107 protein-coding genes (1 of these 107 only partly in view) are annotated in these 115,343 nt (G+C 59.4%); 16 read left to right on the top strand and 91 right to left on the bottom strand.

Annotation, left to right across the window (positions count from 1 at the left end; all coding sequences use genetic code 11):
- The 3 genes from IB266_RS00745 to IB266_RS00735 all read right to left on the bottom strand — a co-directional run.
- On the bottom strand, window positions 1-298 hold the 5' portion of the coding sequence (locus tag IB266_RS00745; protein ID WP_192259556.1) for an urea carboxylase-associated family protein. The gene continues 554 nt to the left of window position 1, outside the view; only the first 298 of its 852 coding nucleotides appear in the window; the start codon lies at window positions 296-298; its stop codon lies off the left edge, out of view.
- A gap of 15 nt (window positions 299-313) precedes the next feature.
- Complete coding sequence (locus IB266_RS00740) at window positions 314-967, bottom strand: GntR family transcriptional regulator (protein ID WP_192259554.1); 654 nt, start codon at window positions 965-967, stop codon at window positions 314-316.
- A gap of 169 nt (window positions 968-1,136) precedes the next feature.
- On the bottom strand, window positions 1,137-1,472 hold the full coding sequence (locus IB266_RS00735) for a ComEA family DNA-binding protein (protein WP_060738571.1): 336 nt from the start codon (window positions 1,470-1,472) through the stop codon (window positions 1,137-1,139).
- A 271-nt stretch (window positions 1,473-1,743) separates the two neighbouring features.
- Between IB266_RS00735 and IB266_RS00730 the strand changes: the two genes are divergently transcribed.
- The gene (locus IB266_RS00730; RefSeq protein WP_192259552.1) at window positions 1,744-2,826 is read left to right on the top strand and encodes an acyltransferase family protein; all 1,083 of its coding nucleotides are present in this window, start codon (window positions 1,744-1,746) and stop codon (window positions 2,824-2,826) included.
- 55 nt (window positions 2,827-2,881) lie between these two features.
- Here the strand turns inward: IB266_RS00730 and IB266_RS00725 are convergent, their stop codons facing one another.
- The 28 genes from IB266_RS00725 to mtnA form a co-directional block, all read right to left on the bottom strand.
- Window positions 2,882-4,876 (bottom strand): polysaccharide biosynthesis protein, encoded by a 1,995-nt coding sequence (locus tag IB266_RS00725; RefSeq protein ID WP_192260103.1) that lies wholly within the window; start codon window positions 4,874-4,876, stop codon window positions 2,882-2,884.
- Between the two features lie 114 nt (window positions 4,877-4,990).
- Window positions 4,991-6,007, bottom strand: coding sequence for an MraY family glycosyltransferase (locus IB266_RS00720; RefSeq protein ID WP_192259550.1), 1,017 nt, complete (start codon window positions 6,005-6,007; stop codon window positions 4,991-4,993).
- Between the two features lie 4 nt (window positions 6,008-6,011).
- Complete coding sequence (locus IB266_RS00715; protein ID WP_192259548.1) at window positions 6,012-6,968, bottom strand: NAD-dependent epimerase/dehydratase family protein; 957 nt, start codon at window positions 6,966-6,968, stop codon at window positions 6,012-6,014.
- A 14-nt stretch (window positions 6,969-6,982) separates the two neighbouring features.
- Window positions 6,983-8,203: a glycosyltransferase family 4 protein gene (locus tag IB266_RS00710; RefSeq protein WP_192259546.1), complete on the bottom strand. Its 1,221-nt coding sequence runs from the start codon at window positions 8,201-8,203 to the stop codon at window positions 6,983-6,985.
- 46 nt (window positions 8,204-8,249) lie between these two features.
- Entirely contained in the window at window positions 8,250-9,314 is a 1,065-nt protein-coding gene (gene wecB, locus IB266_RS00705; protein ID WP_192259544.1) for a non-hydrolyzing UDP-N-acetylglucosamine 2-epimerase, read from the bottom strand.
- Between the two features lie 7 nt (window positions 9,315-9,321).
- Window positions 9,322-10,422 (bottom strand): glycosyltransferase family 4 protein, encoded by a 1,101-nt coding sequence (locus tag IB266_RS00700; protein WP_318646568.1) that lies wholly within the window; start codon window positions 10,420-10,422, stop codon window positions 9,322-9,324.
- Between the two features lie 30 nt (window positions 10,423-10,452).
- Complete coding sequence (locus IB266_RS00695; RefSeq protein WP_192259540.1) at window positions 10,453-11,586, bottom strand: N-acetyl sugar amidotransferase; 1,134 nt, start codon at window positions 11,584-11,586, stop codon at window positions 10,453-10,455.
- Between the two features lie 101 nt (window positions 11,587-11,687).
- Window positions 11,688-12,449, bottom strand: a complete 762-nt coding sequence (locus IB266_RS00690) for an AglZ/HisF2 family acetamidino modification protein (RefSeq protein ID WP_060738580.1) — start codon at window positions 12,447-12,449, stop codon at window positions 11,688-11,690.
- Complete coding sequence (hisH, locus tag IB266_RS00685; RefSeq protein ID WP_092167544.1) at window positions 12,449-13,057, bottom strand: imidazole glycerol phosphate synthase subunit HisH; 609 nt, start codon at window positions 13,055-13,057, stop codon at window positions 12,449-12,451. Before hisH ends, IB266_RS00690 begins: the two co-directional genes overlap by 1 nt.
- On the bottom strand, window positions 13,054-14,289 hold the full coding sequence (locus tag IB266_RS00680) for an oligosaccharide flippase family protein (protein WP_225613365.1): 1,236 nt from the start codon (window positions 14,287-14,289) through the stop codon (window positions 13,054-13,056). The genes hisH and IB266_RS00680 overlap by 4 nt, the downstream gene beginning before the upstream one ends.
- Window positions 14,286-15,602: a hypothetical protein gene (locus IB266_RS00675; protein ID WP_192259538.1), complete on the bottom strand. Its 1,317-nt coding sequence runs from the start codon at window positions 15,600-15,602 to the stop codon at window positions 14,286-14,288. Before IB266_RS00675 ends, IB266_RS00680 begins: the two co-directional genes overlap by 4 nt.
- Before the next feature lie 3 nt (window positions 15,603-15,605).
- The gene (locus IB266_RS00670) at window positions 15,606-16,688 is read right to left on the bottom strand and encodes a DegT/DnrJ/EryC1/StrS family aminotransferase (protein WP_192259536.1); all 1,083 of its coding nucleotides are present in this window, start codon (window positions 16,686-16,688) and stop codon (window positions 15,606-15,608) included.
- 2 nt (window positions 16,689-16,690) lie between these two features.
- Window positions 16,691-17,266, bottom strand: a complete 576-nt coding sequence (wbpD, locus tag IB266_RS00665) for a UDP-2-acetamido-3-amino-2,3-dideoxy-D-glucuronate N-acetyltransferase (RefSeq protein ID WP_060738584.1) — start codon at window positions 17,264-17,266, stop codon at window positions 16,691-16,693.
- Window positions 17,263-19,113: an acyltransferase family protein gene (locus IB266_RS00660; RefSeq protein WP_192260099.1), complete on the bottom strand. Its 1,851-nt coding sequence runs from the start codon at window positions 19,111-19,113 to the stop codon at window positions 17,263-17,265. Before IB266_RS00660 ends, wbpD begins: the two co-directional genes overlap by 4 nt.
- 110 nt (window positions 19,114-19,223) lie before the next feature.
- Window positions 19,224-20,174, bottom strand: coding sequence for a UDP-N-acetyl-2-amino-2-deoxy-D-glucuronate oxidase (gene wbpB / locus IB266_RS00655; RefSeq protein WP_192259534.1), 951 nt, complete (start codon window positions 20,172-20,174; stop codon window positions 19,224-19,226).
- A 17-nt stretch (window positions 20,175-20,191) separates the two neighbouring features.
- Window positions 20,192-21,505: a UDP-N-acetyl-D-glucosamine 6-dehydrogenase gene (gene wbpA / locus IB266_RS00650; RefSeq protein WP_192259532.1), complete on the bottom strand. Its 1,314-nt coding sequence runs from the start codon at window positions 21,503-21,505 to the stop codon at window positions 20,192-20,194.
- 618 nt (window positions 21,506-22,123) lie between these two features.
- Window positions 22,124-23,179, bottom strand: coding sequence for an LPS O-antigen chain length determinant protein WzzB (locus IB266_RS00645; protein ID WP_192259530.1), 1,056 nt, complete (start codon window positions 23,177-23,179; stop codon window positions 22,124-22,126).
- Between the two features lie 176 nt (window positions 23,180-23,355).
- Window positions 23,356-23,580 carry a lipopolysaccharide assembly protein LapA domain-containing protein gene (locus tag IB266_RS00640; RefSeq protein WP_192259527.1) on the bottom strand — a complete coding sequence of 75 codons (225 nt, stop codon included), beginning with the start codon at window positions 23,578-23,580 and terminating at the stop codon, window positions 23,356-23,358.
- A 26-nt stretch (window positions 23,581-23,606) separates the two neighbouring features.
- Complete coding sequence (gene ihfB, locus IB266_RS00635; protein ID WP_003199243.1) at window positions 23,607-23,903, bottom strand: integration host factor subunit beta; 297 nt, start codon at window positions 23,901-23,903, stop codon at window positions 23,607-23,609.
- A 144-nt stretch (window positions 23,904-24,047) separates the two neighbouring features.
- A complete protein-coding gene (locus tag IB266_RS00630; RefSeq protein ID WP_192259525.1) occupies window positions 24,048-24,326 on the bottom strand; it encodes a hypothetical protein in 279 nt (92 codons plus the stop codon).
- A 233-nt stretch (window positions 24,327-24,559) separates the two neighbouring features.
- Window positions 24,560-26,251, bottom strand: coding sequence for a 30S ribosomal protein S1 (rpsA, locus tag IB266_RS00625; RefSeq protein ID WP_053120388.1), 1,692 nt, complete (start codon window positions 26,249-26,251; stop codon window positions 24,560-24,562).
- 120 nt (window positions 26,252-26,371) lie between these two features.
- Window positions 26,372-27,061 (bottom strand): (d)CMP kinase, encoded by a 690-nt coding sequence (gene cmk, locus IB266_RS00620; protein ID WP_014337227.1) that lies wholly within the window; start codon window positions 27,059-27,061, stop codon window positions 26,372-26,374.
- The gene (locus IB266_RS00615; protein ID WP_263864922.1) at window positions 27,058-29,265 is read right to left on the bottom strand and encodes a bifunctional prephenate dehydrogenase/3-phosphoshikimate 1-carboxyvinyltransferase; all 2,208 of its coding nucleotides are present in this window, start codon (window positions 29,263-29,265) and stop codon (window positions 27,058-27,060) included. Before IB266_RS00615 ends, cmk begins: the two co-directional genes overlap by 4 nt.
- A 28-nt stretch (window positions 29,266-29,293) precedes the next feature.
- Entirely contained in the window at window positions 29,294-30,406 is a 1,113-nt protein-coding gene (gene hisC / locus IB266_RS00610) for a histidinol-phosphate transaminase (RefSeq protein ID WP_192259521.1), read from the bottom strand.
- A gap of 13 nt (window positions 30,407-30,419) precedes the next feature.
- Entirely contained in the window at window positions 30,420-31,514 is a 1,095-nt protein-coding gene (gene pheA / locus IB266_RS00605; RefSeq protein ID WP_003199233.1) for a prephenate dehydratase, read from the bottom strand.
- On the bottom strand, window positions 31,514-32,599 hold the full coding sequence (gene serC, locus IB266_RS00600; protein WP_041024563.1) for a 3-phosphoserine/phosphohydroxythreonine transaminase: 1,086 nt from the start codon (window positions 32,597-32,599) through the stop codon (window positions 31,514-31,516). The genes pheA and serC overlap by 1 nt, the downstream gene beginning before the upstream one ends.
- 322 nt (window positions 32,600-32,921) lie before the next feature.
- Entirely contained in the window at window positions 32,922-35,585 is a 2,664-nt protein-coding gene (gyrA, locus tag IB266_RS00595) for a DNA gyrase subunit A (RefSeq protein ID WP_192259519.1), read from the bottom strand.
- Window positions 35,586-36,030: 445 nt separating this feature from the next.
- Entirely contained in the window at window positions 36,031-37,107 is a 1,077-nt protein-coding gene (gene mtnA, locus IB266_RS00590) for an S-methyl-5-thioribose-1-phosphate isomerase (protein ID WP_192259517.1), read from the bottom strand.
- 106 nt (window positions 37,108-37,213) lie between these two features.
- Here mtnA and IB266_RS00585 point away from each other — a divergent pair, with 106 nt between their 5' ends.
- From IB266_RS00585 to IB266_RS00565, 5 genes are all read left to right on the top strand, one after another.
- A complete protein-coding gene (locus IB266_RS00585; protein WP_192259515.1) occupies window positions 37,214-38,545 on the top strand; it encodes a TRZ/ATZ family hydrolase in 1,332 nt (443 codons plus the stop codon).
- Between the two features lie 61 nt (window positions 38,546-38,606).
- The gene (gene ubiG, locus IB266_RS00580; RefSeq protein ID WP_063322361.1) at window positions 38,607-39,305 is read left to right on the top strand and encodes a bifunctional 2-polyprenyl-6-hydroxyphenol methylase/3-demethylubiquinol 3-O-methyltransferase UbiG; all 699 of its coding nucleotides are present in this window, start codon (window positions 38,607-38,609) and stop codon (window positions 39,303-39,305) included.
- 4 nt (window positions 39,306-39,309) lie between these two features.
- The gene (mupP, locus tag IB266_RS00575; protein WP_192259513.1) at window positions 39,310-39,981 is read left to right on the top strand and encodes an N-acetylmuramic acid 6-phosphate phosphatase MupP; all 672 of its coding nucleotides are present in this window, start codon (window positions 39,310-39,312) and stop codon (window positions 39,979-39,981) included.
- 183 nt (window positions 39,982-40,164) lie between these two features.
- A complete protein-coding gene (locus IB266_RS00570) occupies window positions 40,165-40,905 on the top strand; it encodes a YciK family oxidoreductase (protein ID WP_060738597.1) in 741 nt (246 codons plus the stop codon).
- A gap of 347 nt (window positions 40,906-41,252) precedes the next feature.
- Entirely contained in the window at window positions 41,253-42,179 is a 927-nt protein-coding gene (locus IB266_RS00565; RefSeq protein WP_192259511.1) for a GGDEF domain-containing protein, read from the top strand.
- A gap of 184 nt (window positions 42,180-42,363) precedes the next feature.
- Here the strand turns inward: IB266_RS00565 and IB266_RS00560 are convergent, their stop codons facing one another.
- From IB266_RS00560 to IB266_RS00530, 7 genes are all read right to left on the bottom strand, one after another.
- Window positions 42,364-43,134, bottom strand: a complete 771-nt coding sequence (locus IB266_RS00560; protein ID WP_225613364.1) for an iron-containing redox enzyme family protein — start codon at window positions 43,132-43,134, stop codon at window positions 42,364-42,366.
- Window positions 43,135-43,212: 78 nt separating this feature from the next.
- Window positions 43,213-45,672, bottom strand: a complete 2,460-nt coding sequence (locus IB266_RS00555) for an EAL domain-containing protein (protein ID WP_192259507.1) — start codon at window positions 45,670-45,672, stop codon at window positions 43,213-43,215.
- Between the two features lie 181 nt (window positions 45,673-45,853).
- Complete coding sequence (locus IB266_RS00550) at window positions 45,854-47,680, bottom strand: ABC transporter ATP-binding protein (protein ID WP_192259505.1); 1,827 nt, start codon at window positions 47,678-47,680, stop codon at window positions 45,854-45,856.
- On the bottom strand, window positions 47,673-48,275 hold the full coding sequence (locus IB266_RS00545) for a DsbA family protein (protein ID WP_177431752.1): 603 nt from the start codon (window positions 48,273-48,275) through the stop codon (window positions 47,673-47,675). The genes IB266_RS00550 and IB266_RS00545 overlap by 8 nt, the downstream gene beginning before the upstream one ends.
- 36 nt (window positions 48,276-48,311) lie before the next feature.
- Window positions 48,312-49,253 carry a rhodanese-related sulfurtransferase gene (locus IB266_RS00540; protein ID WP_192259503.1) on the bottom strand — a complete coding sequence of 314 codons (942 nt, stop codon included), beginning with the start codon at window positions 49,251-49,253 and terminating at the stop codon, window positions 48,312-48,314.
- Window positions 49,254-49,522: 269 nt separating this feature from the next.
- Window positions 49,523-49,822, bottom strand: coding sequence for a BolA family protein (locus IB266_RS00535; protein ID WP_014337210.1), 300 nt, complete (start codon window positions 49,820-49,822; stop codon window positions 49,523-49,525).
- A gap of 12 nt (window positions 49,823-49,834) precedes the next feature.
- A complete protein-coding gene (locus tag IB266_RS00530; RefSeq protein WP_092167494.1) occupies window positions 49,835-50,356 on the bottom strand; it encodes a DUF2059 domain-containing protein in 522 nt (173 codons plus the stop codon).
- A 202-nt stretch (window positions 50,357-50,558) separates the two neighbouring features.
- On the opposite strand from IB266_RS00530, the gene IB266_RS00525 reads away from it, so the two are divergent.
- Entirely contained in the window at window positions 50,559-51,953 is a 1,395-nt protein-coding gene (locus tag IB266_RS00525) for a class II fumarate hydratase (RefSeq protein WP_060738606.1), read from the top strand.
- A 185-nt stretch (window positions 51,954-52,138) separates the two neighbouring features.
- Here IB266_RS00525 and IB266_RS00520 read toward each other — a convergent pair whose 3' ends face one another.
- Window positions 52,139-53,101 (bottom strand): DMT family transporter, encoded by a 963-nt coding sequence (locus IB266_RS00520; protein WP_041475797.1) that lies wholly within the window; start codon window positions 53,099-53,101, stop codon window positions 52,139-52,141.
- 192 nt (window positions 53,102-53,293) lie between these two features.
- Between IB266_RS00520 and IB266_RS00515 the strand changes: the two genes are divergently transcribed.
- The gene (locus IB266_RS00515) at window positions 53,294-53,491 is read left to right on the top strand and encodes a DUF6316 family protein (RefSeq protein ID WP_060738608.1); all 198 of its coding nucleotides are present in this window, start codon (window positions 53,294-53,296) and stop codon (window positions 53,489-53,491) included.
- Between the two features lie 177 nt (window positions 53,492-53,668).
- Here IB266_RS00515 and IB266_RS00510 read toward each other — a convergent pair whose 3' ends face one another.
- Window positions 53,669-54,853 (bottom strand): thiolase family protein, encoded by a 1,185-nt coding sequence (locus IB266_RS00510; protein WP_192259501.1) that lies wholly within the window; start codon window positions 54,851-54,853, stop codon window positions 53,669-53,671.
- A 103-nt stretch (window positions 54,854-54,956) separates the two neighbouring features.
- Window positions 54,957-56,471 carry a polyphosphate:AMP phosphotransferase gene (gene pap, locus IB266_RS00505; RefSeq protein ID WP_192259499.1) on the bottom strand — a complete coding sequence of 505 codons (1,515 nt, stop codon included), beginning with the start codon at window positions 56,469-56,471 and terminating at the stop codon, window positions 54,957-54,959.
- A gap of 231 nt (window positions 56,472-56,702) precedes the next feature.
- Here pap and mnmC point away from each other — a divergent pair, with 231 nt between their 5' ends.
- The 5 genes from mnmC (at window position 56,703) to IB266_RS00480 (ending at window position 64,291) form a co-directional block, all read left to right on the top strand.
- Window positions 56,703-58,685 carry a bifunctional tRNA (5-methylaminomethyl-2-thiouridine)(34)-methyltransferase MnmD/FAD-dependent 5-carboxymethylaminomethyl-2-thiouridine(34) oxidoreductase MnmC gene (gene mnmC / locus IB266_RS00500; protein WP_192259497.1) on the top strand — a complete coding sequence of 661 codons (1,983 nt, stop codon included), beginning with the start codon at window positions 56,703-56,705 and terminating at the stop codon, window positions 58,683-58,685.
- Window positions 58,686-58,968: 283 nt separating this feature from the next.
- Complete coding sequence (locus IB266_RS00495) at window positions 58,969-60,741, top strand: N-acetylglutaminylglutamine amidotransferase (RefSeq protein WP_192259495.1); 1,773 nt, start codon at window positions 58,969-58,971, stop codon at window positions 60,739-60,741.
- Window positions 60,742-60,744: 3 nt separating this feature from the next.
- Window positions 60,745-62,490 (top strand): N-acetylglutaminylglutamine synthetase, encoded by a 1,746-nt coding sequence (ngg, locus tag IB266_RS00490; RefSeq protein WP_192259493.1) that lies wholly within the window; start codon window positions 60,745-60,747, stop codon window positions 62,488-62,490.
- Window positions 62,491-62,691: 201 nt separating this feature from the next.
- Window positions 62,692-63,882 carry an osmoprotectant NAGGN system M42 family peptidase gene (locus tag IB266_RS00485; RefSeq protein ID WP_060738614.1) on the top strand — a complete coding sequence of 397 codons (1,191 nt, stop codon included), beginning with the start codon at window positions 62,692-62,694 and terminating at the stop codon, window positions 63,880-63,882.
- A 181-nt stretch (window positions 63,883-64,063) separates the two neighbouring features.
- Window positions 64,064-64,291 carry a YheU family protein gene (locus IB266_RS00480; protein WP_003199186.1) on the top strand — a complete coding sequence of 76 codons (228 nt, stop codon included), beginning with the start codon at window positions 64,064-64,066 and terminating at the stop codon, window positions 64,289-64,291.
- Here IB266_RS00480 and csrA read toward each other — a convergent pair.
- The 3 genes from csrA to IB266_RS00465 all read right to left on the bottom strand — a co-directional run bounded on the left by csrA (window position 64,280) and on the right by IB266_RS00465 (window position 65,837).
- The gene (gene csrA / locus IB266_RS00475) at window positions 64,280-64,480 is read right to left on the bottom strand and encodes a carbon storage regulator CsrA (RefSeq protein ID WP_060738615.1); all 201 of its coding nucleotides are present in this window, start codon (window positions 64,478-64,480) and stop codon (window positions 64,280-64,282) included. The two genes, IB266_RS00480 and csrA, sit on opposite strands and share 12 nt — an antisense overlap.
- A 151-nt stretch (window positions 64,481-64,631) precedes the next feature.
- The gene (locus IB266_RS00470) at window positions 64,632-64,964 is read right to left on the bottom strand and encodes a YnfA family protein (protein WP_192259491.1); all 333 of its coding nucleotides are present in this window, start codon (window positions 64,962-64,964) and stop codon (window positions 64,632-64,634) included.
- Window positions 64,965-65,021: 57 nt separating this feature from the next.
- Complete coding sequence (locus tag IB266_RS00465; protein ID WP_103307863.1) at window positions 65,022-65,837, bottom strand: SDR family oxidoreductase; 816 nt, start codon at window positions 65,835-65,837, stop codon at window positions 65,022-65,024.
- 230 nt (window positions 65,838-66,067) lie between these two features.
- On the opposite strand from IB266_RS00465, the gene IB266_RS00460 reads away from it, so the two are divergent.
- On the top strand, window positions 66,068-66,220 hold the full coding sequence (locus tag IB266_RS00460; protein ID WP_003183939.1) for a DUF3309 family protein: 153 nt from the start codon (window positions 66,068-66,070) through the stop codon (window positions 66,218-66,220).
- A 62-nt stretch (window positions 66,221-66,282) separates the two neighbouring features.
- Here the strand turns inward: IB266_RS00460 and IB266_RS00455 are convergent, their stop codons facing one another.
- The 11 genes from IB266_RS00455 to ccmA form a co-directional block, all read right to left on the bottom strand.
- Window positions 66,283-68,376 (bottom strand): LTA synthase family protein, encoded by a 2,094-nt coding sequence (locus IB266_RS00455; RefSeq protein WP_192259489.1) that lies wholly within the window; start codon window positions 68,374-68,376, stop codon window positions 66,283-66,285.
- Between the two features lie 427 nt (window positions 68,377-68,803).
- Complete coding sequence (locus IB266_RS00450; RefSeq protein WP_060738618.1) at window positions 68,804-69,211, bottom strand: hypothetical protein; 408 nt, start codon at window positions 69,209-69,211, stop codon at window positions 68,804-68,806.
- Window positions 69,212-69,225: 14 nt separating this feature from the next.
- Entirely contained in the window at window positions 69,226-70,428 is a 1,203-nt protein-coding gene (gene ccmI / locus IB266_RS00445; protein ID WP_192259487.1) for a c-type cytochrome biogenesis protein CcmI, read from the bottom strand.
- On the bottom strand, window positions 70,421-70,894 hold the full coding sequence (locus tag IB266_RS00440) for a cytochrome c-type biogenesis protein (protein WP_192259485.1): 474 nt from the start codon (window positions 70,892-70,894) through the stop codon (window positions 70,421-70,423). The genes ccmI and IB266_RS00440 overlap by 8 nt, the downstream gene beginning before the upstream one ends.
- A complete protein-coding gene (locus IB266_RS00435) occupies window positions 70,891-71,427 on the bottom strand; it encodes a DsbE family thiol:disulfide interchange protein (protein WP_060738621.1) in 537 nt (178 codons plus the stop codon). The genes IB266_RS00440 and IB266_RS00435 overlap by 4 nt, the downstream gene beginning before the upstream one ends.
- Entirely contained in the window at window positions 71,424-73,412 is a 1,989-nt protein-coding gene (locus IB266_RS00430) for a heme lyase CcmF/NrfE family subunit (protein ID WP_192259483.1), read from the bottom strand. Before IB266_RS00430 ends, IB266_RS00435 begins: the two co-directional genes overlap by 4 nt.
- 3 nt (window positions 73,413-73,415) lie before the next feature.
- A complete protein-coding gene (gene ccmE / locus IB266_RS00425; RefSeq protein ID WP_060738623.1) occupies window positions 73,416-73,871 on the bottom strand; it encodes a cytochrome c maturation protein CcmE in 456 nt (151 codons plus the stop codon).
- The gene (gene ccmD / locus IB266_RS00420; protein WP_003199159.1) at window positions 73,868-74,044 is read right to left on the bottom strand and encodes a heme exporter protein CcmD; all 177 of its coding nucleotides are present in this window, start codon (window positions 74,042-74,044) and stop codon (window positions 73,868-73,870) included. The genes ccmE and ccmD overlap by 4 nt, the downstream gene beginning before the upstream one ends.
- The gene (locus tag IB266_RS00415) at window positions 74,041-74,796 is read right to left on the bottom strand and encodes a heme ABC transporter permease (protein ID WP_192259481.1); all 756 of its coding nucleotides are present in this window, start codon (window positions 74,794-74,796) and stop codon (window positions 74,041-74,043) included. The genes ccmD and IB266_RS00415 overlap by 4 nt, the downstream gene beginning before the upstream one ends.
- Before the next feature lie 94 nt (window positions 74,797-74,890).
- Window positions 74,891-75,559: a heme exporter protein CcmB gene (ccmB, locus tag IB266_RS00410; RefSeq protein ID WP_003183957.1), complete on the bottom strand. Its 669-nt coding sequence runs from the start codon at window positions 75,557-75,559 to the stop codon at window positions 74,891-74,893.
- Window positions 75,556-76,191, bottom strand: coding sequence for a cytochrome c biogenesis heme-transporting ATPase CcmA (ccmA, locus tag IB266_RS00405; RefSeq protein WP_060738625.1), 636 nt, complete (start codon window positions 76,189-76,191; stop codon window positions 75,556-75,558). Before ccmA ends, ccmB begins: the two co-directional genes overlap by 4 nt.
- 199 nt (window positions 76,192-76,390) lie before the next feature.
- On the opposite strand from ccmA, the gene IB266_RS00400 reads away from it, so the two are divergent.
- A complete protein-coding gene (locus IB266_RS00400) occupies window positions 76,391-77,962 on the top strand; it encodes a flagellar hook-length control protein FliK (RefSeq protein ID WP_192259479.1) in 1,572 nt (523 codons plus the stop codon).
- Window positions 77,959-78,288, top strand: a complete 330-nt coding sequence (locus IB266_RS00395) for an EscU/YscU/HrcU family type III secretion system export apparatus switch protein (protein ID WP_060738627.1) — start codon at window positions 77,959-77,961, stop codon at window positions 78,286-78,288. Before IB266_RS00400 ends, IB266_RS00395 begins: the two co-directional genes overlap by 4 nt.
- Window positions 78,289-80,148: 1,860 nt before the next feature.
- Here IB266_RS00395 and IB266_RS00390 read toward each other — a convergent pair.
- The 36 genes from IB266_RS00390 to IB266_RS00215 form a co-directional block, all read right to left on the bottom strand.
- On the bottom strand, window positions 80,149-80,544 hold the full coding sequence (locus IB266_RS00390) for a DUF2802 domain-containing protein (RefSeq protein WP_060738629.1): 396 nt from the start codon (window positions 80,542-80,544) through the stop codon (window positions 80,149-80,151).
- Window positions 80,545-81,030, bottom strand: a complete 486-nt coding sequence (locus IB266_RS00385) for a chemotaxis protein CheW (RefSeq protein ID WP_003199144.1) — start codon at window positions 81,028-81,030, stop codon at window positions 80,545-80,547.
- 72 nt (window positions 81,031-81,102) lie between these two features.
- On the bottom strand, window positions 81,103-81,978 hold the full coding sequence (locus tag IB266_RS00380) for a CheW domain-containing protein (protein ID WP_192259477.1): 876 nt from the start codon (window positions 81,976-81,978) through the stop codon (window positions 81,103-81,105).
- Between the two features lie 96 nt (window positions 81,979-82,074).
- Window positions 82,075-82,866 carry a ParA family protein gene (locus IB266_RS00375; protein ID WP_060738631.1) on the bottom strand — a complete coding sequence of 264 codons (792 nt, stop codon included), beginning with the start codon at window positions 82,864-82,866 and terminating at the stop codon, window positions 82,075-82,077.
- Window positions 82,867-82,915: 49 nt separating this feature from the next.
- Window positions 82,916-83,800, bottom strand: coding sequence for a flagellar motor protein MotD (motD, locus tag IB266_RS00370; RefSeq protein ID WP_192259475.1), 885 nt, complete (start codon window positions 83,798-83,800; stop codon window positions 82,916-82,918).
- A gap of 15 nt (window positions 83,801-83,815) precedes the next feature.
- Window positions 83,816-84,556, bottom strand: coding sequence for a flagellar motor protein (locus tag IB266_RS00365; RefSeq protein ID WP_003199135.1), 741 nt, complete (start codon window positions 84,554-84,556; stop codon window positions 83,816-83,818).
- Complete coding sequence (locus tag IB266_RS00360; RefSeq protein ID WP_092204556.1) at window positions 84,556-85,689, bottom strand: protein-glutamate methylesterase/protein-glutamine glutaminase; 1,134 nt, start codon at window positions 85,687-85,689, stop codon at window positions 84,556-84,558. The genes IB266_RS00365 and IB266_RS00360 overlap by 1 nt, the downstream gene beginning before the upstream one ends.
- Window positions 85,690-85,737: 48 nt before the next feature.
- On the bottom strand, window positions 85,738-87,984 hold the full coding sequence (locus IB266_RS00355; protein WP_192259473.1) for a chemotaxis protein CheA: 2,247 nt from the start codon (window positions 87,982-87,984) through the stop codon (window positions 85,738-85,740).
- A gap of 30 nt (window positions 87,985-88,014) precedes the next feature.
- Window positions 88,015-88,800, bottom strand: coding sequence for a protein phosphatase CheZ (locus IB266_RS00350; protein ID WP_060738635.1), 786 nt, complete (start codon window positions 88,798-88,800; stop codon window positions 88,015-88,017).
- A gap of 18 nt (window positions 88,801-88,818) precedes the next feature.
- Window positions 88,819-89,190 (bottom strand): chemotaxis response regulator CheY, encoded by a 372-nt coding sequence (locus tag IB266_RS00345; protein WP_003199125.1) that lies wholly within the window; start codon window positions 89,188-89,190, stop codon window positions 88,819-88,821.
- A 166-nt stretch (window positions 89,191-89,356) separates the two neighbouring features.
- Window positions 89,357-90,100 (bottom strand): RNA polymerase sigma factor FliA, encoded by a 744-nt coding sequence (gene fliA / locus IB266_RS00340; RefSeq protein ID WP_014337177.1) that lies wholly within the window; start codon window positions 90,098-90,100, stop codon window positions 89,357-89,359.
- On the bottom strand, window positions 90,097-90,927 hold the full coding sequence (gene fleN, locus IB266_RS00335; protein WP_003184001.1) for a flagellar synthesis regulator FleN: 831 nt from the start codon (window positions 90,925-90,927) through the stop codon (window positions 90,097-90,099). Before fleN ends, fliA begins: the two co-directional genes overlap by 4 nt.
- A 115-nt stretch (window positions 90,928-91,042) precedes the next feature.
- Entirely contained in the window at window positions 91,043-92,392 is a 1,350-nt protein-coding gene (flhF, locus tag IB266_RS00330) for a flagellar biosynthesis protein FlhF (RefSeq protein ID WP_060738636.1), read from the bottom strand.
- An 11-nt stretch (window positions 92,393-92,403) separates the two neighbouring features.
- Entirely contained in the window at window positions 92,404-94,533 is a 2,130-nt protein-coding gene (gene flhA / locus IB266_RS00325) for a flagellar biosynthesis protein FlhA (protein WP_192259471.1), read from the bottom strand.
- A 134-nt stretch (window positions 94,534-94,667) separates the two neighbouring features.
- Complete coding sequence (locus tag IB266_RS00320; RefSeq protein ID WP_192259469.1) at window positions 94,668-95,351, bottom strand: hypothetical protein; 684 nt, start codon at window positions 95,349-95,351, stop codon at window positions 94,668-94,670.
- Window positions 95,352-95,452: 101 nt separating this feature from the next.
- Complete coding sequence (flhB, locus tag IB266_RS00315) at window positions 95,453-96,589, bottom strand: flagellar biosynthesis protein FlhB (RefSeq protein WP_192259467.1); 1,137 nt, start codon at window positions 96,587-96,589, stop codon at window positions 95,453-95,455.
- Window positions 96,590-96,592: 3 nt separating this feature from the next.
- Window positions 96,593-97,375, bottom strand: coding sequence for a flagellar biosynthetic protein FliR (gene fliR / locus IB266_RS00310; protein ID WP_192259465.1), 783 nt, complete (start codon window positions 97,373-97,375; stop codon window positions 96,593-96,595).
- Between the two features lie 4 nt (window positions 97,376-97,379).
- Window positions 97,380-97,649: a flagellar biosynthesis protein FliQ gene (gene fliQ, locus IB266_RS00305; protein ID WP_038858957.1), complete on the bottom strand. Its 270-nt coding sequence runs from the start codon at window positions 97,647-97,649 to the stop codon at window positions 97,380-97,382.
- Between the two features lie 23 nt (window positions 97,650-97,672).
- Window positions 97,673-98,422, bottom strand: coding sequence for a flagellar type III secretion system pore protein FliP (fliP, locus tag IB266_RS00300; RefSeq protein ID WP_060738641.1), 750 nt, complete (start codon window positions 98,420-98,422; stop codon window positions 97,673-97,675).
- Window positions 98,422-98,859 (bottom strand): flagellar biosynthetic protein FliO, encoded by a 438-nt coding sequence (fliO, locus tag IB266_RS00295; RefSeq protein WP_318646563.1) that lies wholly within the window; start codon window positions 98,857-98,859, stop codon window positions 98,422-98,424. Before fliO ends, fliP begins: the two co-directional genes overlap by 1 nt.
- The gene (fliN, locus tag IB266_RS00290; protein WP_192259463.1) at window positions 98,860-99,318 is read right to left on the bottom strand and encodes a flagellar motor switch protein FliN; all 459 of its coding nucleotides are present in this window, start codon (window positions 99,316-99,318) and stop codon (window positions 98,860-98,862) included.
- Window positions 99,319-99,389: 71 nt separating this feature from the next.
- The gene (gene fliM / locus IB266_RS00285; RefSeq protein WP_053120288.1) at window positions 99,390-100,358 is read right to left on the bottom strand and encodes a flagellar motor switch protein FliM; all 969 of its coding nucleotides are present in this window, start codon (window positions 100,356-100,358) and stop codon (window positions 99,390-99,392) included.
- Between the two features lie 9 nt (window positions 100,359-100,367).
- Entirely contained in the window at window positions 100,368-100,868 is a 501-nt protein-coding gene (fliL, locus tag IB266_RS00280; RefSeq protein ID WP_192259461.1) for a flagellar basal body-associated protein FliL, read from the bottom strand.
- 231 nt (window positions 100,869-101,099) lie between these two features.
- Entirely contained in the window at window positions 101,100-102,476 is a 1,377-nt protein-coding gene (locus IB266_RS00275) for a flagellar hook-length control protein FliK (protein ID WP_192259459.1), read from the bottom strand.
- An 88-nt stretch (window positions 102,477-102,564) separates the two neighbouring features.
- Window positions 102,565-102,909: an Hpt domain-containing protein gene (locus IB266_RS00270; protein ID WP_053178502.1), complete on the bottom strand. Its 345-nt coding sequence runs from the start codon at window positions 102,907-102,909 to the stop codon at window positions 102,565-102,567.
- 31 nt (window positions 102,910-102,940) lie between these two features.
- On the bottom strand, window positions 102,941-104,647 hold the full coding sequence (locus IB266_RS00265) for a fused response regulator/phosphatase (protein ID WP_192259457.1): 1,707 nt from the start codon (window positions 104,645-104,647) through the stop codon (window positions 102,941-102,943).
- Between the two features lie 5 nt (window positions 104,648-104,652).
- Complete coding sequence (locus IB266_RS00260) at window positions 104,653-104,958, bottom strand: STAS domain-containing protein (protein WP_192259455.1); 306 nt, start codon at window positions 104,956-104,958, stop codon at window positions 104,653-104,655.
- Window positions 104,959-105,060: 102 nt separating this feature from the next.
- Window positions 105,061-105,510, bottom strand: coding sequence for a flagellar export protein FliJ (gene fliJ, locus IB266_RS00255; protein WP_192259453.1), 450 nt, complete (start codon window positions 105,508-105,510; stop codon window positions 105,061-105,063).
- Between the two features lie 6 nt (window positions 105,511-105,516).
- Window positions 105,517-106,875: a flagellar protein export ATPase FliI gene (fliI, locus tag IB266_RS00250; protein ID WP_003199089.1), complete on the bottom strand. Its 1,359-nt coding sequence runs from the start codon at window positions 106,873-106,875 to the stop codon at window positions 105,517-105,519.
- Entirely contained in the window at window positions 106,865-107,710 is an 846-nt protein-coding gene (gene fliH, locus IB266_RS00245; protein WP_192259451.1) for a flagellar assembly protein FliH, read from the bottom strand. The genes fliI and fliH overlap by 11 nt, the downstream gene beginning before the upstream one ends.
- A gap of 7 nt (window positions 107,711-107,717) precedes the next feature.
- Window positions 107,718-108,737 carry a flagellar motor switch protein FliG gene (gene fliG / locus IB266_RS00240; RefSeq protein ID WP_024778656.1) on the bottom strand — a complete coding sequence of 340 codons (1,020 nt, stop codon included), beginning with the start codon at window positions 108,735-108,737 and terminating at the stop codon, window positions 107,718-107,720.
- On the bottom strand, window positions 108,730-110,514 hold the full coding sequence (gene fliF / locus IB266_RS00235; RefSeq protein WP_060738649.1) for a flagellar basal-body MS-ring/collar protein FliF: 1,785 nt from the start codon (window positions 110,512-110,514) through the stop codon (window positions 108,730-108,732). Before fliF ends, fliG begins: the two co-directional genes overlap by 8 nt.
- A 15-nt stretch (window positions 110,515-110,529) precedes the next feature.
- Window positions 110,530-110,856, bottom strand: a complete 327-nt coding sequence (fliE, locus tag IB266_RS00230) for a flagellar hook-basal body complex protein FliE (RefSeq protein ID WP_003199082.1) — start codon at window positions 110,854-110,856, stop codon at window positions 110,530-110,532.
- 225 nt (window positions 110,857-111,081) lie between these two features.
- A complete protein-coding gene (gene fleR, locus IB266_RS00225; RefSeq protein ID WP_192259449.1) occupies window positions 111,082-112,476 on the bottom strand; it encodes a sigma-54-dependent response regulator transcription factor FleR in 1,395 nt (464 codons plus the stop codon).
- A 5-nt stretch (window positions 112,477-112,481) separates the two neighbouring features.
- Window positions 112,482-113,690 (bottom strand): ATP-binding protein, encoded by a 1,209-nt coding sequence (locus IB266_RS00220; protein WP_192259447.1) that lies wholly within the window; start codon window positions 113,688-113,690, stop codon window positions 112,482-112,484.
- A 110-nt stretch (window positions 113,691-113,800) separates the two neighbouring features.
- Window positions 113,801-115,276 (bottom strand): sigma-54 dependent transcriptional regulator, encoded by a 1,476-nt coding sequence (locus tag IB266_RS00215; protein WP_003199076.1) that lies wholly within the window; start codon window positions 115,274-115,276, stop codon window positions 113,801-113,803.
- Between the last annotated feature and the right edge of the window lie 67 nt (window positions 115,277-115,343).

Raw genomic sequence — 115,343 nt, 5'->3', positions numbered from 1 at the left:
CATGGGTGCTGACGTGGGCGCCCTGAAGCTGGCGCGTACGCGCCGCCCACAGGCGCTCCCGCGAATCGTGGGCGTTCCAGACATTGAAGTCCCCCACCTGCGGGCCCACTGGCGTCGTGACGCGGAACACATGCCCGGCCGGTACGTGCCAGGCGCGACCGGTACGGATCGGCACCTCGAACTGTTCGATCAGGGTGCGCTTTTCCTGCTGGGTGCGGATGCGGTCGTAGAAGGGTTTGTCCACCTGCAGGGCAGAACCTTTGCTGACCTGGTAGGCGGCTGGATAGTCTTTGTACATGGCGCAGGTCCTTGATCAGGGGTGATGGGTGGGAGCCAGCCACTGCAAAAGCAGTTGCTCGGAATCGTCGAGGTAAAGGCCCATGGCTTCGTGAGCCGCAAGCTTGTCGCCTTCGGCCAGCGAATCATGGATGTACCGGTCACGAGCCAACCACGGAGCCTGGAAACACGCCTCATCGGGCGCGGAGCTGAACACCAGGCGCAGTTGTGCAACCACATTGGTGAAAAACTCATCGAGCAACGGACTGCGCATCAAGCCCACGATGTGCTGATGAAAAGCCAGGCCATGGGTACCGACCGAACGCCAGTCCTCACGTTCCCGAGCCAAATCCGCCGCCTCAAGGGCTTCAATCATCCGGTCGCATTGATACTCACGCAATGGTTGGCTGCCCAAGATGGCTTGAAGCTCCAGGGTGCGACGGACCCTGAACAGATCTCGCACATCATCGACACCCAACCTGCGAACCATCACCCCTTTGTTGCGTACGTAACGGGTCAACCCATCATGACCCAGACGGTGTAACGCTTCGCGGATGGTGTTGCGCGAAGCGTTGTAGGCTGAAACCAGGTTGTTCTCTATCAGGGCCATACCTGGCAACAAGCGGCCGCTGATGATGTCGGCGCGCAGCTCCAGGGTGATTTGGTCGGCTAAGGAAAGTCCGTTGGTCACGCTCAGGCCTCATGATTGTTCAACAATCTACTGGCTGTGAGTAATCACGTTCTGTGCCAAGTGATCTTGCGCGGTAATTTCGATTTGGGTTCCGGAAATCACTCAAGGATAGGCTTTCATCCTTCAGAACAAAAAGAGACCAGTCATTCGACTGGCCTCTTGTCATGCCTCAGTTTACTTCCAGCTTGTCGCGATTCTTGTCCAGGATCGCCTTGCCAATCCCCTTGACTTCCAACAATTCCTCTACCGACGAGAAAGCTCCATTACCCTCACGATATGCAACAATTGCCTTGGCCTTGGCCTCGCCTATTCCCAACAACTCGCGTTGCAACGTAGCGGCATCCGCCCCATTGAGATCCACCTTGGCGCTTTGCGGCTTCGCCGTCATTTCCGTCGCAGGCGACGCAGCCGTGGTCTGTGGCTTGACCGCCGGCGCAGCGATGGTGGCTATAGAGGCGCTGGTCAGAAGGGCAAAAATCAAAGAGTAGAAATAGCCTGTACGCATAAATGACGCTCCATGACATCGTTAAGAGAGAAGCAGCTTTTCCGAAGCTGCCTCTCAAACTTAGGCCATGAAGATAGCTTGTCAAAAATCAGAATGTTACAGAAAGCGTAAGAAATAGCGCGAATCCATCGAGGTGAAGTCGTGGTCGGCGGCATCCTTATGACCCTGAATATCGGGCTAAAAACTGGAAGCGCCAGGGAAGCGGCCTTGGCGGTTGCACGCATCGTGACCATACGGCAAACTTGCCGCGCTTTTAATTTTGGGGAAAGTGATGAGTTTAAAGATAAAGGGACTTGACGGTCTGCGGGGCATTTCGGTGCTACTTGTTATTATGTCCCACGCGGTCATCTGGCCTGTCATAGGGGTCACGAACCCTGCCTTCCTGTCAGTTTTGAGTCCTCATGTAGGTGTCAGCACCTTCTTTGTTCTATCTGGCTTCCTGATAACCTTTTTGCTCATTAAAGAGAAAGAGACTACTGGAAGAGTCGACATCTTTTCCTTTATAAAACGACGTGCCCTACGTATATTCCCACTCTATTATCTGGCTATTTTCTTCCTGATAATCATGGATGTAACGGGAAAAGCCGGAATAACCAATTGCATTTATCCCTATGCATTGACATACACCATAAACTTCGCCCCCAAGGCGTGCGCGTTTTCTGCAATGTCACACTTCTGGTCTCTGTCCGTTGAAGAACATTTTTATTTGTTCTGGCCAATAGTTTTTGCTTTTGGCAAACGAACCGCGATCACGACGATTTCGCTGCTGGTCCTCGGCTGCCTTTATTTCGGAACCAGTCTTTATGAACCTACAACGCTCTATTATTTGAGCCGGTGGACTTTTCCGGCAATGTTGCCGATTTTAGTCGGCTGCCTGGTTGCCTTTGTTTGCAACATTGAAAAGGTCAAGAGCATCTTCACAAATACGGCCACATCGGGAATATTACTCATCTCGATTTTGGCTGGACTCACTGCACCGGCCTTCATAAAAACGGAAGCTGCCTGGCTTGTCTCGGTAGGCGCCTTAGTTTTATATATCTATCACAATCAGGACTCTCTGCTGGTGAAGCTACTTGAGCTCAAACCTTTAGCAGCCGTTGGAGTCATCAGCTACGGTCTGTATGTATGGCAAGGCATTTTTACAGGTAACGGCCCTTATCGAACAGAACATGTTTTTCCGCCCAGCGTGGACATCGGCTTATGGCTAACTTTTGTAGTTGCCCCATTAAGCTACATATTCTTTGAAAAACCGCTATTGAAGCTAAAGAAAAAATATTCCTGGCAAGAGAAAAAGTCAAAGGACGATGAAGCTTTCAGTCCGGAGAAATTAACTGTCGCGAGAAATCTGGATTAACAATTAGCTTAAGATGCCTAGGGCCTGATCTCAGGCCCTAGGCATACGCACTTCGTCAAGGCTCAAGACGACGTTGTTGATAGATCCAGTCGACAATCTCCCCGTCAGGGGCGTATCCACTGACCGTGTCCCGCAGCAACTGACGGACTCTCGAGTAGTCATCATGCTCGATGGCGGCCAGCAACTCAGCCAACTTCGCCTTAAGCACATCCCATGGCAGATGATCTTCGTTGGCGCTCATGATCATCGGATGGGAGGTTGCGACAACGTTGTCGCCGATCAGCAACTCCTCGTAGAGCTTCTCGCCAGGACGCAACCCTGTGAACTCGATTGAAATATCGCCTTGAGGGTTTTTTTCCGAACGCACACTCAAGCCGGATAAGTGAATCATTTTTTCCGCCAGCTCGACAATCTTCACCGGCTCGCCCATATCCAGCACAAACACGTCCCCACCCAGCCCCATAGAGCCCGCTTGAATGACCAGTTGAGCGGCCTCGGGGATCGTCATGAAATAACGTGTGATCTTCGGATGGGTAACGGTTAATGGTCCACCTGATTTGATCTGTTTATGAAACAGTGGAATAACCGAACCGGATGACCCCAGTACATTACCGAAACGGACCATCGTAAAACGGGTTTTGTTGACGCGTGATACGTTGGCGTTGTCGCCAAACAGCACGGGCGCCAATTCACGGCTAAGGGCTTGCAAGGTCAGTTCGGCAAGGCGCTTGGTACTGCCCATCACATTCGTTGGACGTACGGCCTTATCCGTCGAAATCAATACAAAATTCGATACACCTGCCTGAAGCGCGGCTTGCGCAGTATTCAGCGTGCCGATCACATTGTTCAAAACGCCTTCGGCAATATTATGCTCCACCATCGGCACATGTTTATAAGCGGCTGCGTGATAGACCGTATCGACATTCCATGTCTTCATCACGTCCAGCAACTTGTCCTGATCCCGCACCGATCCGAGGATAGGTAATAATCGAACCGACAGCGACTCACGAGCAATTCGAGGCTCCAGTTCGGACAAAATGCTATAGAGATTGAATTCGCTATGTTCGAATAACAGCAGCGTGGTCGGCTTGAGAGCAAGGATTTGCCGACAAAGTTCGGAGCCGATCGAACCACCCGCCCCTGTCACTAAAACCGACTGTCCCGCGACGCAATGCTCAAGCAAATCAGCCTGGGCAGGTACCGGATCACGCCCGAGGAGATCCGCGATATCGACTTCCTGGATGTCGTCAACTTTGACTCGGCCGCTGGCCAGGTCCATGAAGCCGGGGACGCTACGCACATGCAGCGGAAAACCTTCAAGCAGCGTCAATATCTCTCGCCGGCGACCTCGCGAGGAGGACGGAACAGCAAGCAAAATCTCTTGCGCGCCGGTGGCATCAATCATTTTTTGAATATGTTTAGGTTGATAGACCTGCAACCCTGCAATGACTCTATCGGCGATGCTACTGTCATCGTCGATGAACGCGACCGGCCGCATCACTCGCCCCATGCGCAATGCAGCAACGAGTTGGTTACCAGCGGCCCCAGCACCATAAATAGCGACCTTGGGCAGGCCATCGTCACGACTGGTAAACGGCACATGCTGGGCTGCGGTAAACCAATCCCCAAGAAAATACTGACGCATCACCAGACGCAGCCCGCCAATCATGATCAGGCTCAACCACCAGTAGTTAAAAATGATAGAGCGTGGCACTACAGTCTTATGATTGCTGTACCAATACACCACAAGAGCCAGCAGCAAGGCCGAAAGGCTGACAGCCTTGCAAATGGTAATCAGCGCATCGTTACCGAAATAACGCATGACGGCGCGATACATGCCAAAACGGATGAAAATCGGGATGGCAATCAGTGGCGCGGAGGCAAAAAGCCAAAGATGCGTTTCGATCGGACTGGCCAAAGCCTCGACCCCCAGCCGCACGACGAACGCCAACCATAAGGCGACCCAGACCAGAACGACATCAGTGGCCACCTGGATAGCGCGCTTGTGGCGTCTCGGCAGCCCCAGCAGGACGGTTCTCAATTTGTCCATAAACCCTTCACGCACCTCGGCCAGCTCCTAAATCCAATCCATTTTCGATACACGCAGTTACATCTTCGTCCGTTGGACAATCGATAAACGAAAAACGCGAACCCTACAGCGAAATCAGGCTTTCTCAAGCTCACCGGCATGAAACCTGACCGCCAGCACCAGCAGTGGCACGTAAGCCAATATTAAAGCCAATGCTCCATCCATGTTCCACAACACGACACAAGCTGCCAAAGGCAGCAGCCAGAACAGATTGATTGCTGTCACCACCAGCGTAACCGGCAGGTGGCGGCCATAATGACGGGAAGCGAATTGATAGGCATGGCTGCGATGAGCCTCGTAGACCTTATCTCCACGTAGCAGGCGCCGTAACAATGTAAGGGTTGCATCGACAATAAAGACCCCCAGCAAAATCAGCCAGACCCACAGCAGCTTAGGTGAACTCCAAGCCGCCTGCAGCGACAGCATCCCCAGGATAATGCCAAGAAATCCACTACCCGCATCGCCCATGAAGATACGGGCGGGAGGAAAATTCCAATACAGGAACCCCGCTACAGCCATCGCTAGTACCAGCGGAGCCAAGATCAGGTTTTCAAAACCTCCCAACCAATAGAGCAGGCAGGCCCCAAGACAAGCACAAATCGCCTCGACGCTAGCAATTCCGTCGATCCCGTCCATGAAGTTATAAAGATTAAGCATCCAAACCAGATAAATCGCCGCGAGCACATGCCCTAGCCAGCCCAAATCCAATACGAAACCAAACAGCTCCAATGCAGGCAAGCCACCCAGCCAAAAAAGCGCCCAAATAGCACCGAGGAAATGTCCCAGCAATCTCCAGCGTGCCGCGATGTGGCCATGGTCGTCGAGAAAGCCCAGAAGCGCTATACCTGACCCCGCCCCTAACAAAGCCCAGGTGAATGTCCAACTGAGCCCCCCAAGAAAAGCCAGGATCGGCAACACCGATAGAAATCCCAATACGATCGCCACCCCACCACCGCGAGGGGTTGGAACCGAATGAGAACTTCGTGCGTTCGGAACATCCATCAGGCTTCGCGCCAAAGCGTAACGTCGCAAGCCACCGGTTAAGACCAACGAAACAAAAAACACAACAAACACTACAAAAAAAATTGTCATGAATTCAAACTCGACCTTTTTTTGATGAAAGGGTCATATAATCCGCGCCGGCTTTGGACAACGCTTCAGTTGTTCCAAGCGGCGGGGTCCAGTCAAGCAACTGATGCGCTTTGCGGGAATCGATAACCAAAGAACCAAACAATTGGGAAAACATATTCTCTCGCCCTAATAGCTTCGCCGCCACACGGATGACTCCAACGGGTACATAAATCAAGCGAGGTTTACGCCCCATACCATTGGCGATGGTACGCACAATATCTACAGTAGAGACATCCGCTCCATCGGAAATCAAAAATAGCTCCCCGGCCGCAGCAGGATGCTTAATGCAATGCACGATAAAGTCAATAAGATTATCCAGCGCTATCATGCTACGTTGGTTATTGGCTGCCAAGAAGGGAAGTGGCATACCGAGTCGAACAATCTTTAGCAAGCGTTGAAAGTTCCCAGGAGCATTCCCACCATAGACCAAGGGTGGACGGATAATAACCAGCTCCATGGAGGAATCTTTGACCAACTCCTTTAACGCCTCTTCAGCTTCAAATTTTGAAAGCGCATACGGTGTACTTGGGTTATTGCCACTCAACTCTGAAACCTTTGAATTCTTTGTCTCAGTGGCGTTGACACCAATTGAACTGACAAAAACAAACCTTTTGACACCCCGACGCATTGCCTCTCTGGCTAAGCGAAGAGTCGCGTTCACATTCGCACGCCTGAAAGCCGAAAGAGGATCCTCTTCCTTGTCATTCAGAATATGTGCCCTTCCCGCAAGATGTACAATTGTCTCAACACCAAGACATACCCCGTCCAAAGGGTCGCTTTCAAGATCCAGACAAACATAGTCAAAATCTTGTGACGGAATAATGGAGCTACGACCTATGCCCTTTACGGTGTAGCCGCGCTCCTTCAGAACCTTACAAAGTAAACTACCTATATAACCTGACGCCCCGGTTACCAACTGCATGCGATGCACCTTAATTAATTTTCCAGAATCCGCCGAGCCAGAGACGTATACTCAAAATTAGCCTCAAGGAAAAGGCGACCTTTCGCGCCCATCTCACGCAAAACAGTCTCATCAAGTAACAACATTTCCTGGAACGTATGTGCAAGCTGCTCAGGTTGACCGGGAACCACGGACATGCCGCAACCAGCCTCTTTTATTGGATCATTAAAGGCATGATAAGAAGCAATGACAGGGACCTCGGCAGCCATGTAATCATATAGTTTGTTTAAACTCACACCGAATCTGTAAATAGGCAGGTCATGCATAACAAAAAACCCGGCATCGACAACACGAAGAGCTTGCTGGATCTCTGCTTTATCGACCTGCGGGTAAAAAAGAACAAAATCGTAACCGAGTTTACGACAGCGAGCATTAAGCTCAGCGCTTTGCTCCCCCTTACCAACGATGATAAATTTTACTGACACACCCTCTGGAACCTCAAAAAAATGCAGCGCATCCAAAAACAGGTGCATCGCATTGGGTTCACCCAAGGCGCCGGCGTAAAAAAACAAAAAATCGCCTTGCGATTTAAATCTCGTCAGGTCATCTAATAAATTAGAGCCCTGAGACTCACCGCTTGCATTTACATCATTAAGCGAAAAACCATTAGGAACGTATCGGAACTTCCCCGGTTTCATTCCCCGTGACACCATGTGCTGTTTGGCACCCGGCAAAAGGGAAATCACAGCATCCGCTGAAAAATATGCGAACTTCTCAATAAACGACAAAACCACAACGACGGGGTGGAATTTATTGAATCCAGCAATTTCCACCAAACTCAAAGGCCAGATATCCCTAACCTCAAATAGAATCTTCGATCTGAATAATTTTGCACATAGAAAGGCAGCAGGGTAGCCAAAGGGATGCGCAGAAGAATACAAAACCAGATCCGGCCTTTTCTTCAACCCCAAGCGCAGAAGAAAAAAGAAGAGAAAAAAGCCGAAACACAACATGGACAAAAATCGCCCCAGGCCATTCCCTTTATATTTAGGAGCTGGAACAAAATTATATGAAACGCCTTCCAGGACCTGGCACCCCGCCTTCCCTGAGTCATCGTCCATCAAATGGTGATAGCCAGGCGTGATTATCTCCACATCATGTCCCTGAGCCTGCCATGCGTTCGCCAGATAAAAGGAGCGCCAATAGCGCCCGACTCCAGGGCCGCCAGCATAAGGGTTGATATACCAAATATTCATTGTGCTTCCCAACACGACCATAAGCGCTTATCTAACTCATGACAGCTCATGAGTGAGAAAGACAATCAGCTATGAATGACGCCGCCTGACCACCACCGTATAAGTTTTCGTTGTCATGCACGGTGCGATTGATACCATCACGTACCGCAGCAGTAATTAAACCAGAGTCAGCCCCGCACAACACATTCGCCCCTGACTCAACGAGCTCGACCCATTCGGTTTGGTCGCGCATGGTTACACAAGGTTTTGAAAAGAAAAAAGCCTCCTTCTGGACACCACCGCTATCAGTTAATACCAAACCACAGCGTTGAAGGAGCCAGATCATCTCCAGGTACCCGACTGGATCAATCACATTGACTTCCAATGCGAGACCTGTTTTTTCGATCATGTTCCGGGTACGAGGATGCAAAGGTAATACAACCGGTGCCACTGTATTATGAATAGTATTCAGTGCATCAACGATAGACTTCAACCTAACAGGGTCATCGGTATTTTCCGCTCTATGCAGTGTTGCCAGGACAAAACCGTCGGAAAGATTGAAACCCTCCGGCTTAGATGCACGACGAGCAAAGAACATAGCGCTGTCCTGCATGACATCGCCCGAATTCCATATTTTTACAGGCTTGTCCGAAAAGCCTTCCTTAGCCAGATTATTAATCGCAGTTTGCGTAGGGCAAAAGAGAAGATCACTCATCTGATCAGTCAAAATACGATTGATCTCCTCGGGCATGCGCATGTTAAAACTCCGCAGGCCGGCTTCAATATGGGCCACCGGGATATGAAGCTTGGCCGCTGCCAAAGCACCCGCCAGGGTTGAGTTCGTATCACCGTAAACCAGCACCCGATCCGGCTTCTCCTGAATCATGACCCGCTCAATTTCCATCAGCATTCGGCCAGTCATTTCACCATGCGAACCGCCATGGATATCTAATTGAAAATCCGGTCTAGGAATACCCAGTTGATCAAAAAAAATCTCCGACATATTGGCATCAAAATGCTGCCCGGTATGGATGATTTTTTCGGATAATCCGACCTGCTCAATAATCGCCTTGGATACAACGCTGGCCTTGATAAACTGAGGTCGAGCACCAATAATCGTGAGTAGTTTCATAATATTATTATCCCTTGGCCAAGCCGGCGTAGAATTTCAGTAATCGACGCCCTTCAACGTCCCAGTTATAGCGCTCAGTGACGGCCTTCTGACCGTTACGCCCCATCTGCTCGGCACGTTCAGGGTTCTCTATAATAAAATCGATCGCGTCGGCAATAGACTGCGGATTCAGCGGGTCTACACAAACCCCACAGTCATTTCCTTCAATAATTTCACGCCACAGGGGAAAATTAGAAGCAATAACCGGGATTCCCGAAGACATATACTCGAACATCTTGTTGGGCTGGGCATCGACATGATTGGGCAACGGATAAAAAGTTACCAAACCTGCAGCCGACCGCCCCAAAATATCACGCACCTCGGAACGCCCCAACTGGCCACATTGATTAACGGAAGACCATCCATTCTTTCTCTTAACATCGACCTCAACACCGGGCTCAGAAAAATTACCCACCAGATTCAGCCGCGAACCCGTATGAACAAGCCCCATCGCCTCAACAACTTCGCGAATACCTCGGATCGAGGTGATCCCGCCCACATAGCAAACTTCTTGTTTCTTTTCGCCCCATGCGACATCAGCAGCAAGTTCGCCCACCAAGGGAAAGTTATTAATATCTACAACATTCGCATTGATAGACAAAAACTTATCTCGTATATATGGCGTCGCGGTCAAAATGCCATCCATCTTACGACAGGCGAAACGTTCATAAACGGAAAACAGGAAAGAAATAACTCTGCGCGAGACCGGACGCAAATAGGGCTTACTTAATATTTGCTTGGGGACATCCTCATGGGAGTCAAAAATTACAATTTTTCCAAGCTTCTTTAATTTCAACCCGACTGGAATCAATTCAGGATCGTGCAAATGATAAATATCAGCCTGAAGAGAGGCAGCTTTTTTGTAAACCATCTTGGTAGTTTTGAACATTCGATTCAAGCGTCCACGCAAGAATCCCACATCCACAATATTGACTCCATCAGCCTTTTCGTCGCCCTTACCATCAGCGACTACTAACGAAACGTCATAACCATGCGCAGCCAATGTCTTGCATTCTTTCTGAAAAATGCGAATATCGAAACGAGAATGAGCTGAAGTTACATGTGCCACTTTCAAAAAGTCGTCTCCATTATTTTATTTTTAAGAATAAACACTGAGACGCCGTCCCAGAAGCTTTTGTAGGAAGACTTGAGACTTTTTGGCAACCCCCTGCAATTTATCCCAGCTCTTAAAGTCAGAATAATCATGAATCGGGGCTTGCATTAGCTCATCGAATTGCTGTCGGTTGACTCGCATTTTTTTACAGAAATAGTCAATATCATTCTCTAGTTCATCGGCGGCATATAAAGGCTCTGCAAGCTTAACAACCGCCTCCTCACGTGACATTTGCCCAGAAAGAATCATGCTGGAATAGTGCAGCTTACGCTTGTCATAACCGAACTTGGTAGGGAGATAGTAGTTCTGAAACAGCTTGGTGAAGATGGACTCACCATGCTTGCGAGCATATGACCTATACCCCACTGTTTCCTGAAGGTACTTTTCCGCTTCGCGCTTATCATATTCCATAAAGTTCAGCGGTCTTACAGTTCGCATTCCTTTAGCAAAAGGATACCAAAAATAATACTCAAAAAAGCTAATAGTCTTATAATCACGCAAAGGCTTGGAACCGTACGTTCTATGAATGTCTTTTAGGTTAATAGCATCCATCGCACTTCCATGCCAAGAATCTGGAAATACTGCCTCGGTTGCAAGATTCCCACCGCTCAGAATGTATTTGATATCATTCTTTACCGCAAAGTGATACATGCTCGAAAAAAAAGCATGATCTTGAGGAACGTCTTGATTGGCTACTGCAGCCTTCATATAAGAAAGCTGCAAGTCACGCATCTCCTCCCAGTTCATGACGTGGGTATGAAGATCGTATCCGCAATGCTTAATAATTTTCTCAATGTTACTAACTGCAAGCTCGCTATTCCAACCTGCATCGACGTGCACGACTAATGGACGCAGTCCGAAATCCTTGATCTTTACAGCCAAATAAGAGCTGTCAACCCCACCACTCAAACCGATAATGCAATCGTATTCTTTACCAGCCCCTTCCTTCTTTATCTTGTCCACAATGTTTTGCAGCCGGGTCTTTCCGTCGACCCCGCTAAACAATTGAAGAGACTGTACCTCATCAAATCTATGACAATGATTGCAAACGCCATGTTCGTCAAACTTGATATTCGCGTCAGTCTCATCCATCACACAGCGTGAACATACTTTATACACAGTCTTCCCTCTCGAATTCATTACAACTACTTTTCGCTTTCAAATCAATAATGACGGTACGAGCAGGCTCTAGATACTCATCAAGACTCAAGAAAAGCAATTTATTTACTTCCGGACATGGACTGATTAAGGTCCGGATAACTTATCAAAACCGCTTTATGCTTTCCGTGAAAAACAAAAAAACTTCCCGCTGCGACCGCTGACACGCCCGCTTTTTCAAAGGGTTCGTTAAGATCAGCTATTGAACCCGCCCCACCACATGCGACGACAGGTATATGAACCCCAGCAACAACCGACTTGATGAGCGGTATGTCAAACCCTTGCATAGTTCCATCGCGATCTATGGAGTTCAGGAATATTTCCCCGGCTCCGGCATCCTCGACCCTCTTTGCCCACTCAACTGGTGAAACTTTTGTATCTTTCGTACCTGATTGAGAATAGACCGAATAGCGGCCGAGTAAACTTTTTTTACAATCGATAGAACAGACGACGCTTTGAGAACCGAATTGATCAGCTATTTTTCGAAGAAGCTCGACATCTGCCAAAGCTGCGGTATTCAGGGCTATTTTTTCAACGCCCAAAGCAAAAACACGTTGTGCGTGCTCAAGCGTACGAATACCACCACCATAACAAATAGGCATGAAACATTCGCCGGCCACTTCCGCTAACAGCTCATAGTCAGGTTCACGACCTAATATAGACGCTTCTATATCCAGCAGAACCAACTCGTCAACTTCTTTTTCATTGAAAATACGAATAGCATTAACAGGGTCGCCCACATATTTCGGAGACTTAAACTTCACCGTTTTAACCAGTCCCCTGTCCTTTAACAGCAAACATGGAATTACGCGCTTTCTCTGCATCAGATTAACTCGACGAAATTCTTGAAAAGCTGCATGCCGAAGCGATGACTCTTTTCAGGATGGAACTGAAAACCGAAAATATTATCTTTGGCGACCGCAGCCGTAAACTTTTGCCCATAATCAGCCGTCAGAAGCGTGTCGTGCTCATTGTCAGGGCACATGTAATAGCCATGAACAAAATAATAGCGACTTTCCTCTGTCAGACCTCGAACCAATGGATGCTCATAATTACAGGAGACATGGCTCCAACCCATGTGAGGCACTTTTCGTTCTGGGCGCTTCTCAAAACGCTTGATATCCATATCAATCCAGCCTAGCCCTGGCTCGACACCCTCCTCAGAACGACGCCCCAGCATCTGCGACCCCAAGCATACTCCCATCACAGGTTTACGAGCGACAAGCACCTGTTGATTAAGTACATCTATGAGACCGCTCTCACGCAGGGTTTTCATTCCGGCATCAAACGCACCAACACCGGGCAAAATCAGCTTTTCTGCGTTTACAATATCGTCGACGAGGTTGGAGGACTTGGCCTTCGCCCCAACTCGCTTCAACATATTCAGCACCGAGGCTATATTCCCCACGCCATAATCGACCACTACAATCATGAGGAAACTCCTTTAGCACAACGATATGACATCGCAAAATAAATAACATACATTATGGCATAGCTTGCCGAGTACCACCACAGGGCCTCCATCACCTCCCCCGCGAGCAGAAAGCATGCCGCCGTGATGACCAGTAACCCCAGTTGCCAAATCAGGTCCAATCCTTGTCGTTGGGCAATATAGATAGTGTAACTAAGAGGACTCACGACAAAGCGCATATAAAACATGGGAATAAGTAAAATTGCATACTTCCCTGACTCAATCCACTCTGTACCAAATACAAACATGAACGCCCACTCACCCAACCACCAAAATAAAAGAAATGGCGGAAAGGCTAATAGGGAGAGGACAATGAAAGTACGCAAGAAAACGGAACGGCAAGAGCCCGTAACCCTGTAATCCCGAGCAGCTTGCTCTTTGAACACATCCAGGACTGAAGTAGCAAGCAGGGTAATGGGTGCCCCCATCATTTTTATTGTCAGCGCGAACCAACCTGCAGCCTCCGCGCCAAATCGGGAGGCTATCAAGATGACAGGTAATTGGCTGGCGATGGTGTTGATCAGATCAGCGGGCAGCGAGAACTTTGGAAAGTCCCTGTATCTGTACGCGACGCTTCTAACTGAACCAATACTTTCACTCCAGCATGCTTTTAGCCAAGAGCGATCAAACCAAAAAAATACCAATAGCGTAGCCAATAGCACACCAACCGCTTGGCCGTAGATCAGGCCGCTGACTCCCAACGCGAAATAACCAGCCACCACCTGTGCCACCGCGACAGCGCCCGCCAGAGCAATTCTGGCAACGCCAAGTTTGTTAAAGGCTTGTTGAAAAGCCAATAACGAAAGGAGTCCTTTATTAGCGCCCATCCCAAAGACCACAAAAGCCAGGACAAGGGAGTAACTTTTGACTATCGGCGGAATTTCCTCAACAAACGAACTCGCAACCGCGATTAAAAAGGTAGCTAAAATCGACAGTGCAACGGTTATCAGCAAGACCAGTTTAATGATCGATTTCGAATCATCATTCGTATCACCGCTGAACAACGCCAACTCATAACGCCCCGTGACCAAAACAGCCATTATCGTAGCGAATGAAAGCCAAACGTTAAATGAGCCCAATTCTTCTGGAGAGTACAGCCTTACCAGAAGCAGCATCACACCCAACGATATCAACTGGGCCCCTAAAGTCCCGACGAGCACACTTCTTACTCGAGAAAAGAATTGGCTCTTCAAGCTACGCTCCTAGTCCTGCTTTTGGACTCCCTGGAGAACGCCATCAACATCAAAAGCAACAGCATGAAAAAAATACCAGAACCTAACAAAACTGTTGGTAACGATTGCTCAACAATCTTAGTTACGAAGAGTAATGCAACGGGCATCGCAATGAACATGGAGCGTTTCATGTAAAGAAGATTCAGCAGCATGACAATCGCAGCAACAATAAAAGCTTCGATTATCACTGCTGTGTATCCAAGTCTCAGATAGGCCACCGCAAAAAAATTGACGTTGGCATTAGTTTCCGAATTATTATAAATATACTCACCAATTCGAAATGTGATCGATTCACTTTTACTAAATCCAGACAAAAGACCTATAGCTGTATCGCTATAATTATTAATCCCGTACGAGTCGTAAAATAACTCCGCAGCCCCCAACATTGTAGAGGGCACGGTATAGGCGCGCCTAATAAGATAGTCATTCAGGTAAGAATAGCCCATAAGCTCGAACTCAAGAAAGCCTGCAAGCAACAAACCTATTGCACCAAACAGCAACCAAGAGACATTGACTTTCCCATAATATCTAAAATAGGTCATCAGGACATAAACCAAAAACAAAACAACAAAGGGATATTTCTGCCCAAAGGCTCCCCACAGGATCAAAACGTTAACGACCCCAAGCCAAAAGAAAAAGTTGGACTTCTTGTAGACTCCCCAAGCAAACAAAACAGGAAAGAATGCCTGCGTCCCTATCGACGCAATATATCCATCTATAGATCCTGCTGAAAAAACGTCGCGTGCGATAGCACGTCGAAGGTATTGACCAGAAAAATCAAGAGAAAAAAACGACATACTTTTGAGCAGAATAAACACCAAAACCAATATATTAACTACTGAAACAATAAACAGATATCTTTCACCACTGCTGGATTGACCGCTGTCACGACGAAATTTAATCTTATTAAGAAGTGAGACAAGAACAACACCCATCAGCACTGACAAACACAGCCCAGAAAATGGACTGGCCTCTGGGTAAAATGCGTTTGCCCCGTTCAAAACAAGCGCATGAGGCACGATAACCAAAAACAGCAATGCTACGACAATATCTCCTGGCTTACTTATACTTGAACCGCATAAAAGAGAGCTACCCACAGCTAAAAACAACAAGTAAACGACCTGGAGGCCATCAAAATCTTTTTGGGAGGCCCCCATATAATCATACAACAAGTACAGATAATTATTATTCATCCATAGCAACAGGACAAAATAGATAAAAAAATACAAAGCATTCAAAAAAGTTGCTTTATCAACTTTTAAAGAAATATACATAGCTCAACCAGCTACCGCAGCACAAATAATTGCCACAGCCTCATCATCCAGATACGGATGCATTGGCAAACTCATGACCTGTTCTGCGACGCGGTCTCCCGTGGGTAAATGGACATTTGCATCGGCTACGGCAGGCTGCTTGTTCAACGGGATAGGATAATGAACAGCCGTCGGAATTCCCTGCTTCTTTAACTTATCTTGTAACTGATCACGCCCGTCAACAAGAATTGTATATTGAGCATAGGCACTGGTGTTCCATCCTTCCACATAAGGGACTGTCTTTATTCCCAGGGCCTCGAGTGACTCACCGTACAACCTTGCAACACGCTGACGTTGCTCAAGCTCCTTTTCAAAAATTTCAAGTTTGGGCAAAAGAATTGCCGCTTGCAGCGTATCCAGGCGACTATTAACTCCCACGCGCACATGGTGATAGCGGCGGTCCTGCCCGTGCCTGGCGATTTGACGCAGTACTTTGGCCAATTCGTCATCATTGGTAAAAATCGCGCCACCATCCCCATAGCATCCCAGCGGCTTGCTTGGAAAGAAGCTAGTACACGCTATTGTGGTGAGGTTGCAGGAGCGTTTCCCTTTGTAGGTAGCCCCAAAGCTTTGTGCTGCGTCTTCGATTACTGGGATTGAGTATTTAACGGCAATCGCATTAATCGCATCGTAGTCTGCACATTGCCCGTATAGAGAAACCGGAATGATAGCTTTCGTACGCGGGGTAATTGCTGCTTCCAGCTTTTGCGGGTCAAGATTATATGTGCGTGGATCAATATCCACATACACCGGTTTTGCGCCGAGTAAGGCAACTGTCTCGGCGGTCGCAATATAGGTGAAACCAGGTGTTATAACTTCGTCACCCGGGCCAATTCCCAGCGCCATTTGAGCGATTTGCAAGGCGTCTGTGCCATTGGCGCAAGTTATGCAGTGTTTAGCGCCAACAAACTGAGCGAGTTTTTCCTCGAGTTCCGCTACCTCTGGGCCGAGAATGTACTGGCCGTGGCTCAAGACGCGCTGGATGCCGGCATCGATCTTGTCCTTGATACGTGCTTGCTGGGTTTTCAGGTCAATGAATTCAATCATGCTCAGGCATCCGTCTTGTTCAAAAGTTTTCCGTTCAGCACGTAGCGCGCTCCCGTATGCGAGCAGAAGGCCTCACCCTGCTCGTTCAACTGCAATTGCTCGCCAAATTCGCTCATCCAGCCAATCTGCCGTGCGGGCACACCCACCATCAATGCATAGGCCGGTACATCCTTGTTGATGACCGCGCCGGCACCGACGAAGGCATATTCACCAATGGTAACGCCGCAGACGATGGTGCAATTGGCGCCAAGCGTCGCGCCCTTTTTTACCAGCGTATCGAGGTACTGGTCCTTGCGCTCGATCAGCGAACGCGGATTATAGACATTGGTGAAGACCATGCTGGGGCCACAGAATACGCCCTCTTCCAGCGTGACATTGTCGTAGACCGAAACATTGTTCTGGATCTTACAGCGGTCGCCGATCACGACTTTGTTGCCCACGAACACATTCTGACCGAGCGAAACGCCAACACCGATGCGGGCGCCCGCGCAAACATGGACAAAGTGCCAGACACGGGAGTTTTCACCGATCTGCGCGCCCTCATCGACGATCGCGCTTGGGTGCTGATAGTAACTCATGGCTTCAGACTCACATTAGACTGAGGTTGATCGAAAGCACGCTGCAGTGGCTCGGCAGCATAGTGCCCATAACGACGTGCACCTACCTCGTTGAGGTGGTGGCTGTCACGGTAGATGAGCAGACCTTGCTGGTAAGGCGCAGCGGCAAAGAAGCTGCTATTGGAAAGGTCCAGGAAACGCACGCCCGGCGTGCGGTCGACAATGGCCTGCACTTGCTGGTTGGCAACCTGCCACTCACGATTGAATGTCAATGGCGCCGGCAGGCCAAGCTCGGTAAAGCGCCTTACCCGCTGCACGTCTGTTTCAAACATTGGTACCTGAGCAAGCACCACGATATGTTTATGGGCTCCTGCAGTATCGACGAGAAATTCGGCAAACGCCTTGGCGAATGCTTGGCTCTGCATCTGGTACTGCCACATGCCTGCGACAATCACCCGCTCCACCTTCGGCAACTCACGAGCCACGGCCTCGATCTGCGCGCGGCAAGGTTTTTGCGCCCAGGCTGGCAGGCGTTCAATGTCAAAGCCGGGGATAGGCACGCAACTGCTGGCAGTGAGCACGCGGTAAGCAACGCCCTGCTCTTCGCCCACCTGGTCAAAGAAGTAGTTCAATTGGGCAGCATGGCTATCACCAATTACCAGAACGGACACTTCGGCATCCGCCTTGCCTCGCTTGCACGCGCCCACTTGGGTGCCATGGCAGATAAGCTCTGGAGCAGCATAACGGGTGAGTTCCACAGACAACGGAGCGACCAGCGAGGCGTTGACACGTTGTCCGCCCCACGCCACCAGCGCGACCACAGCACCGGTTACAGCCCACTTGGGCAGCTGGCGCATCATGCCGGAAGCGTTTCTGGCGGGTGTTTCGACCAAGCGATAGGAAAGCCATGCCAGCAGTACAGAGCTGGCCACGAAAATCGGCAACCATGCAGCCGTCAGCTCGTACTGCCCCGTGTAATAGCGAATGAACGCCAGCACCGGCCAATGCCACAGGTACAACGAATAGGAAATACCACCGATCCAGACCATCGGCCGAGTGGCTAGCAACGCGCTGACCGGACCACGCCGGGCAACGATGAGCAGCCCTGCCGCGACACAAGGCAGGATAGACCAGAAGCCTGGAAAGTGTTGCTTATCGATAGCCAGCACCGCCCAAGCCAGCAGGATTGCGCCCAGCCCACCGAATACGCTTGCAATTAACATGGGCAGCTCGCGCTGGCGCATCAGCAAGGCAACGATGGCACCGACCATGAATTCGGGAATCCGTGCCGACAGGGCAAAGTACATCCCTTCTTGCGATTCGCCCAGTCCACGGTAGCCGCTCCAGGCAAACAGACTGGCGGCTAGCAAGGCAAACGTTATGAGACGCCATTGCTTTGGCAAGCAAATGACCAGCACCGGGAAGAACAGATAGAACTGCATCTCGATGGCCAATGACCAGGTATGCAGAAGCGGCAATTCATCGGCCCGCGGCGCGAAATAACTGCCGAAGCCAGAGAAGTACTGGTTGCTGGTAAACAACGCCGAGGACTTCAGGCTGTCGAGGAAAAATGCGAAGTCATCAGGCAGAAACAGGAGCGCGGACAGCGCGGACACCACCACCAGCATGACGAAATACGCCGGCAGAATGCGCTTGATGCGGCTGGCATAGAATGAAACGAGATCGACCTTGTCGCTTCGCTCGGTCAACAATGCCGTTATGATGAAGCCAGAGATGACAAAAAAGATGTCGACGCCGACATAGCCGGCTTTCAGCCAGCCACTATTGGCGTGATAAAGCATGACCGCCAGCACCGCGATTGCACGCAAGCCCTGAATATCGAGACGAATGCTGCGCACGCGGCGCATCGCACCCGCTTCGTTTGGCTTGTTGAAATTATCGTTCGACACGCTGGCTTGCGATCCTGCTTGGGAAACTTGAAACGGGTGGCGCAAGTCCACCCGTGTTGTCTCGCCGATCAGCGAGAAAGGGCTTGGACGAACGGATGCGCTTCGTTGTCCGCTGCAACGACGATGGCTGCACTGCGAATGGTGTTGACCGTCTCCACACAGTGGCGAGCATCCTCGATGCCATAACCACGCCCAGCCAGGATTTCCTCGTAGCTGGTGGTGTGCAGGTCAGTGAAGCCTTCGGAGAACTCCATTTCCTCACCGTTGACGGTAATCGAACGGTAAGTTGGCTTCTTGCCCTTTACCGACTCCGGCAGGTCGTTGGCGTCGACCGACAGGAACCAGCGTACACGTGCTTTCTCGTACTCCAGGTAACCGGCCGCCTTGTGCTCGGAAGTGAAGTGCACAACGTTGCGCTGCAACTTGCCGAAGATGAAGTGCAGCATGTCGTAGAAGTGCACGCCAATGTTGGTGGCTACGCCGAAGGACTTGCGTGGGTCACCTTTCCAGCTTTGCAGGTACCACTTGCCACGGGAAGTAATGTAGGTCAGGTCGACTTCATACTTGTGCGGGTTGTTCTCGCGGGCAACCTTGTCCTTCAAGGCAATGATTGCCTGGTGATGGCGCAGCTGCAGGATGTTGAACAGGCGCTTGCCGGTTTCCTGCTCGATCAGGGCCAACTGGTCCAACTGCTGCGGGGTCGGCACTAGCGGTTTTTCGCAGATCACGTCACAGCCCAAGCGCAGACCGGCGGCAATGTGCGGTTGGTGCAGGTAGTTGGGCGAGCAGATCGACACATAATCCAAGGCGGTCTCTGGGTCGCGCTTGAGGCTGTGAGCGTGATCAAGGAAGAACTCGAACTCGGTAAAGAATTCGCTTTGCGGTGAAATGCTGTCGATGATACCTACCGAATCATTGATGTCATAAGCAGATACCAATGTATTGCCGGTATCCTTAATGGCGCGCATATGGCGGGGGGCGATATAACCGGCAGCACCAATTAGAGCAAAACGTTTCATCCAGAACTCTCCTGTCATCAAGCTTTGATAATATTCGATTGAGGGGCGCGATATTTACCACGACTATCGATGATCAGTTGAGCATGTTGGCTGATAAGCTCATAGTCGAACTTATCGTGGTCGGTGGCCAGGATGACAGCATCATAAGCTTTTAGAACTTCAGCCGTCAGAGGCTCGCTGGAAAGGTCAAAGTGGTGCTCGCGCATCTTCGGAAACTTCAAGACATGCGGGTCGGAGTACCCTACGACGCCGCCTTTGGCCTCGATCAGCTCCATGATTTCAACCGAAGGCGACTCACGCATATCATCTACGTTCTTCTTGTAGGCGATACCAAGCACTAGAATTTTGCTGCCTTTCAAAGGTTTACCGCGCTCATTCAAGCCGTCCATCAACTTGCTCAGGACGTACTCCGGCATGGCCTGGTTGACCTCTCCCGAAAGCTCGATAAACCGTGTATGCAAACCATACTCACGGGCTTTCCAAGTCAGGTAGAAGGGGTCGATTGGAATGCAGTGACCACCGAGACCAGGGCCAGGGTAGTAGGCAGTAAAACCGAAGGGCTTGGTTGCAGCGGCGTCGACCACTTCGAAAATATCGATGCCCATGCGGTCAGCGACCACTTTCATCTCATTCACCAAGCCGATATTGACCGCACGGTGGATATTTTCCAGCAGCTTGGTCATTTCAGCTGCTTTGGTAGAGCTGACTTGTACAACTTGGTCAATCGCGTGTTCATAGAGAGCGACACCGACCTCGAGGCACTCAGGCGTATGCCCACCGATTACTTTTGGAATGGTACGGGTTTCAAAGTTGGGATTGCCCGGATCTTCGCGCTCCGGAGAATAGACCAGGAAGATATTCTCACCAACACGCAATCCATTCTCTTGGACACGTGGCAGCAGCTCTTCTTCTGTCGTGCCCGGATAGGTTGTACTTTCAAGAGAAACGACTTGACCAGCCCTTAAATAGGGCTTTATCGCATCAGTCGTATTTATTACGAAACTCATATCGGGTTCGCGATATTTATTCAATGGTGTCGGCACGCAGAGAATCAGCGCATCACATTCCGGCACACGAGTAAAATCGGTAGTGGCTTCAAAGCCGTTTCGGCAAGCGGCTTCGATTTTTTCGCCAGGAATGTGCTCAATGTAGCTTTTACCTGAGTTCAGAAGTTCAACTTTTGAACTATCGATATCAAGTCCAATGACTTTAAACCCGATCGCATTATAACGCAGCATCAAAGGCAGGCCGACGTATCCAAGACCGACGATACCGATGACGGCCTCTTTTGCTTTAAATTTGGCGACGCTCGCCTGCTTTATGCTCGACATCCAACTCTCCATTTAACTTGTCAAAACCATCTAATTCATCAGAGCTATGAATCAAGCCTGAATCCGCCTGACCCCTACCATTGCACAACTGGCAAATCTCCGCCTCAGCCCGCCGAACGGATACTGGACGCTTTACTTCAGTTCTTGTCAAAACTCATTGTGGAGCAGCACCTCCGGCGCCTACCGCCGACTCTCCAGATGCCCCACCACTCGCTAATTTCGATACAACCACAGGCCTGTTGCTACCGACCTCCGAACGAGACGGCCATCCCGTCCCCCACAAACCGCCATTATGCCTGTTGTGTAGCAAAATGGCTTTCCTGGATTGTACTTTACTGAGTTCTGACTAGCTTTTGCAGGGCTTGCTTCAGTTGAGCGGCTCGTTTTTTGCCATCATTATGACATCCACCCCCTGAGGCCCGCCCCGACGGCGCACCTCGTGACTACAACCGATGGAGCCTCGGCACACATTAAAACCATGAACACTTAGAGTTATTCGCCACACCAATAAAAAACCCGCCTTACGAAGATGTTCCTCATAAAGACGGGCTCAAACAAGCATTCGGAATTCTCTCTAAAGAGCCACACAAACACTTTAGAATCGAGAAACTGATCATCTCAATCCTGCAATTGCTGCTCCCTACTCCGGATAACCGCAAATCGAATTAATGCCATGAAACTACCCAGCATCCCGCCAGCAACAATGCCCAGCAGCAAAATCAAAGCCTTTCTTGGTTTAATCGGGCTTTGCGGCACCTCAACGCTGCCATCTTGTCGATAAACCGAAATGCTGTCTGGATCAATATTCAACTTACGATAAAAACTATATCGCATTTGGAGCGAACGCAAATCCGATATGAAGGCATCGTCAGAAGCCCTCGACTCCAGCGCTTTCACTTCCGCAGCCAAGGCTTTGCTGCCTCGCTGGTAATCCATTTTATTGCCAGTTTCTACCGTTATATCAACAGCCGCCGTAGAGTTTATACTCGGACTGGTGAGACCAATCGCTTCTGCGATCTTCAACGCTTCGCGCAACTGTTGAATCCGATCCTCACGTATTCGCTGCGCAGTCTCGCGCAAACCGACAATACGCTGCTCCAGATTACGCGCTCTTACCGCAGCCTCAGCCGTAACGTTCTTGATCAGCTCTGACTCAGCCGCTTCACTGGCGCGCGCCACATAAGCCTTCGCCCACTCCGTAGCTCGAACGGGATCTCCGCCCTGGACCGTTACCGAATAGCGATCCGGCGTATCCTTACCAGGCCCCTTGATTATTAGCTCTCGAGAGAAACGTTCGTACAATCGGTCGAGCGCGCCCTTTCGTTGGGACTCATCAAGTGAAGGAAGATAAACTTCATTGAAGAATGTCTGACGAAGAGATTCACCCTGTAAGTTTCGGGCAAATACGTCATAGACATGCTTGATGGAATAAGGATCCAGCTCAGTGCTTTTCCCTCGACCATAGTTCAACTCAGCAATACCATTCTGAGTAGGAGGCATGATAAAAAGCTGAGCTTGATAGACCGGTTTGCTGAGGTACGCATAAGCAGCTGCACCCGCGGTAACCAACAAGGTGACCGCAAGGATCAACCACTTTTGCCCCCAGAGCCCGCGCGCAAGTGCGATCAGATCGATCTCATCGGCGCCCTGGGTTTCAATACGATTATTTGGCATGGGTGATCCCGCCTCCCTTTTTTGGCATTGCGTCTACAGACACATCGAACTCACTAAAAGGCAAGACGGGCACAGCGATAGACTGAATCAAGTTAAATTTGAACAAAACGCACCCAAAGTCAGAAAAAATTGTTGGCCGTGATCCTTACACCAAGACTACTGGGCTCACATATCCATTATTTCGGCCGTCTACGCATTCCCAGGAACCACGCAAGCGACGGCCCGACTATCATACCAGCGAGAAGCGCCAGGATCACGAAAACCGAGACGGGAAGCTGTGGAGCTGACCAGCCCAGAAACAGGAGTGCGACCGGCTGGTTGTTTTCAAGTACGAACAGGACAATAGTCGAGGCCACAAGTAGCGCCAGTACGACAAGGGCCAAGCGCTTAAAGTTCCGCATGAAGACTCCTCTGTTTAGGTGCTGCGTCAGAGCTCATCCCCCTCCTCCTCATTCACACGATCCCTAAGCTCTTTGCCCGGCTTGAAATGAGGGACAAACTTTCCATCGAGGCTGACGGATTGACCAGTCTTTGGATTTCGACCTACACGCGGGGCGCGGTAATGCAGGGAAAAGCTGCCAAAACCACGGATTTCAATACGATCCCCCGTTGCCAGGCACTGGGACATTTGTTCAAGCATGGTCTTGATGGCCAGCTCCACATCCTTGGATGAGAGTAGCCCTTGATGGGTGACAATTCGTTCGATCAACTCCGACTTCGTCATATTTTTCCCTTCTTTTTCAAGCAGCTAGGAAAATCGCTTGAAAAGGTTTTAGCATGACCGGAGGGATTTGAACAGCCCAAGTATTGACATTCTTCACCACTCCCTTGTTGCTTCTTTCCATGCAGACAGGAAGTTTTCCTCAAGCTATCGACAGATGACCAGCATCGTACGAGTCAAATAGCCAGCCGGATTAAAACCAAAAGGGTACTGATCGTCATCCTTCGCATCGTCGGACCGGGTAACGACCTTGTAGCCAGCCCCCTTGCACTCCCTGGCAGCCCTCTTATGGCACTTCTCCCAGCCAGAGCCCAGCCCCGAACAGTCGACCTCGATACCACTGACTCCACGCACTGCATGGGTCTTGGCGCTCGTAGAGCAACCCGCCACCACCAGGACACTCAACACCAGAAAGAGCCTATTCATTCAATTCCTTTAGACAAAGACCCAGATCGATCACTTATACAAGCCGGCGCCTTGCCCTGAATAGACGAGTGATCGGCTTCATAAAAGAGACATCTTGGTCGCAGGATTGGTTTCGCAATGCCCCAAATGAACACCATCATCGACAACGGGCTTACAGGAAGCAAAGAGCTTTGAAATATCGCACCCACAAAAAAGGGCGACCGAAGTCGCCCTTTTTCATGGTCTGACAGAACTCAGTTCTGTTTTTCCATTTGTGCACGCAGCAGGTCGCCCAGAGTGGTAGGACCAGCAGCAATGTCAGCGGCTGGCTTGTCGCGCAGGCTCTGGATTGCTTCTTTCTCTTCAGCATCGTCTTTCGACTTGATGGAGAGCTGGATTACGCGGCTCTTGCGGTCAACGCTGATGATCTTGGCTTCTACTTCTTCGCCTTCTTTCAGAACGTTGCGCGCGTCTTCAACGCGGTCACGGCTGATTTCGGAGGCTTTCAGAGTCGCTTCGATATCGTCGGCCAGGGTGATGATGGCGCCTTTGGCGTCAACTTCTTTCACGATGCCCTTAACGATTGCGCCTTTGTCGTTCTCTTGAACGTACTCGGAGAACGGATCGCTTTCCAGTTGCTTGATACCCAGGGAGATACGCTCGCGCTCTGGGTCAACCGACAGGATAACGGTGTCCAGCTCGTCGCCCTTCTTGAAACGGCGTACGGCTTCTTCGCCCACTTCGTTCCAGGAGATGTCGGACAGGTGAACCAGGCCGTCGATGCCGCCGTCCAGACCAATGAAGATACCGAAATCGGTGATCGACTTGATGGTGCCGGAGATTTTATCGCCCTTGTTGAACTGGCCAGAGAAGTCTTCCCATGGGTTGGACTTGCACTGCTTGATGCCGAGGGAGATACGACGACGCTCTTCGTCGATGTCCAGAACCATGACTTCCACTTCGTCGCCGACTTGTACGACTTTCGAAGGGTGGATGTTCTTGTTGGTCCAGTCCATTTCGGAAACGTGTACCAGGCCTTCAACGCCTTCTTCCAGCTCAGCGAAGCAGCCGTAGTCGGTGAGGTTGGTAACACGAGCGGTGACGCGGGTGCCTTCTGGGTAACGGGCTTTGATAGCAACCCATGGATCTTCACCCAGTTGCTTGAGGCCCAGGGAAACACGATTGCGCTCGCGATCGTACTTCAGAACCTTGACATCGATCTCGTCGCCAACATTGACGATTTCCGAAGGATGCTTGATACGCTTCCAGGCCATGTCGGTGATGTGCAGCAGGCCATCGACGCCACCCAGATCGACGAATGCGCCGTAATCGGTGAGGTTCTTGACGATACCCTTGACCTGCTGGCCTTCCTGCAGCGATTCCAGCAGAGCTTCACGCTCGGCGGAGTTCTCGGCTTCCAGGACACTGCGACGGGAAACGACAACGTTGTTGCGCTTCTGGTCCAGCTTGATGACCTTGAATTCCAGCTCTTTGCCTTCCAGGTGCGTGGTGTCGCGCACTGGACGGACGTCAACCAGGGAACCTGGCAGGAACGCACGGATGCCGTTAACGTCGACAGTGAAGCCGCCTTTAACCTTACCGTTGATAACGCCCTTGACCACTTCCTCAGCTGCGAAAGCCGCTTCCAGAACGATCCAGCATTCAGCGCGCTTGGCTTTTTCACGGGACAGCTTGGTTTCACCAAAGCCATCTTCAACCGAGTCCAGCGCAACGTGAACTTCGTCACCGACGTTGATGTTCAGTTCGCCAGCGTCGTTGTAGAACTGCTCAAGCGGGATGAGTGCTTCAGACTTCAGACCAGCGTGAACGGTTACCCAGCGAGCTTGGTAATCGATATCAACGATAACACCGGTGATGATGGAGCCTGCCTGAAGGTTCAGGGTTTTCAGGCTTTCTTCAAAGAGTTCCGCAAAGCTTTCGCTCATTTTAATTCCTGTTGATTAGGGCGAAGAATACGCCCGCCTCCACACCCCAGACGGTGTGGGTTAGTTTCATATAAAAGAAGCATCGCAGGACTATGACTGGTCCCCTGCGAAGCTTCCTGGTCACCCGGCGATATCGCGAATGGCGATCTCGCTCATGATGCGTTGCAGCACCTGATCGATGGACAACTCCGTTGAATCCAGCTGTATCGCGTCGGCCGCCGGCTTGAGCGGGGCTACTGCGCGCTGGGTGTCACGCTCGTCGCGTGCACGGATCTCATCTAGCAGACTCGACAGACTAACATCCTCGCCCTTGCCCTTCAACTGCAAATATCGGCGGCGCGCCCTCTCCTCGGCGCTGGCGGTGAGGAAAATCTTCAAAGGCGCGTCAGGAAAGACCACCGTGCCCATGTCGCGACCATCAGCCACCAGCCCCGGCGGCTCCTGGAAAGCGCGCTGACGTTGCAGCAACGCTTCGCGCACCGCTGGCAGCGCGGCGACCTGGGAGGCCCCGGCACCCACGCTTTCGGTACGGATGACATCACTGACTTCGTCACCTTCCAGGATAATGCGCTGGAGCTGGCCGTCGGTCGCCGCAATGAATTGCACGTCCAGGTGAGCCGCCAGCGCCTTGAGCAATTCTTCATTGGTCAGGTCGACGCCATGGTTGGCGGCAGCGAATGCCAGCAGCCGGTACAAGGCACCCGAATCGAGCAGGTTCCAGCCCAACTGCCTGGCCAGGATCCCGGCGACGGTGCCCTTGCCCGAACCGCTTGGGCCATCGATGGTGATGACCGGTGCCTTGATGTTCACGACTGCGCCTCTTGTGCTACTCGAATACCGACCTGTGCGCACAGCGCCAGGAAGTTCGGGAACGACGTGGCGACGTTGGCGCAATCATGGATGCGAATCGGCGCGTTGGCGCGCAGAGACGCAACACTGAAGGCCATGGCGATGCGGTGATCACCGTGACCATGGACTTCGCCGCCGCCGATCTGGCCGCCGTCGATGATGATGCCGTCCGGCGTCGGCTGGCACTTGACGCCCAGGGCGAGCAAGCCGTCAGCCATCACCTGGATGCGGTCCGACTCCTTGACCCGCAGCTCTTCGGCACCAGTCAGCACGGTGCGCCCTTCTGCACAGGCGGCCGCCACGAACAGCACCGGGAACTCGTCGATGGCCAGCGGAACCAGCGCCTCCGGAATCTCGATACCCTTGAGTTTAGCTGCTCGTACGTGCAGGTCCGCTACGGGTTCGCCACCGACTTCACGCTGGTTTTCCAAGGTAATGTCAGCGCCCATCAGGCGCAGGATGTCGATCACGCCGGTGCGGGTCGGGTTGATGCCGACGTGTTCGAGCACCAGGTCGGAGCCTTCGGCGATCGAGGCGGCCACCAGGAAGAATGCCGAGGACGAGATATCGCCCGGCACTTCGATGTGGGTCGCGGTCAGCTTATTACCAGACTCGACGGACGCCGTGGCACCGTCCACCGTGACCGGGTAGCCGAAGCCGCGCAGCATGCGCTCGGTGTGGTCGCGGGTCGGGGCCGGTTCGGTGACGGTGGTCTTGCCCTCGGCGTAGAGACCGGCCAGCAGCAGGCAGGATTTCACCTGGGCGCTGGCCATCGGCATGGTGTAGGTCAGGCCCTTGAGCTTGTTGCCACCGCGGATGGTCATCGGCGGACGACCATCGGCGGCAGTCTCGATGACCGCGCCCATTTCCCGCAACGGGTTGGCGACACGATTCATCGGGCGCTTGGAGAGCGAGGCGTCACCAGTCAGGGTGCTGTCGAAGTCCTGCGCAGCCAACAAGCCGGACAACAGACGCATCGAAGTCCCGGAGTTACCCAGGTAGATCGGCCCCGGGGCAGGTTTGAGGCCGTGCAGGCCGACACCATGGATGGTTACGCGACCGTGGTGCGGACCTTCGATGACCACCCCCATGTCGCGAAACGCTTGCAGCGTCGCCAGGGCGTCTTCGCCCTCGAGGAAACCTTCCACCTCGGTCACGCCTTCGGCCAAGGAGCCGAGCATGATCGAACGGTGGGAAATCGATTTATCGCCCGGTACACGAATACGCCCACTCAGGGAGCCACCAGGTTGTGCCAGGAAAATCAGATCGTTGGAGTTCATAGCGTCCACATAGGCCCGACGGGCCAGGATTTTACTGAAATGCTCGCGGGCCACCCTGGCGCGCGTGAAAACGCCCAGCAATTGGTGCCCGTCCCCTGCATCGACCGCGTCGCGCAAGGCGTCGAGGTCGCTGCGAAATGTATCGAGTGTGCGCAAGACAGCTTCGCGGTTGGCGAGGAAGATGTCGTGCCACATGACCGGGTCGCTTCCAGCGATTCTCGTGAAATCGCGGAAACCGCCGGCAGCGTAACGGAAGATCTCAAGATTTTCATTGCGTTTGGCCAATGAATCCACCAGGCCGAACGCCAACAGGTGCGGCAAATGGCTGGTGGCCGCCAACACTTCATCGTGACGCTCGACCTGCATGTGCTCGACATCGGCGCCCAGTTCGCGCCACAAACGATCCACCACCGCCAGCGCGGCAGGATCCGTCTGGTCCAGCGGCGTGAGGATCACTTTGTGACGACGAAACAGTTCGGCGTTGGAGGCTTCCACCCCGCTCTGCTCCGAGCCGGCAATCGGATGACCGGGCACGAAGCGCGCCGGCATACCGCCGAAGGCCTCGGTGGCGGCGCGCACGACGTTACCCTTGGCGCTGCCGACATCGGTCAGGATCGCCTGCCCCAAATTCATGCTCGCCAGGCGTGCCAGCAGTTTTTCCATGGCCAGGATCGGCACCGCCAGCTGGATCACGTCCGCGCCCTGGCAAGCGATCGCCAGGTCATCCTCGCAGCGATCGACCACACCCAGCTCCACGGCCAGCTTGCGCGACTGCGGATCCAGGTCGACACCGACCACCTCGCCGCACAGGCCGCTTTCACGCAAGCCCTTGGCGAACGAACCGCCGATCAACCCCAGGCCGACCACCACCAGGCGACCGATCATAGGGGCAGCAGGTTGCAGTGAAGTGACATCAACCACGAACCAGGACCTTGCTCAACGCCTCGAGGAAACGGCTGTTTTCCGCCGGCAGGCCGATGGTGATGCGCAGGTGGTTCGGCATGCCGTAATTGGCCACCGGACGCACGATCACACCTTCGCGCAACAACCCCTGGTACACCGGGGCGGCGACACGCCCCAGGTCGACGCAGATGAAATTGCCTTTGGATGGAATCCAGCCCAGGCCCAGCTCACGCAGCCCCGCCTCCAACTGCTGCATGCCGGCCGCGTTCAGGCGACGGCTTTCAGCCAGGTAGGCTTCATCCTGCAAGGCCGCACAGGCGGCGGCCAGGGCGAAGCTGTTGACGTTGAACGGCTGACGCACGCGGTTCAGCACATCGGCCACCACGGCGGTGGACAGGCCGTAGCCGACCCGCAGCGAGGCCAGGCCATAGGCCTTGGAGAAGGTGCGCGAAACCAGCAGGTTCGGGTAGGCCGCGAGGAAATCCAGGCCATCGGGCAAATCGCTGCCTTCGGCATACTCGATGTAAGCCTCGTCCAACACCACCAGCACGTGCGCGGGCACATCCTGCAGGAAGTCATCCAGGGCCTGGGCATCGAACCAGGTGCCGGTCGGGTTGTTCGGGTTGGCAATGAAAACCACGCGGGTGTTGGCGTCGATGGCGGCCAGCATGGCTGGCAGGTCGTGCCCCCAGTCCTTGGCGGGAACCACATGGGCATCCGCGCCGACGGCCTGGGTCGCGATCGGGTAGACCGCGAACGCGTGCTCGCTGAACACCGCGTTGAGACCTGGCGCCAGGTACGCACGAGCAACCAGCTCAAGGATATCGTTGGAACCATTGCCCAGGGTCACTTGGTTCAGCTCGACACCACAGCGCTCGGCCAGCAGGCTCTTGAGTGCGAAGCCATTGCCATCGGGGTAACGAGTCAGCTCGGCCAGTTCGTCGCGGATCGCCGCCAGTGCCTTGGGGCTCGCGCCCAACGGGTTTTCGTTGCTCGCCAACTTGACGATGCTGGCCGGATCCAGGTCCAGCTCACGGGCCAGCTCGTCCACGGGTTTGCCCGGAACGTAAGGCGAGAGTTGTTGCACGCCTGGCTGAGCCAGAGCGAGGAAGTTGCCACTCATTTGCTATCCGCCCTTAAAGAACTGCCTTGGGGTAGGAACCCAGCACCTTGAGTGCCACTGCTTCCTGACTGATTTTCTCCAGCACACCTTTTACCAGCGGATCGCGGTGGTGGCCGACGAAATCGATGAAGAACACGTAGGTCCATTTACCGCTGCGCGACGGACGAGTCTCGATCCGCGTCAGGTCGATACCGTTGTCATGGAACGGCACCAGCAGCTCATGGAGCGCACCGGGCTTGTTGCTCATGGAAACGATGATCGAGGTCTTGTCGTCGCCGGTCGGCGGGACTTCCTGGCTGCCAATCATCAGGAATCGCGTGGAGTTGTCCGGGCGATCCTCGATTTTTTCCGCCAGGCGCGTCAGCCCATAGAGGCCGGCCGCCATATCGCCAGCAATCGCCGCCGAGTTCCACTCGCCCTTGACCCGCTTGGCCGCCTCGGCGTTGCTCGATACCGCCACGCGTTCGACGTTCGGGTAATGGGCGTCCAACCACTTGCGGCACTGGGCCAACGACTGGGCGTGGGAATAGATCCGGCTGATGCTGTCGGTCTTGGTGTTCTCGCCCACCAGCAGGTGGTGGTGGATGCGCAACTCGACTTCGCCGCAGATCACCATGTCGTGCTCGAGGAAGCTGTCCAGCGTGTGGTTGACTGCGCCTTCGGTGGAGTTCTCCACCGGCACCACGCCAAAATTCACCGCGCCGGCGGCCACTTCACGGAACACTTCGTCAATGGCCGCCATCGGCTTGCTGATCACGGCGTGACCGAAGTGCTTCATGGCCGCCGCCTGGGTGAAGGTGCCTTCCGGGCCCAGGTAGGCGACTTTCAGCGGCTGCTCGAGGGCCAGGCACGAAGACATGATTTCGCGGAACAGACGCGCCATCTCTTCGTTGCCCAGCGGCCCCTTGTTGCGCTCCATGACACGCTTGAGCACCTGCGCTTCACGCTCGGGGCGATAGAACACCGGCACTTCGCCTTCGGCCAGGGAGGCCATCTTCACCCGGGCGACTTCCTGGGCGCAGCGCGCGCGCTCGCTGATCAGCTCCAGGACCTTTTCGTCCAGGGCATCGATACGCAGGCGCAGCGCCTTGAGTTCTTGCTCAGACATCAGCCATGTTCCTTCTCGAACTCTGCCATGTAGGCGATCAACGCATTGACGGCGTTGATGTCGACGGCGTTGTAGATGGAGGCGCGCATGCCACCGACCGAACGGTGGCCCTTGAGGTTCAGCAAACCACGCTCGTCGGCACCGGCCAGGAACGGCTTGTCGAGACGGTCGTCGGCCAGGCGGAACGGCACGTTCATCCAGGAACGATCGGTCTTGTTGATCGGGTTGCTGTAGAGGCCGCTGGCGTCGATGAAGTCATACAGCGTGCGCTGCTTCACCTCGTTGAGCTTGCCGATGGCTTCGACACCGCCCTGCTCCTTCAGCCATTCGAACACCAGGCCCGACAGGTACCAGGCCAGGGTCGGCGGGGTGTTGTACATCGAGCCGTTGTCGGCCGCGACCTTGTAGTTGAGCATGGTCGGGCACAGGGAGCGGGCACGACCCAGCAGGTCTTCACGAATGATGCTGACCAGGATGCCGCTTGGGCCGATGTTCTTCTGGGCACCCGCGTAGATCATGCCGAAACGGGAGATATCCACAGGGCGCGAGAGAATGTCCGAGGACATGTCGGCCACCAATGGCACATCGCCCGTTTCCGGGATCCAGTTGAATTCCAGGCCACCGATGGTTTCGTTCGGCGCGTAGTGAACGTAGGCCGCGTCCTTGGACAGGTTCCACTCGTTCTGGCCGGGAATCGCGAAATAGTCGTAGGGCTTGGCGGTGGCGGCCACGTTGACGTGACCGTATCGCGAAGCTTCTTCGATGGCTTTCTGCGACCAGATGCCAGTGTCGATGTAGTCGGCCTTGCCGTTTTCCGGCAGCAGGTTCAACGGAATCTGGGCGAACTGCTGGCTCGCGCCGCCTTGCAGGAACAGCACCTTGTAGTTGGACGGGATGTTCAGCAGATCACGCAGGTCCTGCTCGGCCTTGGTGGCAATGGACACGAACTCATCGCTGCGATGGCTCATTTCCATGACCGACAGGCCCTTGCCGTGCCAGTCGAGAAGTTCACCCTGGGCACGCTTCAGGACCGCTTCAGGAAGCGCCGCCGGGCCGGCACAGAAGTTATAGGCTCTCTTGCTCACATCCAATCTCGCTCTGATCTGGTGGTCACATAAATCTTGAGTCTGCACTGTGGGAGCGAGCTTGCTCGCGATAGCGATGTAACAGTCAACAGTGATGCTGAATGTCAGGCCGTCATCGCGAGCAAGCTCGCTCCCACAGAGGGTATCGTTCACTTCAGGTATGGATGAATCCGTGGCGAGGGAGCGTGCTCCCTCGCCACAGTGAATCAAACGAACCTTAAGTGAGCAGCATTACCCCCACTGGGGGATGCGCAGTGTCGCAAATTTTCAAACGGAACAAACAACAAGGGGGCGAATCTTCATCCGCCCCCTGCGTGTCCGCTTAGTCCTGCGGTTCTTCTTCGTCTGCGGCGGCGTCGAGCGGTTGGTCGCCGACAGCGTCGTCGACATCGGCACCGAGGGTGCCGTCGAACACCACGCCGTCCTCGCCGTCCAACTCCTCGCCTTCAACCTCCGACGGCTCCTGGACCCGCTCAAGCCCGACCAGCGTTTCGTCGCTGGCCAGTTTGATCAGCGTCACGCCCTGGGTGTTACGACCCAGGCTCGACACTTCAGCGACTCGCGTGCGCACCAGGGTGCCCTGGTCGGAGATCAACATGATCTCCTCGCCATCGAGCACCTGGACCGCACCGACCAGACGACCGTTACGGTCGTTGCTGACCATGGCGATCACGCCCTGGCCGCCACGCTTGTACTCGGGGAACTCGCTGATGGCCGTGCGCTTGCCATAACCACGGGCCGAAGCGGTGAGGATCTGGCTGCCTTCTTCGGGGATCAGCATGGAAATCAGCTTCTGGCCTTCCGGCAGGCGCATGCCGCGCACACCGCGGGCGGTACGACCCATGGCGCGAACGTCGGACTCCTTGAAGCGAGTGACCTTGCCGCCGTCGGAGAACAGCATGACCTCACGCTCGCCGTCGGTGATGGCGGCGGAAATCAGCACGTCACCTTCGTCCAGTTCCAGGGCGATCAGACCGACGCTGCGCTGACGGCTGAAGGACTCCAGCGGGGTCTTCTTCACGGTTCCGTTGGCAGTGGCCATGAAGATGTAGTGACCCTCGGTGTACTCTTCCACCGGCAACATGGTGGTGATGTATTCACCATCGTCCAGCGGCAACAGGTTGACCAGTGGACGGCCGCGAGCGGCACGGGACGCTTCCGGGATTTCGTAGGTCTTGAGCCAGTACACCTTGCCCTTGCTGGAGAACAGCAGCAGCGTGGTGTGGCTGTTGGCGACCAGCAGGTGAGCGATGTAGTCCTCGTCCTTGACGCCCGTCGCGGACTTGCCTTTGCCGCCGCGACGCTGGGCCTGGTAGGCGGCCAGCGGCTGGGTCTTGGCGTAGCCGCCGTGGGAAATGGTCACCACGCGCTCTTCTTCCGGGATCATGTCACCCAGGGTCAGGTCCAGGCGCGCATCGAGAATCTCGGTGCGGCGCACGTCGCCGTATTCGGCGCGGATCACTTCCAGTTCTTCGCGGATCACTTCCATCAGGCGCGTAGCGCTGTTGAGAATGCGGATCAGCTCGCCGATCTGGTTGAGGATTTCCTGGTACTCGGCCAGCAGTTTCTCGTGCTCGAGGCCGGTCAGGCGGTGCAGGCGCAGTTCCAGGATGGCTTGCGCCTGTTCCGGGGACAGGAAGTACTTGCCTTCGCGCAGGCCGTATTGCGGGTCGAGGTTCTCCGGGCGGCACGAATCGGCGCCGGCGCGCTCGACCATCGCCACCACCGCGGTGGACTCCCAAGGGGTGCTGATCAGCGCTTCCTTGGCTTCCGACGGGGTTGGCGAGGCCTTGATCAAGGCGATCACCGGGTCGATGTTCGACAGGGCAACGGCCTGGCCTTCGAGAATGTGACCACGCTCGCGAGCCTTGCGCAGTTCGAACACGGTGCGGCGGGTGACCACTTCGCGACGGTGGCGCACGAAGGCTTCCAGCAGGTCCTTGAGGTTCAGGATCCGCGGACGGCCGTCGATCAGCGCAACGATGTTGATGCCGAACACGCTTTGCAGCTGGGTCTGGGCGTAGAGGTTGTTGAGGATCACCTCAGGCACTTCGCCACGGCGCAACTCGATCACGACACGCATGCCGTCCTTGTCGGACTCGTCACGCAGTTCGGTGATGCCTTCGAGTTTCTTCTCTTTCACCAGCTCGGCGATCTTCTCGATCAGGCGAGCCTTGTTCAGCTGGTACGGCAGTTCGGTGATGACGATCTGCTGGCGGCCGCCGACCTTGTCGATGTCTTCGACCGTCGAGCGGGCGCGCATGTAAATGCGGCCACGGCCGGTGCGGTAGGCTTCGATGATGCCGGCGCGACCGTTGATGATCGCAGCGGTCGGGAAGTCCGGACCGGGGATGTATTGCATCAGCTCATCGACGGTCAGCTCGGGATTGTCGATGAGCGCCAGGCAACCGTCGATGACTTCACCGAGGTTGTGCGGCGGGATGTTGGTCGCCATGCCCACGGCGATACCGCTGGAACCGTTGACGAGCAGGTTCGGGATACGGGTCGGCATGACCGCCGGGATCATTTCGGTGCCGTCGTAGTTCGGCACCCAGTCCACGGTTTCCTTGTGCAGGTCGGCCAGCAGCTCGTGGGCCAGCTTGGTCATGCGTACTTCGGTGTATCGCATGGCCGCGGCGTTGTCGCCGTCCACCGAACCGAAGTTGCCCTGGCCGTCTACCAGCAGGTAGCGCAAGGAGAAGGGTTGCGCCATACGAACGATGGTGTCGTACACGGCAGTGTCGCCGTGGGGGTGATACTTACCGATCACATCGCCGACGACACGGGCGGATTTCTTGTACGGCTTGTTGAAGTCGTTGCCCAGCTCGCTCATCGCGAACAGCACGCGCCGGTGCACGGGCTTCAAGCCATCGCGCGCATCCGGCAGCGCCCGCCCGACGATTACGCTCATTGCGTAGTCGAGGTAGGACTGTTTCAGCTCGTCTTCGATATTGACCGGGAGGATTTCTTTGGCCAGTTCGCCCATGAGAAGCCTGATTCCTTTTTCTGGTGAAACCTCGTCACATCCAGATGGGACGAACGAAGCTCGCCGCTGCAGAACAAATGCCGTGCAGCGACTTACGACAAATCAACGAGTTATGCCATGGATCTGCGCAGTAAAGGCCACCTCGCGAGGCAGCCCTGGAAACCGCCGGATGTTATCACAAGAGCCGCCACGCACCTATCCCCCAGATGCGCATGGTGCGTAGTTAGTTGACCGGTGACAGGCTGATATGGGACCAGAGGGGCTTAGAAGCGCTGCCGATAGAGATTCAGGGGCCAAATGCAAGGGATTTGTTGCCTTTATGGGCCTCATCGCGAGCAAGCTCGCTCCCACAGGGATCTGTGCATGCTCAAGATTTCCGCCACGACCCGGTCCAATGTGGGAGCGAGCCTGCTCGCGATGGCGACAGGTCAGACAGCACAAACCATCAGTGCAACCGCTTGCGGCACATCAACTGCGCCAGCTTCGCGGTGTCCGGGCGCTCGATGATGCCCTTTTCCGTGACGATGACGTCGATCAGATCCGCCGGGGTGATATCGAAGACCGGGTTGAAGGCACCCACCTCCGCGCCGAGCCCTCTGCCGCCGATTTCCAGCAGCTCGCGCCCGTCGCACTCCTCCGCCGGGATGTCTTCACCGCTGGCCAGGCTCATGTCGATGATCGAGCTCGGCGCCACCACCATGAAGCGCACGCCATGGTGCATGGCACAGACCGCCAACTGATAAGTGCCAATCTTGTTCGCCACGTCACCATTGGCGGCGATGCAATCGGCACCGACGATCACCCAGGTCACACCCTTGGTCTTCATGATATGGGCAGCGGCGGAATCGGCGTTGAGGGTCACCGGAATGCCTTCTCGGGCCAGTTCCCACGCTGTCAGGCGCGAGCCTTGCAGCCACGGCCGGGTTTCGTCGGCATAGACGCGCTCCACCATGCCTTCGATATACGCACCCCGGATAACCCCCAAGGCCGTGCCAAAACCGCCGGTGGCCAGGGCGCCGGTGTTGCAATGGGTGAGAATGGCCTGGGCATTGCCCTGATGCTTGCGGATCAGGTCGACCCCCAACTGGGCCATGGTCAGGTTGGCTTCGCGATCGCTCACGTGGATCGCGATGGCTTCGGCCTCGAGCACCGCCAGCGGCTCCGCATGCTCTTTCAGGCGCCCCAGCCGATCGCGCATTCGATCCAGCGCCCAGAACAGGTTCGCCGCCGTCGGCCGAGCCTCGGCCAGCAAGGCAAAATCGGCCTCCAGGGCCGCTTGCCAATCGCCGCCTTCGGCCATCCTGGCCCGCGCCGCCAGCACCACACCATACGCCGCACTGATGCCGATGACCGGCGCGCCGCGCACGGCCATCGAGCCAATGGCCTCGGCCACATCGGCGACACGGGTGCAAGCGATCCAGTTTTCCTCGAACGGCAAGATACGCTGATCCAGCAGGTACAGGACGCCATCACGCCAATCGATGGCCTTCACCTTCTCCGCAGCCAATAGTCGATCGCGCATCCTTCACCCCGCACTCATGAACAAAAGCCGCCGATTATAGCGATCCCTCCGCGAAGACGCTCGGGTATACTTCGCCATCCTTTATACCCCATGGAACCGTTCCACGATGCCCAAGCCTGCCGTTGCGCTCGACTTATTATTGCTGCCGACCTGGTTGGTGCCTGTCGAACCCGCCGGTGTAGTGCTCAAGGACCATGGCCTGGGCATTCGCGACGGTTGTATCGTGTTCATCGGTCCACGGGCAGAAGCCCTGAAGTGTGACGCCACCGAGGTCCGTGAACTGCCCGGCATGCTGCTCAGCCCCGGCCTGATCAACGCCCACGGCCACGCGGCCATGACCCTGTTTCGCGGCCTGGCCGACGACCTGCCCTTGATGACCTGGCTGGAACAGCACATCTGGCCGGCTGAAGCCAAATGGGTCGATGAAGATTTCGTCCGGGATGGCACCGACCTGGCAATCGCCGAGCAGATCAAGGGCGGCATCACCTGCTTCTCCGACATGTATTTCTACCCCAAGATCGCCAGCGAGTGCGTCCACGACAGCGGTATTCGCGCGCAAATCGCCATTCCGATCCTCGACTTTCCGATCCCCGGTGCGGCCAGCGCCGACGACGCCATTCGTCAGGGCATCGAGTTGTTTGGCGACCTCAAGCACCATCCGCGGATCAAAGTCGCATTCGGCCCGCACGCGCCCTATACGGTAGGCGATGAGAACCTGGAGAAAATCCGCGTGATCGCCGAGGAACTGGACGCGGCCATTCATATGCATGTTCACGAAACCGCCTTCGAAGTGCAGCAGGCTGTGGATAACACCGCTGAGCGGCCAATGGCTCGCCTGGGACGCCTTGGTCTGCTGGGGCCACGCTTCCAGGCCGTGCACATGACTCAGATCAGCGACGAGGACCAAGCCCTGCTGGTAGAAAGCAATTGCAGCGTGATCCATTGCCCGGAATCGAACCTGAAGCTGGCCAGCGGTTTCTGCCCGGTGGAGCGTCTGTGGCAAGCCGGCGTCAATGTCGCCCTCGGCACCGACGGTGCGGCGAGCAACAATGACCTGGACCTGCTCGGCGAAACCCGCACCGCCGCCCTGCTGGCCAAGGCCGTCGCCGGTTCGGCCACGGCCCTGGATGCCCATCGGGCGCTGCGCATGGCCACGCTCAACGGTGCCCGGGCGCTGGGCATCGAAGCGACCGTCGGCTCCCTGGAAGTCGGCAAGGCCGCCGACCTGGTGGCTTTCGATCTGTCAGGCCTGGCCCAGCAGCCGATCTACGACCCGGTGTCGCAACTGATTTATGCCACCGGCCGCGATTGCGTCAAACACCTGTGGGTAGGCGGCAAGCCGTTACTGGAGAATGGCCGGCTGACCCGCATGGACGAACCGACACTGATCGCCACGGCCCAGGCCTGGGGTCGGCGCATCAGCGGCCACAACGAATGACCACGCCCCTGGAGCCACGGCTCGGGGCATCTGATTTTTCAAGCTTTTCGAGGATCTGCACATGAGCAACGTCGACCACGCCGAAATCGCCAAGTTCGAAGCCCTGGCCCATCGCTGGTGGGACCGTGAAAGCGAGTTCAAACCGCTGCACGACATCAACCCGCTGCGGGTCAACTGGATTGACGAACGGGTCAACCTGGCCGGCAAGAAGGTCCTCGACGTCGGTTGCGGTGGCGGCATCCTCAGTGAGGCCATGGCCCAGCGCGGGGCGACGGTGATGGGCATCGACATGGGCGAAGCGCCGCTGGCGGTGGCGCAACTGCATCAACTGGAGTCCGGCGTCAGCGTGGAATACCGGCAGATCACCGCCGAAGCCCTGGCCGAAGAAATGCCCGGCCAATTCGACGTGGTGACCTGCCTGGAAATGCTCGAACACGTGCCGGACCCGTCCTCGGTCATCCGCGCCTGCTTCCGCATGGTCAAGCCGGGCGGCCAGGTGTTCTTCTCCACCATCAACCGCAACCCGAAGGCCTACCTGTTCGCCATCATTGGCGCCGAATACATCATGAAGCTGTTGCCACGGGGCACTCACGACTTCAAGAAATTCATCCGCCCCTCCGAACTGGGCGCCTGGAGCCGCGCGGCCGGGCTGACCGTCAAGGACATCATCGGCCTGACCTACAACCCATTGACCAAGCACTACAAGCTGGCCGCCGACGTTGACGTCAACTACATGATCCAGACCCTGCGCGAGGAGTAAGGCGATGCGTCTCAAAGCGGTTCTCTTCGACATGGACGGCACGCTGCTCGACACCGCGCCGGACTTCATCGCCATCTGCCAGGCCATGCGCGCCGACCGTGGCTTGCCACCGATGAACACCCAGCACATTCGCGACGAGATTTCCGGCGGCGCCCGGGCGATGGTCGCGGTGACCTTCTCCATGGACCCGGAATCACCAGGGTTCGAGGAATTGCGCCAGGAGTTCCTCGACCGCTACCTCAAGGGTTGTGCGGTCCACAGCCACTTGTTCGACGGCATGGCCGAAGTGCTGGCCGATATCGAAGCGGCCAACCTGATCTGGGGCGTGGTCACCAACAAGCCCGTGCGTTTCGCCGAACCGATCATGCAGCAACTGGGCCTGGCCGAGCGTTCGAAAGTGCTGATCTGCCCTGACCACGTGAAAAACAGCAAGCCGGACCCGGAACCGCTGACCCTGGCCTGCAAGATGCTCGACCTGGACCCGGCCAGCGTGCTGTTCGTGGGCGATGACCTGCGGGACATCGAGTCCGGCCGCAACGCCGGCACCAAGACCTGCGCGGTGACCTACGGCTACATCCACCCGGACGACAACCCCAGGCACTGGGGCGCGGATGTGGTGATCGATCACCCCTCGGCGCTGCGCGAAGTGCTGGATAACGCGTTGTGCAGTTGCTGAACTGAAGGAATCGATGCTACCGCCCTTGTGGCGAGGGAGCTTGCTCCCGCTGGAGCGCGAAGCGGCCCCCTGGACGACAGCTGCGCCGCCGAGCGGGAGCAAGCTCCCTCGCCACAAAAGCCTATTTGCCACGAAAGCTTCCTCGTCACCGGTACTGTGCTGCTCTAACTGTTGAGGTTTTTTATGTTTGATTATTCCGCCCGTCCCGACCTGCTCAATGGCCGGGTGATCCTGGTCACCGGCGCCGGTCGCGGGATCGGTGCCGCTGCGGCGAAAACCTACGCCGCCCACGGTGCCACCGTACTTCTGCTGGGCAAGACCGAAGCCAACCTGACCCAGGTCTACGATGAAATCGAAGCGGCCGGTCATCCGCAGCCAGCGGTGATCCCGTTCAACCTCGAAACCGCACTGCCTCATCAGTACGATGAACTGGCGGCGATGATCGAAACCGAGTTCGGTCATCTGGACGGCTTGCTGCACAACGCCTCGATCATTGGCCCACGTACGCCACTGGAACAGTTGTCCGGTGAGAACTTCATGCGGGTGATGCACGTCAACGTCAACGCGATGTTCATGCTCACCAGCACCTTGCTGCCGCTGCTCAAGCTCTCCAAGGATGCGTCCGTGGTGTTCACCTCCAGCAGCGTCGGCCGCAAGGGCCGGGCCTACTGGGGCGCCTATGGCGTGTCCAAGTTCGCCACCGAGGGGCTGATGCAGACCCTGGCCGACGAAGTCGATACCGTCGCCGCCGTACGCGCCAACAGCATCAACCCCGGCGCCACCCGCACCAGCATGCGCGCCCAGGCCTATCCGGGAGAAAACCCGCTCAACAATCCGACGCCCGAAGCGATCATGCCGGTCTACCTGTACCTCATGGGCCCGGACAGCACCGGCGTCAACGGTCAGGCGTTCAACGCACAATAATGAAGCCGGCATCGCGACGATTTACCGTCGCGATGCCGGCCCCGGTCGACGCCAAACCAGGCGAACCGCCAAGTCCACGTCGCCCCTGCATTCGCGACTCGCTATCAATTCATTGATTTCTAATCGGTTTTTACGGAAGTGAACCGAATGGCACGACTTTCGCTCTAACCTCTTCAAACATGCCATGTTCGGCAGGTAATGGACGTTGAGACGAGACTTATGCCTGCCATGGAAGCGGACTAGACTCAAATCAGGTGTCCTACGGGACTGAAGGACCAGTACGACGTGCAGCCCAAAGCCGCCGCACCCAACCTGCGGGACAGATTTAGCTTAGGGGCTAACGCCATATGAAAACGCCCAACCAGATCAACGCGTTCGACTTCGACAGCGCCAAATTGCAGCGTTTGGGCCTGACTCAGCCATCGCCGCTCCCAGCACGCTCCGTCAGTCTGTCGCAATTGCGCCAGCAACTGAGCCAGCAGCTACAGACCAGCCTGGAGCCACAGCGCATCCTGGGCCTGTTTTTCCGGGAAATTCAGCGACTGGTGCCCCTGGATGCGTTGGCCTATCAGCACAAAGCCAGTGACCTGCGCCTGGAGTTCGGGCAACGCGGGCATCACACCCTCAGCTATAACCTCAGCCATGAAGGCGAACACCTGGGTGAACTGGTATTCCGCCGTAACCAACGTTTCTCCGAGGCGGAACAGAGCGACCTCGAATCCATCATGTCGACGCTGCTGTATCCACTGCGCAACGCGCTGCTCTACCGCGCCGCCACCCAAAGCGCCCTGCGCGATCCGCTGACCGGTACCGGCAACCGCATCGCCATGGACCAGACCCTGATGCGGGAAATCGACATGGCCAAGCGTCATTCGCAACCCTTGTCGGTGCTGATGCTTGATATCGATCATTTCAAGCGCATCAACGACAGCCATGGTCACGGCGTTGGCGACGAAGTGCTCAAGGCCGTGGCCGAGTCGATCAAGGGCCAACTGCGCAATGTGGACATGGTATTCAGGTTCGGTGGTGAAGAATTTTTGATCCTGCTGGCCAATACCAGCCGGGATGCCGCGGCCATGGTCGGTGAACGACTGCGTTATGCCGCCCAGGCCCAGGATTACTTCGCCACAGGCACAAGGATCGAGCTGACGGTCAGCCTGGGGTGCGCCACCCTGCTGCCGGGGGAATCCTCGGAAAGCCTGCTGCGCAGGGCCGACAGCGCGCTGTACGTAGCCAAGCGCGAAGGCCGCAATCGATTGGCGATGGCCGGCTGAAAACCACTGTGGGGACGAGCTCGCTCCCACAGGGATTTGGGGTGAACCTGAAGCCGGCGCTCATCCAAAACAACTGTGGGAGCGAGCTTGCTCGCGATAGCGGCCTGGCAGTCAACCTCCCCGTCGACTGCAGACCTCTTCGCGAGCAGGCTCGCTCCCACAGGTTGTGGCTATCTGTAGCTAATCAGCTCCCGGCCAGTGCCAGACGCTCACGGGTGGATGACGCCCTGCTGGCAGGCTCCGCCTGCTCCAGTTGCATGCAACGCTCCAGGAACAGGTACATGTAGTCATAGCTCTTGCACACGGCCTGGCGCAGCTCCGTTTGCAGCGCCTTGCTCGGGTTCATCCCCGCCAGCGTACAGATGATTTCCAGGGCTTCCCAAGGATGGGCATCGTCGTACTGGGCATGCATCTTCAGCCACTTCATGGCCCGCTTGCGGTCTTCCTCGGCGAAGGCGGCCGCGTAGACACCGTTGGAACACACCAGCGCCGACCACTCTCCCGTGGCGCCCTCGATGGCGTAGTTGGTCGCGGCGATGGCCACGATCAACGAGTCCGAGGAACTGGTGTGCCAGCACCAGTGGCTCAAGGCATGCAGCTCAGGCGGTACCTGCTGGGCTTGCAGGTCTTCCAGGGTCACGCCATGGGCGGCGCTCCAGTTGACCCAGTAGTCGGCATGGTTGAGTTCGACACGAATGTTGCGCATCAGCCAGCGACGCGCCATGTCCTCGCCGGGGTGGCGGGCAAAGCGGGTCTTGGTGAGGTTCTGTGCCATGTATAAAGCGAACTGTTCGACGACCGGCCAACCACCAATGAGGTAGTGGCGCATGGTCTTGGCGCTGAGCTTGTTGTCGCGCATGCGCTGATACAGTTCGTGTTCGACAACCCGGCGCTTGCTCTCGCTGCAATCGGTAATGAGCTGCTGTGCCCATTTCGGATAGCTTGTGGCGTCCATGAGCGGGCCTGTTCGGTTGAATGTATCGATCACTGTCGGGCTCCTTTTGATTGTGATTTTCTCGGATCAACAAGAGGTTCAGCGGAACGTGCCGGGGGCCTTGAATAACAGCGGCTGGGGCCGGGCCGGCCGACATTGCAACGTGTCGCAGGTAAACAATTGCGGGCGTTCGATCACATACCCCTGAGCGAAGTCCACCCCTATCTCCAGCAATGCCTGCTCGATCTGGGCGGTTTCAACAAACTCGGCAATCGTGCGCTTACCCATGACGTGACCGATGTGGTTGATCACTTCGACCATTGCACGGTTAATCGGGTCGTCCAGCATATCCTTTACGAAACTCCCGTCGATCTTCAAGAAGTCTACAGGTAAATGTTTCAGGTAAGCGAATGAAGACATTCCGGCGCAAAAGTCATCCAGCGAGAAATAACAGCCCAAGCTCTTGAGTTCATTGATAAAGCGGATCGCGCTGCCCAGATTCGAAATAGCGCTGGTCTCTGTAATTTCAAAACAAATCATTTCCGGCGGAATCGAGTAGGCCACGAACTGTTTACGCAGGAAGTCGAGGAACGCCTGATCTCCGATAGTTGTGCCTGACAGATTAATCGCACACATCGCCATGGGCCCCTGCCGCGATTCATTCAGGCACTGGCGGATAATCTTGAAGACATTCTCCACCACCCAACGGTCCAGGGACGTCATCAGCCCGTAGCGTTCCGCCGCGGGAATGAAGCTGTCCGGCAGGATCATCCGCCCGGCTTCGTCATGCAGGCGCAACAGGATTTCAATGTGTCCGCCACCATGATCGCCCGGGCCCAGCGCGGCGATTTCCTGGGCGTACAGGCAAAAGCGGTTTTCCTCCAGGGCCATGTGCAAGCGCTGGACCCAGGCCATCTCGCCAAAGCGCAGGGACAACTCCGAGTCGTCGGCATGATAGACCTGGACCCGGTTGCGCCCCTTTTCCTTGGCCATATAACAGGCCATGTCGGCGGCCCGCAGGGAAGCCTCCAGGGTCGTCGGGGTCTGGGCGATATGCACCAGGCCGATGCTCACGGTGGTCACGAACGGCCGGCCCTTCCAGACAAAGTGCAGGTTCTGCACGGTCTGGCGCAGCCCTTCGGCGATTTTTTCCGCCGCCTCCGGCGAACAGTTCTCCAGCAAGATCCCGAACTCATCGCCACCCAGCCGGGCCAGGGTGTCATTTTCCCGCAACCCTGACTGCAGCAAGGCGCAGATATGCCGCAACAATTCGTCACCCGCCGCATGACCGCAGGTGTCGTTGACCAGCTTGAACTGATCCAGGTCGAGAAACATCAAGGCATGGCGCCCGATCTGGCGAGTGAGGTTGTGCAAGGCCTGCTCGAGGCGATACTCGAACTCCCGGCGGTTGGCCAGGCCAGTCAGGGCGTCATGGGTGGCCTGCCATGACAGGTTGGCGATGTATTGCCGCTCCTGGGTCATGTCATGCAGCACCAGTACGGCGCCACTGACCTTGCCCGCATGGCGGATCGGCGCGCCCACCAGGGTGACCGACACGGTGCTGCCATCCAGGCGCTGGATCAGTTTCGAATGTTCACTGGCGCCGCTGAGTCGCCCGCTGAGGATGTGCTCGATCAGGGTCAGTCCTTCGGTCTGGGCATTGTCATCGAGCAAATTGAACAGCGCGGCCAGGGGCAAGCCCATGGCGTGCTCGGCCTTCCAATGGGTCATCGCTTCGGCGGCGGGGTTCATGTAGGCGATGGCCCCCTCCACGTCGGTGGTGATCACCCCATCGCCGATGGACTGCAGGGTGATCTGTGCCCGCTCTTTCTCCATCTGCAGCGCATTGGCGAACACCTGCCGCTGGGCCAGCAGTTTATGGGTGCGCAACAACGCCAGGACGATCAACCCCAGGGCGGTGGCGAAATTGGTCACCAGCAAGAGCCGCAGGATGAAACGCGAGCCCTCGCCCAATGCGTCGCTGAACGCCTTGGCAGCCGGGGTGACGGAATCGTTGATCGCAAAGATCTGGGCCTTCCAGCCGCGAATATCCACCTCTGACGCCTGGCCCGCGACAATACTGCTGTGCATCTGCCGGGCGACGTTATCCAGTTCGGTCAGGTAGCCATCGCCCACCGTCCAGAGATCGATGGCTTCTTCCAGGTAACTGAAGTGACGGAAATTCAGATAAAGCCAGATCACGCTGGCCACATCGTCCGGGTGATTGCCGCCCTTGAGGATGCCGGCCCGTGCCGCTTCCAGGTTCGGCGGTTGGCGGTCCAGCGCTACCCGCAGTTCATGGCCACCCTCGGGTACGGCGATGGCTTGCTGGTATTTGCGGAAAATCGCCTCGTCACGGCTGTCGGCGTAGAGGTTGAGGTAATAGATGGCGTCTTTCTGGCCCTTGGACCAGAGACTCTCCCCCGCTACATAGCCACGGACTGCGGAAAGCACGTAAAGGCTGACGCCGCCAAGCAATGCCTGAAATAGCACAACGGCAATAAAGGGCCAGACGATGCCCAGCAGCCGTGGTGTTCCGAGAGTCTGCTTTTGCTTCATGAGGTCCCTTGCACAGGTACTGCCGGACGAACACCCGCCAGAATTCCGCTCCTGACTCAACAGCCTAGGCTAGTTTTCGACCCATAGAATGAATGGATGAAGAGATCTTTGCGTGGAATTTGGAAGAATCGACGTGTTTGCCTGTTTTTTCCGATACTAAGCACAGAAAACGGCGGGAAACTCAAGGCTGTTGTATCTGTTGCAAATGACCGTAGAGTCGAGCGTAGAGCCCCCCGTCCGCAATCAACTGCAAATGGTCGCCGTCTTCGGCGATTTGCCCACCGTCGAACACCAATACCCGATCGGCCTGCTTCACCGCCGAAAGCCGGTGGGCGATGATCAACGTGGTGCGTGCGCTCAAAAAGCGCGCCAGTGCCTGGTGAAGGTTGTACTCGGTGGCCGCGTCCAATGCCGAGGTGGCTTCGTCGAGAATCACCACCCGTGGGTCGGCCAGCACCATGCGGGCGATGGCCAGCCGTTGGCGCTGTCCGCCCGACAGCCGAACCCCGGAACGCCCTACAACGCTTTCCAGGCCCTGGGGCAGCGCCCGTACCGTGGCGTCGAGCTGGGCGATTTCCAATGCCCGCCAGCAATCGTCGTCGCTGCACTCGCGCCCCATGGCAAGGTTGGCCCGTACCGTGTCGTTGAACAGCGCCGGATGTTGCAACACCACTGCAACATTCTCCCGAATGGTTTCCAGGCCGATCTCCTGCTGCGTGGCGCCGCCGAAACGAATGCTGCCCGACTGTGGCGTGTACAGCCCCAGCAGCAACTGCACCAAGGTGCTCTTGCCGCCGCCACTGGCCCCGACGATGGCGACTTTCTCGCCTGGCGAAATGGACAGATTCAACTGGTCGAGCACCAGCTCCTCGCCGTAACCGAAACTCAACCCCTGGATTTCGATGCCCACGGTGTCACGGCCCTTGAACGGATCGACGCCCCCCGTGTACTGGGGCTCGTCGGCCCGGGCCAGCAATTCGTTGATCCGGTTCAAGGCGCCGCCGGCCGCGTAATAGGCGTACTGCAGGTTCAACAACTGCTCGACCGGGCCGATCATGAACCAGAGGTAGCTGAACACCGCCAGCATCTGGCCGATGGACAGGTCGGAAAACACCACCGTGAGCATGGCTGCCGCGCGAAAAATATCGATGCCGAACTGGAACAGCAAACCACTGGCGCGGTTCGAGGCGTCGGTTTTCCACTGCGAATTCACGGCGTAATCACGGACCTCCTTGGCACGCATCCCCAATCGGCCAAGGAAATAACCCTGGCGGTTGCCGGCGCGCACTTCCTGGATGGCATCCAGGGTTTCGGTCAAGGCCTGGGTGAAGCGCGAGGTGCTGTCGTTCTCCAGTTTCTTGAGGTGTTTGACCCGCTTGCCCAGTTGCACCGTGGCGTAGATCACCAGCGGGTTGAACAGCAGGATCAGCAGCGCCAGTTCCCAGTGCATCCACACCAGGATCCCGGCGGTGCCCACCAGGGTCAGCATCGCCACCAGGAAACGGCTGAGGGTCTCGCCGATGAATTTGTCGAGGGTGTCCAGGTCGGTGACCAGGTGGGCCGCCACGGTGCCGCTGCCCAGGCTTTCGTACTCGCCCAGGGAGATTCGCTTGAGACGTTCGATCAAGCGGATGCGAATGCGATAGACAATGTCCTTGGCCAACCTGGCGAACAAGCGCGCCTGCACCACGTTGAACAGCAAGGCGCCACAGCGCAGGGTCAGGGTCGCCAGCAACATCAGCCCGATATAGCCGGCTGCGCTCTGCCACGACGTGGGCAAGGCATGGTTCATGACTTTCAGGGCTGCATCGCCGTGGCCCAGCAGGACCTCGTCCACCAGCAGCGGCAACAGCAACGGAATCGGCACGCTGCACAGCGTCGCCAGCACGGCCACGCCGTTGGCGATCCACAGGGCTTTTTTATGTTTGAGGGCCAGGCGACGGATCTCCGCCCAGCTCAACCGGTCGATGCGCTGCGAGGTCGATGGGGCTGACGGTCGCTCAGGCACAGGTCGCGCGCTCCAGCCAGCGGCCAAGCAAGGGCGACAACTGGCTCAGGGGCTGGTAACCGTTGGTCAGCAAGGCCAACTGGCCGTCACGCTCGGCCAGCAGCGTGGGGAACCCGGCAATGCCCAAATCCTGGACCCAGGTGAAATCCGCCGCGGTGGCCGCATGCTGGTCGGCGCGATCGAAGGCCGCGGCGAATTCGATGCGTGGCAGCCCGGCCTGCTCGGCCAGTTCCACCAGGACGCTGGCGTGGGTGACGTCACGGCCTTGTACATAAAAGGCCTGTTGGATCAGCTTCACCAGCGTCCAGGCCAGGTCCGGGGCCAGGCTGCGGGCCGTCACCAATGCCCGGCAGGCGGGCTCGGTGTCGTAGACGAAACCGTCCGGCAACGCGCCTTCAAGCTTGAAGGGCTGGCCAGTGGCCTGGGTCACGGCCTGCCAGTGCTCGAGAATGTAGCGCCGGGTGGTCGGCTCCAGTGCCGAACCGCTGCCGGTGCGCAAACCGCCCACCACCAGGTGCAACTCCACACCTGCGGCGTGCGCCTGCTCGACCAACGCCTCGGCCACTGGCGCAAAGCCCCAGCACCAGGAACACATCGGGTCCATCACATAGAGCAGGCGTGACGTCATGGCTCAAGCCTCGGAAGATGTTTGCTTGTAGTTGTAGCCGATCGGGTGCGGCATGTTGCGCGCCTTGGCCAACTCGATCTGTTTCTGGCGGTCGATGGCGCTGCGACGGGTTTTCTCGCTCAGCTTATCCCAGCAATGCGGGCAACTGATGCCAGGCACATAGTGCTCCGAAGCGCGGTCTTCTACGCTCACCGGAGTACGACAAGCGTGACATTGATCGTAGTCTCCTTCGCTGAGGTCGTGGCGAACGGTCACGCGGTTATCGAACACGAAGCAGTCGCCGCGCCACTTGGTTTCTTCCTGAGGGACCTCTTCGAGGTATTTCAGGATGCCGCCCTTGAGGTGATAGACCTCGTCGAATCCCTGGCCGAGCATGTAGCTGGAGGCTTTTTCACAGCGAATGCCACCGGTGCAGAACATCGCGACTTTCTTGTGCCTGGCCGGGTCGAAGTGGGCCTTGATGTACTCGGGGAACTCGCGAAAGCTGGTGGTCTTGGGGTCGATGGCGCCTTCGAAGGTGCCGATGGACACTTCATAATCGTTGCGAGTGTCGATCAGCAGCACTTCCGGATCGCTGATCAGCGCGTTCCAGTCCTGCGGTTCGACGTAGGTGCCGACTTGCTTGTTCGGGTCCACGCCTTCGACGCCAAGGGTGACGATTTCTTTCTTGAGCTTGACCTTGGTGCGGTAGAACGGCTGCTCATCGCAATACGACTCTTTATGGTCGATGTCGATCATGCGCGGATCGTTCTTGAGCCAGGCCAGCAGGCCGTCGATGCCTTCGCGGGTGCCGGAGACCGTGCCGTTGATGCCTTCCTCGGCGATCAGCAACGTGCCTTTGATGCCGTTGTCGAGCATGGCCTTGAGCAAGGGCTCACGCAGCTCGACGTAATCTTCCAGGGTGACGAACTTATACAGTGCCGCCACGACAATGGGTTGTGTCATGGGTGTTTCTCCAGGTGGCTACCCTCGTAAAGGGTGAACCGGATGCGAAAAAAAACGCGCCGGGTGAGCGGCGCGTTGCGGATTCTAGCAAAGACACGGTGGCTTTAGGAGCTGCACGCGCCTGGGAGCTGGACCAATTGTGGCGAGGGAGCTTGCTCCCGCTCGGCGGCGAAGCCGTCGTCTGGATCAGTTTCCAGGGGACCGCTTCGCGGTCCAGCGGGAGCAAGCTCCCTCGCCACAACAAGCATCCGCGCGACAAACAACCACTTTCAGTGCTTGCTGCCACCGGCGCAGGTCGGCGAAGCCGGGGCGGCGTCGATCTGAGCCCACTCCTCGGGTGTGTAGGTGTGCAGCGCCAACGCATGGAATTCGCCCATCAGCTCGCCCAGCGTGCCATAGACTTTCTGGTGACGCTTGACGCGATTGAGCCCTTCGAACTGCTGGCTGACCACCACGGCCTTGAAGTGGGTCTGCAGGCCACGGCTGTGCATGTGGCTTTCATCCAGCACTTGCAAATGCTCGGGCTGCAACAGCCCAAGCGTTGATTCGATGCGTTGTTGCATGCTCATACCGGGCTCCGCTTACGGCTTTTTCTTGGCTGGAGCAGCGGCTTTTGGCTCGAGCTCGGCCGTCATGTCGGCCAGCAGCTTGTTGACCACCGGCACCGCGCTTTCAAGCTTGGCCTGGGTCAGTTGGGCCGATTGCTGGGTCAACTGTGGCATTTTTTCCAGGACTTTCTTGCCCAATGGCGACTGGTAGAAAGCGACCAGGTCCTTGAGCTCCGATTCGTTGAAGTTGCTGGTGTAGAGCTTGACCATGTCCGGCTTGAGCTTGTTCCAGCCGATGGCTTGGTCCAGCGCGGCATTGGCCTTGGCCTGGTAGGTTTCCAGGGTGGCTTTTTTCGACTCAGGGGCCTTGGTCTGTTCAAAGCGCTGGGCAAACATCTGCTGCACTTGCATGTACACCGGAGTGCCCAGTTTGTCAGCGTGCGCCAGGGTCAGGAACGCTTCGGCGCTGGCGTTGTGGCTGGCGGTATCGGCGAAAACAGGGCCGCTGGCACACACCAGAGCAACTGCGGTACAGATGGCACGAAGACGGGTCATCGAGTTTCCTTTCATTACAGGCGAGGTAAAACCCCAAGGGCGACCATTCTGCGCCTAAAAAACGCCGGGGCTCAACCCCGACGGTTGTCGGGTCCGATTGACGGGCCCAAGCCACCGTTGCTGGATTGAGGGATGATTGAGGGAACCGGAGCGGCCCATCTGGGCCTAAACTGCGCATTCAGCCTTTAAGGAGTTTGACCCGATGAGCCGTATCGAAACCGACAGCCTTGGCCAGGTTGAAGTCCCGGACGACGCCTACTGGGGCGCGCAGACGCAGCGTTCCATGATCAACTTCGCCATTGGCAACGAACGCATGCCGCTGTCGGTGTTGCACGCCCTGGCGCTGATCAAGAAGGCCGCCGCGCGGGTCAATGATCGCAATGGCGACCTGCCCGCCGACATCGCCCGCCTGATCGAACAGGCCGCCGACGAAGTGCTGGACGGCCAGCACGACGACCAATTCCCGCTGGTGGTCTGGCAGACCGGCAGCGGGACCCAGAGCAACATGAACGTCAACGAAGTGATCGCCGGACGCGCCAACGAACTGGCCGGCAACCCCCGCGGCGGCAAGAGCCCGGTGCACCCCAACGACCACGTCAACCGCTCGCAGAGTTCCAACGACTGCTTCCCCACCGCCATGCACATCGCCGCCGCCCAGGCCGTCCATCAGCAATTGTTGCCGGCCATCGGCGAGCTGTCCGGCGGTCTCGCGGAACTGGCCGCGCGCCACATGAAGTTGGTCAAGACCGGCCGTACCCACATGATGGATGCCACGCCGATCACCTTTGGCCAGGAACTGTCGGCGTTCATTGCCCAGCTCGATTACGCCGAACGGGCGATTCGCGCCGCGCTACCGGCGGTCTGCGAACTGGCCCAGGGCGGCACGGCAGTGGGCACCGGGCTCAATTCACCCCATGGGTTCGGCGAAGCGATTGCCGCAGAACTGGCGGCGCTGTCGGGCCTGCCGTTCGTCACCGCACCCAACAAGTTTGCCGCGCTGGCCGGCCATGAACCCCTGACCTCGTTGTCCGGTGCGCTGAAAACCCTCGCCGTGACCCTGATGAAAATCGCCAACGACCTGCGCCTGTTGGGCTCCGGGCCACGGGCCGGGTTCGCCGAGGTGAAATTGCCGGCCAACGAACCGGGCAGTTCCATCATGCCCGGCAAGGTCAACCCGACCCAGTGCGAAGCCTTGTCGATGCTGGCCTGCCAGGTCATGGGCAACGACGTGACCATCGGTTTTGCCGCCAGCCAGGGGCATTTGCAGTTGAACGTGTTCAAGCCGGTGATCATCCACAACCTGCTGCAATCGATTCGCCTGTTGGCCGATGGCTGCAGCAACTTCCAGCAGCACTGCATCGCCGGGCTCGAACCGGACGCCGAGCAGATGGCCGCGCACCTGGAACGTGGGTTGATGCTGGTAACCGCGCTGAACCCGCACATCGGCTACGACAAGTCAGCGGAAATCGCCAAGAAAGCCTACGGTGAAGGGCTGACTTTGCGCGAAGCGGCGTTGCAGTTGGGGTATCTCACCGATGAAGAGTTCGATGCCTGGGTGAGGCCGGAGAATATGCTGGAAGCGGGTAGCCAGGGCTGAGTTTTGCCTTGATCGATAGTGCGCTATCGCGAGCAAGCTCGCTCCCACAGGCCAGCGTGGACCGCGACATTACATCCACTGAAGATCCACTGTGGGAGCGAGCTTGCTCGCGATGAGGCCGGCAGGCTCGGCATCACTGTTGACTCGTGAGCCGCTATCGCGAGCAGGCTCGCTCCCACAGGGGGCTAACGCCCGACAGCCAAACGCTCACGCCGGGCCCTGAGCCCGGCGATCAGCGAGGGCCCCAGGGCGACCAGCGCCGACCCCAGGACCACCAGCACCGCCCCGCCATAGCCCAGCAGGTTGATCTGCTCGGCATGGACATAATCAGGCCACCACCAGGCCGCCATCGCCACCGCGGCGAAGGTCACCAGCGGCGTGATCGCCAGGGTCGCGCTGACCCGCGACGCTTCCCAATGGGCCAGGGCTTCGGCAAACGCGCCATAGGCAATCAGGGTGTTGAGGCAGCAAGCGAGCAACAACCAGCCTTGCAACGGGCTCAATTGCAGCGCCTCCAAAGGATGCACCCAGGGTGTGAGCAGCAGCGCGCAGAACAGGTAGATCACCATCATCACCTGCAACGAGTTCCACACCGTCAACAATTGCTTCTGGCCCAGGGCATAGAACGTCCAGACCGTCGACGCCAGCAACACCATCAGCACCCCGGCGGTGTAGTCGCTCAGGGACGTCAGCAACTCGCCCAGGCGCTGGTTGAAAAACAGCGTGAAACCGATCAGCAGCACCAGCAGGCCGATGCCCTGCCCCACGCTGAACCGCTCCTTGAACACGAACAGGCTGGCGACCAGCAACATGATCGGCCCCATCTGCACCACCAGTTGCGCGGTGCCGGGGCTCAAGCGATTCAGGCCCATCAGGTACAACACGTAGTTGCCCACCAGCCCGAGCACCGCCATCGCCACCAGCCAGCCGCCGCGAGGGCCGAGCACTTTGCGACTGGGCAGGCGCCGGGTGGCCGCCAAATAGATGAACAGCAAACCGCCGGACACCAGCAAGCGAAACCAGGTCACGGTGACCGGGTCCATCACTTGCAGCACTTGCTTGAGCTTGATCGGCAGGATTCCCCAGAGCAGGGCGGTCAACAGGGCAAGGAACAAGCCGTAGACCCAGCGACCGGACGATATGTGCATGCAACCCTCGAAGCCCAAGACAAAGAACGCCCATTCTAGGCGTCTATCGCCCAGCAACACAGGAACAGTTGGGGATTAATTGAACCGGCTACGGGTATGGCACATGGCCGCCTATCGGTTCGCCAAGCAGCCGTCAACGCCAGCTCCTAAACTTCACTCAACCTGATCCAGCCGCCTCTTTTGGAGCCCCTCATGCTCGGCAAACGCGCCCAGGACCTCGCCCCTGCGATGGTCTTTCCCAGTGACCGGATTTGCCGGATAAACGGCGAATTTTACTTCAACACCCGGGAAGGCACCCAGGAAGGACCATTCGCCAGTCGCGAGGATGCGTTGCGGGAGGTGGAGGCGTATGTACAGCGAATGCTGCAACTGACTCAGGTCGCCAGCTAGCGTACCGCTCTCTTGTGGCGAGGGAGCTTGCTCCCGCTGGGTCGCGAAGCGGCCCTTCTGCCCTGTCAATAAACCGCATCGACAGGTTAACGACTGCTTCGCAGCCGAGCGGGAGCAAGCTCCCTCGCCACACAAGCTCCCTGGCCACAAAAGCCGCCGACCTCCCTAAGCCCGTGGTTATCTCACCGCCTCGAACAACCCCGTAGCCCCCATCCCGCCGCCCACGCACATGGTCACGATGCCGTAACGCAGGTTGCGCCGTTGCAGCTCACGCACCAGATGCCCCACCTGCCGCGAACCGGTCATGCCGAACGGATGGCCGATGGAGATCGAGCCGCCGTTGACGTTGTATTTCTGCGGATCGATTTCCAGCCGGTCGCGGCTGTACAGGCATTGGGAAGCGAACGCCTCGTTGAGTTCCCACAGGTCGATATCGGCGATCTGCAAGCCCTTGGCCTTGAGCAGCTTGGGCACCGAAAACACCGGGCCGATGCCCATTTCGTCCGGCTCGCAACCAGCCACCGTAAAGCCGCGGAAAAACGCCTTGGGCTTGAGCCCCAGGGCCAGGGCCTTTTCCAGGCTCATCACCAAGGTCATCGAGGCCCCGTCGGACAACTGCGAGGAGTTGCCCGCCGTCACCGAGCCGTCTTCGGCGAACACCGGTTTCAGGCCGGCCAGGCTTTCATAGGTGGTGTCCGGGCGGTTGCAATCGTCGTGATCGACCACACCGTCCAGGATCTGCACGGCACCCGTGTTCTTGTCCTCGACCCGGTACTTGACCGCCATCGGGATAATTTCGTCATCGAACAACCCCGCCGCCTGGGCCTTGGCGGTGCGTTGCTGGCTCTGCAAGGCGTAGCGATCCTGCTCCTCGCGGCTGACCTGGTAACGGCGGGCGACGATCTCGGCGGTCTGGCCCATGGGAAAATAAATCCCGGGCACCTGTTCCTTGAGCAGCGGGTTGATCAGGTTGTCGGTGTTGACGCTTTTCATCGTCAGGCTGATGGACTCCACCCCGCCGGCCACGATGATGTCGCTGCAACCGGAAGCGATCTGGTTGGCGGCGATGGCAATGGCTTGCAGGCCCGAAGAACAGAAGCGGTTGAGGGTCATGCCGGCCGTGCCGATGCCCAATTGCGAGAGCACCGCCACGTTGCGCCCGATGTTGTAGCCCTGGGCACCTTCATTGGACCCGGCCCCGACGATGCAGTCCTCGACACTGGCCGGGTTGATGTCGTTGCGCGCCAGCAAGGCATTGACGCAATGGGCCGCCATGTCATCCGGACGGGTCATGTTGAACTTGCCACGAAAGGACTTGGCCAGGCCGGTCCGTACGCTGTCGACGATCACCACTTCACGCATGGCTGTACCTCATTGTTGTAGTCGGTTGAGAGTGGATCGAGCATAGATCCACTGGATAACCGACCGCGACAATCATTCACCTCGCGTATGCGCGCCCATCGCCCTAGCGCTTCTTCTTGCGAGCCTGTCTCGCACTGCGCTCGAAAGCCGCCTCCAGCGCCTGGTTGAGGGTGCGCAACACCTTGACCCGCGCCCAGCGCTTGTCGTTGGCCTCCACCAAAGTCCAGGGGGCAATCTCGGTGCTGGTGCGGTCGACCATGTCGCACACCGCGGCGCGGTAGGCATCCCACTTGTCGCGGTTGCGCCAGTCATCCTCGGTGATCTTGAAACGCTTGAACGGGATGTCCTCGCGCTCCTGGAAACGCTCCAGCTGGGTTTCCTTGTCGATGGCCAGCCAGAACTTGACCACCACCACGCCGGCGTCGGCGAGCTGTTCCTCGAAATCGTTGATTTCCCCGTAGGCCCGCAGCCAGTCGGCCTGGCTGCAAAACCCTTCGACCCGCTCCACCAGCACCCGGCCGTACCAGGAGCGGTCGAACATGGTGAACTTGCCGCGTGCGGGAATATGCCGCCAGAACCGCCACATGTAGGGGTGGGCGCGCTCTTCTTCCGTGGGTGCGGCAATGGGCACGATGCTGTATTGGCGCGGGTCCAGGGCCGCCGTGACCCGCCGGATCGCCCCGCCCTTGCCCGCCGCGTCGTTGCCTTCGAACACCGCCACCAGGGCATGCTGGCGCATGCGTTTGTCCCGCAGCAGCCCGGCGAACCGCGCCTGCTCGGTGATCAGTTGTTCTTCGTAGTCGGCCTTGTCCAGGCGCCGGGTCATGTCCAGGCTGTCGAGCAACGTGATCTGGCCATCCAGCTCAGGCAGCGGCGCCACGCTGACCTTTTGCGGCTTGATCTTCGGCCGGTCCAGGGCCTGGCGCAAACCGTCGAGCAGGATCCGCCCGACGGTGAGGCTGCGATAACAGCTGTCCATGCCTTCGATCACATGCCAGGGCGCGTAATCGCGACTGGTGCGGCGCAGCACACGCTCGCCGTATTTGACGAACTTGTCATAGGTCTGGGATTGCTGCCAATCCAGCGGGCTGATGCGCCAACTGTGCAGCGGGTCATCCTTGAGCCCCTTGAGCCGGGCCTTCATCTGTTTCTTGGACAGGTGGAACCAGAACTTGAAGATCAGCGCGCCTTCATCGCAGAGCATTTTTTCCAGGCGCTCGGCACCGGCGATCGCCTGGTCGAGCCGTGGGTCCTTGAACTCGCCATGGACCCGGCCTTGCAGCATCTGGCTGTACCAGTTGCCGAAGAAAATCCCCATGCGCCCCTTGGCCGGCAGCATCCGCCAGTAACGCCACGCGGGAGGCCGCGCCAGTTCCTCGTCGGTCTGCTGGTCGAAGGTGCGCACTTCGATCAGCCGCGGGTCCATCCATTCATTGAGCAACTTCACCGTCTCGCCCTTGCCCGCGCCTTCGATGCCGTTGATCAACACGATGACCGGAAACCGACCCTGTTGCTGCAACTCGAACTGCGCTTCCAGCAGTGCTTCACGCAGGGCCGGCACCTCGGCTTCAAAGGTGTCTTTATCGATGACGTGACCGATTTCAGCGGATTCGAACATGGACAGCTCCTTCCAGGGATTGGGGCAAGACTAGCGGATTGGATGCGGCCCGTGTAGGAGCTGTGTAGGAGCTGTCGAGTGCAACGAGGCTGCGATCTTGTCCCAGTCAATTGAGTCTCGCGCGAAAGATCGCAGCCTCGTTGCACTCGTCAGCTCCTACGGATGCGTATGCACAGGAGCAATCGGTAATCGATCGGCTAGAATGGCCGCTCAGTTTCGACCGAGCCTGCCATGACGCCTGTACAGCACCACGCCCAACTCGACTGGGACGACCAGGGTCGCCCGCGCTCGCGGGTATTCGACGACGTATATTTCTCCGATCAGTCCGGGCTGGAAGAAACCCGTTACGTGTTCCTCGAGCAGAACAACCTGGCCGAGCGCTTTGCCGCGCTGCCCGCCGACGGGCGCCTGGTGATCGGCGAAACCGGCTTTGGCACCGGCTTGAACTTCCTCTGCGCCTGGCAGTTGTTCGAACAATGCGCGCCGACCGGGGCGCGGCTGCATTTCGTCAGCGTCGAGAAGTACCCATTGACCCCGCAGGACCTGTGTCGGGCCCTCGCCCTCTGGCCGCAGCTCGCCCTCCAGGCCGAGCAACTGCTTGGGCAATACGTGGCGATCCATCAGGGTTTCCAGCGCCTGGTCCTGGCCAATGGGCGAGTGACGCTGACCCTGTTGATCGGCGATGCCCTGGAGCAGTTGCCGCAGTTGGACGGGCAGATCGACGCCTGGTTTCTGGACGGTTTCGCACCGGCCCGAAACCCCGAAATGTGGACCGCCGAGCTGTTCGCCGAACTGGCCCGGCTGGCCGCACCCGGCGCCACCCTCAGCACCTTCACCAGCACCGGTTGGGTCCGACGCCTGCTGAACGCGGCGGGCTTCAAGATGAAGCGCACGCCGGGCATCGGCCATAAGTGGGAAATCCTGCGGGGCGTGTTTCTTGGCTGGCCGGAACAGACACCGGCACCATCCCCGGCAAAACCCTGGTACGCCCGCCCCGTGCCACCCACCGGCGAGCGCCGGGCCCTGGTGATCGGCGGTGGCCTGGCCGGTTGTGCCAGCGCGGCGAGCCTCGCCGCCCGTGGCTGGCAGGTGACACTGCTGGAGCGGCATGCCGGGTTGGCCGAGGAAGCCTCCGGCAACCCCCAGGGCGTGCTGTACCTCAAGTTGTCGGCCCACGGCACCGCATTGTCGCAGATGATCCTCAGCGGCTTCGGCTACACCCGACGCGTGCTGGAGCAACTGCAACGCGGCGTTGATTGGGATGCCTGTGGCGTCTTGCAACTGGCCTTCAACAGCAAGGAAGCCGAACGCCAGACACAACTGGCCGAGGCGTTCCCAACGGATTTACTGCACACCCTGGATCAGTCCGAAGCCCAGGCCCGATCCGGCATCGGCCTGGCTTGTGGAGGTTTGTTTTATCCCGAGGGCGGCTGGGTGCATCCGCCAGCATTGTGTCGCTGGCAAGCCTCGGGACCGGCGATCGATGTGCAACCCCATCATGACGTGCTGCACCTGCGCCGCGTCGACGGCCAATGGCAGGCGTGGGACAGCGAACGCTGCCTGGCCAGCGCACCGGTGGTGATTCTCGCCAGTGCTGCCGAGATCAAACGCTTCGAACCGGCTGCCGACTTGCCGCTCAAGCGCATTCGCGGGCAGATCACCCGTCTGCCGCAAACCCACCGCAGCCAGAGCCTGGCGACGGTGGTCTGCGCCGAAGGTTATGTGGCGCCGCCGCGGCAGGGCGAACACACCCTGGGCGCCAGTTTCGACTTCAACAGCGACGACCTGACCCCCACCGCCGCCGAGCACGCCGGCAACCTGCAGATGCTCGAAGAAATCTCCCAAGACCTGGTGCAGCGCTTGAACGCCGCTACCTTGGACCCGGAGCACCTCGAAGGCCGCGTGGCGTTTCGCTGCACCAGCCCGGATTACCTGCCGATTGTCGGACCGTTGGCCGACCGCCAGGCCTTTACCGACGCCTATGCGGCCCTGGGCAAAGACGCCCGCCAAGTACCGGACGCCCCTTGCCCGTGGCTCGCGGGCCTGTACATCAACAGCGGCCACGGTTCCCGAGGCTTGATCACCGCGCCCCTGTCGGGCGAACTGATCGCCGCCTGGCTGGACAACGAACCACTGCCATTGCCCCGCAGCGTGGCCGAGGCCTGCCACCCGAACCGGTTTGCGTTGCGGGCCTTGATTCGGGGCAAGGCCTGACCCCGATGGATGGCTCATAACAAACCCTGTGGGAGCTGAGCTTGCTCGCGATGGCGATGTGTCAGCCTACTAAGATGCCGGCTGATCCACCGCCATCGCGAGCAAGCTCAGCTCCCACAGGTTCGCCTATCTTTAAATCCCATGGCAGACCAACCCACCCACCCGCCGGCTTATAACGCATCGATCTAAAACTCACAGCAATCCCTCCGGTCAGTTTCAGGGTACCCGCCCTTTTGGCGCGTGCTGCTTGACCCCTCCCCAACGGAAAAACCGGTAAGGACTTATGTGCGGATTAGCTGGAGAGTTACGTTTCGATCAACAACCTGCGGACCTTGCGGCCGTAGAGCGGATCACCCATCACCTGGCCCCTCGCGGCCCTGACGCGTGGGGTTTTCATAGCCAGGGGCCGATTGCCCTGGGCCATCGGCGCCTGAAAATCATGGACCTGTCGGACGGTTCGGCCCAGCCGATGATCGACAATCAACTGGGCCTGTCCCTGGCCTTCAACGGCGCGATCTACAACTACCCGGAACTGCGCACCGAACTCGAAGCCCTGGGCTATACCTTCTATTCCGGTGGCGACACCGAAGTGCTGCTCAAGGGCTACCACGCCTGGGGCGAAGCACTGCTGCCCAAGCTCAACGGCATGTTCGCGTTCGCCATCTGGGAGCGCGATGCCAAGCGGCTGTTCATCGCCCGCGACCGCCTCGGCGTCAAGCCGCTGTACCTGTCGCGCACCGGCCAGCGGCTACGCTTCGCCTCGGCATTGCCGGCGTTGCTCAAGGGCGGCGACATCAACCCCATGCTCGACCCGGTGGCCCTCAACCATTATCTGAATTTCCACGCCGTGGTCCCGGCGCCCCGTACCTTGCTGGCCGGTGTTGAAAAACTGCCGCCCGCTACCTGGATGCGCATCGAAGCCGACGGTACCACCGAGCAGAAAACCTGGTGGACCCTGCCCTACGGCCCTCGGGCCGACGAACAGCACCTGAACCTGGAAGACTGGACCGACCGCGTGCTCGATAGCACCCGTGAAGCCGTCGCCATTCGCCAGCGTGCCGCCGTGGATGTCGGCGTGCTGCTGTCCGGGGGCGTCGACTCAAGCATGTTGGTGGGTCTGTTGCGGGAAGTGGGCGTGGAAGACCTGTCCACGTTCTCCATCGGTTTCCAGGATGCCGGCGGCGAGCGCGGTGACGAATTCCAATATTCGGACCTGATCGCCAAGCACTACGGCACCCGCCACCACCAACTGCGCATCGACGAAAAAGAGATCATCGAGCAACTGCCCGCGGCGTTCCGCGCCATGAGCGAGCCGATGGTCAGCCACGATTGCATCGCCTTCTACCTGCTGTCGCGGGAAGTGGCCAAGCATTGCAAAGTCGTGCAAAGCGGCCAGGGCGCCGACGAGCTGTTCGCCGGTTACCACTGGTACCCGCAGGTCGATGGCGCCAGCGATCCGTACGCCGCCTATCGCGCTGCGTTCTTCGACCGCAGCTACGAAGAATATGCCGCCACCGTGCAGCCCAACTGGCTGACGGCCAATGACGCGGCCGGTGACTTCGTCAAGGAACATTTCGCCCAACCCGGGGCCGATGCCGCGGTGGACAAGGCCCTGCGCCTGGACAGCACGGTGATGCTGGTGGACGACCCGGTCAAGCGCGTCGACAACATGACCATGGCCTGGGGCCTGGAAGCGCGCACGCCGTTCCTGGACTACCGCTTGGTCGAGCTTTCGGCCCGGGTCCCGGCGCAGTTCAAGTTGCCCGATGGCGGCAAGCAGGTGCTCAAGGAAGCCGCCCGACGGGTGGTCCCCAGCGAGGTGATCGACCGCAAGAAAGGTTATTTCCCGGTGCCGGGCCTCAAGCACCTGGAAGGCCATACCCTGGCCTGGGTCCGCGAGCTGCTGCTGGATCCGAGCCAGGATCGCGGCCTGTTCAACCCGGCCATGCTCGACCGCCTGCTCACCGACCCCAACGGCCAGCTCACGCCGTTGCGCGGTTCGCGACTGTGGCAACTGGCGGCGCTGAACCTGTGGCTCAGCGAGCAAGGAATCTGATCGATGAAACCTCACGCAACCGTTCACAACCAACGCCTCTTGCGCGGCCAGGCGCCTTCTTACGAACGCCTGCAGGCACGCCTGGCCGAAGACGGCAGCGAATTGGGCGCCGACCCGATCGCGGTGCATTGCGGCTGGGGCCGACTGCTGATCGGCCACACCTTCCCGGACCCGGCGAGCCTGGCCCGGGAACTGCTCAACGAACAACCCGGTGAACGCGACATTGCCTTGTACGTGGCCGCGCCCCAGCAAGTGCTGGGGTTGGAACCAGCGCAACTGTTCCTCGATCCATCCGATACCTTGCGCCTGTGGTTCAGCGACTATCGCCAGTCCACCCGAGTGTTTCGCGGTTTCCGAATTCGCCGGGCCCAGAGCGAGACCGACTGGCAGGCCATCAACCAGCTCTACCAGGCCCGGGGCATGTTGCCCATCGACCCGCTGCGACTGACCCCGCGCCACGAGGGCGGCCCGGTCTACTGGCTGGCCGAAGACGACGACACCGGTACGGTGATCGGCAGCGTCATGGGCCTGAGTCATCAGAAGGCCTTCAACGACCCGGAAAACGGCAGCAGCCTCTGGTGCCTGGCCGTCGATCCGCAATGCCCACGGCCTGGTGTGGGCGAAGTGCTGGTGCGTCACCTCATCGAGCATTTCATGAGCCGGGGCTTGAGCTACCTCGACCTGTCGGTGCTGCATGACAATCGCCAGGCGAAAAACCTCTACGCCAAACTCGGCTTTCGCAACCTCTCGACCTTCGCCATCAAACGCAAGAACGGCATCAACCAGCCGTTGTTCCTCGGCCCAGGTCCCGAGGCGCAGTTCAATCCTTATGCGCGGATCATTGTCGAAGAAGCTCACCGTCGAGGCATCGAAGTGCAGGTGGACGATGCCGAGGCCGGCTTGTTCACCCTGGTTCACGGCAGCCGCCGGGTGCGCTGCCGCGAATCCCTGAGCGACCTGACCAGCGCCATCAGCATGACCCTGTGCCAGAACAAAAGCCTGACCCACAAGGTACTGAAAAGCGCCGGCCTGAACCTGCCGGCCCAACAGTTGGCGGGCAATGCCGATGACAACCTGGCGTTCCTCGATGAGCACGAACGGGTGGTGGTCAAGCCGCTGGACGGAGAACAGGGCCAAGGCGTGGCGGTGGATCTGCGCACCATCGAGGAAGTGCAGAGCGCCATCGAAACGGCTCGGCAGTTCGATAGCCAGGTGTTGCTGGAAAGCTTCCACGAAGGGCTGGACCTGCGCATCCTGGTGATCGGCTTTGAAGTGGTGGCGGCGGCGATCCGGCGTCCGGCGGAGGTGATCGGCGACGGCCGGCACACCATCGGCGCGTTGATTGAAGCCCAAAGCCGCCGACGGCAGGCCGCCACGGGCGGCGAAAGCAAGATCCCGATGGATGCCGAGACCCTGCGCACACTCAACGCGGCGGGGTTCGACTACGACAGCGTGCTGCCGGCCGGGGAACACCTGTTCGTCCGGCGTACGGCAAACCTGCATACCGGCGGCGTGCTGGAGGATGTCACCGCCATCCTGCATCCGACCCTCGTCGATGCGGCGGTGCGCGCCGCGCGGGCGTTGGACATCCCCATGGTCGGCCTCGACCTGCTGGTGCCGGCGGCCGATCAACCCGAGTACGTGTTCATCGAAGCCAACGAACGCGCCGGCCTGGCCAACCACGAACCCCAGCCCACCGCCGAGCGCTTTGTGGATTTGTTGTTTCCTCATAGCCAGACGGTGGCCTAGCAGAACTGTGGTGCCTGAACAGTCCTCATCGCGAGCAAGCTCGCTCCCACATGGAGTTTTTGGTGTTTATACATTCTGTGTTCATTGCAAAAACTCTGTGGGAGCGAGCTTGCTCGCGATAAGGCCAGTGCAGGCACCGTCATCCAACAATCGGACTCACTCATCGAAACCATCGATGTGCTCAACCCATCAGGAGTTTCCATGATCAGCAAAATTCCCGAACCGGATCTCGAATACCTGCAGAAAGTCCTGCTGGAAATGCTCGCCATTCCCAGCCCTACCGGCTTTACCGATACCATCGTGCGCTACGTCGCCGAGCGGCTCGAGGAGCTGGGTATCGCGTTCGAAATGACCCGTCGCGGCACGATCCGCGCCACGCTCAAGGGCCGCAAGAGCAGCCCCGACCGGGCCGTCTCGGCGCACCTGGATACAATCGGTGCCGCGGTGCGGGCCATCAAGGACAACGGTCGCCTGACCCTGGCCCCGGTAGGTTGCTGGTCCAGCCGGTTTGCCGAAGGCAGCCGGGTCAGCCTGTTCACCGACACCGGCGTGATTCGCGGCAGCGTGCTGCCATTGATGGCGTCCGGGCACGCGTTCAACACCGCCGTGGACGAAATGCCCATCAGTTGGGACCACATCGAATTGCGCCTGGACGCCTATTGCGCCACCCGCGCCGACTGCGAAACCCTCGGGGTGGGCATCGGCGATTACGTGGCCTTCGATCCCCTGCCGGAATTCACCGAAAGCGGCCACATCAGCGCCCGGCACCTGGACGACAAGGCCGGGGTCGCGGCGCTGCTGGCGGCGCTCAAGGCGATTGTCGACAGCGGTGAAGAACTGCTGATCGATTGTCACCCACTGTTCACCATCACCGAGGAAACCGGCAGCGGCGCCGCGGCCGCACTGCCCTGGGACGTCAGCGAATTCGTCGGCATCGACATCGCGCCCGTCGCCCCCGGCCAGCACTCGAGCGAACATTCGGTCAGCGTGGCGATGCAGGACTCCGGAGGCCCCTACGACTATCACCTGTCGCGGCACTTGCTGAAACTGGCCAAGGAGAATGACATATCGGCACGCCGCGACCTGTTCCGCTATTACTTCAGCGACGCTCATTCGGCCATCACCGCCGGCCACGATATCCGTACCGCCCTGCTCGCCTTCGGCTGCGACGCCACCCATGGCTACGAACGCACCCACATCGACAGCCTGGCCGCCCTCAGCCGCCTGCTCGGCGCCTACATTCTCAGCCCACCGGTGTTCGCCAGCGACGCACAACCGGCCCAAGGCTCGCTGGACCGCTTCAGTCACCAGATCGAGCACGATGCACAGATGGAAAGCGATACCCGAGTGCCATCGGTGGATAGCCTGGTGGGGCAGCGGTCGGATAGCTGATCCAACATTCACTGTCTGGGCTATTGCCATCGCGAGCAAGCTCGCTCCCACACTTGAAATGCATTCCCCTGTGGGAGCGAGCTTGCTCGCGATGAGGCCAGAACAGGCCCCACAAAACCCAAGGCTAGCCGCAAAAGCCCATTGGCCGTAGCATCGCCTCATTGTCTAGCCGAGGTACCCCATGCTCATCCCCCACGACCAACTCGAAGTCGACACACTCACTCGCCTGATCGAGGACTTCGTGACCCGCGACGGCACCGACAACGGTGACGACACGCCCCTGGAAACGCGGGTTCTACGGGTCCGGCAAGCGCTGACCAAAGGCCAGGCGTTGATCGTCTTCGACCCCGAAAGCGAACAGTGCCAACTGATGCTCAAGCACGACGTGCCCAAGCACCTATTCGACTGAACACGCCTTGCGGGCGGCGTGGGCCTTTTTCCGCTGGATCTTTTCGTAGATTTCGGAGCGATGGACATCGACGTGCCGTGGCGCTTCCACGCCAAAACGCACGGTGGTGCCGCTGACCGACAACACACGGACGGAAATATCGTCACCGATGGAAATCAACTCACCCACAGCGCGGCTTAATACGAGCATGGTTCTTGTCCTTAAGAATGTCTGGACCCTGACCATGCCCGGCCTGCTTTCCGTTCTCAAGACACCGGCGAGAATTCAGTAAGGCCCTACAAGCAAAGTTCTTGCGACTGAAGGAAACTTCCTGCAAAACCCTGCCGGACCGTAGGTTATTTCAGGACGCCGAGAACCGCGGACCGAATAGAATCACGCTCGCCCCCAACACGCAGAGCGCCACGCCAATCCAGTCGGAACCCAGTGGCCGGACCCGCTCCACCACGGCCAGCCAACCAATCGAGGCAATGATATAGATGCCGCCATAGGCGGCGTAGGCACGCCCGGCGTATGTCGCTTCGATGCGAGTCAACAACAGGGCGAACAAGGTCAGGCTGAGCAGCGCCGGGACGATCCACCAGGCGCTCTTGCCCTGGCGCAGCCACATCCAGAAGGCGTAGCAACCGGCGATTTCAAACAGCGCGGCGAGAAAAAACCACAAGTAATTGAGCATGCAGATGTCCATCAGGAAGGCCGAATGGCGCCATCCTGAGGACATCGGGCAGCCAGGTCAATTCAGGTTCTGCCGAGCCTTGGCGCGCATCTTGTCGGCCATGACGGTCATTTCGTCGTACAGCAACTGCGGGTTCTTCTGCTTGAGGGCCCACGCCATGCGTCCCTGTTCATGGGGCAGGATCATGAACTGGCCCTGGGCGACTTGCTGATAGATGTAGTCGGCAATGTCGGCGGCGCTGATCGGCGAGCTTTCCAGCAATTTGCCAACCTGGGCTTTCATGGCCGGGGTCGGGCCGCGGAAGGAGTCCAGCAGATTGGTCTGGAAGAACGACGGGCACACCACGTGTACGCCTACCTCCTGCTGTGCCAGTTCCACCAGCAGGCTTTCCGACAACGCCACCACACCGGCCTTGGCCACGTTGTAGTTGCTCATGGCTGGCCCCTGCATCAGGGCGGCCATGGAAGCAATGTTGATGATCTTGCCGCGGCTTTTTTCCAGCAGCGGCAGGAACGCCTTGCAGCCCTTGACCACGCCCATCAGGTTGATCGCGATCTGCCAGTCCCAATCCTCCAGGGAGAGTTCGCTGAAGAACCCGCCCGAGGCGACGCCGGCATTGTTGACGATGATATCGATGCCGCCGAGCTTCTCTTCGCAAGCCTGGGCGAACGCAGTCAATTGGCTGTAGTCGCGCACATCGCAGCGCTGGGTGAAGCCGTCGCCACCCGCCGCGCGCACGAGTTTGAGGGTTTCCACAAGGCCTGGTTCGCTGACATCCGATAAGGCCAGGTGCCAGCCTTCGCGGGCCCAACGCAGCGCGATTTCGCGCCCCAGGCCGGAGCCGGCGCCAGTGATCATCATGCGATTTTGCATAGCAAACAGCCTTGTTCCGGGAGAGATAGGCCGAGTGTAGCGAAGGCGCCTGCCGGACCCACGCTCCATCAAATTGCTGAATGGCGGGGGCAAACCGTAGCTGCTACAAAAACTTTGAATTTTTTACCAGACGTTACGGTCGGACTTATTAAGCCGCCCGGATTTAACGCATGCGTGCTGGTAGTTGGAAGTTACAACACTCCAAAACTGACCAATAAGGAAATCTACAAATGGGCACAATACTTATCATCATCCTGATCCTCCTGCTGATCGGTGGTCTTCCGGTCTTCCCACACTCCAGAAGTTGGGGTTACGGTCCGTCCGGTATCATTGGTGTAGTGTTGGTGGTGCTGTTGGTCCTGCTATTACTGGGCAAGATATAAACCACTAAGTAAGCGCAAAAAAAAGAGGCCTTCGCAGGCCTCTTTTTTATGCTCGCCGTTTATCAGTCCGGCTTGCCGTCAACGACGCCCGCGGTGTTATCCAACAGGCTCTTGGTCGCGGTTTGCAGGAACGATTCGAGCTTGAGTTTCATCTCGGCCGTGTCCGGTGCGTCCGGGATGATTTGCGCATGAGGGTTGGCGCCCAGTTCATAGCGGTACATCTTCGGCGGCATTTCCTTCTCCTTCGGCAGGACCAGGATCTTGTCGTCGCGAATGATCGCCGTCGTCTGTTCACTGCCCGACGGTTTGATCACGCCAAAACCGGTATCGCCTTCCGGCAGGTTCAACAGGTCACGACCCCAGCACTGGTTCCGTACCTGCCCACCGAGCCGGCCCATGATGGTCGGCACGATGTCGACCTGGGTCCCCACGGTGTGGCTGCGCTGGCCGAATTTTTCCTGGACACCCGGGCCGATCAACAGCATCGGCACGTTGAAACGGCCCAGGTCCATTTCGGTGATCTGGCGTTCGTTGCCAAAGCCATGGTCGCCCACCACCACAAACAGGGTTTCCTTGAAGTAAGGCTCCTTGCGGGCTTTCTCGAAGAACTGGCCCAGCGCCCAGTCGGCGTAGCGCATGGCCGTCAAGTGTTCGTTCAGGCTGCCACGGTCGGTGACCGGCTCGACCGGCAACGGTGTCGGCAACGCATAAGGCGTGTGGTTGGACAGGGTTTGCAGCAAGGCATAGAACGGCTTGCCATTTTCCCGCGCCTTGAGCTCGATCAGGCCACGGTCGAACATGTCTTGGTCGGACACGCCCCAGGTGGGGTCGGAAAACACCGGGTTCACGAAGTCGTTACGCCCGATGAAGTTGGTCATGCCCTGGCTGCTGAAGAACCCCGACTGGTTGTCCCAGGCGAAATCGCCGTTGTAGACATACACGTCGTCGTAGTCACGGGCGCTGAGCAGTTGCGGCAAACCTGACAGCTTGTGGCTGCCCTCCGGCGTCTGCATCAGGTATTCGAACCCCGGCAGGTTCGGGAAGCACGCCATGGTGGCGAACATACCCTGGTGGGTGTGGGTGCCATTGGAGAAGAAACGGTCGAACAGCAGACCTTCCTTGGACAGTTTGTCCATGTAAGGCGTGATGTTGCCCGGCGCGCCCAGGGCGCCCACCGAGTGACCGGCCATGCTTTCCATGAGGATCACGACCACGTTCTTGATCGGCAGGGTCTTGTCCGCCGGCGGCGTGTAGTCGCGGCGCACGGCGGCGGTCTCGGTGTCCACGAGTTTGTCGTCAGACATCACCAGCATGTCACGCACGGTCTGCTGTGCCAGCGGCTGCTCGAGGGTGGCTTTCCAGATGTTGTCACGGTCTTCGGACATCCGGCTCTTGGCCGCCGCCACCAGCGACAACGTGCCATTGAGTCCCAACTGGTTGGCGAAGTTCGAATCGGTGGTGTAGACATCCCCCCAACGCAGCGGCGGACCTTGGCGCAAGGTGCCGCGCGCGGCGGCCACGGCCACCAGCAGGCAAACCATGAACACCGCGACACGCCCATACCACGGGGCGATCTGCCGGGTGCCGATAGTACCGCCACTGAACGGCCCACGGGGACGGGTGGCGCGGTCGGCGCCCTTGAACGCGAGGGCGAGGATGAGGGTGCCGCCGACCCAGGCCAGCAGGTAGCGCACCACCGGGAAACCGTACCAGAGCATGCTCATCACGGTTTTCGGGTCTTCCTTCACATATTGGAAGACCAGGCCGTTGAGGCGTTGGTGGAATTCACGGTAGAAGTCCATCTCCATCAAGCCGAGGAACAGCGCGATGCTGGAGGTGACGGTCAGCCAGAAACGAAAAAAACCACGGGCAGCCATGGCCCTTGCGCTGAACAACGCCAGCAGCAACGGGATGCAGAGGTAGACCACCAGGCGCAAGTCGAAGCGCAGGCCGTTGGCGAACGCTTCAACGAAGGTCGAGGCCGGGGTGTCGAGAATCATCTCGCGGTTATAGACCAGCAGCGCCACGCGCAGCAGGCTTAACATAACCATCATCACCAGGGCGCAAAGCAACGTGTAGGCCAGGTGCGATTTGACGGTCGGTTGCAGCAGGCGATGCGTGGTGCGCTGCTGACTCAGGGCGTCCGGGATTGCCATGTCGTTTAAGGACCCTATTGGAATTGGAGTGACAAAAGAGAAACAACGGCGCGCCCTCTGTTGGCCAAAGCCTGGCCCCGGGGCTTGCGCGAGTGCGCAAATGTTGCACGAACGGCTATGGCATTGCCATTAAATAACCGACGGCGATATGAGCGCGGGGGATTGTCCGCAAGATTTAGTGAAAATTTCGTTCAAAGAATATCCAGAAACACAAAAATCCCGGCCTGCTGATGAAGTTGAGCCGAACGCTATTGTGGCGAGGGAGCTTGCTCCCGCTCGGCTGCGAAGCAGTCGTAAAACCCGAATAACGAAATATACCTGACGGACCGCGGTGGCTGGATTGGGGCTGCTTCGCAGCCCAGCGGGAGCAAGCTCCCTCGCCACAGGGTTGCCGATCACATCCAGTCCAGTGTGAAAACGATCATCGTCAATGAAACTGGCGTCCAAGGCCCGCCGGCACACCTTCGATGGTGGTGTCTTCCCATGGGCCATTCGGGCTGACGGAACGACTCCAGCCGTTGTTCCAGCGGTAATAGGTACGCTGGCGATAGAACGTATTAGTCTGGTTGTCCAGCACATAGACCCCCAGCTTGGCATCCCAATGGCTGTTGCCACCCGGTGGCGGGGCGAAGCTGGCGGAAGTGCGCGGCAGCGGCTTGGCCGGTTTGTTCGGGATGGCCGGCTTGCCTGGCGGCGTTGACGGGGCCGGTTTGGTGGTTGGGGTCGACGGAGGAATCGGTGGCAGCGGCGCCGAGGGCTCCGACGGACGCTGGACCGCACAAGCGCTCAGACCCATGACGAGCGTGAGCAGGGTGATACGAGCGATGGCGGTCATGGTGCGAATTCCTGTTATTTGTCCGGGCTGTCGATGGTCAATTGTTGTTGCGCCGTGGTGCTGCTCGCCAGGGGCTGGCTGCGGCCGATCCACTCACCGGCGGTCGGCTGACCGGCCCGGGAGATGCGCGCCATCAGTTGGACTTCGGGGAAGTTCGACAGTTTCAACTGCGGCATCATGGCGTCCGCGTCGCCCAGTTCCACCGTGACCGGCAGATCGGCCACCGTCAGGCGTTTGGCGGCCAGCGGCGCCGGTGGGCCGGAAACGGCACGGGCGAAGATGAACACGCTGTCGCCCGGCTGCACCTTGGCCTTGAGTGCCGGTGCCAGATCGACGCGGACCTTGAGCAATGCCCCGGTCTTGGCCACCGGAGCCTGGGCGACTTTGCCACCGCTGGCTTGCAGCTTCTCGGTGGCACGGGTAATACCGCCCTGCAGCGCCTCGCGGGATTTGTCGCCTTCCGGCAGTTGCGCGAGCAGACGTCCCCAGTAGTCGATCGCATCCTGATAACGCTCGCCTTCAAACGCGGCGATGCCCAATAGGCCGAGGCTGGTGACTTCCTTCGGGTCGAGCTTGAGCGCTTCGTCGGTCAAGGCCTGGACTTTATCCGACCATTTCTTGCCATCGGCGAAATACTGCGCCTGGGCCCACTGGCCCAACAGTTCCGGTTGACGGCCGGCGACGGCCACGGTGCGCTCGAAGATCTTCGCCGCGTCCGCCGGCCGATCCTGAGCCATGTAGGTACGCCCGAGAAAGTACAGCCCCTCGGCATTATCCGGCTGCGCCGCCACCGCGCGTTCCAGGCGCAGGGTCATCTCTTCCATCGACTGCGGCGCCTGGGCGAACTCGCGGGTCAACTCGACCTTGTCACTGGCACCGAAATGCAGGTACAGCGCCAGGCCCAACACCGGCACCAGCACGGCGGCGAGCAACGGCAATGGCTTGCCCAATCGGGATTCGCGCGGGGCATCGGCGCCCTCGGTGTCGGCGAGCAGTTCACGAGCCGCCTCGGCGCGACCGGTGTCCAGTTGCGCGGCGTTGAGCACGCCCTCCTCCCGTTCAGCCTGCAATTCGGCGACGCGCTCCTGATACAGCGCCACGTTGAGCGCGGTGCGGTCCTCCTCCAGTTGGGCGCGGCGACCGCGCAGCACAGGGATCAACAGAAAACTCAGGGCAACCAGAAGAAGCAGACCTGCGGCGAGCCAGAAATCAATCATGCTTGGTTTTATCCAACAGTTGGTCGAGGCGCTGGCGCTCTTCGACGGAAAGCGTGTCCGGGGTGGCTGTACGCTGGACCCGGCGGCGGCGCACGATCACCGCGATGACGACGAAACCGCCGAGCAACAGCCCGGCGGGGCCGAACCAGAGCAGCGCGGTCTTGGAGGACAGGGCGGGGTTGTAGCGCACGAACTCACCGTAGCGATCGACCATGAAGTCGATGATCTGCTGGTTGTCCTTGCCCTCGCCGAGCATGCGAAAGATTTCCTTGCGCAGGTCGGCGGCAATCGGGGCGTTGGAGTCGGCGATGTCCTGGTTCTGGCACTTGGGGCAGCGCAGTTCCTTGGTCAGCTCGCGAAACCGCTCGCGCTCGCCATCGTTGGCGAATTCGTAGGTGTCGATGGCGGCGTGGGCCACACCGACCAGGCTCAAACCGAGGATGGCGGCGGCTAACCAACGCTTCATGGCTTGGCCTCGTCCACCAGGGCCTGGTACTTGGCGGCCAGTTTCTCGCGCCAGACCTGCTCGTCGATCACGCCGACGAACTTGTCGCGGATCACGCCCTTGGCATCGATGAAGAAGGTTTCCGGTGCGCCATAGACACCCAGGTTCAGGCCCAGGGAGCCGTCTTCATCACGAATGTCCAATTGATACGGGTTATGGAATTCGGCCAGCCACTTCAAGGCGTCGGCATTGACGTCCTTGTAGTTGACGCCGTAGATCACCACGCCGTTCTGGGCCAGCTTGTTCAGCACCGGGTGTTCGACCCGGCAGGAAATGCACCAGGTGCCCCACACGTTGACCAGCGCCGGCTTGCCCAGCAGGTCGGCACGGGTCAGGGTCTTGTCACCTTGCACCGAGGGCAGGGAAAACTCCGGGAACGGCTTGCCAATCATTGCCGAGGGCAATTCGCTCGGGTTCAGGTACAACCCCCGGAACAAAAACACCGCCATCAACAGGAACAGCGCCAGCGGCAACACCATCAACCAACGTTTCATGCAGTGGCTCCCGTCACGCCCAGGGCTTCACGCACCCGGGCTTTCACCTTGACCCGATAGCGCCGATCCAGCGCCGCCAGCACCCCACCCAGGCCGGTGAGCAAGCCACCGAACCAGATCCAGCGCACGAACGGCTTGACGTGGACCCGCACCGCCCATGCGCCGTCGCCCAGGGATTCGCCCAGGGCCACGTAGAGGTCGCGGGTGAAACCGGCATCGATCCCAGCCTCGGTCATGACCGAGTTCTGCACGGTGTAGAGACGTTTTTCCGGATGCAGCACGGTGATTTCCTGACCGTTGCGAATGACCCGCACGGTGCCTTTGTCGGACGTGAAGTTCGGCCCCTCGAAATGCTTGGCGCCCTCGAACACGAATTGATAACCGCCCAGGTCCATGGACTCGCCCGGCGCCAGGCGCAGGTCGCGCTCGGCGCTGTTCTGGCTGGACAGCACCACGCCCAGGGCGCAGACGGCGATACCCAGGTGGGCGATCTGCATGCCCCAGTAACTGCGGGTCAGAGTCGGCAGGCCTTTGATCAGGCCTTTGTGGCGGGTCTTGTCGAAGATATCCCGGACACCGGCCAGCAACACCCAGGCCGCCAGCACGAACGTCGCCAGCACCGCCCAATTGAAGTCGCCATAGGCCACGCCAGCCACCACGGCCAGGGCGGCCGTGCCCAACAGCACCGGGGTCAACATGCCCAGCAGCCACTTGACCGGCGTGTCCTTCCAGCGCACCAACACACCGATGGCCATCACCACCATCAGGATCGCCATCAGCGGGATGAACAACGCATTGAAATACGGCGGGCCAACCGACAGCTTGGCACCGGACAACGCATCGAGCACCAGCGGGTACAACGTCCCCAGCAGGATCATCGACGCGGCCACCACCAGCACCAGGTTGTTGCCCAGCAACAGGGTTTCCCGTGACCAGAGGTTGAAGCCGACCTGACTCTTGACCACTGGCGCACGCAGGGCGAACAACGTCAGCGAACCGCCGACGACGAACAGCAGGAACATCAGGATGAACACGCCACGCTCAGGGTCCGAGGCGAAGGCATGCACCGACGTCAGCACGCCGGAACGCACCAGGAACGTTCCCAGCAGGCTCAGGGAGAACGCCGCGATGGCCAGCAACACGGTCCAGCTCTTGAACACACCGCGCTTTTCCGTGACAGCCAGGGAGTGAATCAGCGCCGTGCCCACCAACCAGGGCATGAACGAGGCGTTTTCCACCGGGTCCCAGAACCACCAGCCGCCCCAACCGAGTTCGTAGTAGGCCCACCACGAACCGAGGGTGATGCCGATACCGAGGAAGGCCCAGGCGACGATGGTCCACGGGCGCGACCAGCGCGCCCACGCGGCATCGAGGCGACCACCGAGCAACGCGGCGATGGCGAAGGAAAAGGCTACGGAAAAACCGACGTAGCCCATGTAGAGCATCGGTGGGTGAACGATCAGGCCGATGTCCTGCAACAATGGGTTGAGGTCGCGGCCATCCATCGGCATCTGCGGCAGGATGCGCTTGAACGGGTTGGACGTGACGATCAGGAACAACAGGAAACCGGTGCTGATCATGCCCATCACCGCCAGCACCCGAGCCAGCATCACCTGGGGCAACTGCCGGGAAAACACCGAGACCGCGAAGGTCCAGCCAGCGAGGATCAACGCCCAAAGCAACAGCGAACCCTCGTGGGCGCCCCACACGGCGCTGAACTTGTAGTACCAGGGCAAGGCGCTGTTGGAGTTGCTGGCAACGTACTCCACGGAAAAGTCGTCGGCCATGAACGCATAGGTCAGGCAACCGAAGGCGAACAGCATGAAGGCGAACTGCCCCCACGCCGCCGGCTGGGCCAGGCTCATCCACAAGCGGTCGCCGCGCCAGGCACCGAGCAGCGGCACCACAGCCTGTACCAGGGAGAAACACAGGGCCAGGATCATCGCCAGGTGGCCCAACTCGGGAATAAAGATGCCAGCAGTCATCGATCAGCCCTCCTTCACGGGAGCGGGCGCCGACTGGCCGCTGTCTTTCAAGGCCTTGGTCACTTCCGGCGGCATGTATTTTTCATCGTGCTTGGCCAGCACTTCGTCGGCCACTACCACGCCATCGGCGTTGAGCTTGCCCAGGGCGACGATGCCCTGCCCTTCGCGGAACAGGTCCGGGAGGATGCCGCGATAGGTGATGGTCACGGTCTTGTTGAAGTCGGTGACATTGAACTTCACGTCCAGTGAATCCCCGGAACGCACCAGCGAGCCTTTTTCCACCATGCCGCCAGCGCGGATGCGGGTGTCCTTGGGCGCTTCGCCACTGGCGATCTGGGTCGGGGTGTAGAACAGGTTGATGTTCTGCTGCAAGGCGCTCAAGGCCAGGCCGACCGCGGCACCGACCCCCACCAGGATCGCCAGAATGATGACAAGACGTTTTTTGCGCAGCGGATTCACTGACCGTTCTCCCGGCGCAGACGACGCGCCTCTTGTTGCAGATACCGCTTGCGGGCCAGGATCGGCACCGCCACGTTGAGGGCCAGCACCACCAGGCAAATGCCATAGGCTGACCAGACATACAGGCCATGATGGCCCATGGCGAGGAAATCGCCGAATGAAGCGAAACTCATCGAGCGACCTCCAGGCTGTTCTGTACTTCGGCCTTCACCCAACTGGCCCGGGATTCGCGCTTGAGCACTTCCAGGCGCATGCGCAGCAACAGCACCGCGCCGAAGAAACAGTAGAAGCCCAATACGGTGAGCAACAGCGGCAGCCACATTTCCACGGGCATCGCCGGCTTTTCGGTGAGGGTGAACGTCGCGCCCTGGTGCAGGGTGTTCCACCACTCCACCGAGTACTTGATGATCGGGATGTTGATCACGCCGACAATCGCCAGCACCGCGCAGGCCTTGGCGGCACTGTCACGATTGCTGATGGCGTTGCCCAGCGCAATAAGACCGAAGTACAGGAACAGCAGGATCAGCATCGACGTCAGTCGCGCATCCCAGACCCACCACGATCCCCAGGTCGGCTTGCCCCAGATGGCCCCGGTGACCAGCGCCACGGCGGTCATCCAGGCGCCGATGGGCGCGGCGCATTGCAGGGCCACGTCGGCCAGCTTCATCTTCCACACCAGCCCGACCACACCACACACGGCCAGCATCACGTAGATGGACTGGGCCAGCATCGCGGTGGGAACGTGGATGTAGATGATGCGGAAGCTGTTGCCCTGCTGGTAATCCGGTGGGGCGAAGGCCAGGCCCCAGACGACGCCGGAGCCGATCAGCAGCAGAGCGGCGATGCTCAACCAGGGCAGCATCTTGCCGCTGATGCCGTAGAACCACTTGGGTGAGCCGAGCTTATGAAACCAGGTCCAGTTCATTGCTGTTTCCATCACGGTTGCGGCTCGTCATCACGAGCTGCCAGGTCTGCCTTAACTTCCGCAGAAGTGGTCAATTCTTGACCAGGCCTCATTATTATTCGCCGACGCTGATCTTCAGGCCAGCGGCTATTGCAAAGGGTGTCAGGGTTATCGCCAGGGCGGTCAGGCTCCCAAGCCACAGCAGATAACCGGTCGCGGGCATGCCTTGCAACGCCGCTTGCAAGGCACCACTGCCCAGGATCAACACCGGGATATACAAGGGCAGGATCAGCAGCGCCAGCAACAGGCCACCGCGCTTCAACCCCACCGTCAACGCCGCGCCTACCGCACCGAGCAGGCTCAACACCGGCGTGCCCAGCAGCAGCGACACCAGCAACACCGGCATGCACGCGGCAGGCAAACCCAGCATCATCGCCAACAGCGGCGAGAGCAGCACCAGCGCCAGCCCGGAAAAAACCCAGTGTGCCAGTACCTTGGCCAAAACCAGAAGGGCCAGGGGGTGCGACGAAAGGACCCACTGTTCCAGGGAACCGTCTTCGAAATCACTGCGGAAAAGCCCGTCCAGCGAGAGCAGGACCGATAAAAGCGCGGCCACCCAGACCAGTCCCGGAGACAAGGTTTGCAACAATTGAGTCTCCGGACCGACCGCCAGCGGGAACAGCGCGATGACGATCGCGAAGAACACCAACGGATTGGCCAATTCGGCCGGACGACGAAAAAGCAGGCGCGCCTCGCGGGCCAGTAACAGGCCAAACACACTCATACGGCCCAGTTCCCCAGATCGATGTTGCGATAGCCGGACGGCATCCGCGCCAGCGTATGGTGGGTGGTCAACAGCACCATGCCGCCGTTTTCGCAATGCCGTGCCAGGTGTTCCTCGAGCTGCGCGACGCCCTGCTTGTCCAGGGCAGTGAACGGCTCGTCGAGGATCCACAGCGGTGGACCGTCCAGGTACAACCGGGCCAGGGCCACCCGGCGCTGCTGGCCAGCGGACAGGGTGTGGCTCGGTACATCCTCGAAGCCCCGCAGCCCGACCGCCGCCAACGCCTGCCAGATCGCCTCGCGGCCGGCCGGCGTGTGCAGAGCGCAGAGCCAGCTGAGATTTTCTTCGGGGGTCAGCAAGTCCTTGATGCCGGCGGCATGGCCGATCCAGAGCAGGTTGCGGGCCAGCTCGCTGCGCTGGCTGTGCAAGGGCTGGCCATTGAGCAACACTTGGCCCGCGGTGGGCTGCATCAATCCGGCGAGCAGGCGCAACAGGCTGGTCTTGCCGCTACCGTTGGGGCCACTGATCTGCACCATATCGCCAGGCGAGAGTCTCAATTCGAGATTTTCGAAAAGCAGCCGCAAGTCTCGCTCACAGGCGAGGCCAACGGTTTGCAGGAGAGGACTGGTCAAGGGATCGCGGGCCTTATACGGTTCAAGTCGGCGGTGCAGCGGCCGTTAAAGAGGTGCAGCATAGATGCTTTGACGGCCTGTTCCACAGAGCTGCGTCAAACAATTGCAAGGTTTTCGCCACTCCCTGAAAGACGGGCGGCATTATACATGTGATGCCCTACTCTCAAGAGGGCTTATTTTCCCCAGGGTAAGACCGCAGATGACAGGCGACATCAACATCCTGCCGCTGCCCCAGGCCACGGCAACGACGCGTATGCCAGCGGTGACGGGCGAGCTGCTCAAATTGCTGGCACCGGCCGAAGGGCTGATCGGCCCCGGCCAGACCGCCCAGGCCGAAGTGCTGTCGCTCAAGCAGGCCGACCAGACTTTCCAGCTGTTGCTCAAGGTCACCCTGGAGAGCGGCCGCCAGACCACCGTGCAAGCCACCAGCACCCAGCCATTACCCCAGGGCACCAGCCTGGCCGTGACCCAACCGTCCCCCAGCAACCTGACGATTGCCGTGCAGCAGGCCGTCGCCTCCAGCGTCGCCACCTTGACGCGCATCGATACGACGCAGATGCCGGTCGGCACGCTGCTGCAAGGCAAGGTGCTGACCAGCCAGGCATTGCCGTCATTGCCTGGGCAGCCGGCGGTCTATCGGTCATTGGTGAGCCTGCTCAACACCGCCCAGGCCGGCAGTACCCTGGACATCGACAGCCCTCAACCGCTGCGCATCGGCACGCTCTTGAGCGCCCAGGTGCAAGATGCCCAGACGCTGAAATTCGTTCCCCTGAGCAACCGCCAGGAGCAACTGGCGGTGAGCCAGCAACTGCTCACCCAAGTGAGCCGCCAGGGCTCGCTGGACAGCCTGATCACTGCCCTGCAAAACCTGCCGGTCACCGACGACACCGGCACCGAGCTGCGCGCCGCGGTGACTCGCTTGCTGGCTGGTCTGCCGGATGTCCAGCAACTGAGCACGCCCAAGGGCTTGGCCCAGGCCATGGTCGCCAGCGGGGTGTTCCTGGAAAGCAAACTGCTCGCCGGCCAGCCACCGAGCCTGGCGCCGGACATGAAAGGCGATCTGCTGAAACTGATTGCCCAACTGACACCGGCCCTGCCCGCCTCCACCAACCTCAGCGCCATCATTGCCGCCAATACGCTGGCTCAGGTCCTGCCGAGTTTCGTGCGCAGCGCCCTGGGGATGCTCGGCCAGGTCAGCGCCAAGCCGCAACCCACCAGTTTTCCGCTGCCCTCACGCCAGTTGAAAGACCAGGACGAAGGCGGCGATCTGGAGCACCTGCTGCGTCTGGCCGCCGCTGCCGTGTCGCGCCTGCAAAGCCATCAGTTGTCGAGCCTGGAACAAACCGGCCTGACCGACGACGGTCGCTTGATGAGCACCTGGCAGTTGGAGATCCCGATGCGCAACCTGCAGGACATCGTGCCGTTGCAGGTCAAGTTCCAGCGCGAGGAAACCCCGCCCCGGGAGCAACCAGACGAACGCCGGGAAGAACGCGAGCCGAAACAGCAGCTCTGGCGGGTCGAACTGGCATTCGACATGGAACCGCTAGGTCCGCTGCAGATTCAAGCCCAGTTGCTCAGCGGCAGCCTGTCCAGCCAATTGTGGGCAGAACGGCCGTACACCGCGAGCCTGATCGAAAGCAATCTGACAGCACTGCGTGAGCGCCTGGTGACCTGTGGCTTGAACGTCGGCGACCTGGACTGCCACCTCGGCACTCCGCCCCAAGGTCCCAAGACTCGCCTGGAACAACGCTGGGTGGACGAAACCGCATGACAACCCACACCGAACCCCGCCAGGCCATCGCCCTCAAATACGACGGCCACCACGCCCCGACCCTCACCGCCAAGGGCGACGAAGCCCTGGCCGAGGAAATCCTGCGCATCGCCCGGGACAGTGAAGTACCGATCTATGAAAATGCCGAACTGGTGAAGCTGCTGGCACGGATGGAATTGGGGGATAGCATCCCGGAAGAGCTGTACCGCACGATTGCCGAGATCATCGCGTTCGCCTGGAACCTCAAGGGCAAGTTCCCCCAAGGCCATGACCCGAATGCGCCGAGTGTCGAAAAGGATGTGACCGACCGCGGCGACGATTACTGATCACAGCCACAAGAGCGATAGGCTGGCTGGAATGACCAGAAGTGAACGCCAGAAAAACCTGTGGGAGCGAGCTTGCTCGCGATGACGGGTTCACATCCGACATCGCTGTCGACGGTCACACCGCTATCGCGAGCAAGCTCGCTCCCACATGGGGTCTGCGACAGAACGCGGGCAAAATGCTGGGGCCCGCTTCGCAGGCCAGCGGGAGCAAGCTCCCTCGCCACAGGGGTTATGGGCTGGCTGGAACGATCAGTGTGAACGCCAGAAAAACCTGTGGGAACCGAGCTTGCTCGCGATGACGGGTTCACATCCGACATCGCTGTCGACGGTCACACCGCTATCGCGAGCAAGCTCGCTCCCACATGGGTTCTGCGACAGAACGCAGGCAAAATGCTGGGGCCTGCTTCGCAGGCCAGCGGGAGCAAGCTCCCTCGCCACAGGGGTTGTGGGCTGGCTGGAACGATCAGTGTGAACGCCAGAAAAACCTGTGGGAGCCGAGCTTGCTCGCGATGACGGGCTCACATTCAACATCGCTGTCGACGGTCACACCGCTATCGCGAGCAAGCTCGCTCCCACATGGGGTCTGCGACAGAACGCGGGCAAAATGCTGGGGCCCGCTTCGCAGGCCAGCGGGAGCAAGCTCCCTCGCCACAGGGGTTATGGGCTGGCTGGAACGATCAGTGTGAACGCCAGAAAAACCTGTGGGAGCCGAGCTTGCTCGCGATGACGGGTTCACATTCAACATCGCTGTCGACGGTCACACCGCTATCGCGAGCAAGCTCGCTCCCACATGGGGTCTGCGACAGAACGCGGGCAAAATGCTGGGGCCCGCTTCCCAGGCCAGCGGGAGCAAGCTCCCTCGCCACAGGGGTTATGGGCTGGCTGGAACGATCAGTGTGAACGTCAGAAAAACCTGTGGGAGCCGAGCTTGCTCGCGATGACGGGTTCACATTCAACATCGCTGTCGACGGTCACACCGCTATCGCGAGCAAGCTCGCTCCCACATGGCTCCGCGACAGAACGCAGGCAAAATGCTGGGGCCTGCTTCGCAGGCCAGCGGGAGCAAGCTCCCTCGCCACAGGGGTTATGGGCTGGCTGGAACGATCAGTGTGAACGCCAGAAAAACCTGTGGGAGCCGAGCTTGCTCGCGATGACGGGCGCACATTCAACATCGCTGTCGACGGTCACACCGCTATCGCGAGCAAGCTCGCTCCCACATGGGTTCTGCGACAGAACGCAGGCAAAATGCTGGGGCCTGCTTCGCAGGCCAGCGGGAGCAAGCTCCCTCGCCACAGGGGTTATGGGCTGGCTGGAACGATCAGTGTGAACTCCAGAAAAACCTGTGGGAGCCGAGCTTGCTCGCGATGACGGGCTCACATTCAACATCGCTGTCGACGGTCACACCGCTATCGCGAGCAAGCTCGCTCCCACATGGCTCTGCGACAGAACGCGGGCAAAATGCTGGGGCCCGCTTCGCAGGCCAGCGGGAGCAAGCTCCCTCGCCACAGGGGCTGGAATGACCAGAAGTGAACGCCAGAAAAACCTGTGGGAGCCGAGTTTGCTCGCGATGACGGGCTCACATTCAACATCGCTGTCGACGGTCACACCGCTATCGCGAGCAAGCTCGCTCCCACATGGGGTCTGCGACAGAACGCGGGCAAAATGCTGGGGCCTGCTTCGCAGGCCAGCGGGAGCAAGCTCCCTCGCCACAGGGGCTGGAATGACCAGAAGTGAACGCCAGAAAAACCTGTGGGAGCCGAGCTTGCTCGCGATGACGGGCGCACATTCAACATCGCTGTCGACGGTCACACCGCTATCGCGAGCAAGCTCGCTCCCAGATGGGTTCTGCGAAGAAAGCGATCAGCCGCCTCGGTGCAGCTTGCTCATCAACTCCGCCTCGGCTTGGGTCAGGCCGCAGGCTTGGGTCAGTTCGTCGACGCTGGCGCCCATGCCCACCAGGCGGGCAGCCTGGGCGAAGGACAGGCTGGAGGGGTCACGCTGTTCCAACTGGGCGAGTTTGTCCGGCAACGGCGCAACCACGGCACGTAGCTCATGGAGCGCTTCGCCCATGCGCACGGTGCCGTTCTGGTAATCGTCGACGCGCTTGGCCAGGTCCTTGATGCGCTGGTCGCGCAGCGCATCGCCCTGGGCCTGCTGAGCGGCAATCTGCCGCTGTCCACGTATGTATGCCAAGAACATCGCCAGCGTACCTGCCCAGAAAAGGAACAGGACAATGACTGCTACCTCAAGAATCAATCAGATACTCTCCAGTTCCGACCACTCTTCTTCGCTCATCATCTTGTCCAGTTCAACCAGAATCAGCAACTCGTTATTCTTGTTGCACACGCCTTGAATGAACTTGGCGGACTCTTCGTTACCCACGTTCGGGGCCGTCTCGATTTCCGACTGGCGCAAGTAAACCACTTCGGCGACGCTGTCGACCATGATGCCAACCACTTGCTTGTCGGCTTCGATGATGACGATCCGGGTGTTGTCGCTGATCTCGGCGTTCATCAGGCCGAAGCGCTGACGGGTATCGATCACGGTGACCACGTTGCCACGCAGGTTGATGATGCCCAGCACATAGCTGGGTGCACCCGGTACCGGGGCGATCTCGGTATAGCGCAGCACTTCCTGAACGCGCATCACGTTGATGCCGTAGGTTTCGTTATCGAGCTTGAAGGTCACCCATTGCAGAATCGGATCTTCAGAACCCTTTTGAGACGACGCCTTATCATTCATACCTTGACCCCTCGAAAAACCGCCTGTGGCGGCGTGTATTCTGTCCGGCGACGCTGTGCGCCACCGGTTGTCTTATTTCGGTTTCTGGACCGGCTTCTTGCTGCCGCCCAGGTGTTTTGCCCCGCCGCTGGCGATCAACTCCGCCAGCTCGGCAACGTCCAGCAAGGCGCACATGTGCTCGATCACCGTACCGGCCAGCCATGGCCGTTGCCCTCGATGGCTGCGCCACTTGATCTCGTTCGGATCCAGGCGCAGCGAACGGCTGACCTGGTGCACCGCCAATCCCCACTCGTAACCTTGCACCGAAATCACGTATTGCAGGCCCTGGCGAAAATCATCGCGATAACGGTCCGGCATCACCCAGCGTGCTGTATCCAGTACCTTCAGGTTGCCCGCCTGGCTCGGCAGGATCCCGAGGAACCATTCCGGCTGGCCGAACAACGGCGTCAGCTCCTGCCCGGCCAGGGAGTAAATCGATCCCAGGCAGACCAGCGGCACCGCCAGGGTCAACCCGGCCACATCGAACAACAAACACTCGAACGGCTCGGCCGCCCAGGCCGGACGGTCGTCGCCCGGCACCGGTGGCGGTGGGTTGCTCGGCGGCAAGTGGACTTCCACCACCGGCGTCACCAGCCCCTGCAGCAACGGAGCAACGGTCGAGACCGGCGCCAGGATCGGAGCAGGTGCCTCCATTACCGCCAGTTGTGGCTTGATGAACGGTGCTTCGACCGCTGCGGCCACCACTGATTTCTGTGCGTCACGGGCCTGCTCTTCGAGCACGGCCGCTTGAAATTCATCCAGCACACCCTCGGCTTCGACGTGTTCGGGCAACGCCTCGATCACGCTTGGCGGCGGTGGCAGTTCTTCGGTCGCTTCCTGCAACAGCCCATCGAGATAGGACTGCAGGGCCATTTGCGGACGCGAGGTTGTCTTTACTGGGCGGCTCATAGGAACAGTGCGCCACTTGAAGAGGTTATCGGCATGAATGCGGCAGGACTTGAGCGTTCGCAAGCGAACACACTGCCAGTGGAAAGCCTCGTCACCTTAAGCCACCTGCTGCGGAACAAGCTGTTGGGCCAGCAGATGCTTGAGCAGCGCTCGGTAAGCCAGCACGCCACGGCTCTTGCCATCGAATTGCGAAGGGGTCACACCGGCGCGGCTGGCATCCCGCAGGCGGGTGTCAACGGGGATATAGCCCTGCCAGATGTCATCCGGGTACTTGTCCCGCAACACCCGCAGGGTTCCCAGGGACGCCTGGGTACGACGGTCGAACAGCGTCGGCACGATGTTGAAGGCCAGCGTCTGTTTGCGCGAGCGGTTGACCATCGCCAGTGTATTGACCATGCGCTCCAGCCCCTTGACGGCCAAATGTTCGGTCTGCACGGGGATCACCAATTGCTGACTGGCGGCCAGGGCATTGACCATCAACAACCCCAGCAACGGCGGGCTGTCGATGATCGCGTAATCGAAATCCTGCCACAGCTGCGCCAGACTCTTGGCGATCACCAGGCCCAGGCCGCTCTGCCCAGGCGATTGTCGCTCCAAGGTGGCCAGGGCGGTGCTCGACGGCAACAGGGAAATCCGCTCGTCGCTGGTGGACAACAACAATTGCCCCGGCAAACCCTCGGGCACGACGCCCTTGTGCAGGAACAGGTCGAAGTTGCTGTGCTCCAGGCTGTCGGGATCGTAGCCAAAATAGCTGGTCATCGAGCCATGGGGGTCCAGATCGACGATGACCACGCGCTTGCCCGCCTCGGCCAGCAACCCGGCTAAAGCGATGGAAGATGTGGTCTTGCCCACACCACCTTTTTGATTGGCGACTGCCCAGACTCTCATTCGGATCGTTCCTCCCGGCCGAAACAGGCTCGACCGAGAAATAGCTCGGTTATAAAGCGGGTGACGGAGAATTGACGGCACTCTGTCTTCCCGGCGACTTGACCGGAGCCGGTGCAGTTTGTGTGCCAGCCCGCTTCAATGCCGCATCCGGGGTTGCATTGGCCGTACCGGTACCGGTCAGGCTACGACGTACATCGAGGTTACGCGACACCACCAGCACCACCCGCCGGTTGCGCGCACGCCCCTCGGCCGTGGCGTTGTTGGCCACCGGCTGGAACTCACCGTAGCCCACCGAGGCCAGGCGACCGGGGTTCACGCCCTGCATCGCCAGCATGCGCACGATGCTCGCCGAACGGGCCGAAGACAGCTCCCAGTTGGTCGGGTATTGCGCGGTACGGATCGGCTGGTCGTCCGTGAAGCCTTCGACATGGATCGGGTTGTCGAAGGGCTTGAGGATCGCCGCGACCTTATCGATGATGTTGAACGCCATGTCGCTGGGCATGGCATCGCCGCTGCCGAACAACAGGCTGGAATTGAGCTCGATCTCGACCCACAGCTCGTTGCCGCGCACGGTCATCTGGTTGGAGCTGATCAGGTCACCGAACGCCGCGCTGATGTCGTCGGCGATGCTTTTCAACGGATCGCTACTGCCGGCGATACCGGCCTCCACCTGCTCGCTGTCCTTGACCAAGGGTTTGGCCGGGGTGGTGGTCTTGGGCCGCTCCTCGCCGATTGGGATGGGCTTGAGGGCTCGATCGGAATCGGTGAAGACCCCGATCAACGCCTCGGAAATGACTTTGTACTTGCCTTCGTTGACCGACGAAATCGAGTACATGACCACGAAAAAAGCGAACAGCAGCGTGATGAAGTCGGCGTAGGAAACCAGCCAGCGTTCATGGTTGACGTGTTCTTCACGATGCCTGCGACGTGCCATTTTCCATGTCTCCCATCAGTCCATGAAGCCCTGGAGCTTCAACTCAATGGAACGCGGGTTTTCACCTTCGGCGATCGACAGGATCCCTTCCAGCAGCATTTCGCGATAGCGCGACTGGCGCAACGCGATGGACTTGAGTTTGGCGGCGATGGGCAGCAACACCAGGTTGGCACTCGCTACGCCATAGATCGTGGCGACGAAGGCCACGGCGATGCCGCTGCCCAGTTGCGACGGATCGGCCAGGTTGCCCATCACGTGGATAAGGCCCATCACCGCTCCGATGATGCCGATGGTCGGCGCGTAGCCGCCCATGCTTTCGAATACTTTGGCCGCTTCGATGTCGCGGCTTTCCTGGGTGTAGAAATCCACTTCCAGGATGCTGCGGATGGCTTCCGGCTCGGCGCCGTCCACCAGCAATTGCAGGCCTTTGCGTGAGTAGCTGTCGGGTTCGGCGTCGGCCACCCCTTCCAGGCCCAGCAGGCCTTCCTTGCGAGCGGTCAGGCTCCAGTTCACCACGCGGTCGATGCCACCGGCCAGGTCGACACGGGGCGGGAACAGAATCCAGATCAGTACCTGCATGGCCCGTTTGAAAGCGCTCATGGGCGACTGCAACAGCGCCGCGCCGATGGTGCCACCGAGCACGATCAACGCCGCCGGGCCGTTGGCCAGCGCGCCCAGATGACCGCCTTCCAGATAATTGCCGCCAATGATGGCGACGAACGCCATGATGATGCCAATCAGGCTGAGCACATCCATTACAGGCAGGCCTCGACCAGGTGTCTACCGATGTCGTCCAACCCGTACACCGCGTCGGCAAGATCGGCTTTGACGATAGCCATCGGCATGCCGTAGATCACGCAACTGGCTTCGTCCTGGGCCCAGATCGCACTGCCGCCCTGCTTGAGCAGCCGTGCGCCTTCGCGACCGTCGGCGCCCATGCCGGTGAGCACCACCGCCAGAACTTTGTCACCGTAGGACTTGGCCGCGGAACCGAAGGTAATGTCCACGCAAGGCTTGTAGTTCAGGCGCTCATCGCCCGGCAGAATCTTCACCGCACCGCGGCCGTCGATCATCATCTGCTTGCCACCCGGCGCCAACAATGCCAGGCCCGGACGCAGGATGTCACCATCCTCGGCTTCCTTGACGTTGATGTTGCACAGCTTGTCCAGACGCTCGGCAAACGCCTTGGTGAACGCCGCCGGCATGTGCTGGATCAGCACGATAGGAGCCGGGAAGTTGGCCGGCAACTGGGTCAGGACCCGTTGCAGCGCCACCGGGCCGCCGGTGGACGTACCGATCGCCACCAGTTTGTAGGCTTTGCGCTTGGGTGCCGGCGACGTTGCACTGGCAGGTGCCGAACGCGTCGGCGCAGGTGCCGGGGCGCTGCGTACCGGGGCCGGATTGAAGCTGCTCGATGCCGTCGGCGCTGGCGCAGGGCTTGGCGCCGCAACCGGGGCTGGCGCCGGTGTGCTGTAGGCACCGACACGACGATTGCTGCGGGAAATGCTGTGGACCTTTTCGCACAGCAACTGCCGGACCTTGTCGGGGTTGCGCGAAATGTCTTCGAAATTCTTCGGCAGGAAATCCACCGCCCCGGCGTCCAGCGCATCGAGGGTTACCCGGGCGCCTTCGTGAGTCAGGGACGAGAACATCAAGACCGGGGTCGGGCAGCGCTGCATGATATGCCGCACGGCCGTGATGCCATCCATCATCGGCATCTCGTAGTCCATGGTAATCACGTCCGGCTTGAGTGCCAGGGCCTGATCGATCGCCTCTTTGCCATTAGTCGCGGTACCGACGACCTGAATACTCGTGTCCGCCGAAAGAATTTCCGAGACGCGGCGACGGAAAAAACCCGAATCGTCCACCACCAGGACTTTAACTACCATAAACACTCCGTTAGATGAGGCGCGGCCCTGGGCCGCCCCCCTCCAGAATCAAATACGCCGGGCGGCGTAACGCTTGAGCATGCTTGGCACATCGAGAATCAACGCGATGCGGCCGTCGCCGGTGATGGTGGCGCCGGACATGCCCGGGGTGCCCTGGAGCATCTTGCCCAACGGCTTGATGACCACTTCTTCCTGGCCCACCAACTGGTCGACGACGAAGCCGATCCGCTGGGTGCCCACCGAAAGGATCACCACATGGCCCTCGCCCTGCTCCACATGAGCCGCGGAGCTGACCAGCCAGCGCTTGAGGTAGAACAGCGGCAATGCCTTGTCCCGTACGATCACCACTTCCTGGCCGTCCACCACGTTGGTGCGCGACAGGTCGAGGTGGAAGATCTCGTTGACGTTGACCAGCGGGAAGGCGAAGGCCTGGTTGCCCAGCATCACCATCAAGGTCGGCATGATCGCCAAGGTCAACGGGACCTTGATGACGATCTTCGAGCCCTGGCCCTTGGTCGAGTAGATGTTGATCGAACCGTTGAGCTGGGAAATCTTGGTTTTCACCACGTCCATGCCCACGCCACGGCCCGACACGTCGGAAATCTCGGTCTTGGTCGAGAAACCCGGGGCGAAGATCAGGTTGTAGCACTCGGTGTCGCTCAGGCGGTCGGCGGCATCCTTGTCCATTACACCGCGTTTCACCGCGATGGAACGCAGCACGTTCGGGTCCATGCCTTTGCCGTCGTCGGAGATCGACAGCAGGATGTGGTCACCTTCCTGCTCGGCGGCCAGGATCACCTTGCCGCTGCGGACCTTGCCCGAGGCTTCGCGTTCTTCCGGCGACTCGATGCCGTGGTCGACCGCGTTGCGCACCAAGTGGACCAACGGGTCGGCCAGGGCCTCGACAAGGTTCTTGTCGAGGTCGGTCTCTTCACCCACCAGTTCCAGGTTGATTTCTTTCTTGAGCTGGCGAGCCAGGTCGCGAACCAGGCGCGGGAAGCGCCCGAAGACTTTCTTGATCGGCTGCATCCGGGTCTTCATGACCGCGGTCTGCAAGTCGGCCGTGACCACGTCGAGGTTCGACACGGCCTTGGACATGGCTTCGTCCTGGCTGTTGAGGCCCAGGCGCACCAGACGGTTACGCACCAACACCAGTTCGCCGACCATGTTCATGATCTCGTCCAGGCGTGCGGTGTCGACCCGAACGGTGGTCTCGGCTTCGCTGGCCGGTTTTTCCGCTGGCGCAGCCGCCGGAGCCCGGGCTGGCGCCGCGGCGGCGGCAGGTTTGGCGGGCTCGGCCTTGGGTTCCGGTGCCTTGGCAGCGGGTTTGGGCGCAGCCTTGGCCGCCGGTGCCGCCGCGGTGGCGGCAGGCGCGGCAGACGCCGTACCGACTTCGCTGAACTTGCCCTTGCCATGCAGCTCATCGAGCAGCGATTCGAATTCGTGGTCGCTGATCAGATCGCTGCCAGCGGCAGCGGCGGCAGGCTTGGCCGGGGTCGGCGCCGAAGCGATGGCCGAATCCAGTGCGTCAACGGCAAAGGTGCCCTTGCCATGCAACTGGTCGAGCAACGCTTCGAATTCGTCGTCGGTAATGTCGGAGCTGTCGCCCGCCGCTTTCGGTGCGGCCGGTGCCGTCGGCGGGACGACCGCATCCGGCGCGAACTGGCCCTTGCCGTGAAGCTGGTCGAGCAGCGACTCGAACTCGGCATCGGTGATTTCATCGCTGCCAGCCCCGGCGGCTTGCGCAGCAGGTGCGGCCTGAGCGGCCGGCGCCTCGGCCTGGGCCTTGACGGTATTCAGGGAGTCCAGCAGTTGTTCGAATTCGTTATCGGTGATGTCGCCCGATTCTTCAGCGACCGGTTCTTCAACCACCGCTTCGACAACCGGCGCCGCTTCGTCAGCCGATTGCGGCTCGGCCAGGCGTGCCAGCGCGGCGAGCAACTCAGGGGTGGCAGGGGTGATCGGCGAGCGCTCGCGCACTTCGCTGAACATGCTGTTGACCGCATCCAGCGCTTCGAGCACCACGTCCATCAATTCCGAGTCAACGCGACGCTCACCCTTGCGCAGGATGTCGAACACGTTCTCGGCAATGTGACAGCACTCCACCAGCTCGTTGAGCTGGAGGAAGCCGGCGCCTCCTTTTACAGTGTGGAAACCGCGAAAAATTGCATTGAGCAGATCCGCATCATCAGGTCGGCTTTCCAGCTCGACCAGCTGTTCGGACAGTTGCTCTAGAATCTCGCCGGCCTCAACCAGGAAATCCTGAAGGATCTCTTCATCGGCGCCGAAGCTCATTAATGGCTGCTCCTAAAACAGGGCTAAAACTCAGAATCCAAGGCTGGACAGCAAATCGTCCACATCGTCCTGACCGGACATAACGTCTTCTCTTTTATCGGCATGAATTTGCGGACCTTCACCCTGAGAGAGATGTTTTTGTGGATCTTTTTCAGCAAGCATCGCTTCACGGTCGTGTTCGATGCCTGCAAAGCGGTCGACCTGGCTAGCCATCAACACCAGTTTGAGCAGGTTGCTTTCCACTTCGGTGACCAACTGGGTCACACGCTTGATCACCTGGCCGGTCAGGTCTTGATAGTCCTGGGCCAGCAGAATGTCGTTGAGGTTGCTTGCCACGGCGCGGTTCTCGGTGCTGCTGCGCGTCAGGAAACCGTCGACCCGACGGGCCAGCTCCCGAAACTCTTCAGCACCGACTTCGCGACGCATGAACCGGCCCCAGTCGGTGCTCAAGGCCTGGGCCTCTTCGCTCAGGCCATTGACCAGCGGCGTTGCGCTTTCCACCAGGTCCATGGTGCGGTTGGCCGCGGCTTCGGTCAGCTTGACCACATACCCCAGGCGCTCGGTGGCGTCGGTGATCTGTGAGACTTCCTCGGCCTGCGGCATATGCGGGTCGATCTGGAAATTGACAATCGCACTGTGCAGTTCACGCGTGAGCTTGCCCACTTCCTGATACAGACCGCGGTCACGGGTCTGGTTGAGCTCATGGATCATTTGAACCGCATCGCCAAAGCGACCTTTCTCAAGGCTGTCGACCAGTTCGCGGGCATGTTTTTTCAGGGTCGATTCGAAATCGCCCATTGAAGATTCGTTGTCCATAGCTCCCCCGTGGCGCCGTTAACCGATGCGTTCGAAGATTTTTTCGATCTTCTCTTTCAACGCCTGGGCCGTGAAGGGTTTGACCACATAGCCGTTCACACCGGCCTGGGCCGCTTCGATGATCTGCTCGCGCTTGGCTTCGGCAGTGACCATCAACACCGGGAGATGCTTGAGTTTTTCGTCGGCACGCACCTGGCGCAGCAGGTCGATACCGGTCATGCCTGGCATGTTCCAGTCGGTGACCAGAAAATCGAAGTTGCCACTGTGCAACATCGGGAGCGCAGTGGTCCCGTCATCTGCTTCGGCCGTGTTGGTGAACCCAAGGTCACGCAACAGGTTTTTAATGATCCGCCGCATCGTTGAGAAGTCATCAACGATGAGGATTTTCATGTTCTTGTCCAATTCGACCTCCAAGCAGTCTTAAACGCGCCCAGCACCTGGACGCGCCATTTCAATCAATCCGGCACAACACTCGACAACGGTCTGGAGCACAACGGATGGAGACTGGCACAGCACCTGCCAGGCCAGCCTCGTCGCAGTGTCCCCACACTGCCTGTCAACGCGCTCGCCACTCCCCCAAACGCCCCCGCAAACGGGCCGCGCACTGGCTGTGTAACTGGCTGACCCGCGATTCGCTGACCCCCAGGACCTCACCGATTTCCTTGAGGTTCAGCTCTTCGTCGTAGTACAGCGCCAAGACCAGCCGCTCACGCTCCGGCAAATTGGCAATCGCATCCGCCAGCGCACTCTGGAAACGTTCATCTTCCAGGTCACGCGACGGCTCCATGTGAGCACTCGCGTTATCCTCGTGCAGCCCTTCGTGTTCGCCGTCCTGCAACAGGTCGTCGAAACTGAACAGGCGGCTGCCCAAGGTATCGTTCAAAATCCCGTAATAATCGTCGAGACTCAACTGGAGTTCGGCCGCAACTTCGTGATCTTTAGCGTCACGCCCGGTTTTAGCTTCAATTGCCCGAATCGCGTCACTGACCATGCGGGTATTGCGGTGCACCGAACGCGGCGCCCAATCGCCCTTGCGGACCTCATCGAGCATCGCCCCGCGAATGCGGATACCGGCATAGGTCTCGAAACTGGCACCTTTGCTGGCGTCGTATTTGTTCGACACTTCAAGCAGGCCGATCATGCCGGCCTGGATCAAGTCCTCGACCTGGACACTGGCCGGCAACCGCGCCAGCAAGTGGTAGGCAATACGCTTGACCAGTGGCGCATAACGCTCGATCAATTCGTACTGGGCGTCCCGTGCCGATTTTTTGTAGAGATGGTTGTAACCGCTGGCTGTCATAGCACGGGCCCTGCTGTTTGTTGCACAAGACGCTCGACGAAAAATTCCAGATGCCCGCGGGGGTTGGCCGGCAGTGGCCAGGTATCGACCTTCTGGGCGATCGCCTTGAACGCCAGCGCGCATTTGGAACGTGGAAAAGCTTCATAAACGGCGCGTTGCTTCTGGACGGCCTTGCGTACGCTTTCGTCGTACGGCACGGCGCCGACGTATTGTAGGGCGACGTCCAGGAAGCGATCGGTGACCTTGGTCAACTTGGCGAACAGGTTGCGCCCTTCCTGCGGGCTCTGGGCCATATTGGCCAGGACGCGGAAGCGGTTCATGCCATAGTCGCGGTTCAGCAGTTTGATCAGGGCGTAGGCGTCGGTGATGGACGTCGGTTCGTCGCAGACCACCAGCAGCACTTCCTGGGCGGCGCGGACGAAACTGACGACCGAGTCGCCGATGCCGGCCGCGGTGTCGATCACCAGCACATCGAGGTTGTCGCCGATGTCGCTGAAGGCCTGGATCAGGCCCGCGTGCTGGGCCGGGGTCAGGTGAACCATGCTCTGGGTGCCGGAGGCAGCCGGCACGATGCGAATCCCGCCAGGTCCCTGCAACAGCACGTCGCGCAGTTCGCAACGGCCCTCGATCACGTCCGCCAGGGTGCGTTTGGGGGTAAGTCCCAGCAGCACGTCGACGTTCGCCAGGCCCAGGTCGGCGTCCAGCAGCATGACCCGTCGGCCAAGCTCTGCCAGAGCCAGGGACAAGTTCACTGACACGTTAGTCTTCCCGACGCCACCTTTGCCGCCGGTCACCGCGATCACCTGTACGGGATGCATGCTGCCCATGTTCGTTCTTTACCTTGTCTTCTTAGACGGAGGCCACATTACTGGCTGCGCGTTCGCATAAGGAACAATGCATGGCAGACCATCGATGTAGGTACAAAAAATATTCATGATTACCTCAGCCGACCTGCTTGGTCGGGCTGTGGTAGATGTCAGCGAACATGTCAGCCATGGCTTCTTCGCTGGGTTCTTCCTGCATTTGCACACTCACGGCACGGCTGACCAGTTGATGACGGCGCGGCAGATGCAAATCATCCGGGATCCGCGGCCCATCGGTCAGGTAGGCCACCGGCAGTTCATGACCGATCGCCAGGCTCAACACCTCGCCCAGGCTTGCCGTTTCGTCCAGCTTAGTCAGGATGCAGCCAGCCAGTCCGCAGCGTTTGTAGCTGTGGTATGCGGCGGTTAGAACCTGTTTCTGGCTGGTGGTTGCCAACACGAGATAATTTTTTGACTTGATACCGCGTCCGGCCAGGCTTTCGAGCTGCATGCGCAGGGCCGGATCGCTGGCTTGCAGGCCGGCGGTATCGATCAGCACGACGCGCTTGCGCAGCAGCGGCTCCAGCGCCTGGGCCAGGGATTGGCCCGGATCCACATGGGTCACCGACACATTGAGGATCCGGCCCAAGGTCTTGAGTTGTTCCTGGGCACCGATGCGGAAACTGTCCATGCTCACCAGGGCGATGCTCTGGGCGCCGTATTTGAGTACGTAGCGGGCGGCGAGCTTGGCCAGGGTGGTGGTCTTGCCCATGCCGGCAGGACCGACCATGGCAATCACCCCGCCCTCCTCTAGCGGCTCGACTTCCGGCGTGGCGATCATCCGCGCCAGGTGCGCCAGCAACATGCGCCAGGCCTGGCGAGGCTCTTCGATACCATTGATCAGCGCCAGCAGGTCCCGGGATAACGGGCCGGACAAGCCGATGCGTTGCAGGCGACGCCACAGGTTGGCCTGGGCCGGACGGCTGCCTTGCAGTTGGTTCCAGGCCAGGGAGCCGAGTTGGACTTCCATCAGCTCGCGCAGGCTGTTGAGCTCGAAGCGCATCGAGTCCAGGGCGCGCGGGTCGAGACCGCGGGCAGGCGCGGCGGGTGCCGGCTCCGGACGACGCGGTTCGGCCTGGGCCTGCTCGATCAGCGGCTCGGCAGCAGTCAACGGCAGGCCGGCGGTCAGCGGCTGACCGGCGAACAATTGACGATTGGTGCCCGCGGCACCCTCGCCTTCGCTGCTGCGCAGGCTCAGTTCGGCCTGGGCGCTGGCGATGCGCGACTGGGTCTTGCGCAGCTCGTCTTCGAGTTCCATGTTCGGAACCCGCGGGGCCAGCGCAGACAGTTTGTAATCCAGGGCCGCCGTCAGCTCGACACCGCCGGCGATACGACGGTTGCCAATGATGGCTGCTTCAGCGCCCAGCTCGTCACGAACCAGTTTCATGGCCTGACGCATGTCGGCGGCGAAAAAACGCTTCACTTGCATAAACCACTACCTCAGCCGTTGGGCCCTACTGTCGCAACGATGGTCACTTGCTTGTTGTCCGGTATTTCCTGGTACGCCAGCACATGCAGCCCCGGGACCGCGAGGCGACCGAATCGCGAGAGCATCGCGCGAATCGGACCGGCCACCAGCAGGATCACCGGTTGGCCTTGCATCTCCTGCCGCTGGGCTGCTTCGATCAGCGAACGCTGCAGCTTCTCGGCCATGCTTGGCTCCAGCAGAACACCCTCTTCCGAGCCTTGTCCTGCCTTCTGCAGACTATTGAGCAATATCTGTTCCAACCTTGGCTCCAAGGTGATCACAGGCAGCTCAGACTCAGTGCCTACAATGCTTTGGACGATTGCGCGGGACACGCCGACCCGAACCGCAGCCACCAAGGCGGCGGTATCTTGACTCTTGGAGGCGTTGTTGGCGATGGCCTCGGCGATACTGCGTATGTCGCGCACAGGCACTTGTTCGGCCAGCAGCGCCTGCAGCACCTTGAGCAACTGCGACAACGAAACCACGCCCGGCACCAGCTCTTCAGCCAGCTTCGGCGAGCCTTTGGCCAGTACTTGCAGGAGTTGCTGGACTTCTTCGTGGCCGATCAGCTCGCTGGAGTGCTTGTACAGGATCTGGTTCAAGTGGGTCGCCACCACGGTACTGGCGTCCACCACGGTATAACCGAGGGACTGGGCCTGGGCCCGCTGACTGATTTCGATCCACACCGCTTCCAGGCCGAAAGCCGGATCCTTGGCGGTGATGCCGTTGAGGCTGCCATAGACCTGGCCCGGGTTGATCGCCAATTCGCGGTCGGGGTAGATCTCGGCTTCGGCCAGGATCACCCCCATCAACGTCAGGCGATAGGCGCTCGGCGCCAGGTCGAGGTTGTCGCGGATATGCACGGTGGGCATCAGGAAGCCCAGGTCCTGGGAGAGCTTCTTGCGCACCCCCTTGATCCGCGCCAGCAACTGACCACCCTGGTTACGATCGACCAAGGGAATCAGGCGATAGCCGACTTCCAGGCCGATCATGTCGATCGGGGTCACATCATCCCAGCCCAGTTCCTTGGTTTCCATGGCGCGGGCCGGCGACGGCAGCAGTTCCTGCTGGCGCTTGACCTCTTGCAGGGCCTGGACCTTCTGCACGTTCTGCTTCTTCCAGAACAGGTAGGCGCCACCGGCCGCCAGGGCAGCCATGGTCAGGAAGGAAAAGTGCGGCATGCCAGGCACCAGGCCCATCACCGCCATCAGGCCTGCGGCAACGGCCAGGGCCTTGGGCGAGGCAAACATCTGCCGGCCGATCTGCTTGCCCATATCTTCAGAGCCCGAAGCACGGGTCACCATGATCGCGGCCGCTGTGGATAACAACAGTGATGGCAATTGCGCCACCAAACCGTCACCAATGGTCAACAAGGCGTAAACCCTGCCGGCGTCGCCAAACGACATGTTGTGCTGGAAGATGCCGACAGCCATGCCGCCGATCAGGTTGATGAACAGAATCAGCAGGCCGGCGATGGCGTCACCGCGCACGAATTTGCTGGCACCGTCCATGGAACCGTAGAACTCGGCTTCCTGGGCCACTTCCAGGCGACGCAGCTTGGCCTGGCTCTGGTCGATCAGGCCGGCGTTGAGGTCGGCGTCGATCGCCATCTGCTTGCCGGGCATCGCATCGAGGGTGAAACGCGCGCTCACCTCGGAAATCCGCCCGGCGCCCTTGGTCACCACGACGAAGTTGATGATCATCAAGATGGCGAAGACCACGATACCGACCACGTAGTTACCGCCGATCACCACCTCACCGAAGGCCTGGATCACCTTACCGGCGGCGGCGTGCCCGTCCTGGCCGTGGAGCATCACCACGCGGGTGGACGCCACGTTCAGCGCCAGGCGCAGCAGCGTGGCCACCAGCAGGATGGTCGGGAAGACGGCGAAATCCAGTGGCCGCAGGGCGTAGACGCACACCAGCAGCACGACGATCGACAGGGCGATGTTGAACGTGAAGAACACGTCCAGCAGGAACGGCGGCACCGGCAGCATCATCATGGCAAGCATGACCAGCAGCAACAGCGGCACGCCCAGATTACCCCGACTGAGGTCTACGACATTGCTGCGCGCAGTGCTGAATAACTGTGAGCGATCCACCGATTTTCCCCGTTCCTGTGAAGCAAACTTTTGACGCCCGGAGGGGGCGCAGACGGGGTATTGCAAGAAGCCTTCCAACTTGCAGCCAACATTCGCAACAGCATGCATTCAGCCGGGTTCAACTCACCGGTTGGTCACTGCGCTGTCAATATCTGCTGCGGTGTGACCGGGCCGAAATCCAGTTTCCAGCCCCTGACATAACGCGTCCCCCTGTACATTTGCTGACCATCGACTTCAACCCGGTCTTCGCTCGTGTACGTGAACACCACCATCGAAGACGGCGCCTTGATGTCCGCCCCAGGTTGTCCAGGAACGTTTATCTCGTGGCCCTCCATCACATTCAGCGCCCATTGGAACCGAATGATCGGGAGATCCGCGATCGTGATGAGCCGTTGGGGGTCCTCCCATCGAAAATCCGTACGCGCGGCCAGCCTCAATTTACCGTCAAGGATCTGGAAAATCGGTTTGTGATAACGCTGCTCCATGACCCCACTCGACCACCCGTCAAAATAGCTGTCAGGACCGGTAAAAACCCGGAACAGCGCCTCGTTACTAGCAATCTTGCCGGCCTGATCGGCGAAGTAATCGTAGGAGATGTGGTAGGCCAGCCCGTCCAGTTCGGGTCGGATGGCATTGATCTCACCCTCCAGGTAATTCGGCACATACTTGTTTGCCGCGTCCTTGAAGCGGGCAAAATCGAGCGCCAGGTCAAAGGTGAACGCACAAGCGATAGCCCGCTCGCCGGCATTGGCCTCGACCACACCCAACACGAAGCTCAGCTCCATGCCTCCAAGATTTTTGTATTCGCGCGTTGTCATGTCATACCCCTGGGTTGAGTGAGCCACCAAGCGCATTACATGGGCAGGGAGAATGGCTGTCTACTGTCAGGACTGACAGGTACAGGGATACCAGGCGCTCGTCAGGTGTCGCGGCGCAAATCCGGCGGGATCGGCAGGTCCTTGAGCGGTTCGGGGCGCTTGCCCTTGCCCGCGCGGTGCTGGCGGATCTGGTAGACGTAGGCCAATACCTGGGCCACGGCCAGGTACAGGCCTCCAGGAATTTCCTGGTCGAGTTCGGTGGAGTAGTAAATCGATCGCGCCAGCGCCGGGGACTCGAGCAGCATCACTTCATTGGCCACGGCGATCTCACGGATCTTCAGCGCCAGGAAGTCGCTGCCCTTGGCCAGCAACACGGGAGCGTTGCCTTTTTCGGGGTCGTACTTGAGGGCGACGGCATAGTGAGTCGGGTTGGTGATGACCACATCGGCGTCGGGGATTGCCGCCATCATCCGCCGCTGGGAGACCTCGCGCTGCAATTGACGGATACGCTGCTTGACCTCCGGCTTGCCCTCCGCGTCCTTGTGCTCGTCGCGCACTTCCTGCTTGGTCATCATCAGCTTCTGCTTGCTCTGATACAGCTGGATCGGCACGTCGATGGCGGCGATCAGGATCAGGCCGCACGCCATCCACAACGTACTCCAGCCCACCAACTGCACGCTGTGGATAATCGCCTGCTCCAGCGGTTCGTGGGCAATGCGCAGCAGATCGTCGATGTCGGCCTGCAACACCGTCAGCGCGACGAACAGGACCAGCAGGAATTTCCCAAACGCCTTGAGCAACTCCATCAGCGCCGTGGTGGAAAACATGCGCTTGAGACCGGCGGCCGGGTTCATCCGGCTGAACTTGGGGGCCAGGCTACCCGCGGCGAACAACCAGCCGCCCAGGGAAATCGGGCCGATGAGAGCAGCCAGCAGCAAGCAGATCAAGACCGGCTGCACCGCCAGGATCGCGATCTTGCCCGAGTGCAGCAGATGCTGGGACATAGCCCCCGGAGACAGCAGCACCTCGCGGGGCAGGGAGAAATTCAGGCGCATGATTTCCAGCAGGTCCAGGGCCAACCCGCCGCCATAAATCAGCAACCCACCCGCCCCGGCCAGCATGATCGCCAGCGTGTTGAGTTCCTTGGAACGGGCGGTCTCACCCTTTTCCCGGGACTCGCGCAGGCGCTTTTCCGTGGGGTCTTCTGTCTTGTCCTGACCACTCTCGCTCTCGGCCATGGTTCAGCGTGCCTGTGCCATGTCGCGTAAAAGCTGCAAGGCCTGGGTGGCCAGCGGCTGATACTGATTGAGGATATCCCCCAGGCTGACCCAGAAAATCACCATGCCCAGCACGAGGGTGAGCGGGAAGCCAATGGAGAAAATATTCAATTGCGGCGCTGCGCGGGTCATCACGCCAAACGCGATGTTGACCACCAGCAACGCGGTGATCGCCGGCAATACCAGCACCATCGCCGCACCCAGGACCCAGCCGAGCTTGCCGGCGATTTCCCAGAAGTGATTGACCAGGAACGCACTGCCCACCGGCATGGTGGTAAAGCTCTCGGTCAACACCTCGAACACCACCAGATGCCCATTCATGGCGAGGAACAACAGGGTCACCAGCATCGTCAGGAACTGACCGATCACCGCCGTCGTCACGCCATTGGTGGGGTCGACCATGGACGCGAAAGCCATGCCCATCTGGATCGAAATGATTTGCCCGGCCACCACGAATGCCTGGAAGAACAGCTGCAGCGAGAACCCCATCAAGGCACCGATGAGAATTTGCTCGGCCACCAGCATCAGCGCGCTGAGGTCCAGGGCATTGACCGGCGGCATCGGTGGTAGCCCGGGCGCGATGACCACCGTGATCGCCAGGGCGAAATACAAGCGTACGCGCCGGGGCACCAGGGTCGTGCCGAAGACCGGCATGCTCATCAGCACCGCGGTGACGCGAAACAGTGGCAGGACGAACGATGCCACCCAGGAACTGATCTGGGTGTCCGTCAGCTCGAGCATCGACATGGGGTCAGCCGATCAACTGCGGAATACTGCCGTACAGCTGCAGGATGTATTCCATGAAGGTTTGTACCATCCAGGGGCCGGCGACGATCAACGTCACCAGCATCACCAGCAGGCGCGGCAGGAAGCTCAAGGTCTGTTCGTTGATCTGGGTCGCGGCCTGGAACATCGCCACCAGCAACCCCACCAGCAGGCTGGGGATCACCAGGATGGCAACCATCATGGTCGTCAGCCAGAGCGCTTCACGGAACAGGTCTACCGCTACTTCAGGCGTCATATCGTCCTACCCGCACAAAAGGCCTAAACACCGCCGAAACTGCCCGCCAGCGTACCGATGATCAACGCCCAGCCGTCCACCAGCACAAACAGCATGATCTTGAACGGCAGGGAAATGATCAGCGGCGACAGCATCATCATACCCATGGCCATCAGCACGCTGGCGACCACCAGGTCGATGATCAGGAACGGGATGAAAATCATGAAACCGATCTGGAACGCGGTTTTCAGCTCGGACGTCACGAACGCCGGCACCAGGATGGTCAGCGGCGCCTGGTCGGCACTGGGGATGTCGGTGCGCTTGGACAGGCGCATGAACAGCTCCAGGTCACTGCTGCGGGTCTGGGCCAGCATGAAATCCTTGATCGGCACCTGGGCCTTGGCCACGGCATCCTGAGCAGTGATTTTTTCTGCCAGGTAGGGTTGCAGCGCATCCTGGTTCACCCGATCGAACACGGGCGCCATGATGAACATGGTCAGGAACAGCGCCATACCGGTGAGAATCTGGTTCGAGGGGGTCTGTTGCAGGCCCAGGGCCTGGCGCAGGATCGAAAAGACAATGATGATCCGGGTGAAACTGGTCATCAGCATGACGAACGCCGGGATGAAACTCAGCGCGGTCATGATCAGCAGGATCTGCAGGCTGACCGAGTATTCCTGGGCCCCTTCGGCATTGGTCCCCAGGGTGATCGCCGGGATCGACAGCGGGTCGGCGGCGAACGCCAACGGTGCGGCCAGCATCAGGGCCAATGCCAACAGAATGCGCAACGGCATTACTTTTTATCCTTCTGGTCTTTCCCCAGCAGCTCCATGAGGCGCTGGGCAAATTCGGGGCTGGCCGGCTCGCTGGAGGGTACCTGCACCGGCTCCTTGAGGACGTGCAAGGCGGTGATGGTGCCCGGGCTCAGGCCCAGCAGGATCTGCTCGTTGCCGACCTGCACCAGCACCAGCCGGTCGCGCGGCCCGAGCGCGCGCGAACCGACGATGTCGATGACCTGGCCCTTGCCGGTCGGTCCCGCCTGTTGCACGCGGCGCAACAACCAGGCGAGAAAGAAGATCAAGCCCAGCACCAACAGCAAGCCGAGCACCAGTTGCGCCAGTTGCCCGGCGACCCCACTGCCTGCCGCCGGCGCAACGACCGCCGTGGCAGCCGGTTCGGCCGCCAGCACGCTCAATGGCAGCATCGACGCTGCGGCGAAGAAACCTTTCACTCAGCGCAGCTTCTTGATGCGTTCGCTCGGGCTGATCACGTCCGTCAGGCGAATGCCGAACTTCTCGTTGACCACCACCACTTCGCCATGGGCGATCAAGGTGCCGTTGACCAGCACGTCGAGCGGCTCACCGGCCAGGCGGTCCAGCTCGATCACCGAGCCCTGGTTGAGCTGCAGCAGGTTGCGAATGTTGATATCGGTGCTGCCCACTTCCATGGAGATCGACACCGGGATGTCGAGGATCACATCCAGGTTCGGCCCATCCAGCGTGACCGGTTCGTTGCTCCTGGGCACGCTGCCAAACTCTTCCATCGGCAGGCGGTTGGACCCCTGATTACCGCTATCGGCGGCCAGCAAGGCATCGATATCGGCCTGCCCGGCGTCGCCGGTTTCTTCCAGGGCCGCAGCCCATTCGTCGGCCAGCGCCTGGTCATCCTGGGTATTCATATCGTCAGCCATCATTTGTCCTCGGCGGGCAAAAATCAGTAAAAAACGTAAAATCCGTTACAAACTTAAGAAGTTGACACTGCTCAGCGGCGTTCGATCGGCTCGATCACCTGCAACGCCAGGTTGCCTTTGTGAGAGCCCATCTTGACCTTGAAGGCCGGCACGCCATTGGCGCGCATGATCATATCTTCCGGCATCTCGACGGGGATGATGTCCCCCGGCTGCATGTGCAGGATGTCCCGCAGACGCAGTTGGCGCCGGGCGACCGTCGCGCCGATCGGTACATCGACGTCGAGCACGTCCTGGCGCAAGGCGTTGATCCAGCGTTCGTCCTGGTCGTCGAGATCCGACTGGAAACCGGCGTCGAGCATTTCGCGCACCGGCTCGATCATCGAATACGGCATGGTCACGTGCAGGTCGCCGCCACCGCCATCGAGTTCGATGTGGAAGGTCGAGACCACGATGGCTTCGCTCGGCCCGACGATGTTGGCCATGGCCGGGTTCACTTCCGAGTTGATGTACTCGAAGTTCACTTCCATGATCGCCTGCCAGGCTTCCTTCAAATCGATGAAGGCCTGTTCCAGCACCATGCGCACCACCCGCAGCTCGGTCGGGGTGAATTCACGACCTTCGATCTTGGCATGACGACCGTCGCCACCAAAGAAGTTGTCCACCAGCTTGAACACCAGCTTGGCGTCGAGGATGAACAACGCGGTGCCGCGCAACGGCTTGATCTTCACCAGGTTGAGGCTGGTGGGCACGTACAACGAATGCACGTACTCGCCGAACTTCATCACCTGCACGCCGCCGACAGCCACGTCGGCCGAGCGGCGCAGCATGTTGAACATGCTGATGCGAGTGTACCGGGCGAAACGCTCGTTGATCATTTCCAGGGTCGGCATGCGTCCGCGAACGATGCGATCCTGGCTGGTCAGGTCGTAGCTTTTGACGCTGCCCGGTTCAGCAGCGTTTTCGGTCTGTACCAGACCGTCGTCGACACCATGCAACAGCGCGTCGATTTCGTCCTGGGACAGCAGGTCCTGCACGGCCATGTCGTGTTCCTACTGCAATACGAAGTTAGTGAAGAGCAACTGTTCGATCACCACTTTGCCGAGCTCTTTCTGAGCCACTTCCTGTACGCTGGCCGTGGCTTTCTGACGCAGCATTTCCTGACCGACGGGCGTGGCCAAGGTGTCGAAACTCTGTCCGGAAAAGAGCATCACCAGGTTATTGCGGATCAGCGGCATGTGCACCCGCAGCGCTTCCAGGTCGGCCTGGTTGCGACCTTGCAAAGTAATGCTGACCTGCATGTAGCGTTGACGACCGTTCACGGTGTAGTTGGCCACGAAGGCGGGCGCCATCGGTTCGAAAATCGCCGGCTGCTTGCCCACCGGCGCAGCCTCGACCGCCACTGGCTTGCTCTGAGCGCTGTGCATGAAATACCAGGTCGCCCCCACGGACACGCCGATCGCCAGGAGCAAACCCACCACGATCATGATGATCAGCTTGAGTTTGCCTTTGGTTGCAGGGTCTTTTACAGCTGCTGCTTCACTCTTCGCCATGCCAATAATCCGTCACTAATCGGGGTTTTCACTGTTGCACGGCAAGGCAGGAGCAAGTGTTATGCCAGAAGTGTCGGTACTTGGGATGACAGGCAGATACGCTCTTCAGTCCCCATGAAAGCAATGTGGGAGCGGGCTTGCTCGCGATAGCGATGAACCAGTCCCTGCAAGGATGACTGACAATCGGCTATAGCGAGCAAGCTCGCTCCCACAGGGGTGGGCAGCGTTGGATCAGGCGTAGTAGTCGACCGCGCTGGTGCCAATGACGCTGGTCGTGCTGGCGGCCACTTCGGCGATGCCGGCCGGGCCAGCTTCCTCCGCTGAATCCACCCGCCCGCCAGATGACGTCGTACGCCCGGCCCGGGCCTGCTGCTGGGCTTGCTGCTCCTGGTTCTGCGAACCACGGGATTGATCCGACACGCTGACGTCGACCTGGCCCATGCCCTGCTGGCTAAAACTCTCTCGCAGGCGATGCAACTGGCCCTCGAGGGCTTCACGAACGCCGGAGTGGGCGCTCATGAACGTGACCTGGGTCTGCTGGTCCGGAACCATGTTCACCCGGATATCCAGGCGTCCAAGCTCCGCGGGCTGCAATTGGATATCGGCCGCCTTGAGATTGACACTGGACAGGTACATCACCCGGTTGACCACCTCTTCGGTCCAACCGCTCTGATTCATCGCGATAGGTTGGTTGACCGGCACTGCGTTGGCGGTTTTGGGTGTAGCGGCCTGGGTCAGTGCGGCCAGGCGGTTGGCGAAATCATCCACGCGGGTGTCGCTGGACGCGGCGCCCAGGTCCTTGAGGCCCTCGCTGATCAAGCCGCCGAAAGCCTTGTCGCCCCCCTGGCTACCGGACTCGGTACTGTTCTGATCGGCTTGCACGCTGAGCATGCTGGCCATACCCGCGGCAAAGGTCTGCGCCGACGTCGGCTCACCGTCGAGCGATACCGGGGCAGCGCTCTTGGGCTGTGCCTGGCTGGTGGCGGAAACATGACCGCCCTGCTCCATCGCCAAGCGCAAGGCGGGCAATGCGTCGAGAGGGTCGGCTTCTGGGTCGAAGGCTGGATCGACGACCGGGACCGCAGGCTGGGCCGGGGCGGCCAATGGGACAACGGGCGTCGCGACTGCCGTGGCGACCTGAGCCTCAGTCGTGACCGCCACGGGGGCAGGCTCCGCCGGGGCTGTCGCGACCGGCACCACCGTCATGTCCGACAGCACACCAGGATCAAGGCTCGGATCGACCGGTGCCGCATCCGCCACGGGCGTTTCAGCCAAGTCGGCGCTGGTATCGCTGGCGGCCTTGTCGTCGGTGCTGGCTGGTTTGTCCGCGGGCAAGGGTTTGCCGCTATCGGCAACCGTCGGTTCCGGGGCGGCAGGGCTTTCGTTGCCGGTGTCTTTTTTGACGGTGTTATCGGCGGCCTTGTCGCGCGCCGATTTAACCACGGGCTCCGGGGCCGCCGCCGCTTTGGCAGGCGCCTGCTTGGCGAAGACTTGAGCGAAGCTGGAGGCTCTATCCCCGAGGTCCGGGGCCGCTGCCGGTGAATTGACGGCGACCTTGGGCTTGGCCTGGACAGAGGCCTGAAGCAGTGAATTGGGGGTAACGGGCATAAAAAGGTCTCCGCTGCACTGGAATCATTTGCACAGTCGAGACTAGGCAATGCAAGGCACGGGCCAACGTTTGCGTGGCCGTCAAATCTCAGCAGTGGAAGCCTTCACGCTCCTCCCGGCAAAGCTTGCGGACATGGGCGAACTCGCTGTCGATTTCGTTGACCAGATTTTCGATACCGCCCAATGACGGCTGCTTGGCACGCTGTTCCAGTTCGCCGCACAGCTCGGCCAGGCGGATGGCGCCCATGTTGCTGCTGCTGCCCTTGAAGCTGTGGGCGGTGGCGCTCAATTTTTCAGCGTCCCGCGCTTCATGCAGCACGCGCAGGCGAGCCTCGGAGTCGTTGAGAAACGTATCCAGCAACTCCAGATACCCCTCCTCCATGACCTCCTTCAACGTGCTGAGCACGTCGCGGTCCAGATGAATCTCGTTCACTTGTTCGCTCCCTGATCAAGAATGGCCCCAATTATGCCAGAGCCTCCCAGAAAAACTCCACGCGCGCACTACGACCATCGTCTGACCAGCAGGCCTGGTGGCTCAACTGGCGCACCAGGCTCACGCCGCGCCCCGACAACCGATCACTGTCCACGGGCTGTGCCAGCACCCGGGCAACATCGAAACCCTCGCCGCTGTCTTCGACCTCGATGGCCAGGCGACCACCCTCGCCGTTTGGCGAAACGTGCAAGTGCACCCGCACGTAACCGTCGCTCAGTTCATCCAGGCGCGTATTGCGCTCACTGTAGTAGCGAGCAAAACCCGCCGCATCACGCTTGAGGCTCGAGTCGAGCCCCAGCACCCCGTGATCCAGGGCATTGGAATAGAGCTCAGACATGACACTATAAAGGGCGCCACTCTGCGCCCTGAGCCCATGGACCTCAAGCAGCAACTGCAACAGGTAGGGCATCGGGTTGAAGCGCTTGAGCGTCTGCGCCCGGAACTCGAAGCTCACCGACCAGTCCAGTGGGCTGGACTGGCCGCTATCGGAATAGACCGGTGGTGGCGGATTGAGTTGCGTCGGTGCGACCAGCCGCACCTCGACCATGCTGAAGTCGTCACGGGCCTCACCGCGAAAATCCCGCAGGGCCTGCTGGATATCCTCAAAAAGACGGTCAGGTTCACGGTTGGCCGAAAATACCTGCTGCAACCGCTCCACGCCAAACGGCTGGTCATCGCGGTCACTGGTCTCTATTACGCCATCGGACAACAGGAACACCCGGTCCCCCAGCGACATCGAATGCACTTCGGTGCGGTCATCGAACAAGTGCGGCGTGAGCACGCCCAACGGCAGGTGGCGCGCTGGCAATGGCGTACGCTCGCCGCTGAGGCTGTCATGCAGGTAACCATCGGGCATGCCGCCGTTCCAGATTTCCACCGTGCAACGCTGGAAACTGAGGCACAACAGCGTTGCACAACAGAACATGTCCACCGGCAGGATGCGCTTGAGCTTGGCATTCATCTCCCGCAGGATCTGCGCCAGGCCGTAGCCCTTGGCCGTCATCCCGTAGAACACTTCCGCCAGCGGCATCGCCCCGACCGCCGCTGGCAAACCGTGCCCGGTGAAATCCCCCAGCAGGACGTGCATGTCGCCAGCCGGATTGAACGCGGCCAGCAGCAAGTCGCCATTGAACAAGGCATAAGGTGATTGCAGGTAGCGGATGTTCGGCGCGCTCAGGCAGCCGGAGTGGGCGATCTTGTCGAACACGGCCTTGGCGACCCGTTGCTCGTTGAGCAGGTAGTCATGGTGCCGGGCGATCTGGTCGCGCTGCTCCACCACCGTGGCCTGCAACCGGCGCAAGCGGTCCATGGCCTTGATCTTGGCCGCCAGGATCACCTGGTTATAGGGCTTGGCCAGGAAGTCGTCGCCGCCCGCTTCCAGGCAACGGGCCAGGCCTTCGCTCTCAGTCAGGGAGGTGAGGAAAATGATCGGGACCAATTGGTCCCCAGCCAGTTGCTTGATTCTCTGCGCAGCTTCGAAGCCGTCCATCACGGGCATCATCGCGTCCATCAGCACCAGGTGCGGACGCTGCTCCAGGTAGACGTCGACCGCTTCGGCGCCATTGGCCGCGGTAAGCACGTGGTGACCCTGGCGGCGGACAATGGTCGACAACAGCAGTCGATCAGCGGCACTGTCTTCGGCAATCAGGACCGTCAGTGACTCCGACGACGATTGCATGGCGATCAACTGATGTCGAACAGCTTGTCGAAATTGGAGATCGCGAGGATTTTCTTGACGTCGGAGCTGCTGTTGACGACCCGGATATCCGACTCATCGCCGCCAGCATGATCGCGCAACAGCAGGAGCATGCCCAAGGCGGAACTGTCGAGATAAGTGGCTTCTTTCAAATCCACCACGATGGACTCGGGTTTCGTATTGAGCCGCTCATAGGACTCACGAAACTCCTGATGCCGCCCGAAATCGAATCGACCTTTGATCGAAATCGTCAGCTTATGCCCATCGGGGGATACTTCGGTAACGACTGACATGATCGGCTTCCTTGTCATGGACATACGTGTACAAGGTGTAGCATCTGGTAAAGGTCTGAGCAAGGTTTTGCCTCGCTCATACGACAAAAACCTCATTTCGCATCAGTAGGGGGTCTGTCGCGGCAGGCGCTGGGACAGCTCATCGAGCAGTTTCTGTTCGCGTTTGTCTTCCAACTGTCGCGCCTCATCGATATAGCGCTGCACCAGTTTGCGCAACCCTTCGACCCGGGCAAACGCCTCTTGCCAGCTCTGGCGAGCCTTCTCCAGGTTGTTCTGGTGCCAGACCAGGCTCTGGCGCTGCTGGTCGATGGCGGTACCCAGCTGCGCCAGGAACCCCTGGTAACCCAGCAACCATTGCCCGGACACCCCGTGGCTGCCCCGGGCAATCCACTGCTCCTGGTATTCGAGTCGAAAGTTCTCCAGGTCTGCCAGCTTGCTCTCGGCAACGGCCACTTGCCCCTGGAAATACGCCAGCCGCTGGACGGCGGTCTTCTCGGCCTTTTCCGCCATGTCCACCACCGGTGCCAGGCGCGCCGCACGACTCGTGGCCATGGCCGGTTACGTGCCTGAGACCGGGGCGAAAATAGTCTGCAAGTGCGCCTCGCTGGCGCCCATGCCGATGTTGTCGTTCAAGCTTTGGCGCAGGTAGACGGCCATGGCCGGGTAAAGACTGATGGCGGTGTCGGTCTCGCGGTCACCGCCGGGCACATAGGCACCGACGCTGATCAGGTCACGGCTTTGCTGGTAGCGCGACCAGTACTGCTTGAATTGCTGAGCCCGTTTCATGTGCTCTGCACTGATCACCGACGGCATGACCCGGCTGATAGAAGCCTCGATGTCGATGGCCGGGTAGTGACCTTCTTCGGCCAGGCGCCTGGACAGCACGATGTGACCGTCGAGTACCCCCCGGGCCGAGTCGGCGATGGGGTCTTGCTGGTCGTCACCTTCGGACAGCACGGTATAGAACGCGGTGATCGAACCGCCGCCCTTTTCCGCATTGCCGGCGCGCTCCACCAGTTTCGGCAGCTTGGCGAAGACCGAAGGCGGATAGCCCTTGGTGGCCGGCGGTTCGCCGATGGCCAGGGCGATTTCCCGCTGGGCCTGGGCGAAACGGGTCAGCGAATCCATCAACAACAGGACGTTCTTGCCCTTGTCGCGGAAATACTCGGCGATGCGCGTGCAATACATGGCAGCCCGCAGCCGCATCAACGGCGCATCGTCCGCAGGCGAAGCCACTACCACCGAACGCTTGAGCCCTTCCTCGCCGAGGATGTGCTCGATGAATTCCTTGACCTCACGGCCCCGTTCACCGATCAGCCCCACCACGATGATGTCGGCTTCGGTGAAGCGGGTCATCATGCCCAACAGCACACTCTTACCCACCCCGGTACCGGCAAACAGGCCCAGGCGTTGGCCGCGGCCGACCGTCAATAAACCGTTGATGCAACGAATACCCACGTCCAGCGGCACGCTGATGGGGTCACGCTTGAGGGGGTTGATCGTCGGGCCGTCCATCGGCACCCAATCCTCGGCCTTCATGCCGCCCTTGCCGTCCAGGGCGCGCCCGGCCCCGTCCAACACGCGTCCGAGCATGCTCATGCCCATGGGCAGGCGACCATTATCGGCCAGGGGCACGACGCGCGCGCCCGGTGCGATACCGGCGACGCTGCCCACCGGCATCAAGAAGACCTTGCTGCCGGAGAAGCCCATGACTTCGGCTTCGACCTGTACCGGGTGGTAGCTGTCGTCGTTGATCACCATGCAGCGGCTGCCCATGGCGGCACGCAGGCCCTCGGCTTCGAGGGTCAGGCCGACCATGCGCAGCAGGCGACCTTCCAGGATCGGTTGGCCGGCCAGCTCACTGGCCTCGGCGTAGCTGCCCAGGCGCTTGCCGAAGCTGGTTCGCTCAAGGCGCATCGCGGTTGTCCGGTACAGAAGCGTCCAATTCAGGCGCATCCAGCTCCACATCGGCCGGCGCGGCATCGGCACTGATCTGCGGATCGTCCGGCAACTCCAGGCTCAGGTCGGCGGCGGCCGGATGCAGGGCCTGTTCGTGCAGTTGGTCGAACAATTTGGCCATGATCTGGCTGATGCGGGTTTCAACGGTGGCGTCGATGCGGCTGTGTTCGGTTTCCACCCGGCAACCGCCCGGCAGCAGCGCCGCGTCCTCGACGATGCGCCAGGTTTCTTCATGGCGCTCGCGCAGGGCCTTGACCAGTTCGAAGTCCTGGGGATTGATGTACAGCCGCACGTTACCCACGCCCAACGGCAACAACTTGAGCGCCTCACGCATGACGTGTTCGATCTGGCTCGAATCGATGGCCAGTTCGCGCTGGATCACTTGCTTGGCGATGTGTTGCACCAGGCCCACCAGGGATTTCTCGATCTGGGTGTCCTGCTCGGCGATGGGGTCGAACAGGTTGAGCATCAGCGATTCCAACGCACGGAGCTTAGCCGTCAGCGCCACATCGGCTTCCTGGCGGACCTTGAGCGTGGTGCTATGGAAGCCTTCCTTTTCACCCACGGCAAAGCCTTCGTTATAGGCTTCCTGGCGAATGCTCTCGACTTCCTCGAGGGTCAGTGGCTGGACTTCTTCCAGCGGCACCTCCTCCATTTCCGGCAGCTCTTCCACCGGCTCCGGCTCAGGCTCGGGCACATGGGGGTCGAAGCTGGGCAGCGACCAGACGTCGAAACCACCGACGTCCCGGGCGCGGATCAGGTCGCTGGGCGCTTCATCACTCTTGGCAGACATAACGACCTTAGATCATCTCTTCGCCGCCCTTGCCACCGAGAACGATCTCCCCGGCTTCGGCCATGCGGCGGGCGATGGTGAGGATTTCCTTCTGTGCGGTTTCCACATCGCTGACGCGCACCGGGCCTTTGGCCTCGAGGTCGTCGCGCAACAGTTCGGCCGCCCGTTTGGACATGTTCTTGAAGATTTTTTCCTTGACGCCTTCGTCCGAACCCTTGAGGGCCAGTACCAGCACGTCAGACGACACTTCGCGCAACAGGGCCTGGATGCCACGGTCGTCGACATCGGCCAGGTTGTTGAACACGAACATGAGGTCTTCGATCTGACCGGACAGGTCTTCGTCGAATTCGCGGATCGAGTCCATCAACTGACCTTCGATCGAGCTGTCGAGGAAGTTCATGATGTCCGCCGCACGCTTGATGCCACCCAGGGTGGTGCGCGAGGCATTGGAGTTGCCCGAGAACTGCTTCTCGAGAATCTGGTTCAATTCTTTCAGGGCCGCCGGCTGCACGGTATTGAGCGAAGAAACGCGCAGGATGATGTCCAGGCGCACCTTGTGGTCGAAGTTGCCCAGCACTTCGCCGGCCTGGTCCGGGTCGAGGTAAGCCACCACGATCGCCTGGATCTGCGGGTGCTCGTAACGGATCACGTCGGCAACCGCCCGCGGCTCCATCCACTTGAGGCTGTCCAGGCCGCTGGTATTGCCACCCAGCAGGATCCTGTCGATGAGACCGTTGGCCTTGTCCTCGCCCAGTGCCTGGGTGAGCATCTTGCGCACGTAGTCGTCGGAACCCACGCCCAGGCTGGTCTGATCGCCGACGATATCGACGAACTCGCTCATCACCTGCTCGACCTGCTCACGGTGCACGTTCCCCATCTGCGCCATGGCCACGCCCACACGCTGGACCTCCTTGGGCCCCATGTGGCGCAGCACCTGGGCGGCGTCGGTCGAACCCAGGGACAGCAGCAGGATCGCGGCTTTGTCGACCCGGGACAATTTGGCAACAGCGGCTCGATTATCACTCATCTGCGTTAATCCACTCTTTCACGACCTGGGCCACACGACCCGGGTCTTCTGCCACCAGACTCTTGATAGCGTTCAACTGAGCGTCATAGCCTTCGCTCGGGCTTGGCAGCAGAATGCTCTGCGGCCCGCCGAGGCTGACGCGATCATTGGCCAATTCGCCATCCAGGCCGCCCATGCCACCCAGTTCCACATCACCCAAGCCGGCCAACTGCTTGTTCCTGCCGCCATTGGTGATGTTGTTGAGCACCGGACGCAGCACGCCGAACACCAGTATCAGGATGAACAGCACACCCAATACTTGCTTGACCACATCCCAGAACCAGGGTTGCGAATAAAATGGAATATCGGCGACCACTTCACCGCGTTCCAGGGAGAACGGCACGTTGATCACGCTGACGCTGTCGCCGCGGCTGGCGTCGAAACCGACGGCGTCCTGCACCAGGCGGGTAAAGCGCGCCAATTCATCGGCGCTCCATGGCGCACGGCTGGTTTCGCCGTTGGCTGGGTTGACCTTGACCTGATCGTCCACCACCACCGCGACCGACAGGCGATTCAAACGGCCCTGCTGTTGCTTGGTGTGGCTGATGGAACGATCGAGCTCGAAGTTCTTGGTCGACTGCTGACGCTTGTCGGCCGGGTACGGCGCCAGCATCGGCTGACCGGTGGCCGGGTCCATGATCTGCTGGCCGTTGGCATCGATCAGCGGCTGGCCTGGCTGCACCATGCCGGCGGCCGCCGTGGCGCCACCGGTGGTTTGCGGCGCGCTGGCCGGCGACGGCGGCTGGTTGCTCAGGGCACCCGGGACACCTTGCGGGCCATTGCTGGCGGTGCGTTGTTCATTCACCGATTGCTCGCTGCGCAACGCCGGCTGGTCCGGGTTGAACTGCTCGGAAGTGGACTCGACGGCGCTGAAGTCGACATCGGCCGACACTTCGGCTTTATAGCGATCATTACCCAGGATCGGTTGCAGGATGTTGTGCACCCGCTGGGTCAGCATGCCTTCCATGCGACGGCTGTAATCGAATTGCTTGCCAGCCATGGTCAGTTCGGAGTTTTCCGCCTGGTCGGACAGCAGGTTGCCCTTCTGGTCGACCACGGTGATCTGCGATTTGCTCAGTTCGGGTACGCTGGTCGCCACCAGATTGACGATGGCCACGACCTGGCCTGGCTCCAGGGAACGCCCCGAATACAGCTCGACCAATACCGAAGCACTGGGCTTGCGCTCATCGCGCACGAACACCGAGCTTTTCGGAATCGCCAGGTGCACGCGGGCACCCTTGACGTTGTTCAGGCTGGAAATGGTCCGCGCCAGCTCACCTTCCAGGCCGCGACGATAACGGGTCGCTTCCATGAATTGGCTGGTGCCCAGGCCCTGGTCCTTGTCGAGGATCTCAAAACCGATGTTGCCATCGGTCGGCGTCACGCCGGCCGCGGCGAGCTTGAGGCGCGCACGAGCGACGTCATCGGCCTTGACCAGCAAGGCGCCGGAATTGGGTTCGACGGTGTAAGGAATGTCGGCGGAAGCCAGGGTCTCCATGACTTGCTTGGCGTCCATGCCCGCCAGGCTGCCATACAGCGGACGGTAGTCCGGTTGCTGGGACCACAGCACCACGGCAAAACCAATCGCCACGCTGGCAGCCAGGCCGACCAACAGGCCCACCTGACGCAGCATGGTCATCTCGGAGAGATTTTCCAGGAAGGACAGGCCGAACAACGGCGGTTTGCCGTCTACCGGAGTGGCCTTGGCTGGAACGTTATCAACGGCTGCTTCTGCCATGACTCAATAATTTCCTTAAACCGGCATCTGCATGATGTCTTGGTAGGCTTGAACCAGTTTGTTGCGAACCTGGGTCAGCGCCTGAAACGAGACACTGGCTTTCTGCGAGGAGATCATTACGTCCGTCAGGTCGACGCCACTTTTGCCAATCTCGAAAGCACTGGCCAACTGGTTCGACGCCTGCTGGGTATCGTTCACTTTATTGACGGCCTGACCGAGCATGTCGGAAAAGCTGCTGCCGCCCACTTGTGGGACCGCGACCGATTTAGGCTGGGCCATGGCGTCCATTTGCATGGCCCGCATGTCCAACATCAACCGATTAAATTCAATACCTTGGCTCATGGTCTACTCTCTCTGGCGGCCCGCATTTTTTTGACACTTACTCAGCGGGTATTCAGGTATTAGCAACAAGGGTGCCAGCTCCATGGCGATAGAAAACAAATGCGCGCGCAATCCCATCGTGGGAGCGAGCTTGCTCGCGATAACCCACCACCTCCGACCTCAACTTGACTGACCCACCGCTATCGCGAGCAAGCTCGCTCCCATAGGGGGGGGGTTGGTGCTTGTTCAACTGGCGAACAGATAAGCCTCGACATCCATGCCGGCGTCACGCATTTGCGCCAGCTTGTAGCGCAGGGTGCGCGGGCTGATCCCCAGGCGTTCGGCCGCCTCCTTGCGACGACCGCGTTCGGCGCGCAGGGTGTCGATGATCATCTGGAACTCGCGACGCCGCAGGTCATCGCCCAAGGCGCCGACCGAATCGCCCTCGACGTCCATCGGTGGCACGGGTGTTGCGGTCGGTGCCGGCGCCAATGCGGGCAATGGCGCGCAGGCCACCGGACCGGCCAGGCAGAAATCCTCCGGCTGGATCAAACCGCCCTGTTGCAGGATCAAGGCCCGCTGAATGGCGTTATCCAGCTCTCGGACATTGCCCGGCCACGGGTAGGCGACCAGACAGGCCCGGGCCTCGGCTGAAAGCCGGGCCGTCGCGTGCTTCATTTTATTGACGTGCTTGTTCAGCAGGCGCTCGGCCAACGGCAGGATATCGGCGGTGCGCTCGCGCAACGGACGCCAGGCGAGCGGGAACACCGACAGACGGTAATAGAGGTCTTCACGGAAACGCCCCGCCGCCACTTCGCCGGCCAGGTCGCGGTTGGTGGTCGCCACCACGCGAATGTCCAGGCTGATGGGCTTGCGCGCCCCCACCCGCTCCACTTCCCGCTCCTGCAATACCCGCAGCAGCTTGGCTTGCAGGCCCAACGGCATTTCGGAAATTTCATCGAGCAGGATCGTGCCACCGTCGGCCTGCTCGAACTTGCCGGCCTGGGCCGCGATGGCGCCGGTGAACGAACCCTTTTCGTGGCCGAACAGTGTCGCCTCGAGCATGTTGTCGGGAATCGCCGCGCAATTGATGGCAATGAACGGTTCCCCGGCACGCCGGGATTGTTGATGGATGTAGCGGGCCAGCACTTCCTTGCCCGTACCGGACTCGCCGGAAATCAACACGGTTGAATCACTGCGAGCGACCCGTGCGGCCAATTCCAGCAGTTGTGCGCTGGCCGGTTCGATGGCCACCGGGCCTTCGCCCTCGACCGCGAGACTGCCCAAGGCATGGCGCGCGACCAGGTCCAGCAGTGCTTTTGGCTCGAACGGCTTGACCAGGTAATCCGCAGCGCCCTGACGCATGGCGTCCACCGCTCGCTCGACGGCGCCGTGAGCGGTCATCAGCAAGACGGGCAGTTGCGGCTGACGGGCCCGTAACAGGCCGAGCAATTGATGACCGTCCATGCCCGGCATGTTGACGTCACTGACCACCAGGCTGAACGCTTCGCGGCCCACCGCCTGCAGCGCTTCCTCCGCCGAACCGACGGCGGCGTAGTCGTGCCCGGCCAGCACCAGCGTGTCGGCCAGCGCTTCGCGCAGGGCCCGGTCATCCTCAACCAGCAACACCTTGATCGCCATTGCTTTCACTCCACCCCTGGCGCATTGGAAAACAGCGGCAAGCACACCGTCGCACAAGTGCCACGGCCCAACCGCGAGCGCAATTGCAATTCTCCCTGATGAGCGCGGGCCACGGCCTTGACCACGGTCAGGCCCAGGCCCGTGCCGGTGGTCTTGGTGGTAAAGAATGGCTCGCCCAGGCGCGCCAGCACGGCCGGCTCGATACCGCTGCCGTTGTCACTGACAGACAGGCGCAAGGTGTTGTCGCGTGTGTACAAGTGCACTTTCAGCCGAACGTCGCCGCCGCTGGCCTGGATCGCGTTTTCGATGAGATTCAACACCGCGCCCACCAGTGTGTCGCGGCTGCACAGCACTTCACCGACATGGCTGTCGCACTGCCAGCGGATCGGCAACTCCTGCACATGAGTCAACGCCGCGGCCTGCAGCGATTGCAACAAGGCCTTGGGGGTGACACGGTCGGTCAACGGCAGCTCGCCGCGAGCGAACACCAGCATGTCGCGCACCTGGTGCTCCAGTTCGTGCAGGCGCTCTTTCAAGCGCCCGGCGAAGCGTTGCTGGGTTTCCATCGGCAATTGCTGCTCGGTCAGGTGACTGGCATAGAGCAGCGCGGCGGAAAGCGGCGTACGAATCTGGTGGGCCAGCGAGGCCACCATCCGCCCCAGGGAAGACAGGCGCTCGTGGCGAGCCAACTGGTCTTGCAGGTGACGGGTTTCAGTCAAGTCATTGAGCAGCACCAACTGCCCAGGCTCGGCGTCCAGCGAGCGCGTCGAGATGGACAGGCGCCGGCCGTCCTTGAGGGACACTTCATGGCCGTCGTCGTCCCGGGGCGCAAAGCAGCGGGCGATGACGTGCCGCCACAGCTCGCCCTCCAAGGGCAGGCCGAGCAACTCGCAGGCCGCCGGGTTGGCTTCGCGCACACGGCCGTGGGCGTCGATGACGATCACGCCACCGGGCAACAGGTCGAGGAGATTTTGCAGACGATTGGCCAGGCGTTCCTTTTCCGCCAGTTCCTGCATGCGCTGGGCGCTGACCACGGCCAACTCGCCCTTGAGCTCGGTGACCCGGGCTTCGAGCAGGCTGTAGGAATCAGTGAGTTGGCTGGACATCTGGCTGAACAGCGAAAATGCCTGCTCAAGTCCAAGCCGGCCTGCCTGTTCGGCGGACGGCATGTGTCCCGGTTCGGGGACAGGAGACATCTGGGCGGCTTGGGTCATCGTGCTCTCTCGCTTGGCTGACCGTCAGTTAAACGGAACGTTGCGAGGGCTATAGCAATACCCGTGCCGAAAAAAAACCGCCCAAGAATCAGGCGGTTGGAAAACAGGCGTCAATCATCCGCCTGTTCATCTCCTTCGCGACGGCTCATGCCGTACTTGCGCATCTTCTCCACCAGGGTGGTACGACGGATGCGCAGGCGTTCTGCCGCGCGGGCCACGATACCGTTGGCATCGTCCAGCGCCTGCTGGATCAGCCCTTGCTCCAGGCCTCCCAGGTAATCCTTGAGATCCAGGCCTTCGGGTGGCAGCAAGGCATTGGCGGTGAAGTCCGGCGTGTGACCGTTGATCGCCACCCGCTCTTCCAGGTCGCTGCGCAGGCTGTCGACCATCTGTTCGTCTTCGTCGTCGACGTAGCGGAACTTCTTTGGCAACTCGTTCACGCCGATCACCCCGTACGGGTGCATGATCGCCATGCGCTCCACCAGGTTGGCCAGTTCGCGGACGTTACCCGGCCAACCATGGCGACACAGGGACATGATCGCCGCCGAATTGAAGCGGATCGAACCGCGCTTTTCGTGCTCCATGCGCGAGATCAGTTCGTTCATCAGCAACGGGATGTCTTCGACGCGCTCACGCAGTGGCGCCATTTCGATCGGGAAAACATTGAGGCGGTAATAGAGGTCTTCGCGGAAACTGCCGACCTCGATCATGCTCTCGAGGTTCTTGTGCGTGGCCGCAATGATGCGCACATCGACGCTCTGGGTCTTGTTGCTGCCCACGCGTTCGAAGGTGCGCTCCTGCAGGACCCGCAACAGCTTGACCTGCATCGGCAGCGGCATGTCGCCGATCTCGTCGAGAAACAGCGTACCGCCGTTGGCCAGTTCGAAACGCCCGGCACGGCTGGTGATCGCGCCGGTGAAGGCGCCTTTCTCATGGCCAAACAGTTCACTTTCCAGCAACTCGGCCGGGATCGCGCCACAGTTGACTGGCACGAACGGCGCTTCGCGGCGCTTGGAGTGGTAATGCAGGTTGCGCGCGACCACTTCCTTGCCGGTGCCCGACTCGCCCAGGATCAGCACGCTGGCGTCGGTATCGGCGACCTGCTGCATCATCTGGCGCACGTGCTGGATCGCCCGGCTGGTGCCGACGAGGCTGCGGAACAGGTTGGGTTCGCGATGCCTGCCGCGCTCGCGAGCCTGATCGTACATCTCGCGATAAACCTGCGCGCGATGCAAGGAATCGAGCAGCTTGCTGTAGCTGGGCGGCATTTCGAGCGTGGAAAGTACCCGGCGGCGCTGGTCTTCAGGCAAGTCAAGGGAAGAATTTTCGCCCATTAACAAAACCGGAAGGAACTCATCCCAGGTCGAGAGTGTCTTTAGCAAGCCCAAAAGCGTTGCGGGAGCATTTACGGTCCCGATAAGGACACAGATGACTTCACGACTGGACGACAATGAGCCGACAGCCTGCTGCCAATCATGGCTTCCGCAGGGTAAATTTTCTTCGCCAAGAAAATTCAGGATCACCGCCAGGTCGCGGCGGCGAACGCTATCGTCATCGATCAGGAGAATTTTGGTTTCACGCCACATGCAATAGCAACTTCCCTAGTCAACCCAATGCCCGAAATTAGGGGGCAAGCTAGACGCTTGCAGACTT

Source organism: Pseudomonas sp. Pdm06 (assembly GCF_014851795.1).
Taxonomy (GTDB): Bacteria; Pseudomonadota; Gammaproteobacteria; order Pseudomonadales; family Pseudomonadaceae; genus Aquipseudomonas; species Aquipseudomonas fluorescens_AA.
The sequence above is the reverse complement of the archived record's forward strand: the minus strand, read 5'-3'. Positions and strand labels throughout refer to the sequence as shown.

Excerpts from the sequence above, each read along its gene's own strand:
- ihfB (WP_003199243.1), bottom strand. The coding sequence starts at position 23,903 with ATGACGAAGTCGGAGTTGATCGAACGAATTGTCACCCATCAAGGGCTA.
- fliP (WP_060738641.1), bottom strand. The coding sequence starts at position 98,422 with ATGCCGTTGCGCATTCTGTTGGCATTGGCCCTGATGCTGGCCGCACCG.
- IB266_RS00365 (WP_003199135.1), bottom strand. The coding sequence starts at position 84,556 with ATGGATGTGCTCAGCCTGATTGGCATCATCATGGCGTTCGTCGCCATC.
- IB266_RS00485 (WP_060738614.1), top strand. The coding sequence starts at position 62,692 with ATGATCAGCAAAATTCCCGAACCGGATCTCGAATACCTGCAGAAAGTC.
- IB266_RS00260 (WP_192259455.1), bottom strand. The coding sequence starts at position 104,958 with ATGTCAGTCGTTACCGAAGTATCCCCCGATGGGCATAAGCTGACGATT.
- IB266_RS00540 (WP_192259503.1), bottom strand. The coding sequence starts at position 49,253 with ATGACACAACCCATTGTCGTGGCGGCACTGTATAAGTTCGTCACCCTG.
- IB266_RS00510 (WP_192259501.1), bottom strand. The coding sequence starts at position 54,853 with ATGCGTGAAGTGGTGATCGTCGACAGCGTACGGACCGGCCTGGCCAAG.
- fleN (WP_003184001.1), bottom strand. The coding sequence starts at position 90,927 with ATGGGCAGCATGCATCCCGTACAGGTGATCGCGGTGACCGGCGGCAAA.
- hisH (WP_092167544.1), bottom strand. The coding sequence starts at position 13,057 with ATGATTGTAGTGGTCGATTATGGCGTGGGGAATATAGCCTCGGTGCTG.
- fliR (WP_192259465.1), bottom strand. The coding sequence starts at position 97,375 with ATGTCGATGCTCGAGCTGACGGACACCCAGATCAGTTCCTGGGTGGCA.
- fliN (WP_192259463.1), bottom strand. The coding sequence starts at position 99,318 with ATGGCTGACGATATGAATACCCAGGATGACCAGGCGCTGGCCGACGAA.
- IB266_RS00215 (WP_003199076.1), bottom strand. The coding sequence starts at position 115,276 with ATGTGGCGTGAAACCAAAATTCTCCTGATCGATGACGATAGCGTTCGC.
- IB266_RS00495 (WP_192259495.1), top strand. The coding sequence starts at position 58,969 with ATGTGCGGATTAGCTGGAGAGTTACGTTTCGATCAACAACCTGCGGAC.
- IB266_RS00585 (WP_192259515.1), top strand. The coding sequence starts at position 37,214 with ATGCCCAAGCCTGCCGTTGCGCTCGACTTATTATTGCTGCCGACCTGG.
- fleR (WP_192259449.1), bottom strand. The coding sequence starts at position 112,476 with ATGGCGATCAAGGTGTTGCTGGTTGAGGATGACCGGGCCCTGCGCGAA.
- IB266_RS00430 (WP_192259483.1), bottom strand. The coding sequence starts at position 73,412 with ATGACTGCTGGCATCTTTATTCCCGAGTTGGGCCACCTGGCGATGATC.
- IB266_RS00400 (WP_192259479.1), top strand. The coding sequence starts at position 76,391 with ATGACAGGCGACATCAACATCCTGCCGCTGCCCCAGGCCACGGCAACG.
- IB266_RS00515 (WP_060738608.1), top strand. The coding sequence starts at position 53,294 with ATGCTCGGCAAACGCGCCCAGGACCTCGCCCCTGCGATGGTCTTTCCC.
- fliE (WP_003199082.1), bottom strand. The coding sequence starts at position 110,856 with ATGAGCCAAGGTATTGAATTTAATCGGTTGATGTTGGACATGCGGGCC.
- IB266_RS00535 (WP_014337210.1), bottom strand. The coding sequence starts at position 49,822 with ATGAGCATGCAACAACGCATCGAATCAACGCTTGGGCTGTTGCAGCCC.
- IB266_RS00640 (WP_192259527.1), bottom strand. The coding sequence starts at position 23,580 with ATGCGGAACTTTAAGCGCTTGGCCCTTGTCGTACTGGCGCTACTTGTG.
- IB266_RS00715 (WP_192259548.1), bottom strand. The coding sequence starts at position 6,968 with ATGCAGTTGGTAACCGGGGCGTCAGGTTATATAGGTAGTTTACTTTGT.
- fliG (WP_024778656.1), bottom strand. The coding sequence starts at position 108,737 with ATGAGTGATAATCGAGCCGCTGTTGCCAAATTGTCCCGGGTCGACAAA.
- IB266_RS00645 (WP_192259530.1), bottom strand. The coding sequence starts at position 23,179 with ATGCCAAATAATCGTATTGAAACCCAGGGCGCCGATGAGATCGATCTG.
- IB266_RS00275 (WP_192259459.1), bottom strand. The coding sequence starts at position 102,476 with ATGCCCGTTACCCCCAATTCACTGCTTCAGGCCTCTGTCCAGGCCAAG.
- IB266_RS00380 (WP_192259477.1), bottom strand. The coding sequence starts at position 81,978 with ATGAGCCGCCCAGTAAAGACAACCTCGCGTCCGCAAATGGCCCTGCAG.
- fliA (WP_014337177.1), bottom strand. The coding sequence starts at position 90,100 with ATGACAGCCAGCGGTTACAACCATCTCTACAAAAAATCGGCACGGGAC.
- IB266_RS00265 (WP_192259457.1), bottom strand. The coding sequence starts at position 104,647 with ATGCAATCGTCGTCGGAGTCACTGACGGTCCTGATTGCCGAAGACAGT.
- mupP (WP_192259513.1), top strand. The coding sequence starts at position 39,310 with ATGCGTCTCAAAGCGGTTCTCTTCGACATGGACGGCACGCTGCTCGAC.
- wbpB (WP_192259534.1), bottom strand. The coding sequence starts at position 20,174 with ATGAAACGTTTTGCTCTAATTGGTGCTGCCGGTTATATCGCCCCCCGC.
- IB266_RS00675 (WP_192259538.1), bottom strand. The coding sequence starts at position 15,602 with ATGTATATTTCTTTAAAAGTTGATAAAGCAACTTTTTTGAATGCTTTG.
- ngg (WP_192259493.1), top strand. The coding sequence starts at position 60,745 with ATGAAACCTCACGCAACCGTTCACAACCAACGCCTCTTGCGCGGCCAG.
- gyrA (WP_192259519.1), bottom strand. The coding sequence starts at position 35,585 with ATGGGCGAACTGGCCAAAGAAATCCTCCCGGTCAATATCGAAGACGAG.
- IB266_RS00560 (WP_225613364.1), bottom strand. The coding sequence starts at position 43,134 with ATGGACGCCACAAGCTATCCGAAATGGGCACAGCAGCTCATTACCGAT.
- IB266_RS00455 (WP_192259489.1), bottom strand. The coding sequence starts at position 68,376 with ATGGCAATCCCGGACGCCCTGAGTCAGCAGCGCACCACGCATCGCCTG.
- IB266_RS00660 (WP_192260099.1), bottom strand. The coding sequence starts at position 19,113 with ATGCGCCGCGTGCGCAGCATTCGTCTCGATATTCAGGGCTTGCGTGCA.
- wbpA (WP_192259532.1), bottom strand. The coding sequence starts at position 21,505 with ATGTCGAGCATAAAGCAGGCGAGCGTCGCCAAATTTAAAGCAAAAGAG.
- ccmB (WP_003183957.1), bottom strand. The coding sequence starts at position 75,559 with ATGAGTGTGTTTGGCCTGTTACTGGCCCGCGAGGCGCGCCTGCTTTTT.
- IB266_RS00690 (WP_060738580.1), bottom strand. The coding sequence starts at position 12,449 with ATGCAGAGAAAGCGCGTAATTCCATGTTTGCTGTTAAAGGACAGGGGA.
- IB266_RS00355 (WP_192259473.1), bottom strand. The coding sequence starts at position 87,984 with ATGAGCTTCGGCGCCGATGAAGAGATCCTTCAGGATTTCCTGGTTGAG.
- IB266_RS00565 (WP_192259511.1), top strand. The coding sequence starts at position 41,253 with ATGAAAACGCCCAACCAGATCAACGCGTTCGACTTCGACAGCGCCAAA.
- hisC (WP_192259521.1), bottom strand. The coding sequence starts at position 30,406 with ATGAGTGGCAACTTCCTCGCTCTGGCTCAGCCAGGCGTGCAACAACTC.
- mtnA (WP_192259517.1), bottom strand. The coding sequence starts at position 37,107 with ATGCGCGATCGACTATTGGCTGCGGAGAAGGTGAAGGCCATCGATTGG.
- csrA (WP_060738615.1), bottom strand. The coding sequence starts at position 64,480 with ATGCTCGTATTAAGCCGCGCTGTGGGTGAGTTGATTTCCATCGGTGAC.
- IB266_RS00385 (WP_003199144.1), bottom strand. The coding sequence starts at position 81,030 with ATGAATGATAAGGCGTCGTCTCAAAAGGGTTCTGAAGATCCGATTCTG.
- ccmD (WP_003199159.1), bottom strand. The coding sequence starts at position 74,044 with ATGAGTTTCGCTTCATTCGGCGATTTCCTCGCCATGGGCCATCATGGC.
- IB266_RS00375 (WP_060738631.1), bottom strand. The coding sequence starts at position 82,866 with ATGAGAGTCTGGGCAGTCGCCAATCAAAAAGGTGGTGTGGGCAAGACC.
- IB266_RS00730 (WP_192259552.1), top strand. The coding sequence starts at position 1,744 with ATGAGTTTAAAGATAAAGGGACTTGACGGTCTGCGGGGCATTTCGGTG.
- IB266_RS00460 (WP_003183939.1), top strand. The coding sequence starts at position 66,068 with ATGGGCACAATACTTATCATCATCCTGATCCTCCTGCTGATCGGTGGT.
- IB266_RS00440 (WP_192259485.1), bottom strand. The coding sequence starts at position 70,894 with ATGAAGCGTTGGTTAGCCGCCGCCATCCTCGGTTTGAGCCTGGTCGGT.
- fliM (WP_053120288.1), bottom strand. The coding sequence starts at position 100,358 with ATGGCCGTGCAGGACCTGCTGTCCCAGGACGAAATCGACGCGCTGTTG.
- mnmC (WP_192259497.1), top strand. The coding sequence starts at position 56,703 with ATGACGCCTGTACAGCACCACGCCCAACTCGACTGGGACGACCAGGGT.
- IB266_RS00350 (WP_060738635.1), bottom strand. The coding sequence starts at position 88,800 with ATGGACAACGAATCTTCAATGGGCGATTTCGAATCGACCCTGAAAAAA.
- rpsA (WP_053120388.1), bottom strand. The coding sequence starts at position 26,251 with ATGAGCGAAAGCTTTGCGGAACTCTTTGAAGAAAGCCTGAAAACCCTG.
- fliH (WP_192259451.1), bottom strand. The coding sequence starts at position 107,710 with ATGTCTGCCAAGAGTGATGAAGCGCCCAGCGACCTGATCCGCGCCCGG.
- IB266_RS00465 (WP_103307863.1), bottom strand. The coding sequence starts at position 65,837 with ATGCAAAATCGCATGATGATCACTGGCGCCGGCTCCGGCCTGGGGCGC.
- IB266_RS00360 (WP_092204556.1), bottom strand. The coding sequence starts at position 85,689 with ATGGTAGTTAAAGTCCTGGTGGTGGACGATTCGGGTTTTTTCCGTCGC.
- ccmI (WP_192259487.1), bottom strand. The coding sequence starts at position 70,428 with ATGATTGATTTCTGGCTCGCCGCAGGTCTGCTTCTTCTGGTTGCCCTG.
- IB266_RS00520 (WP_041475797.1), bottom strand. The coding sequence starts at position 53,101 with ATGCACATATCGTCCGGTCGCTGGGTCTACGGCTTGTTCCTTGCCCTG.
- IB266_RS00345 (WP_003199125.1), bottom strand. The coding sequence starts at position 89,190 with ATGAAAATCCTCATCGTTGATGACTTCTCAACGATGCGGCGGATCATT.
- IB266_RS00450 (WP_060738618.1), bottom strand. The coding sequence starts at position 69,211 with ATGACCGCCATCGCTCGTATCACCCTGCTCACGCTCGTCATGGGTCTG.
- IB266_RS00525 (WP_060738606.1), top strand. The coding sequence starts at position 50,559 with ATGAGCCGTATCGAAACCGACAGCCTTGGCCAGGTTGAAGTCCCGGAC.
- IB266_RS00555 (WP_192259507.1), bottom strand. The coding sequence starts at position 45,672 with ATGAAGCAAAAGCAGACTCTCGGAACACCACGGCTGCTGGGCATCGTC.
- IB266_RS00725 (WP_192260103.1), bottom strand. The coding sequence starts at position 4,876 with ATGGACAAATTGAGAACCGTCCTGCTGGGGCTGCCGAGACGCCACAAG.
- IB266_RS00615 (WP_263864922.1), bottom strand. The coding sequence starts at position 29,265 with ATGATCGGTCGCCTGGTGGTGGTCGGCCTGGGGTTGATCGGCGGTTCG.
- wecB (WP_192259544.1), bottom strand. The coding sequence starts at position 9,314 with ATGAAACTACTCACGATTATTGGTGCTCGACCTCAGTTTATCAAGGCC.
- IB266_RS00220 (WP_192259447.1), bottom strand. The coding sequence starts at position 113,690 with ATGACCCAAGCCGCCCAGATGTCTCCTGTCCCCGAACCGGGACACATG.
- ubiG (WP_063322361.1), top strand. The coding sequence starts at position 38,607 with ATGAGCAACGTCGACCACGCCGAAATCGCCAAGTTCGAAGCCCTGGCC.
- flhF (WP_060738636.1), bottom strand. The coding sequence starts at position 92,392 with ATGCAAGTGAAGCGTTTTTTCGCCGCCGACATGCGTCAGGCCATGAAA.
- pap (WP_192259499.1), bottom strand. The coding sequence starts at position 56,471 with ATGTTCGAATCCGCTGAAATCGGTCACGTCATCGATAAAGACACCTTT.
- IB266_RS00735 (WP_060738571.1), bottom strand. The coding sequence starts at position 1,472 with ATGCGTACAGGCTATTTCTACTCTTTGATTTTTGCCCTTCTGACCAGC.
- fliQ (WP_038858957.1), bottom strand. The coding sequence starts at position 97,649 with ATGACGCCTGAAGTAGCGGTAGACCTGTTCCGTGAAGCGCTCTGGCTG.
- IB266_RS00670 (WP_192259536.1), bottom strand. The coding sequence starts at position 16,688 with ATGATTGAATTCATTGACCTGAAAACCCAGCAAGCACGTATCAAGGAC.
- fliJ (WP_192259453.1), bottom strand. The coding sequence starts at position 105,510 with ATGGCCACGAGTCGTGCGGCGCGCCTGGCACCGGTGGTGGACATGGCG.
- IB266_RS00320 (WP_192259469.1), bottom strand. The coding sequence starts at position 95,351 with ATGACAACGCGCGAATACAAAAATCTTGGAGGCATGGAGCTGAGCTTC.
- IB266_RS00480 (WP_003199186.1), top strand. The coding sequence starts at position 64,064 with ATGCTCATCCCCCACGACCAACTCGAAGTCGACACACTCACTCGCCTG.
- IB266_RS00710 (WP_192259546.1), bottom strand. The coding sequence starts at position 8,203 with ATGAATATTTGGTATATCAACCCTTATGCTGGCGGCCCTGGAGTCGGG.
- IB266_RS00570 (WP_060738597.1), top strand. The coding sequence starts at position 40,165 with ATGTTTGATTATTCCGCCCGTCCCGACCTGCTCAATGGCCGGGTGATC.
- fliF (WP_060738649.1), bottom strand. The coding sequence starts at position 110,514 with ATGGCAGAAGCAGCCGTTGATAACGTTCCAGCCAAGGCCACTCCGGTA.
- wbpD (WP_060738584.1), bottom strand. The coding sequence starts at position 17,266 with ATGAGTTACTATCAGCACCCAAGCGCGATCGTCGATGAGGGCGCGCAG.
- fliL (WP_192259461.1), bottom strand. The coding sequence starts at position 100,868 with ATGGCGAAGAGTGAAGCAGCAGCTGTAAAAGACCCTGCAACCAAAGGC.
- IB266_RS00720 (WP_192259550.1), bottom strand. The coding sequence starts at position 6,007 with ATGACAATTTTTTTTGTAGTGTTTGTTGTGTTTTTTGTTTCGTTGGTC.
- IB266_RS00630 (WP_192259525.1), bottom strand. The coding sequence starts at position 24,326 with ATGAATAGGCTCTTTCTGGTGTTGAGTGTCCTGGTGGTGGCGGGTTGC.
- pheA (WP_003199233.1), bottom strand. The coding sequence starts at position 31,514 with ATGTCTGAGCAAGAACTCAAGGCGCTGCGCCTGCGTATCGATGCCCTG.
- IB266_RS00470 (WP_192259491.1), bottom strand. The coding sequence starts at position 64,964 with ATGCTCAATTACTTGTGGTTTTTTCTCGCCGCGCTGTTTGAAATCGCC.
- IB266_RS00415 (WP_192259481.1), bottom strand. The coding sequence starts at position 74,796 with ATGAACTGGACCTGGTTTCATAAGCTCGGCTCACCCAAGTGGTTCTAC.
- motD (WP_192259475.1), bottom strand. The coding sequence starts at position 83,800 with ATGGCACGTCGCAGGCATCGTGAAGAACACGTCAACCATGAACGCTGG.
- IB266_RS00545 (WP_177431752.1), bottom strand. The coding sequence starts at position 48,275 with ATGTGTTCCTGGTGCTGGGGCTTTGCGCCAGTGGCCGAGGCGTTGGTC.
- fliI (WP_003199089.1), bottom strand. The coding sequence starts at position 106,875 with ATGCGCCTTGAGCGAACCAGCTTCGGCAAGCGCCTGGGCAGCTACGCC.
- flhB (WP_192259467.1), bottom strand. The coding sequence starts at position 96,589 with ATGGCCGAGAGCGAGAGTGGTCAGGACAAGACAGAAGACCCCACGGAA.
- IB266_RS00395 (WP_060738627.1), top strand. The coding sequence starts at position 77,959 with ATGACAACCCACACCGAACCCCGCCAGGCCATCGCCCTCAAATACGAC.
- IB266_RS00530 (WP_092167494.1), bottom strand. The coding sequence starts at position 50,356 with ATGACCCGTCTTCGTGCCATCTGTACCGCAGTTGCTCTGGTGTGTGCC.
- IB266_RS00435 (WP_060738621.1), bottom strand. The coding sequence starts at position 71,427 with ATGAAACGTTGGTTGATGGTGTTGCCGCTGGCGCTGTTCCTGTTGATG.